112 protein-coding genes, 1 tRNA gene, 1 other RNA gene and 3 pseudogenes are annotated in these 101,864 nt (G+C 62.4%); 40 read left to right on the top strand and 77 right to left on the bottom strand.

The genetic code is table 11. The features are described 5' to 3' along the window. From tilS to ybgC, 9 genes are all read right to left on the bottom strand, one after another. Window positions 1-989 (bottom strand): tRNA lysidine(34) synthetase TilS (gene tilS / locus NKJ06_RS06280; protein WP_352809380.1); only part of this gene is annotated, 989 nt, incomplete at its 3' end. Window positions 990-1,041: 52 nt separating this feature from the next. Next, entirely contained in the window at window positions 1,042-2,151 is a 1,110-nt protein-coding gene (gene ybgF / locus NKJ06_RS06275; RefSeq protein WP_352632057.1) for a tol-pal system protein YbgF, read from the bottom strand. A gap of 222 nt (window positions 2,152-2,373) precedes the next feature. Continuing rightward, the gene (gene pal, locus NKJ06_RS06270; RefSeq protein ID WP_109664780.1) at window positions 2,374-2,880 is read right to left on the bottom strand and encodes a peptidoglycan-associated lipoprotein Pal; all 507 of its coding nucleotides are present in this window, start codon (window positions 2,878-2,880) and stop codon (window positions 2,374-2,376) included. Between the two features lie 255 nt (window positions 2,881-3,135). Further along, on the bottom strand, window positions 3,136-3,513 hold the full coding sequence (locus NKJ06_RS06265) for a four helix bundle protein (RefSeq protein ID WP_352632055.1): 378 nt from the start codon (window positions 3,511-3,513) through the stop codon (window positions 3,136-3,138). Between the two features lie 38 nt (window positions 3,514-3,551). Further along, a complete protein-coding gene (gene tolB / locus NKJ06_RS06260) occupies window positions 3,552-4,835 on the bottom strand; it encodes a Tol-Pal system beta propeller repeat protein TolB (RefSeq protein WP_502905587.1) in 1,284 nt (427 codons plus the stop codon). A gap of 67 nt (window positions 4,836-4,902) precedes the next feature. Next, entirely contained in the window at window positions 4,903-6,060 is a 1,158-nt protein-coding gene (gene tolA / locus NKJ06_RS06255) for a cell envelope integrity protein TolA (RefSeq protein ID WP_352809375.1), read from the bottom strand. 8 nt (window positions 6,061-6,068) lie between these two features. Continuing rightward, a complete protein-coding gene (tolR, locus tag NKJ06_RS06250) occupies window positions 6,069-6,521 on the bottom strand; it encodes a protein TolR (RefSeq protein WP_352632050.1) in 453 nt (150 codons plus the stop codon). A 10-nt stretch (window positions 6,522-6,531) separates the two neighbouring features. Continuing rightward, on the bottom strand, window positions 6,532-7,242 hold the full coding sequence (tolQ, locus tag NKJ06_RS06245) for a protein TolQ (RefSeq protein ID WP_352632048.1): 711 nt from the start codon (window positions 7,240-7,242) through the stop codon (window positions 6,532-6,534). A 261-nt stretch (window positions 7,243-7,503) separates the two neighbouring features. Next, the gene (gene ybgC, locus NKJ06_RS06240) at window positions 7,504-7,986 is read right to left on the bottom strand and encodes a tol-pal system-associated acyl-CoA thioesterase (protein WP_352632046.1); all 483 of its coding nucleotides are present in this window, start codon (window positions 7,984-7,986) and stop codon (window positions 7,504-7,506) included. A gap of 57 nt (window positions 7,987-8,043) precedes the next feature. Here ybgC and NKJ06_RS06235 point away from each other — a divergent pair, with 57 nt between their 5' ends. Beyond that, a complete protein-coding gene (locus NKJ06_RS06235) occupies window positions 8,044-9,294 on the top strand; it encodes a glycoside hydrolase family 5 protein (protein ID WP_352632044.1) in 1,251 nt (416 codons plus the stop codon). A 13-nt stretch (window positions 9,295-9,307) separates the two neighbouring features. Here the strand turns inward: NKJ06_RS06235 and NKJ06_RS06230 are convergent, their stop codons facing one another. From NKJ06_RS06230 to NKJ06_RS06200, 7 genes are all read right to left on the bottom strand, one after another. Further along, complete coding sequence (locus tag NKJ06_RS06230; protein ID WP_352632042.1) at window positions 9,308-10,204, bottom strand: metallophosphoesterase; 897 nt, start codon at window positions 10,202-10,204, stop codon at window positions 9,308-9,310. 117 nt (window positions 10,205-10,321) lie between these two features. Further along, a complete protein-coding gene (locus tag NKJ06_RS06225; RefSeq protein WP_352632040.1) occupies window positions 10,322-11,089 on the bottom strand; it encodes a hypothetical protein in 768 nt (255 codons plus the stop codon). 14 nt (window positions 11,090-11,103) lie between these two features. Further along, entirely contained in the window at window positions 11,104-12,141 is a 1,038-nt protein-coding gene (ruvB, locus tag NKJ06_RS06220) for a Holliday junction branch migration DNA helicase RuvB (RefSeq protein WP_352632038.1), read from the bottom strand. A gap of 43 nt (window positions 12,142-12,184) precedes the next feature. Continuing rightward, entirely contained in the window at window positions 12,185-12,805 is a 621-nt protein-coding gene (ruvA, locus tag NKJ06_RS06215; RefSeq protein WP_352632035.1) for a Holliday junction branch migration protein RuvA, read from the bottom strand. Between the two features lie 62 nt (window positions 12,806-12,867). Next, window positions 12,868-13,377 (bottom strand): crossover junction endodeoxyribonuclease RuvC, encoded by a 510-nt coding sequence (gene ruvC, locus NKJ06_RS06210; RefSeq protein ID WP_352632033.1) that lies wholly within the window; start codon window positions 13,375-13,377, stop codon window positions 12,868-12,870. Window positions 13,378-13,452: 75 nt separating this feature from the next. Further along, on the bottom strand, window positions 13,453-13,986 hold the full coding sequence (gene rcdA / locus NKJ06_RS06205) for a protease adaptor protein RcdA (protein WP_352632031.1): 534 nt from the start codon (window positions 13,984-13,986) through the stop codon (window positions 13,453-13,455). Window positions 13,987-14,424: 438 nt separating this feature from the next. Then, on the bottom strand, window positions 14,425-14,805 hold the full coding sequence (locus NKJ06_RS06200) for a hypothetical protein (protein WP_352632029.1): 381 nt from the start codon (window positions 14,803-14,805) through the stop codon (window positions 14,425-14,427). Window positions 14,806-15,138: 333 nt separating this feature from the next. Here NKJ06_RS06200 and NKJ06_RS06195 point away from each other — a divergent pair, with 333 nt between their 5' ends. Then, window positions 15,139-15,690, top strand: coding sequence for a DUF2269 family protein (locus tag NKJ06_RS06195; RefSeq protein WP_352632027.1), 552 nt, complete (start codon window positions 15,139-15,141; stop codon window positions 15,688-15,690). 37 nt (window positions 15,691-15,727) lie between these two features. Here NKJ06_RS06195 and NKJ06_RS06190 read toward each other — a convergent pair whose 3' ends face one another. From NKJ06_RS06190 to NKJ06_RS06180, 3 genes are all read right to left on the bottom strand, one after another. Continuing rightward, window positions 15,728-16,498 (bottom strand): sulfite exporter TauE/SafE family protein, encoded by a 771-nt coding sequence (locus NKJ06_RS06190; RefSeq protein WP_352632025.1) that lies wholly within the window; start codon window positions 16,496-16,498, stop codon window positions 15,728-15,730. A gap of 117 nt (window positions 16,499-16,615) precedes the next feature. Beyond that, the gene (locus tag NKJ06_RS06185; RefSeq protein ID WP_352632023.1) at window positions 16,616-17,344 is read right to left on the bottom strand and encodes a class I SAM-dependent methyltransferase; all 729 of its coding nucleotides are present in this window, start codon (window positions 17,342-17,344) and stop codon (window positions 16,616-16,618) included. 100 nt (window positions 17,345-17,444) lie between these two features. Next, a complete protein-coding gene (locus tag NKJ06_RS06180) occupies window positions 17,445-17,924 on the bottom strand; it encodes an Lrp/AsnC family transcriptional regulator (protein ID WP_352632021.1) in 480 nt (159 codons plus the stop codon). A gap of 132 nt (window positions 17,925-18,056) precedes the next feature. On the opposite strand from NKJ06_RS06180, the gene NKJ06_RS06175 reads away from it, so the two are divergent. The 9 genes and pseudogenes from NKJ06_RS06175 to NKJ06_RS06135 all read left to right on the top strand — a co-directional run bounded on the left by NKJ06_RS06175 (window position 18,057) and on the right by NKJ06_RS06135 (window position 26,013). After that, window positions 18,057-18,962: a DMT family transporter gene (locus NKJ06_RS06175; protein ID WP_352632019.1), complete on the top strand. Its 906-nt coding sequence runs from the start codon at window positions 18,057-18,059 to the stop codon at window positions 18,960-18,962. 132 nt (window positions 18,963-19,094) lie between these two features. Continuing rightward, a complete protein-coding gene (locus NKJ06_RS06170; protein ID WP_352632018.1) occupies window positions 19,095-19,742 on the top strand; it encodes a thiamine phosphate synthase in 648 nt (215 codons plus the stop codon). Window positions 19,743-19,788: 46 nt separating this feature from the next. After that, on the top strand, window positions 19,789-20,784 hold the full coding sequence (locus NKJ06_RS06165; RefSeq protein WP_502905586.1) for a tetratricopeptide repeat protein: 996 nt from the start codon (window positions 19,789-19,791) through the stop codon (window positions 20,782-20,784). A gap of 140 nt (window positions 20,785-20,924) precedes the next feature. Next, on the top strand, window positions 20,925-21,491 hold the full coding sequence (gene efp, locus NKJ06_RS06160) for an elongation factor P (protein WP_013529127.1): 567 nt from the start codon (window positions 20,925-20,927) through the stop codon (window positions 21,489-21,491). An 83-nt stretch (window positions 21,492-21,574) separates the two neighbouring features. Then, window positions 21,575-22,375 carry an inositol monophosphatase family protein gene (locus NKJ06_RS06155; protein ID WP_352632013.1) on the top strand — a complete coding sequence of 267 codons (801 nt, stop codon included), beginning with the start codon at window positions 21,575-21,577 and terminating at the stop codon, window positions 22,373-22,375. A gap of 123 nt (window positions 22,376-22,498) precedes the next feature. Continuing rightward, entirely contained in the window at window positions 22,499-23,185 is a 687-nt protein-coding gene (trhA, locus tag NKJ06_RS06150; RefSeq protein ID WP_352632012.1) for a PAQR family membrane homeostasis protein TrhA, read from the top strand. Window positions 23,186-23,294: 109 nt separating this feature from the next. Then, a complete protein-coding gene (locus tag NKJ06_RS06145) occupies window positions 23,295-24,320 on the top strand; it encodes a MotA/TolQ/ExbB proton channel family protein (protein WP_352632010.1) in 1,026 nt (341 codons plus the stop codon). A gap of 1 nt (window position 24,321) precedes the next feature. After that, window positions 24,322-25,353, top strand: a complete 1,032-nt coding sequence (locus NKJ06_RS06140) for a peptidoglycan -binding protein (RefSeq protein WP_352632008.1) — start codon at window positions 24,322-24,324, stop codon at window positions 25,351-25,353. Window positions 25,354-25,601: 248 nt separating this feature from the next. Next, a pseudogene (locus tag NKJ06_RS06135) lies at window positions 25,602-26,013 on the top strand (hypothetical protein). 77 nt (window positions 26,014-26,090) lie between these two features. On the opposite strand, the gene NKJ06_RS06130 reads toward NKJ06_RS06135, so the two are convergent. After that, window positions 26,091-26,444, bottom strand: a complete 354-nt coding sequence (locus tag NKJ06_RS06130) for a DUF1304 domain-containing protein (protein WP_352632007.1) — start codon at window positions 26,442-26,444, stop codon at window positions 26,091-26,093. Window positions 26,445-26,584: 140 nt separating this feature from the next. Here NKJ06_RS06130 and NKJ06_RS06125 point away from each other — a divergent pair, with 140 nt between their 5' ends. Further along, window positions 26,585-28,072, top strand: coding sequence for a carboxypeptidase M32 (locus NKJ06_RS06125; protein ID WP_352809367.1), 1,488 nt, complete (start codon window positions 26,585-26,587; stop codon window positions 28,070-28,072). 35 nt (window positions 28,073-28,107) lie between these two features. On the opposite strand, the gene NKJ06_RS06120 is transcribed toward NKJ06_RS06125, so the two are convergent. Further along, entirely contained in the window at window positions 28,108-29,907 is a 1,800-nt protein-coding gene (locus tag NKJ06_RS06120; RefSeq protein WP_352809365.1) for an ABC transporter transmembrane domain-containing protein, read from the bottom strand. A 206-nt stretch (window positions 29,908-30,113) separates the two neighbouring features. Here NKJ06_RS06120 and rpmE point away from each other — a divergent pair, with 206 nt between their 5' ends. Beyond that, window positions 30,114-30,335: a 50S ribosomal protein L31 gene (gene rpmE / locus NKJ06_RS06115; RefSeq protein WP_352632001.1), complete on the top strand. Its 222-nt coding sequence runs from the start codon at window positions 30,114-30,116 to the stop codon at window positions 30,333-30,335. 167 nt (window positions 30,336-30,502) lie between these two features. After that, window positions 30,503-31,003, top strand: coding sequence for a hypothetical protein (locus NKJ06_RS06110; protein WP_352631999.1), 501 nt, complete (start codon window positions 30,503-30,505; stop codon window positions 31,001-31,003). 9 nt (window positions 31,004-31,012) lie between these two features. Here NKJ06_RS06110 and NKJ06_RS06105 read toward each other — a convergent pair whose 3' ends face one another. Beyond that, entirely contained in the window at window positions 31,013-31,654 is a 642-nt protein-coding gene (locus NKJ06_RS06105; RefSeq protein WP_352631997.1) for a TetR/AcrR family transcriptional regulator, read from the bottom strand. Window positions 31,655-31,769: 115 nt separating this feature from the next. Between NKJ06_RS06105 and NKJ06_RS06100 the strand changes: the two genes are divergently transcribed. Then, on the top strand, window positions 31,770-32,249 hold the full coding sequence (locus NKJ06_RS06100; protein WP_352631995.1) for an anthrone oxygenase family protein: 480 nt from the start codon (window positions 31,770-31,772) through the stop codon (window positions 32,247-32,249). 80 nt (window positions 32,250-32,329) lie between these two features. Continuing rightward, complete coding sequence (locus NKJ06_RS06095; RefSeq protein ID WP_352632071.1) at window positions 32,330-32,479, top strand: glycine zipper domain-containing protein; 150 nt, start codon at window positions 32,330-32,332, stop codon at window positions 32,477-32,479. An 18-nt stretch (window positions 32,480-32,497) separates the two neighbouring features. On the opposite strand, the gene NKJ06_RS06090 is transcribed toward NKJ06_RS06095, so the two are convergent. The 3 genes from NKJ06_RS06090 to NKJ06_RS06080 form a co-directional block, all read right to left on the bottom strand. Beyond that, complete coding sequence (locus tag NKJ06_RS06090) at window positions 32,498-32,794, bottom strand: Rdx family protein (protein ID WP_352631993.1); 297 nt, start codon at window positions 32,792-32,794, stop codon at window positions 32,498-32,500. A gap of 61 nt (window positions 32,795-32,855) precedes the next feature. Then, window positions 32,856-33,605, bottom strand: a complete 750-nt coding sequence (locus NKJ06_RS06085; RefSeq protein ID WP_352631991.1) for a YebC/PmpR family DNA-binding transcriptional regulator — start codon at window positions 33,603-33,605, stop codon at window positions 32,856-32,858. A gap of 211 nt (window positions 33,606-33,816) precedes the next feature. Then, complete coding sequence (locus NKJ06_RS06080; RefSeq protein WP_352631989.1) at window positions 33,817-34,140, bottom strand: ArsR/SmtB family transcription factor; 324 nt, start codon at window positions 34,138-34,140, stop codon at window positions 33,817-33,819. A 52-nt stretch (window positions 34,141-34,192) separates the two neighbouring features. On the opposite strand from NKJ06_RS06080, the gene NKJ06_RS06075 reads away from it, so the two are divergent. From NKJ06_RS06075 to NKJ06_RS06060, 4 genes are read left to right on the top strand one after another with little or no spacing between them, the layout of a single operon-like run. Then, window positions 34,193-34,675: an SRPBCC domain-containing protein gene (locus NKJ06_RS06075; protein ID WP_352631987.1), complete on the top strand. Its 483-nt coding sequence runs from the start codon at window positions 34,193-34,195 to the stop codon at window positions 34,673-34,675. 45 nt (window positions 34,676-34,720) lie between these two features. Continuing rightward, window positions 34,721-35,113 carry a VOC family protein gene (locus NKJ06_RS06070; protein ID WP_352631985.1) on the top strand — a complete coding sequence of 131 codons (393 nt, stop codon included), beginning with the start codon at window positions 34,721-34,723 and terminating at the stop codon, window positions 35,111-35,113. Between the two features lie 51 nt (window positions 35,114-35,164). Then, entirely contained in the window at window positions 35,165-35,527 is a 363-nt protein-coding gene (locus NKJ06_RS06065) for a VOC family protein (protein ID WP_352631983.1), read from the top strand. A gap of 26 nt (window positions 35,528-35,553) precedes the next feature. Continuing rightward, window positions 35,554-36,021, top strand: a complete 468-nt coding sequence (locus tag NKJ06_RS06060) for an SRPBCC family protein (RefSeq protein ID WP_352809360.1) — start codon at window positions 35,554-35,556, stop codon at window positions 36,019-36,021. A gap of 5 nt (window positions 36,022-36,026) precedes the next feature. Here the strand turns inward: NKJ06_RS06060 and NKJ06_RS06055 are convergent, their stop codons facing one another. From NKJ06_RS06055 to ssrS, 4 genes are all read right to left on the bottom strand, one after another. Then, entirely contained in the window at window positions 36,027-36,794 is a 768-nt protein-coding gene (locus NKJ06_RS06055) for a TerC family protein (RefSeq protein ID WP_352631980.1), read from the bottom strand. A 74-nt stretch (window positions 36,795-36,868) separates the two neighbouring features. Then, window positions 36,869-37,693 carry a TIGR00282 family metallophosphoesterase gene (locus NKJ06_RS06050; protein ID WP_352631978.1) on the bottom strand — a complete coding sequence of 275 codons (825 nt, stop codon included), beginning with the start codon at window positions 37,691-37,693 and terminating at the stop codon, window positions 36,869-36,871. A 70-nt stretch (window positions 37,694-37,763) separates the two neighbouring features. Continuing rightward, entirely contained in the window at window positions 37,764-38,351 is a 588-nt protein-coding gene (locus tag NKJ06_RS06045) for a 5-formyltetrahydrofolate cyclo-ligase (protein ID WP_352631976.1), read from the bottom strand. A 139-nt stretch (window positions 38,352-38,490) separates the two neighbouring features. Then, a non-coding RNA gene (gene ssrS, locus NKJ06_RS06040) (6S RNA) lies at window positions 38,491-38,647 on the bottom strand. Between the two features lie 162 nt (window positions 38,648-38,809). On the opposite strand from ssrS, the gene NKJ06_RS06035 reads away from it, so the two are divergent. The 7 genes from NKJ06_RS06035 to msrB all read left to right on the top strand — a co-directional run bounded on the left by NKJ06_RS06035 (window position 38,810) and on the right by msrB (window position 43,468). Then, window positions 38,810-39,649, top strand: coding sequence for an AAA family ATPase (locus NKJ06_RS06035; RefSeq protein WP_352631974.1), 840 nt, complete (start codon window positions 38,810-38,812; stop codon window positions 39,647-39,649). Window positions 39,650-39,739: 90 nt separating this feature from the next. Continuing rightward, window positions 39,740-40,186, top strand: coding sequence for a GNAT family N-acetyltransferase (locus NKJ06_RS06030; RefSeq protein WP_352631973.1), 447 nt, complete (start codon window positions 39,740-39,742; stop codon window positions 40,184-40,186). A gap of 68 nt (window positions 40,187-40,254) precedes the next feature. Beyond that, window positions 40,255-40,443: a type II toxin-antitoxin system HicA family toxin gene (locus NKJ06_RS06025; protein ID WP_352631972.1), complete on the top strand. Its 189-nt coding sequence runs from the start codon at window positions 40,255-40,257 to the stop codon at window positions 40,441-40,443. An 11-nt stretch (window positions 40,444-40,454) separates the two neighbouring features. Then, window positions 40,455-40,859 carry a type II toxin-antitoxin system HicB family antitoxin gene (locus NKJ06_RS06020; RefSeq protein ID WP_023758609.1) on the top strand — a complete coding sequence of 135 codons (405 nt, stop codon included), beginning with the start codon at window positions 40,455-40,457 and terminating at the stop codon, window positions 40,857-40,859. A 6-nt stretch (window positions 40,860-40,865) separates the two neighbouring features. After that, window positions 40,866-42,056, top strand: a complete 1,191-nt coding sequence (locus tag NKJ06_RS06015; RefSeq protein ID WP_352631971.1) for a vWA domain-containing protein — start codon at window positions 40,866-40,868, stop codon at window positions 42,054-42,056. Next, window positions 42,057-42,866: an MBL fold metallo-hydrolase gene (locus NKJ06_RS06010; RefSeq protein WP_352631970.1), complete on the top strand. Its 810-nt coding sequence runs from the start codon at window positions 42,057-42,059 to the stop codon at window positions 42,864-42,866. It begins immediately after the preceding gene. Between the two features lie 197 nt (window positions 42,867-43,063). Then, entirely contained in the window at window positions 43,064-43,468 is a 405-nt protein-coding gene (gene msrB / locus NKJ06_RS06005; RefSeq protein ID WP_352631968.1) for a peptide-methionine (R)-S-oxide reductase MsrB, read from the top strand. 166 nt (window positions 43,469-43,634) lie between these two features. Here the strand turns inward: msrB and NKJ06_RS06000 are convergent, their stop codons facing one another. The 14 genes from NKJ06_RS06000 to NKJ06_RS05935 form a co-directional block, all read right to left on the bottom strand. After that, window positions 43,635-43,946, bottom strand: a complete 312-nt coding sequence (locus tag NKJ06_RS06000) for a hypothetical protein (RefSeq protein WP_352631966.1) — start codon at window positions 43,944-43,946, stop codon at window positions 43,635-43,637. Window positions 43,947-43,953: 7 nt separating this feature from the next. Continuing rightward, window positions 43,954-44,394, bottom strand: coding sequence for a hypothetical protein (locus tag NKJ06_RS05995; RefSeq protein WP_352631964.1), 441 nt, complete (start codon window positions 44,392-44,394; stop codon window positions 43,954-43,956). 50 nt (window positions 44,395-44,444) lie between these two features. Next, window positions 44,445-44,705, bottom strand: a complete 261-nt coding sequence (locus tag NKJ06_RS05990; RefSeq protein ID WP_013529099.1) for a DUF2312 domain-containing protein — start codon at window positions 44,703-44,705, stop codon at window positions 44,445-44,447. 157 nt (window positions 44,706-44,862) lie between these two features. Next, a complete protein-coding gene (pyc, locus tag NKJ06_RS05985) occupies window positions 44,863-48,321 on the bottom strand; it encodes a pyruvate carboxylase (RefSeq protein WP_352631962.1) in 3,459 nt (1,152 codons plus the stop codon). Between the two features lie 300 nt (window positions 48,322-48,621). Next, window positions 48,622-49,740 (bottom strand): branched-chain amino acid ABC transporter substrate-binding protein, encoded by a 1,119-nt coding sequence (locus NKJ06_RS05980; protein WP_352631960.1) that lies wholly within the window; start codon window positions 49,738-49,740, stop codon window positions 48,622-48,624. Window positions 49,741-49,877: 137 nt separating this feature from the next. Beyond that, entirely contained in the window at window positions 49,878-50,225 is a 348-nt protein-coding gene (locus tag NKJ06_RS05975) for a DUF6867 family protein (protein WP_352631958.1), read from the bottom strand. 112 nt (window positions 50,226-50,337) lie between these two features. After that, on the bottom strand, window positions 50,338-51,066 hold the full coding sequence (locus NKJ06_RS05970) for an ABC transporter ATP-binding protein (protein ID WP_352631956.1): 729 nt from the start codon (window positions 51,064-51,066) through the stop codon (window positions 50,338-50,340). After that, complete coding sequence (locus NKJ06_RS05965) at window positions 51,066-52,628, bottom strand: ATP-binding cassette domain-containing protein (protein ID WP_352631954.1); 1,563 nt, start codon at window positions 52,626-52,628, stop codon at window positions 51,066-51,068. Before NKJ06_RS05965 ends, NKJ06_RS05970 begins: the two co-directional genes overlap by 1 nt. After that, window positions 52,628-54,223 carry a high-affinity branched-chain amino acid ABC transporter permease LivM gene (livM, locus tag NKJ06_RS05960; RefSeq protein WP_352631952.1) on the bottom strand — a complete coding sequence of 532 codons (1,596 nt, stop codon included), beginning with the start codon at window positions 54,221-54,223 and terminating at the stop codon, window positions 52,628-52,630. The genes NKJ06_RS05965 and livM overlap by 1 nt, the downstream gene beginning before the upstream one ends. A gap of 4 nt (window positions 54,224-54,227) precedes the next feature. After that, complete coding sequence (locus NKJ06_RS05955) at window positions 54,228-55,130, bottom strand: branched-chain amino acid ABC transporter permease (protein WP_352631950.1); 903 nt, start codon at window positions 55,128-55,130, stop codon at window positions 54,228-54,230. Window positions 55,131-55,464: 334 nt separating this feature from the next. Continuing rightward, the gene (locus NKJ06_RS05950) at window positions 55,465-56,466 is read right to left on the bottom strand and encodes a 4-hydroxyproline epimerase (protein WP_352631948.1); all 1,002 of its coding nucleotides are present in this window, start codon (window positions 56,464-56,466) and stop codon (window positions 55,465-55,467) included. Window positions 56,467-56,498: 32 nt separating this feature from the next. Beyond that, on the bottom strand, window positions 56,499-57,752 hold the full coding sequence (locus NKJ06_RS05945; protein ID WP_352631946.1) for an NAD(P)/FAD-dependent oxidoreductase: 1,254 nt from the start codon (window positions 57,750-57,752) through the stop codon (window positions 56,499-56,501). After that, window positions 57,749-58,198 carry a GNAT family N-acetyltransferase gene (locus NKJ06_RS05940; protein WP_352631944.1) on the bottom strand — a complete coding sequence of 150 codons (450 nt, stop codon included), beginning with the start codon at window positions 58,196-58,198 and terminating at the stop codon, window positions 57,749-57,751. Before NKJ06_RS05940 ends, NKJ06_RS05945 begins: the two co-directional genes overlap by 4 nt. 10 nt (window positions 58,199-58,208) lie before the next feature. Further along, window positions 58,209-59,102, bottom strand: a complete 894-nt coding sequence (locus NKJ06_RS05935) for a dihydrodipicolinate synthase family protein (RefSeq protein WP_352631942.1) — start codon at window positions 59,100-59,102, stop codon at window positions 58,209-58,211. Window positions 59,103-59,213: 111 nt separating this feature from the next. Here NKJ06_RS05935 and NKJ06_RS05930 point away from each other — a divergent pair, with 111 nt between their 5' ends. Next, entirely contained in the window at window positions 59,214-59,864 is a 651-nt protein-coding gene (locus NKJ06_RS05930; protein WP_352632069.1) for a GntR family transcriptional regulator, read from the top strand. Between the two features lie 52 nt (window positions 59,865-59,916). Here the strand turns inward: NKJ06_RS05930 and NKJ06_RS05925 are convergent, their stop codons facing one another. Together NKJ06_RS05925 and NKJ06_RS05920 are read right to left on the bottom strand one after the other, a co-directional pair. Beyond that, a complete protein-coding gene (locus NKJ06_RS05925) occupies window positions 59,917-60,120 on the bottom strand; it encodes a hypothetical protein (RefSeq protein WP_352631940.1) in 204 nt (67 codons plus the stop codon). Between the two features lie 312 nt (window positions 60,121-60,432). Then, window positions 60,433-61,929: a CoA-acylating methylmalonate-semialdehyde dehydrogenase gene (locus tag NKJ06_RS05920; RefSeq protein WP_352631938.1), complete on the bottom strand. Its 1,497-nt coding sequence runs from the start codon at window positions 61,927-61,929 to the stop codon at window positions 60,433-60,435. A gap of 367 nt (window positions 61,930-62,296) precedes the next feature. Between NKJ06_RS05920 and NKJ06_RS05915 the strand changes: the two genes are divergently transcribed. Beyond that, window positions 62,297-63,178: a LysR family transcriptional regulator gene (locus NKJ06_RS05915; protein WP_352631936.1), complete on the top strand. Its 882-nt coding sequence runs from the start codon at window positions 62,297-62,299 to the stop codon at window positions 63,176-63,178. A 130-nt stretch (window positions 63,179-63,308) separates the two neighbouring features. On the opposite strand, the gene NKJ06_RS05910 is transcribed toward NKJ06_RS05915, so the two are convergent. From NKJ06_RS05910 to rsfS, 8 genes are all read right to left on the bottom strand, one after another. Continuing rightward, window positions 63,309-64,565 carry a D-amino acid dehydrogenase gene (locus NKJ06_RS05910; RefSeq protein ID WP_352631934.1) on the bottom strand — a complete coding sequence of 419 codons (1,257 nt, stop codon included), beginning with the start codon at window positions 64,563-64,565 and terminating at the stop codon, window positions 63,309-63,311. An 89-nt stretch (window positions 64,566-64,654) separates the two neighbouring features. Next, entirely contained in the window at window positions 64,655-65,794 is a 1,140-nt protein-coding gene (alr, locus tag NKJ06_RS05905) for an alanine racemase (RefSeq protein ID WP_352631932.1), read from the bottom strand. A 77-nt stretch (window positions 65,795-65,871) separates the two neighbouring features. Next, window positions 65,872-66,393 (bottom strand): RNA pyrophosphohydrolase, encoded by a 522-nt coding sequence (locus tag NKJ06_RS05900; RefSeq protein ID WP_352631930.1) that lies wholly within the window; start codon window positions 66,391-66,393, stop codon window positions 65,872-65,874. A gap of 38 nt (window positions 66,394-66,431) precedes the next feature. After that, window positions 66,432-67,613, bottom strand: a complete 1,182-nt coding sequence (locus NKJ06_RS05895) for a divergent polysaccharide deacetylase family protein (protein ID WP_352631928.1) — start codon at window positions 67,611-67,613, stop codon at window positions 66,432-66,434. 198 nt (window positions 67,614-67,811) lie between these two features. Beyond that, window positions 67,812-69,143, bottom strand: a complete 1,332-nt coding sequence (locus tag NKJ06_RS05890) for a S41 family peptidase (RefSeq protein WP_352632067.1) — start codon at window positions 69,141-69,143, stop codon at window positions 67,812-67,814. After that, entirely contained in the window at window positions 69,144-70,481 is a 1,338-nt protein-coding gene (locus tag NKJ06_RS05885) for a murein hydrolase activator EnvC family protein (RefSeq protein WP_352631927.1), read from the bottom strand. 180 nt (window positions 70,482-70,661) lie between these two features. Next, on the bottom strand, window positions 70,662-71,144 hold the full coding sequence (gene rlmH / locus NKJ06_RS05880) for a 23S rRNA (pseudouridine(1915)-N(3))-methyltransferase RlmH (protein ID WP_352631925.1): 483 nt from the start codon (window positions 71,142-71,144) through the stop codon (window positions 70,662-70,664). Between the two features lie 56 nt (window positions 71,145-71,200). Further along, a complete protein-coding gene (gene rsfS, locus NKJ06_RS05875) occupies window positions 71,201-71,578 on the bottom strand; it encodes a ribosome silencing factor (protein WP_352631923.1) in 378 nt (125 codons plus the stop codon). 241 nt (window positions 71,579-71,819) lie between these two features. On the opposite strand from rsfS, the gene NKJ06_RS05870 reads away from it, so the two are divergent. Then, window positions 71,820-72,671, top strand: a complete 852-nt coding sequence (locus tag NKJ06_RS05870; protein ID WP_352631922.1) for a mechanosensitive ion channel family protein — start codon at window positions 71,820-71,822, stop codon at window positions 72,669-72,671. 4 nt (window positions 72,672-72,675) lie between these two features. On the opposite strand, the gene NKJ06_RS05865 is transcribed toward NKJ06_RS05870, so the two are convergent. The 5 genes and pseudogenes from NKJ06_RS05865 to obgE all read right to left on the bottom strand — a co-directional run bounded on the left by NKJ06_RS05865 (window position 72,676) and on the right by obgE (window position 78,366). Continuing rightward, the gene (locus NKJ06_RS05865) at window positions 72,676-73,965 is read right to left on the bottom strand and encodes an MFS transporter (RefSeq protein WP_352631920.1); all 1,290 of its coding nucleotides are present in this window, start codon (window positions 73,963-73,965) and stop codon (window positions 72,676-72,678) included. 68 nt (window positions 73,966-74,033) lie between these two features. Further along, a complete protein-coding gene (locus tag NKJ06_RS05860) occupies window positions 74,034-74,621 on the bottom strand; it encodes a nicotinate-nucleotide adenylyltransferase (RefSeq protein WP_352632065.1) in 588 nt (195 codons plus the stop codon). Between the two features lie 250 nt (window positions 74,622-74,871). Beyond that, window positions 74,872-76,158 carry a glutamate-5-semialdehyde dehydrogenase gene (locus NKJ06_RS05855; protein ID WP_352631918.1) on the bottom strand — a complete coding sequence of 429 codons (1,287 nt, stop codon included), beginning with the start codon at window positions 76,156-76,158 and terminating at the stop codon, window positions 74,872-74,874. Window positions 76,159-76,161: 3 nt separating this feature from the next. Next, window positions 76,162-77,331: pseudogene (proB, locus tag NKJ06_RS05850) on the bottom strand (glutamate 5-kinase). 3 nt (window positions 77,332-77,334) lie between these two features. Further along, on the bottom strand, window positions 77,335-78,366 hold the full coding sequence (obgE, locus tag NKJ06_RS05845; RefSeq protein WP_352631913.1) for a GTPase ObgE: 1,032 nt from the start codon (window positions 78,364-78,366) through the stop codon (window positions 77,335-77,337). 133 nt (window positions 78,367-78,499) lie between these two features. Here obgE and NKJ06_RS05840 point away from each other — a divergent pair, with 133 nt between their 5' ends. Next, entirely contained in the window at window positions 78,500-79,369 is an 870-nt protein-coding gene (locus NKJ06_RS05840; RefSeq protein ID WP_352631911.1) for an endonuclease/exonuclease/phosphatase family protein, read from the top strand. A 7-nt stretch (window positions 79,370-79,376) separates the two neighbouring features. Here NKJ06_RS05840 and NKJ06_RS05835 read toward each other — a convergent pair whose 3' ends face one another. The 4 genes from NKJ06_RS05835 to NKJ06_RS05820 all read right to left on the bottom strand — a co-directional run bounded on the left by NKJ06_RS05835 (window position 79,377) and on the right by NKJ06_RS05820 (window position 81,686). Beyond that, window positions 79,377-79,907 (bottom strand): GNAT family N-acetyltransferase, encoded by a 531-nt coding sequence (locus NKJ06_RS05835; RefSeq protein ID WP_352631909.1) that lies wholly within the window; start codon window positions 79,905-79,907, stop codon window positions 79,377-79,379. 21 nt (window positions 79,908-79,928) lie between these two features. Then, the gene (locus NKJ06_RS05830) at window positions 79,929-80,516 is read right to left on the bottom strand and encodes a GNAT family N-acetyltransferase (RefSeq protein ID WP_352631907.1); all 588 of its coding nucleotides are present in this window, start codon (window positions 80,514-80,516) and stop codon (window positions 79,929-79,931) included. A 118-nt stretch (window positions 80,517-80,634) separates the two neighbouring features. After that, window positions 80,635-80,904, bottom strand: a complete 270-nt coding sequence (rpmA, locus tag NKJ06_RS05825; protein WP_015315190.1) for a 50S ribosomal protein L27 — start codon at window positions 80,902-80,904, stop codon at window positions 80,635-80,637. A 98-nt stretch (window positions 80,905-81,002) separates the two neighbouring features. Then, complete coding sequence (locus NKJ06_RS05820) at window positions 81,003-81,686, bottom strand: 50S ribosomal protein L21 (RefSeq protein ID WP_352631905.1); 684 nt, start codon at window positions 81,684-81,686, stop codon at window positions 81,003-81,005. Window positions 81,687-82,088: 402 nt separating this feature from the next. Between NKJ06_RS05820 and NKJ06_RS05815 the strand changes: the two genes are divergently transcribed. The 3 genes from NKJ06_RS05815 to NKJ06_RS05805 all read left to right on the top strand — a co-directional run bounded on the left by NKJ06_RS05815 (window position 82,089) and on the right by NKJ06_RS05805 (window position 84,218). Beyond that, a tRNA-Ser gene (locus NKJ06_RS05815) sits at window positions 82,089-82,178 on the top strand. Window positions 82,179-82,470: 292 nt separating this feature from the next. Further along, the gene (locus NKJ06_RS05810; protein WP_352631903.1) at window positions 82,471-83,457 is read left to right on the top strand and encodes a hypothetical protein; all 987 of its coding nucleotides are present in this window, start codon (window positions 82,471-82,473) and stop codon (window positions 83,455-83,457) included. A 113-nt stretch (window positions 83,458-83,570) separates the two neighbouring features. Beyond that, on the top strand, window positions 83,571-84,218 hold the full coding sequence (locus NKJ06_RS05805; protein ID WP_352631901.1) for a site-specific integrase: 648 nt from the start codon (window positions 83,571-83,573) through the stop codon (window positions 84,216-84,218). A gap of 100 nt (window positions 84,219-84,318) precedes the next feature. Here NKJ06_RS05805 and NKJ06_RS05800 read toward each other — a convergent pair whose 3' ends face one another. The 3 genes from NKJ06_RS05800 to NKJ06_RS05790 all read right to left on the bottom strand — a co-directional run bounded on the left by NKJ06_RS05800 (window position 84,319) and on the right by NKJ06_RS05790 (window position 87,061). Continuing rightward, a complete protein-coding gene (locus NKJ06_RS05800) occupies window positions 84,319-84,651 on the bottom strand; it encodes a hypothetical protein (protein WP_352631899.1) in 333 nt (110 codons plus the stop codon). A 500-nt stretch (window positions 84,652-85,151) separates the two neighbouring features. Next, entirely contained in the window at window positions 85,152-85,928 is a 777-nt protein-coding gene (locus tag NKJ06_RS05795; RefSeq protein WP_352631897.1) for an ATP-dependent metallopeptidase FtsH/Yme1/Tma family protein, read from the bottom strand. Then, entirely contained in the window at window positions 85,925-87,061 is a 1,137-nt protein-coding gene (locus tag NKJ06_RS05790) for an AAA family ATPase (RefSeq protein WP_352631895.1), read from the bottom strand. Before NKJ06_RS05790 ends, NKJ06_RS05795 begins: the two co-directional genes overlap by 4 nt. Before the next feature lie 87 nt (window positions 87,062-87,148). Between NKJ06_RS05790 and NKJ06_RS05785 the strand changes: the two genes are divergently transcribed. Beyond that, window positions 87,149-87,949 carry a hypothetical protein gene (locus tag NKJ06_RS05785; protein WP_352631893.1) on the top strand — a complete coding sequence of 267 codons (801 nt, stop codon included), beginning with the start codon at window positions 87,149-87,151 and terminating at the stop codon, window positions 87,947-87,949. On the opposite strand, the gene NKJ06_RS05780 is transcribed toward NKJ06_RS05785, so the two are convergent. Both NKJ06_RS05780 and NKJ06_RS05775 read right to left on the bottom strand, forming a co-directional pair. Further along, window positions 87,943-88,497 (bottom strand): hypothetical protein, encoded by a 555-nt coding sequence (locus tag NKJ06_RS05780; protein ID WP_352809344.1) that lies wholly within the window; start codon window positions 88,495-88,497, stop codon window positions 87,943-87,945. The genes NKJ06_RS05785 and NKJ06_RS05780 overlap by 7 nt on opposite strands. A 433-nt stretch (window positions 88,498-88,930) precedes the next feature. Further along, window positions 88,931-89,680, bottom strand: a complete 750-nt coding sequence (locus NKJ06_RS05775) for a hypothetical protein (protein WP_352809342.1) — start codon at window positions 89,678-89,680, stop codon at window positions 88,931-88,933. On the opposite strand from NKJ06_RS05775, the gene NKJ06_RS05770 reads away from it, so the two are divergent. Next, window positions 89,679-89,942, top strand: a complete 264-nt coding sequence (locus NKJ06_RS05770; protein WP_352631888.1) for a hypothetical protein — start codon at window positions 89,679-89,681, stop codon at window positions 89,940-89,942. The two genes, NKJ06_RS05775 and NKJ06_RS05770, sit on opposite strands and share 2 nt — an antisense overlap. Window positions 89,943-90,234: 292 nt before the next feature. Here the strand turns inward: NKJ06_RS05770 and NKJ06_RS05765 are convergent, their stop codons facing one another. From NKJ06_RS05765 to NKJ06_RS05750, 4 genes are all read right to left on the bottom strand, one after another. After that, window positions 90,235-90,525 (bottom strand): hypothetical protein, encoded by a 291-nt coding sequence (locus NKJ06_RS05765; protein ID WP_352631886.1) that lies wholly within the window; start codon window positions 90,523-90,525, stop codon window positions 90,235-90,237. Between the two features lie 507 nt (window positions 90,526-91,032). Continuing rightward, on the bottom strand, window positions 91,033-91,305 hold the full coding sequence (locus NKJ06_RS05760; RefSeq protein WP_352631884.1) for a hypothetical protein: 273 nt from the start codon (window positions 91,303-91,305) through the stop codon (window positions 91,033-91,035). A gap of 163 nt (window positions 91,306-91,468) precedes the next feature. Then, the gene (locus NKJ06_RS05755; protein ID WP_352631882.1) at window positions 91,469-92,506 is read right to left on the bottom strand and encodes a hypothetical protein; all 1,038 of its coding nucleotides are present in this window, start codon (window positions 92,504-92,506) and stop codon (window positions 91,469-91,471) included. Between the two features lie 757 nt (window positions 92,507-93,263). Continuing rightward, window positions 93,264-94,160 (bottom strand): LysR family transcriptional regulator, encoded by an 897-nt coding sequence (locus tag NKJ06_RS05750; RefSeq protein WP_352631880.1) that lies wholly within the window; start codon window positions 94,158-94,160, stop codon window positions 93,264-93,266. A gap of 79 nt (window positions 94,161-94,239) precedes the next feature. Between NKJ06_RS05750 and NKJ06_RS05745 the strand changes: the two genes are divergently transcribed. The 3 genes and pseudogenes from NKJ06_RS05745 to NKJ06_RS05735 form a co-directional block, all read left to right on the top strand. After that, a complete protein-coding gene (locus NKJ06_RS05745) occupies window positions 94,240-95,448 on the top strand; it encodes a trans-sulfuration enzyme family protein (protein WP_352631879.1) in 1,209 nt (402 codons plus the stop codon). Next, window positions 95,423-95,773 (top strand): type 2 periplasmic-binding domain-containing protein, encoded by a 351-nt coding sequence (locus tag NKJ06_RS05740; protein ID WP_352631877.1) that lies wholly within the window; start codon window positions 95,423-95,425, stop codon window positions 95,771-95,773. The genes NKJ06_RS05745 and NKJ06_RS05740 overlap by 26 nt, the downstream gene beginning before the upstream one ends. A 17-nt stretch (window positions 95,774-95,790) precedes the next feature. Next, a pseudogene (locus NKJ06_RS05735) lies at window positions 95,791-96,147 on the top strand (amino acid ABC transporter ATP-binding protein); the annotation flags it as partial. A gap of 91 nt (window positions 96,148-96,238) precedes the next feature. Here the strand turns inward: NKJ06_RS05735 and NKJ06_RS05730 are convergent. The 4 genes from NKJ06_RS05730 to NKJ06_RS05715 all read right to left on the bottom strand — a co-directional run bounded on the left by NKJ06_RS05730 (window position 96,239) and on the right by NKJ06_RS05715 (window position 100,034). Continuing rightward, complete coding sequence (locus tag NKJ06_RS05730; protein ID WP_352809338.1) at window positions 96,239-97,585, bottom strand: hemolysin family protein; 1,347 nt, start codon at window positions 97,583-97,585, stop codon at window positions 96,239-96,241. A gap of 129 nt (window positions 97,586-97,714) precedes the next feature. Continuing rightward, on the bottom strand, window positions 97,715-98,428 hold the full coding sequence (locus NKJ06_RS05725) for a HoxN/HupN/NixA family nickel/cobalt transporter (RefSeq protein WP_352632063.1): 714 nt from the start codon (window positions 98,426-98,428) through the stop codon (window positions 97,715-97,717). A gap of 21 nt (window positions 98,429-98,449) precedes the next feature. Further along, entirely contained in the window at window positions 98,450-99,094 is a 645-nt protein-coding gene (locus NKJ06_RS05720; RefSeq protein WP_352631875.1) for a DUF1007 family protein, read from the bottom strand. Window positions 99,095-99,209: 115 nt separating this feature from the next. Beyond that, complete coding sequence (locus tag NKJ06_RS05715) at window positions 99,210-100,034, bottom strand: class I SAM-dependent methyltransferase (protein WP_352631873.1); 825 nt, start codon at window positions 100,032-100,034, stop codon at window positions 99,210-99,212. 212 nt (window positions 100,035-100,246) lie between these two features. Between NKJ06_RS05715 and NKJ06_RS05710 the strand changes: the two genes are divergently transcribed. Next, on the top strand, window positions 100,247-100,828 hold the full coding sequence (locus tag NKJ06_RS05710) for a TetR/AcrR family transcriptional regulator (protein WP_352631871.1): 582 nt from the start codon (window positions 100,247-100,249) through the stop codon (window positions 100,826-100,828). Here the strand turns inward: NKJ06_RS05710 and NKJ06_RS05705 are convergent, their stop codons facing one another. Both NKJ06_RS05705 and NKJ06_RS05700 read right to left on the bottom strand, forming a co-directional pair. Continuing rightward, on the bottom strand, window positions 100,829-101,356 hold the full coding sequence (locus NKJ06_RS05705) for a hypothetical protein (protein ID WP_352631869.1): 528 nt from the start codon (window positions 101,354-101,356) through the stop codon (window positions 100,829-100,831). A gap of 181 nt (window positions 101,357-101,537) precedes the next feature. Next, window positions 101,538-101,864: hypothetical protein (locus NKJ06_RS05700; protein WP_352631867.1), on the bottom strand; the 327-nt coding region annotated here is incomplete at its 5' end.

The following is a 101,864-nucleotide window of genomic DNA, read 5'->3' as shown; positions in this document are numbered from 1 at the left end:
CGCGCCTCACGGCGCAGTAAAATGCCGGCGCGCCGGGAATCGACAACCGTCCGCGACAATGTGGCGCAAAGAAATCCGGCCTTCAGCCGGCCAAACAGCGCCTCGCCGCGGGCCTGATCCGGCAAGAACGCAATCCCGCCTGTCGTGGCCAGCAGGATGCGCAACGCGTAAACGGCCGCCCGCTCGTCACCGGCGCACAGAAAACCCGGATCAAGACGAATGAGGCCGATGGCTGGCTGGCTGGCGAAGCGATGGATCAAATCGGCAGCGCTGGCGCCAAGCTGCATGCGCTCGACGGCGGCCTGGCTGGCGAGCATTAACGTGCCCTCCATATGCTCGACACTCTCGCCAGCAAGTGCGGCGCGCACACGCGGCCGCTCGAAGGCCTCGTCGATATTGGTCGGATCGTCGGCCCAGCCGACATGTTCACCCCGCAAGAAATCACGAAGCGCCGAGCGTCGCGTCCCCAGAAGCGGGCGAACGATCCACTCGCGCCAGCCATACAGAGTGGCCGGCGCCATGCCGGCAAGCCCGCGGCCTGTCATGCCGGCATCGCCTGGGCCCTCATTCCGCGCGTGCCGCATCAGCACCGTCTCCGCCTGGTCGTCGGCGGTATGGCCGGTCAGGATCAGGCCGATGCCTTCCGCTCGTGCCGCCTCGGCCAGCAGCCGGTAGCGCGCTTCGCGCGCGGCGGCGGGCAGACCGGTCAAGGGCTTGGGGCCCGACCATGTCAGGATACGGTGTGGAATTCCATACGTGGCGCACAGCTTGGCCATCGCTTGCGCTTCCGCCGCCGAACCGGGCCGCAAATCATGGTCGATCGTCACTGCCAGCAGCTTCGTTGCCGGCGCCGTGCGGTCGAGATGGTGTTTGAGAAGAAGGAGCAGGGCGGTCGAGTCGCCGCCGCCGGAAACGGCTGCAACAGCGCCGCTGGTAAAATCGATGTGCGAAAAAATTCTGGTCGAAAATTCAGGCTCGATGTCGAGCATCAATGCGTGTCGCCCAAAAGTGGCCCCGGGACAACGACATGCATCAGAAAGATCAGCACGCAGCCAGGGCCTTCTCCTGCTTGACGCGTTCCTTGAGCGCAGTGGAAATATCAGGGTAGCGCTTGCCGACCTCGCTGAAGGTGGCGCAGGCAACGTCGTGCTGCTTGAGGCCGACCAGCGACACGCCGAGCTTCAGCAGCATGTCGGGAGCCTTCTTGGCCTTGGGGTAGTCCTTGCTGGCGGCAAGGAAAGTCTCAGCGGCGTCTCGGTATTTCTGCTGGCCGAGCAGTGACTCACCCAGCCAGTAATGCGCGTCCGCCGCCTTCGCATCCCTGGGGAAGCGGGCGATGTGGTCGCGAAAACCCTGTTCGGCGGTGCCGTAATCGCCCGAGAGGATAAACTGGTAGGAGTTGCGGTAGAGTTCCTCCGGATCGTTGGTGGCGGGCAATGCGGCGATCACCGTATCGGATTTGCCGGCCTTGGGAGGCGCGCTGGTGGCAGGCGCGGTTTCCTGCGCCGGCGCGGTCGACTGGGTGTTGCCGCCGGCGTCGACGACATTACCGTTCTTGTCGACGGTGATGGTTCCGAAAGTCTTTTCGGGCGCTCCCGTACCGGGAATTACCTTGCCGGGGTCGCCATCGGGGGATTCGACGATGACGTCCTGGACCGTCTTGCCGCCTGCTGACTGGTCGTTGCCGGGCGCGGCGCCGGCATCGGCTGGCGTCTGTGTTGCCGGGGCCGCCGCTACGTCGTTGTCGGTGCCGGTGGTTGCGTCCGATTTCTTCTGTGCCGGCGGCTGTCCGCCTTGCGTGCCGCCGCCTTCAAGCTGCTGGAAGCGGAATTCATTGTCTTCCTGCTGCTTGCGGATCTGCTCCTGCATCTGCAGGACCTGGAAATTGAGTTCCTCGATCTTGCCGTTCATCTGCCGCAGCTGCTCTTCCAGGCTGGTGACGGCGGCAGGATCGGACTGCACCATCTGAACCTGATCCGGTTTTTTCTTTTGACCGAAAATGCCGGGCAATTCGATGCTGGGCAGATGGAAGGAAAAGCCGCTTTCGGTTGATTGCCCTGTGCCGCTCACCCCCAAGCCGCTAGCTAGGGCGGTGACGCCTGATAGGAGCAGCAGCGCAAGCGTGCCGCTCAGAACCGATCTCAAATGCATGTGCCTCTCGCAGTGATTTCGTTAGCTTGTTTGCGCCTTCCAATCAGAATGGGACCAGCCAAGCGCCCTCGGCTCATAGCAGGAGCCGAGACTTCGGCCAAATTTTGTTTCAGGTGGCTGGATATGAAAAAGGCGGCCAAAAGGCCGCCTTTCGCAGAGGTATGTTGCATTTTTACCGCTAGACCGCCGCGCGTTCTTTTGACGCGCCGGTCGGCTGATGCCTCAGGAACCGGCGCCGCTGAGCGTGGTGACCGCACGGCGGTTCTGCGACCAGCAGGAGATGTCGTCGCACACCGCGACCGGACGCTCCTTGCCATAGGAAATGGTCTTGAGACGGCTGGCCGAGACACCCTTGGCGACGAGGAAGTCGCGGGTGGCTGCAGCGCGGCGGGCGCCGAGCGCCAGATTGTACTCGCGCGTGCCGCGTTCGTCGGCATGGCCTTCGACGACGATGGCATACTGCTTGTACTGGTTCAGCCACTGCGCCTGACGAGCCAGCGTCGTCTGAGCGTCGGCGCGGATCGAGGTCGAGTCCGTATCGAAGAAGATACGGTCGCCGATGTTGACGGTGAAATCCTGCGCCGAGCCGGGTGTTGCAGCACCGGCGCCGTTGAGGCCAAGATCGGCCGCGTTGTTCGGCGTCTTCTTCGAGGCGCAACCGGCGATGGCGAGCATCGCCACCAGCGCGATCATGACCGGGTTTCTGGTAAGTGCTGCAATACGGCCCATGCCGCCTCTCCTTCGTATTTCGAGTGATTGTATTCGAGTGATTTCGTTGATCACCCAGTAACCACGTTTGGGTTAACCGGCATTCAAGAAACACGGTTAAAATTTGGTTTAGGCTGCCCGTCCGCAGCTGTTTGGCCATGAGCCACAGTTGGCGCGGACCCTAGGCGGAAATGCGGCCAAAACGCGACGAGGTGATGGAAAAAAGGGAATTGAAGAGCTGAGGAATTGAAGAAATGACGAACCCGGCGGGATAGTTCACTTCAGCTTTTCTCTCAGATTGATCAGCATGCCGTGGACATGCGCATATGCTTGCAGCCACTCGTCGTATTGCGCCCGGCCGATGTATTCCAGATCGAACGCGTAGGATATCCACGTCTCCACTTCGCTGCACGACCCCATCGCCATCGAAATGAACCGTGCGAACTCCGGTCTGGAATGTGTCTGCTTGGCAAATCCCTCAGCCAGATTGGCGCAGATTCCCTTGCTGGAACGACGCAACTGATCGGCCAATGCGTATTGCTCAATCTTCGGGAAAGCGAGCGTAGCTTTATGTACGTCAAGAGAAACCGCATAAGCGCGCTTATAGACTTCTAGATCCTTCGCACGCTTGATATAATTCGCCGGTTTCTCCATCTTCAATTCTTCAATTCGTCATTTCTCCAATTCGCCTCTTACTCGAGCAGCGGCGACCAAGCTGGGTCCGAAGCGAAATTCGTCGTCGGGATCGATTGCTCGTTGCGTCCAGTAAGATCGACCGAAACCAGTTTGGGCCCGCCGGCGGAGTCGCGGAAAAACATCAGTACGCGGCCGTTCGGCGCCCAGGTCGGTCCCTCCTGCTGGAAGCCGGAGGACAGGATGCGCTCGCCGGAGCCATCGGTCTTCATGACGCCGATCTGGAATTCGCCGCCGGTCTGCTTGGTAAAGGCGATGAGTTGGGCGCGCGGCCACCACACCGGCGTCGAATAGACCCCGTCGCCGAACGAGATGCGGTTCTGGCCCGAGCCATCGGCGCCCATCACGTAGATCTGTGCACGGCCGCCGCGATCGGAGGTGAACACCACCTGGCTACCGTCGGGCGAATAGGACGGCGAGGTGTCGATGGCGGTCGAATTGGTCAGCCGTGTCGTCGAACGGCTACGCAGATCCATGGCGAAGATGTTGGAATTGCCGTCGTCGCGCAGCAGGCTCATGATCACCTTCTGGCCATCGGGCGAAAAGCGCGGCGCAAAGGTCATGCCGGGGAAATTGCCGACCAGTTCGCGCTGGCCGGTCTCGATCTGCAAGAGATAGACCCGCGGCTGACCGCTTTCATAGGACATGTAGGTGATTTCTTGCCGGTTCGGCGAGAAACGCGGCGTCAGCACGATCGACTTGCCATCCGAGAGATAGCGGATGTTGGCGCCGTCCTGGTCCATGATGGCGAGGCGCTTCTTGCGCGCGTTCTTGGCGCCGGATTCGTCGATGAAGACAACGCGTGTGTCGAAATAGCCTTTTTCGCCGGTCAGCCGCTCATAGATGGCGTCGGCGATGATGTGGGCGACACGCCGCTGATTGGCGTCGTTGGCGAAGAACTGCTCGCCGGACATCTGCTGGCCGGCAAAGGTGTCCCACAACCGGTACTGGGCGCGGATACGGCCGTCGGCTTCCTTGCTGACGCTGCCGGTGACCAGCGCCTGCGCGTTGATGACCTTCCAGTCGTCGAAGCGCGGGGCTGCATCCGGGTTGGTGATCTTCTCGATAAAAGCGCTCTTGTCGATGGGCGCAAAGAGCCCCGAACGCTTCAGGTCGGCGGTGACGATCTGCGAAATCTGCGCGCCAAGCGCGTCGCCGCCCTGGAAATCGGTGATGGCGATCGGAAGCGGCTCGACATTGCCCTTGTTGACGTTGAGCTCGACGAGCGCCAGCGCCGGCAACGTGCCCGCAGCGGTCATGCCCATCGCCATTGCTGCGACCATCAGGAGCGGCTTGAGGATTGATTTCATGTCTTCTCGCTTCTCGTACTGATTTTCGGATACTCGGGCCTTAGAGGCCGAGCATTTCCCTAGGATCGAAGGTGACGCGGACGTCGGCCCAGATGTCCTGCTTGCCCGCGGGAACCTGCAGGCCGGTGACATCACATTTTTGCACCGCGCGAACGGCACTTTCGTCGAACTGACGGCTTCCGCTCGACTTTTCGACCGCCGGGCGCCCATCCAGCTTGCCGGAGGCATCCAGATTGAACCGCACCACGACGACAAAATTCTCGGAACCTTCAAGGCCTGCGGGAAGGGTCCAGCAGCCGCCGAGCTGGCTTTCCAGGGCGCCCATTTCCGACCTGGAAAGCTTCTGGCCCTGGTCCTTGTCGCCGCCAAGCGACGCCTGCTGGGTCGAGCGCTTGGCGCCGCCGCCGGATGGCTTCTGCTTGTCGAGGAGAGCGGAAATCTCGTCGGCGTTGAATTGCTTGTCGTCGGACTTCGGCTTCGACGAGGCTTCCTTGACTGGCTTGTCGGCATCCTTGCGGTCCGGCGCCTTGGCGCTTTCGGCCTGTGCCGGCTGCGGCTTTGGCCGTGCTTCCGGCGCGGGCGCGGAATCCGGCAGCTGCGTCGCTTCGGCCGGCGGCTCCTGCGCTATGGCTTCGGCAACGGCGTCAGGCTTGACCTCGGGCGGCGGATCGATCGCAGCGGTCGTGTCCTGCGGCGGCGGGGTCGGGGCCGGTTTGGCCGGTGTCGGCTTGGGATCGACTTGCTTGACCGGCTCGGGCTTGACCTCTTCCTTGGGCGTCGGTGCCGGCGCCACTTCCGTTGCCGGCGTAGGCTTCGGCTTCTCCTGCGGCTTCGGCACGTCCTCGGGCTTCGGCTTCTCGATCGGGGTCGGCGCGGGCGGCGGAGCCGAGGTCATGTCGACGGGCTTCGGCTTGGCTTCCGGCGTTATCGGCTTGTCGGTATCGACGCTGTTCTCGCCAACCTTCTGCGCATCGGGAACGACGTCCGGGCGCTGCGTCGGCACAGGTGCCGGCTTTTCATGCATCACGGCCTTCTTGTCGCCCTGCAACGTCTGCGCAATGGCTTCCATCGGCACGATATCGACCGCGACCGACTCGACGTCGGAAGACGGAAGCGCGGCCGGCGCCGTCAGCGTGAACAGGCCGAAGGTCAGCGCCGCCGCATGCAAGATCACCGATGTGGTGAGGCCGGTCTTCATCTTCTTGTCTACTGATCCTGTTCCTGCAACGAAACGAGGCCGATGTTCTTGTAGCCGGCAGCCGAAATGCGGGCCATCACCTTCATCGCCGTGCCATAGTCGGTGGACTTGTCGCCACGGATGAAGATGCGTTCCTCATAGCCGGTCTTCGAGATTGCCTGGAGCTTGGCCACCAGCTCCTCAATCGGAATTTCGGTTTCCTGGAGAAATATCTGACCGGCGGCGTCGATCGAGACGGTGATCGGCTGCGTGTCGGCATTCATCGCCTTGGCCTGCGTGTCCGGCAGGTCGATCGGCACGCCGACCGTCAGCATCGGTGCGGCGACCATGAAGATGATCAGCAGCACCAGCATCACGTCGACCATCGGCGTGACGTTTATCTCGGACATCAGTGCATGGTGGCGGCCGCGCCGCCTGTGGCCGCGCCCGCCGCGTCCTCCCATGCCCATGGACATACCCATCTGCTACTCCTCAGGCCTTGGGGGCCACTTTTTCATCGATTTGGCGCGAGAGTATGGCGGAGAACTCGTCGGAGAACCCTTCCATGCGCACGGCTATCTTGCTCGCATCGGACGACAGCTTGTTGTAGGCAATGACGGCGGGAATGGCGGCGAGCAGGCCGATGGCCGTCGCCAGCAGCGCTTCGGCAATGCCGGGCGCAACCACCGCGAGACTGGTGTTCTTGGAGCCGGCGATCGCCTGGAACGAGGTCATGATGCCGATGACGGTGCCGAACAGGCCGATAAAGGGTGCGGCCGAGCCGGTGGTGGCGAGGAAGCCGAGGCGGCCCTCAAGCTTTTCCATTTCGCGCGTTAGCGCCAGGTCCATCGCCTTGTCGATGCGGGTCTGCAGGCCGAGCGGCGACTTGGCGCCCTTCTCGAAGCTCTTCTTCCACTCGCGCATCGCAGCCACGAAAATGGCGCCCATGCCGGTGGTTTTGCGATCGGCGAGCGTGCGGTAAAGCTCCTCCAGCGACTGCCCCGACCAGAACACCTGCTCGAAACGGTTCAGCGACAGCCGCATGCGGGCATAAGAAACCAGCTTGTCGACGATGATCGCCCAGGTCCAGACCGAAGCGCAGAGCAAGCCGATCATGACCAGCTTGACCACCCAGCTGGCCGAAATGAACAACGCCCAAACCGACAATTGCGCGCCCGGATCGGCGAGTGCGATATTTTCCATCGTTACGTCCTTAAGATTTTCCGGGCGAGCTGGTGGCTGGCCCTTGGCATCCCTTGTGGTCGGTTCGCACGAAGCTACCGGAACAACCCCAAACTGTGCCGTTCTCGGCCTTTTCGGGGCAAATATTGGTGAAAGGAAGGCGCTTGATAACGCCAATCTTCACCAATCTCTTCATGAACCGTTATGGTTAAGGATGGGTTAGTATATAAGGCGCGGCGCATTGCCACGCCCGGTGGCAAAGCACAGTTGATCACAATGGGGCTAATCGGTCGCGGGTAAGGCCTTGGGCATGAACGCTGCGACCCATTCCCTGGGAAAACGCCTTGGCCGGCCATTCTCGCCGATGATCGCCGCCTCGACCTTTGCCTCGACCAGCACCTCGTCGCCGCGCTTGAGCTGCTGTGCCATGAAGATGCGCGCACCGGAAATGTCTTCGGTGCGGGTGTCGACCGTCAGGATGTCGTCGATGCGGGCCGGGCCGCGAAAGTCGATCTCCATGCGCCGCACCACCCAGACTATTCTTTCGCCATGCTTGCCGTCGGCAAGTTCGGTGTGGTGCACGCCGGTCAACCTGAGATAGTCGGAGCGTCCACGTTCGAAGAATTCGAGATAGCGTGCATGGTAGACGACACCGGAGAAATCGGTGTCGGCGTAATAGACCCTCGCCATCAGCCGGTGGCCGAACGCCGTCAGCGCACCGGAAATACCGGCCAGCAGCGTCGCCGATTCACCATGATCGCCCATTGCGCTTCCTTTTTCAGCCCCGACGAGGCACCTGTTTCCTGCGTGGCATAGCATCGGATGGCACTGTTGACGGCGATGATCAAGACCTTGACGGCGGTGCTGCTTGTGCTCGCGGCGTTGGTGTGGCCCAGCGAGGCGGTAACCTTCTCGATGAAGCGCGGCCTCAATCTCGACCAGTGGACGACGTGGCCGGGCGAAGACCAATGGGGCGATGCCAAGGCCATCTTGCCCTATCCGGAATGGCGCAAATTCCTTGGGGAAGACGACCTCAAGGCACTGAAGGACGCGGGCTTCGATTTCCTGCGCATGCCTATCGACCCGTCGCCTTTCCTGTCCGGCCAGACCGTGGCGTTGCGCGACAGCCTCTATGCCAGCGTGCTGGGCTCGGTGCGCATGATCAACCGCGCCGGGCTGAAGGTGGTCGTCGACATGCACCTGATCCCGGCCGGCGGCAGCCGCAAGATCGGCATGGCCGAGGTGATGGACGACCCGCAAACCTTCGACGCCTATGTCGAGACGGTGCGCAGGATGGCCCGCACGCTGGCGAGCGAAGATGCCACCCAGGTCGCCTTCGAGCCGATGAACGAACCGATCGTAGACTGCGACAGCGCCGGCACCAACCTGTGGCCGGACCGCCAGCGCAAACTGTTCGCCGCGGCGCGATCCTCGGCGACGAAACTGACCCTGATGCTGACCGGCGCCTGCTACTCCGCCGCCTCGTCGCTTGAGAAGATCGACCCGAAGACGATCCCGGACGACAACGTCATCTGGACCTTCCACTCCTACGATCCGTTCTTGCTGACCCATCAGGGCGCGACCTGGGCCGGCGACTTCATCCCCTATGTGACCGGCCTGTCCTATCCGCTGACCGCGGTGCCGCGGGCACAGCTCGAGGTGACGCTCGACACCATCCGCGCCAGGATCAAGGCCGAGGCGCCATGGACACGGCAAAGCGGCCTGCTTGCCTATCTCGACGAACAGGTCGCTAGCATGGACAGTCCCGACAAGCTGCTTGGGCTGATGGATGGGCCGTTCAAAAAGGTCGAGGCGTGGGCGAAGGCCAACGCCATCAAGCCGGAAAACATCACGCTGGGTGAATTCGGCATGATCCGCCAGGAATATGGCAACGCCTATGTGATGCCGGCGGAGTACCGGGCCACCTATGTCAGGGACATGATCGCGCGCGCCGAAGCGCATGGCTTCTCATGGTCGGTGTGGAGCTATGGCGGCGCCTTCGGCATCGTCGACGCCTTCAATGGCGAAAAGGCCGAACCGGATGTGTTGGACGCGATCAAATCACTTCGCTGAGGCCGATCTGGATTTAACCGAGGTCAATCGACAGGATTTCGGGGCGCATTCCAAAACGCACCGGCAGAATGCTGAAGCCGAGCCCGCCCGAGACGATCAAATTGCGGTCGTTCTCGACGACATGGCCATAGGCATAGCGATTGCCGAAACGCGACGGCACAACAGGTGAATAGCCGAACAGCCGAATTTGCCCACCATGGGTGTGGCCGGACAGGGTCAGCGAGACCCGCCGCGGCACCTTCGGAAAAATATCGGGCTCGTGCGCGAGCAGGATGATGGGCGAAGTGTCGCTGACCTTGGCCAGCGTGCCGTCGAGATCGTCCAGCCCCGTGAAGCCGGCGCGATGCCTGGTCGGCAGCAGTGCGAGTTGGTCGGCGAGCCCGGCAATCCAGACACCATGCCCGTCCTTTTCCAGGCGCACGACATCGTTCTCCAGAACTGGAATGCCGACTTTCTCCAAGGCCTTGCGCGCTATGGTCGGGCCGGCCCCGGCACGCTGCGCAAAGCCATCGCTCCACCAGTCGTGGTTGCCAAGGATCGACAGCACGCCGAGCGGTGCCTTGAGACCCGACAGTGCCGATGCCCATTGCGTTGGCGTCACCGGACTGGTCACCAGCGGGATGCCGGCAATATAGTCGCCGAGCAGGACGATCAGGTCCGGCTGCAACGCATTGGCGTCTTCGACAAGCGAAGCGATCCGCTCCGGCGTCATCCAGGGCCGGCAGGCATGGATGTCGGCGAGGACTACGACGCGCAACTTCAACCCCGCCGGCCAATGCGGCGGCGTCAGCGCATAGCGCCTCACATGAGTCAGCAGCATCGGCTCGATGCCGACCGCATAGGCGCTGAACGTGGCGACCGACAGAACCGACCCGCCAATGAAGCGCAGGAACCCGCGTCTTGTTATCATGCATGGCACTCGGATCGCAGCGGCGTGCCGCAAGGCAGCGTTAAAGTCCACGATTGCGCCGGCAAGTCGGCTAAGCTGAGGAGATTTTGCGCAGAACGTTCACGTGTCCGGCATTTACTAGTCGAACGATCTGGCCCACTCGCGCAAGGATGGTGGAGTTGAGTCTGAATTCGCGTAGCCCAACCTCAAATATACATTTTTCAAAGAAAGGTCCGTTGATTCAAAAAGTGTGTAGATTTGAACGATATTCTCGGCATCTTTGGGTGTCCCCTTCATTCCGCTCATATGCAGCTGAACGGGTGTTCCCCCAAACATGTCCATCACTTCTGGATATCGGGCGTGCACGTAGTTGCCAAAAACAGACAGTACGTATCGATGCATCTCCGCTATGCCCCTCTCGTCGTCAGATGGCTTCGGAGCCTTTGTCGTATTTTCGTAGTTTTTCTGTAGACCCTCGTTGATTTCTTTCTGCCTAGGAGACACATCTTTATCCAATCTCTTTGGCTTTCGCGTGCTGTCCGAAAAATATCTTTCTACATACAGCTTTACCTTTTGCCGCTGTTCAGGATCGTAGTATCCCGTAGAAACATAATCAACTTTCGATATAAATTCATACCCAGTTCTAATTAATACACATATTTCCTGCACATATCCATGTCTCGCCAAAACGATCGTAGCGTTAAGGCAAGACACAACTCGGATCAGATGAAGAATGCAAAAATGCACTATATTCGGACTCGCAAATCTAAATGCGATTGCCTGATCGCCATCAGGCACGATAAGTAGACGACCCAGTTCAGCCTCAAGAAACGAAACGGCGCTCTGCAAAAATAAGATCTTTTCGCCTAAACTCGACAAGGCATTTTCGAGGGACTTTTCGTCCATTATTTCGCGCCCTACTACTCTTCCTGGAACAGGTTGATCTGCTGCTGCGCCAGATCCTTCGGCGCGTCGAGGCCTAGATGACGCCAGGCATTGGCCGTCAGCATGCGGCCGCGCGGCGTGCGCTGGATGAAACCCTGCTGGATCAGATAGGGCTCAATGATATCCTCGATGGCGTCGCGCGGCTCCGACAGGCCGGCGGCGATCGTCTCGATGCCGACCGGCCCGCCACCGAAATTGCGCGCGATCATCGACAGATAGCGGCGGTCGAGCGCGTCGAGGCCAAGCGCATCGACTTCCAGCCGGGTCAACGCCTCGTCGGCGATCTGGCGGTCGACATGGCCGTCGCCGGCGACCGAGGCGAAATCGCGCACGCGGCGTAAGAGCCTTCCGGCGATGCGTGGCGTGCCGCGCGCGCGCCGCGCGATCTCCAGCGCACCGTCGTCACCGAGCGGCATCTGCAGGATGCGCGAGCCGCGCCGCACGATCTGCTCTAGCTCCTCGACCGTGTAGAAATTGAGCCGCACCGGAATGCCGAAACGGTCGCGCAGCGGATTGGTCAGCAGGCCGAGCCGCGTGGTGGCGGCGACCAGGGTGAAGCGGGCGAGGTCGATCTTGACCGAGCGCGCCGCCGGCCCCTCGCCGATAATCAGGTCGAGCTGGAAATCCTCCATCGCCGGATAGAGGATTTCCTCCACCGCCGGGCTCAGTCGGTGGATCTCGTCGATGAACAAGACGTCGCCTTCTTCGAGATTGGTCAGCAGCGCCGCGAGGTCGCCGGCCTTGGCGATGACCGGGCCGGAGGTCGAGCGGAAATTGACGCCGAGTTCGCGCGCCATGATCTGCGCCAGCGTCGTCTTGCCGAGGCCCGGCGGCCCGACGAACAGCACATGGTCGAGCGCCTCGTTGCGGCCCTTGGCGGCCTCGATGAACACTTTGAGATTGGCCCGCACCGCCGCCTGGCCGACGAAATCGTCAAGCGTCTGCGGCCGCAAGGTCTGCTCGGCATCCTCGCCGCGTTTTTCCGGCGCAATCAGGCGGGGCGACAGGCTCATGACGCCTTCCTTGCATACGGCAAGGAGCTGAACAAGCGACGACTCATCGCGCCAGTTCTTTCAGCCCAAAACGGATCAGCTTCGGCGCGTCCGCATCCTCACCCGCCGCCTTCAGCGCCGCCGACACCGCATTGGCCGCGGTATCGCGCGAATAGCCGAGATTGACCAGCGCCGAGACCGCGTCGGTAATCGGCGCGGATGCCACGCCGTCGCCGAGCTCCTGCTTCAGGCCGATGGTCCCCGAAGCGGTCCCGGCATAGGCCGGCGCCTTGTTCTTCAACTCGGTGACGATGCGCTCGGCCACCTTCTTGCCGACGCCGGGCGCGCGCGAAACCATAGCGATGTCGCGCAGCGCGATGGCATTGGCGAGATCCGCCGGCGCCAGCGTCGACAGGATGGCCAACGCCACCTTGGCGCCGACGCCCGGCACATTGTTCATCAAGAGCCGGAACCATTCGCGCTCGAGCTGCGACTTGAAACCGTAGAGCCGCAGCATGTCCTCGCGCACATAGGTCTCGATGAACAGCACCACAGTTTCGCCGGGCGAAGGCAGTGCGGCCAGCGTGCGCGCCGAGCAATAGGCAACATAGCCGACGCCATGGAGATCGACGAGGCAATGATCCTCATCGACCTCGTCGAGCGTGCCCTTGAGCTTGCCGATCATGCCTGATCTTTCATGGACGATGGGCCCTCATGGGTGCGTTTCCGGAGAGATCAAGAACATCGCTATCCTGCAAGCGCCATCCTATAGGCCACGCTCTGCCGGTGATGCGCGTGGCAGATGGCGATCGCCAGCGCATCTGCGGCATGTTCGGTATCGAAAATAGCTTTCGGCAACAGCACCTTCACCATCATATGGATTTGCTTCTTGTCGCCATGACCGACGCCGATCACTGCCTTCTTGACGGCGTTGGGCGCATATTCGGCGACGACCAGACCCGCACGCGCCGGCACGAGCATGGCGATGCCGCGCGCCTGGCCAAGCTTCAGCGTCGCCACGGCGTCCTTGTTGACGAAGGTTTGCTCGACGGCCGCCTCGTGCGGCATGGCGGTGTGCAGGATTTCGGCCAGCCCGTCATGCAATTGGCACAACCGCGTCGCCAGAGCCGCCTTGTCGTCGGACTTCACGGTGCCGGAAGCAATGAAGCGCAGCGAATTGCCAAGGCTCTCGACGATGCCCCAACCGGTGCGCCTGAGCCCCGGATCAATACCGATGATGCGAATCGCTTCCGCCATTTGCCGACTTTACCTCTGGCACACAGCGATGCCAGCGAAATGTGAACAAACCGGAAACAGAAGGCGGACCGAGGTTTAGCCGCGGGCAAAAGCCGTGTTGAGCAGGCTGATCTGGTCGGAGACCGGATTGGGACGGCGCGCCATCGGCTGCATGTCGACCACGGCGCCGGAGCCATAGATCTCCTCGTCCATGCGGCGCACCAGTGCCTGCAGGCGCAGCGATCGGGTGACGAGGTCGAGGAAATCCTCGGGCAGTTCGGCCCAGCCAGCGGCTTCATCATGGGCAGAAGCGGTATCAAGGCGCACCTTGGACTTTTCCGACGCGACCTGGTCGCGGGTCATCTCGCCGGAGTTGGCGGCGCGCTGCAAAAGCAGCCAGGAGGCAACCTGCATGAGCCTGGTGGTCAGCCGCATCGATTCGGCCGCATAGAGCGTGGCCGCCAGCCTGGACAGTTTCTTCGCCTCGGCCCGGCCCTTGCCGTCAAGATATTCGGCCGCGTGTTCGACCAGGCCCATGCCTTCCTGGTAAAGCGGCTTGAAGGATTGCGAGAAAACCCGGCGTTCCGCCAGCTTGACGGTTTTCGCACTGCCCTTCGAGAGCTCGTTCATTGATACGCCCCTGCACTTGCAACCGGCTGATTCGGCTCCCTGCCGATACACCCGGAACCCTATCTGACTGAAGCTTGAAAATGCGCTTCGTCACCGGTGAAGGCAAGCACATGTTTAACAGAAGGTTAACGTCTGTCCGTTGGCCGATGCCCGAAAATGCGGACAAAAAAAGAGCCGCGGATAAGGCGGCTCTCAGGAGTTTAACAGGGAGGCGTCAAACAAAGTGGCTCCAACCACTCGGTAAGAATCCAGATCACTGGATGAACATAGTAAACACCTGTAAAGCTTAATGAAGCCTTAACAGCATGATGCTTTTTTGACCGAACTCCCCTGTCCTGTGCCGTAACAGCACAGAACGAACCTAACTTGGCCACCAGAGCAGAGTTCAGCTCAGGCCGTCAGACCGCAGGCATAGCCTTATCTTGCCTCATGCCCAGTTCAGGCGGTCTTCCAGACCGCAGGCAAAGCGATGAAGGCAAACAGCAGCAGGGCAGCGTAGAAGCCCATCGAAGAGGCCGCCACCAGCGGTTCGATCGCGGCATTGCCGGCAAGCAGGAAAAAGAGGCCGATCAGCAGGCCGATGCCGCTGATTGCAGTAAGCCAGAAATGAACGGTGGCGAGCGTCTTTTGCCCGATTACCGGAAACAGATGGTAGAAGAAGGCGAAGACCGCCGACATCAGCCATCCGGCCACCATCGTGTGGGCATGGGTCGGCATCTGGCCGTGATCCTGGCTGATCGCCATGTACAGGCCGAGCGCCATGCCGCACAGCGCATAGATGATGGCCAGCGTGAAGAAATTCCGTGCTACCCCTTGCATAATGTTCCCCCGAATTGCCTCTTCCCGTTTGCGGGAATGGGTTGATCGTCAGGCGATTCCTGTCGCCACCGGGCTCCCGGCGTCGGCGCACTAGCATCGGCAATGTTTCCGGATGATGTCGCGCCAACCCCTCCCGACATCCGTACATTAGCAGAAAATCAGATTGCGCAATCACTATCTCAGCCGCTTCGTTCATTGGCAGGGCGCTGAAACAGAGCCGGGTTTTTCGCGACATCGTTCCGAAACAGGCGCCGCGCTAAACGCCTGCTCCTCTGACGGCCGGCGCAAATCCGCACCGCCGCAAACCTGACCGGAATATTGCAGGAGCAACCCATGGACTGGTACTCGATCGTCAAATTCCTCCACGTCATCTCGGCCATTCTGTGGGTCGGTGGCGGCTTCGTGCTGTTCCTGCTCGGCATGCTTGCCGAACGGGCGGGCAACATCGAGGACAAGCTGCAGGCGATGCGCGCCAGCGGCCAGCTGGGCGGCAGGTTTTTCGCGCCGATGTCGATGCTGACGCTGATCTTCGGCCTCATCATGTGCTGGTTCTGGGTCGGCTTCTCCGATCTGTGGATACTGATCGGCCTTGCCGGCTATGCCACGACCTTTTCGATCGGCATGTTGATCTTCAAGCCGACCGGCGAGCGCATGGGCGCGATGATCGCCAAGGAGGGTGTCACACCGGCTGTTCTTGCCATCGGTCAGCGCATGATGAGCGCGGCACGCTTCGACTATGCGGTGATGCTGGTGATCATTGCCGACATGGTGCTCAAGCCGACCGCACATGATATCGGCATCCTCGCCGGCATGGTGCTGGTCGTCGTGGTGGGTGCCGCACTGGCCTTTGGCGGCAACCGTCGCCTTGTGCCGAGCGCCGCCTGACCCTCAGTGAAGGCGGCTACGCGGCCGCCTCACCTTCCTACATAAGGCCCGCGATGCCGTCCCAAAGCAGCTTCAGCGCCACGACCGCGACGGTTGCGTAGGTGAAGGGATAGAATGTTTCCGGGCGCATCCGCCGCACCAGCCACGCCCCGGCGATGGTCGACAGCGGCGCCAGCGGCATCAGCACCGCCGACGCCGTCAGATTGGCGGTGTCGAACTGGCCGAGCGCGAAATAAGGCACCAGCTTCAGCGCATTGGTGGCGGCAAAGAAGATCGCCGCTGTGCCCGACAACACCTTCGGGTCGAGCCGGATCGGCAAGGCATAGACCTGGAAAGGCGGGCCGCCAACATGGGCGACGAAGCTAGTGAAACCAGCGACCGTGCCCCAGACGGCGGCGGCGGCACGGTTGGGCGCGGCCGCGTGATCGGCGCCGTGACGAAACTGCAGATAGAGCCAGCGCAGGACGAAAATGATGGCGACCGCGCCGACGATCAGCCGCACCGCCTCTTCGGTAACGAGTGCCGCCGTCAGCCAGCCGAGACCAATGCCGATGACGGCGCCCGGCATCATGTCGACCAGCATCTTTCTGTTATAGACACCCCACCATGTCCACACCGACACGATGTCCATCAGGCACAAGATCGGCAGCAGGATGGCGGCGGCCTGCACAGGCGGCATGGTCAGCGCCATCAGCGGCACGCCGACGAAACCGACGGCGCCGCCGAACCCACCCTTGGACAGGCCGACCAGAATGACCGCCGGAAGGGCAGCCGCATAGAACCACGGATCGAGAAGCAGGCCGGACATGGGAGGGAACTGGTCTAGAGGGAAAGCGTATCGACGCTTGAATAGCCCAGAATCCCGAGCGGAGCGACAGCAAATATCGGGATGGCCGCCCCACCATTGGCTGTCGGCAGCCTTTGCCTATGGGCGGGCCGAGACCAGCAGGAACATCGGCCGCTCTAGTTCCTCGGCCAGTTCGGGTTTGGCCGCGATCTGCGCGTCGGTCGGGCGGAACTCCTCGACATGGCTGATGGTGAAGCCGGACCTGATCAGAGCGTTGAGCGTGGTGCCGATCGTGCGGTGATGTTTCACCACGCCCTTGGCCAGCCAGTCCGTCCGGCGTGGCGCCTCCACCAGATACTGGTCGACAGGCCATGTCTTGCGGCCCTCGGCATCGATCACCCAGCCGGGATTGGTGGGCGCCATGAAAATCGGATGTTCCGTCGAGAAAACGAAATGCCCACCGGACCCCAGCGCCTGATGCACGGTCCTGAACAGACGCATCACGTCCTCGACATAGTGCAAGGCGAGCGAACTGTAGACGAGATCGAAACTGGCTTGCGGCAGACTAAGCTGATCGAGATCGGCCTTCGCATAGGTGATGCCGGCGTCCGGGCCGGCGGCCATCGCCTGGGCAAGCATCTTTTCGGAAAGATCCAGGCCAAGAACGTCTTTGGCCCCATGCTCGCGCGCCCAGCGACAGAACCAGCCGAAGCCGCAGCCGAGATCGACGACCCTCAAGCCGCTGACATCGGGCAGCATCGCGCGCAGCGCCGGCCACTCAGCGGCGCCATCCAGGCCTTCGACGGAACGGCCGAGCTGGCTGTAGCCTGCGAAGAAATCCTCCCGGTCGTATATATTCTGCGCCATGACGGTCTCGATTCGCTTGGGTCGGCACCATAACCAGCCGGCCGCCGGCTTTCCACCCGACTCGATCGGCCTTCTGAAAGCCGGGCCCGACCGGTCCGGTTCAGGATGCCTGCAAGACTTTTGCCCTGTCGCGAGACGCGGTTGCATCGAGCGGTGGCGGCCGCCGACGGATCGGCTGCGCCTTGATGATGGCAGTGCTGGTCTCGGCCTTGTCGGCGATGCGGTCCAAAATCCCGTCGAGATCACCGATCGAGCGCACGAACAGCCGGGCGACGAAACAGTCATCGCCCGTCACCTTGTCGCATTCGCCGAATTCGGGGATTTCCTCGATCAGCTTCTGGACGATGTGCAGTTTGCCCGGCAGAGGCCGGATGCGCACGATCGCCTGCAAGGTATAACCGAGCGCCAGCGGATCGATCTCGACAGTGAACGCCCGGATGACGCCGCGCTCCTCAAGCCGTCGAAGCCGCTCCGAAACGCTTGGCGACGATAGCCCGACCTGGCTGGCCAGCTCCTTCAGCGAGGTCCGCGCATCCCTAACCAGGATTTCAAGGAGATTTCGGTCGAGATCATCAAGCATTTTACATTTCTCGCTGATTTGGAGCCATCGCCTAATATAATTAGGATATTTACCCATACCTCCTTTTTCATCCGATGGAAAGCCGCGTTGCCGCATGAGATTATAGCGGTTGAACTGATACGGAGGTTTGTTGTGAACGATACAGTGCGCGGCACGGTCGAAATGTCCGCCGCAATGGCTATCCTGGGAACGATCGGATGGTTCGTCGTCCTGTCCGGCCAGCCGATCATGGATGTGGTGTTCTGGCGCTGCGCGTTCGGCGCGCTGACGCTGCTTATCATCTGCGCCGGGCTGGGGTTGCTGCGCAACAGGCTGTCGCTGCGCATCATCGGCATCGCCGCGCTCGGCGGCGTCGCCATCGTCGTCAACTGGCTTTTGCTGTTCAGTGCATTCTCGCGCGCATCGATCTCGATCGCCACGGCCGTCTACAACACGCAGCCCTTCATGCTGGTCGGCTTCGGCGCGCTCTTCTTCGCCGAGCGGCTGACCCTGACCAAGTTGACCTGGCTGGCCATCGCCTTCGCCGGCATGGTGCTGATCGTTGAGGCCGCTCCCGACGCCGGTGATGTCGGGACGGATTACTCTACCGGCATCGTCATGGCGTTGGGTGCGGCTTTCTTCTGGGCCGTCGCCGCCATCGTCACCAAGAAGCTCAAGGGCACGCCGCCTCACCTGATCGCGCTGATCCAGGTCTGCGTCGGCGTAGTCATGCTGGCGCCTTTCGCCGATCTATCCCAGCTTCCGGCCGATGCATGGAGCTGGACCATGCTGGCGACGCTCGGAATCGTCCATACTGGCCTCATGTACATATTGATGTACGGCGCCATCCAGAAGCTGCCGACGCATCTGCAGGGGTCGCTGTCCTTCATCTACCCGGTGGTCGCGATCCTGGTCGATGTCGTTGCCTTCGGCCATCGGCTGCATCTGAGCCAGATCGTCGGCGCCGCCGCCATCCTGATCGCCGCCGCCGGCATGAATCTGGGCTGGACGCTGTGGAGGGCCAAACCACCCGTCGCAAGCCCGCACCCGATCAAATAAAGCGGTCCGCCGGCGTCTGGCGGGCCAACATCGCGATCCCGGCTGCCCGCCTGTTCAAAGCGGGCACTTTGCTCTATGCCGCAATCCAACCATCTTCGCCCGGCATAGGCGAAACGCGGGACCCGAAGAACCATGAATGACGCAACGCCCCCCAACCGCTGTCGCATCGTGCTGATCGCGCCGCCCGGAGTGCCGGCGGCCCGTATCGCCGCCGCATTCGAAGGCGGCGACGTCGCTTCGCTGATCCTGCCCGAGAACGGCATGGATGAGGCCTCCTTCCAGGCTTTCGCCGAACAGATCGTGCCGGCAGCGCAAGCCGCCGGTGCGGCCGTCATCATCGCCGGCGACACCCGCATAGCCGGCCGCGTCCAGGCCGACGGTATCCATGTCGAGGTCTCCAAGGCCGAACTCGCCGAGACGATCGAGCATTTCCAGGCAAAGATGATGGTCGGCACCGGCGGCGCCAAGACGCGTGACGACGCGCTCGAGCTTGGCGAAACACGGCCCGACTACATCTTCTTCGGCCGCTTCGGTTACGACAACAAGCCCGAACCACACCCGCGCAACCTGTCGCTCGGCAGATGGTGGGCGGACATGATCCAGATCCCGTGCATCGTCATGGCCGGATCCGACATCGCCTCGGTCGAAGCAGTGGGCGCCACCGGTGCCGAATTCGTGGCGCTGTCGAGCGCCGTGTTTGCCGACGGCACCGATCCCAGGACAGCGGTCGCCACCGCCAACGCGCTGCTCGACGAGACCGCGCCGCGCTTCGAGGACTGACGTGCCCTCGGCGACGCTTCCCTTCCAGGCTCTGCTTGCGGTGCTGATGGTCCAGGCAGCGGCAGCGGAGACCATCCCGCTGCCTCAGCCCAAGCCGGAACCCGGCATCCACACCGACAAGCCGATCGACAAGCCGTTGCCGCAGCCCGCCACCCCGGCAGAACCGGCGCCGCTGCCGTCGGCCGACGCCATCAACCCCGACCGCTTCGGTGCAAAACCCGCCGATGCGGCCTATGGTGCCTTCCAGCGCGGGCTCTACAAGACGGCCTACAATCTCGCGCTGGTCCGGGCGCAAAAAGGCGATCCTGCCGCGCAGACGCTGGTCGCCGAGATCCTGTCGCGAGGGCTCGGTGTGCCGCTCAATTCGGCGGAAGCGGCGAAATGGTACGCGCTCGCCGCCGAACAGGGCGTGCCGGAATCGCAGTTCCAGTATGCGCTGATGCTGCTCGACGGCCGCTACGTCAAGAAGGACGAAAAGGCAGCCTATGCCTTGATGCAGGCCGCCGCGGAAGCCGGCAACCGGCTGGCGCAGTTCAATTTCGCGCAGATGCTGGTCCAGCAGGACCCCGGCGACGCCGGCATAGCCAAGGCGGTCTCCTACTATGAGCGCGCCGCCGCGACCGGCCTCGCCGACGCGCAATATGCGATGTCGCAGATCTACGCCAATGGCGTCGGCGGCAAGCCGCGCGACGATGCGCAGGCAAGGCGCCTTCTGGCGCAGGCGGCACGGCAGAATTACGACACCGCGCAGATCGACCTCGCCGCCTGGATGATTGAAGGCCGCGGCGGTGCGCGCGACCTGAAATCCGCCTTCGGCTGGACGAAGCAGGCGGCGGAAGGCGGCAATATCGCCGCCCAGAACCGCCTGGCAAAACTCTATATGCAAGGCATCGGCACCGATCCGGATCTCGTCCTTGCCGGCGCCTGGTACATCATCGCCCGCCGCGCCGGCCTCATCGATCCGCAGATGGACGATTTCCTGCAGGGGCTGAGCGACGACGAGACCAAGCAGGCCCTGCAGAAGGCGAACCGCCTGCCGTAGCGGCCTCTCCAACCCGACCCCGACTTGGCGCTCCCTTGCCTCTTCGGGTGATTTGTGGTCTTGGGAGCCCGAAATCGCTTTCGCAGCGAACATCCCATACCAACGGCCTGGCCGTGGGTAGCATCCCGGATCACCTCATCATGGCCAAGATCAATGGCAACGAAATCCGTCCCGGCTATGTCATCGAGCATGATGGCGGCCTTTGGGTGGCGGTCAGAACCAACACCGTCAAGCCCGGCAAGGGCGGCGCGTACAACCAGGTCGAACTGAAGAACCTCATCAACGGCACCAAGCTCAACGAGCGCTTCCGCTCGGCCGAGACGGTCGAACAGATCCGGCTCGACCTGAAGGATTTTTCATTCCTCTATGCGCAGGAAGATGCGCTGGTGTTCATGGACACCCAGAGCTACGAGCAGCTCGAACTGAACAAGGACTTCGTCGGCGATCGTGCTGCGTTCCTGCAGGACGGCATGATGGTGACAGTCCAGCTCTACGAAGAGAGGCCGATCGGCATATCGCTGCCCGACTATGTGACGCTGACCATCACCGAGGCGGACCCGGTGGTGAAGGGTCAGACGGCGGCATCCTCCTACAAGCCGGCGATCCTGGAAAACGGCATCCGCGTGCTGGTACCACCATTCATCGGCGCCGGCGAGCGCATCATCGTCGACACCAACGAAATCACCTACGTGCGCCGCGCAGACTGATGCATGTCGCCCAAAAGTGGCCCCGGTTTTGGGTCACCGACATGCATCAAGCCAGAGCTTAAAGAGCAGCAGGAAGAACCAGTATGGCACGCTCAGCCCTCCTCAACGTCATGGTCCAGGCCGCAATGAAAGCCGGCCGCTCGCTGTCGCGCGACTTCGGCGAGGTGCAGAACCTGCAGGTCTCGATGAAAGGCCCCGGCGACTATGTCAGCCAGGCCGACCGCAAGGCCGAGGACATCGTCTTTGCCGAGCTGTCCAAGGCACGGCCGGGCTATGCCTTCCTGATGGAAGAGCGCGGTGCGGTCGAAGGTGACGATAGCCAGCATCGCTGGATCGTCGATCCGCTCGACGGCACCACCAATTTCCTGCACGGCATCCCGCTCTTTGCCGTTTCGATCGCATTGGAACGCCAGGGCCAGATCGTTGCCGGCGTCATCTACAATCCGGCGATGGACGAACTCTACACCTGCGAACGCGGTGGCGGCGCCTTCATGAACGACCGCCGCTTGCGCGTCGCCGGCCGCACCAAGCTGGTCGACACAGTGATCGGTTGCGGCGTGCCGCATCTCGGCCGTGGCCACCACGGCAATTTCCTCGTCGAGCTACGCAACGTCATGGCCGAGGTCTCGGGCGTCCGTCGTATGGGTGCCGTCTCGCTCGATCTGGCCTATGTCGCCGCCGGTCGCATGGACGGGTTCTGGGAAACCGGGCTGTCTGCCTGGGACATTGCCGCCGGGCTGCTTTTGATCCGCGAGGCGGGCGGCTTCGCCTCCGACATGGATGGCGGCCAGGACATGCTCGACAACGGCTCGGTTGTCGCCGGCAACGAGATCATTCAACGCGCCCTGCTGAAGACCGTGAAGAAGCCCCTCCCCTCTCGTTGACAGGCAAGCCGCGCTGACGGGTACGCCGCGCTGATGCGCCGCAGTCGTAAAACCGCAAACAAGACTTGAAATACTGCTTGGTGAGCGCCCAAATTTGTGGTGCGCGGCGCAGGAAACCCGGCAGTGAACGACATCAAGCCCACCCCCGACATCCCGTTCATCGGACGCTGGCACTATTCGCGCGCCGAGACGATCGCCGACGGCATCGTCCATGCGGTCGGCATCGTGCTGGCGGTATCGGCCGGCTCGGCACTGCTGGCGCTGGCTGCCTTTCGTGTCGGGCCGGGCGAATATATCGCCGCTGCCTTCTATGTGGTCTCGCTGCTCACCGTGCTGTCGGTGTCGATGACCTACAATCTGTGGCCGGTGTCGTCGCCGGCGAAATGGGTCTTGCGGCGTTTCGATCATGCCGCGATCTATCTGCTGATCGCCGCGACCTACACGCCTTTCCTGGCCCAGCTCGAAGGCTCGCCGCTGGCGCGCTGGATGATCGTCCTGGTCTGGACCGCGGCAGTGCTGGGCATTGCCGTCAAGGTGTTTTTTCCCGGCCGTTTCGACCGGCTGGCCATCGTCTTCTATCTCGCCATCGGCTGGAGCGGCATCATCCTGGTCAAGCCGCTTGTCCAGACGCTGCCGACGACATCGATCGCCCTCATCGTCGCCGGCGGCATCGTCTATTCCTGCGGCGTCATCTTCTTTGCCTGGAAGGGGCTGCGCTTCCACAATGCGCTGTGGCATGGTTTCGTGGTCACCGGCGCCGGTCTGCATCTGGCCGCCATGGTCGACTGTCTGGTCATCAATCGCCTCTGACACAGACTATCGACGCGGCAATATTGCCAAGCGCCATTCAATTTGGTCACAATTCCGTTTAGAGTCGCGGTCAACGTGATCGGCGGGCGGCATCGGAAACGGGGCACGGATGGCTTTTCTCAAATCCTTCGGCATGGGCAGACGCTCGGATGTCCTGATCTACGACCCCCATAAGCTATCGAGCCCACAGGTCTTCCTGCTGACCATGGTGATCTTCCTGGTCATCGTCGCCTTCATCGCCGCCATCCTGACCCGCCAGATCTCGACCGCCTTTGGCAGCAATCCCGGCCTCAACGGCCTGATCGTGGGCGTGCTGGTGGTCGGCATCCTCTTGGCCTTCGCCCAGGTCGGCCGGCTGTTTCGCGAAGTGCGCTGGGTCAACTCCTTTCGCGCCGGCTCGGAGAGCACCGAACCGGTGCTGCTGGCGCCGATGAAGGCGATGATCGGCCGTTCCTCGGCGACGGCTTTCTCGACCAGTTCGATGCGCACCATGCTCGATTCCATCGCCACGCGCCTCGATGAAAGCCGCGACACCTCGCGCTACCTCGTCGGGCTGCTGGTGTTCCTCGGCCTGCTCGGCACCTTTTGGGGCCTGTTGAACACCATCGGTTCGATCCGCGAGACGATTGAATCGCTCGACCCAGGCACGGGTGACGCTGCCGCGGTGCTCGATTCGTTGAAGCAAGGGCTTTCGGCGCCGCTGGCCGGCATGGGCACGGCCTTCTCGTCCTCGCTGTTCGGCCTGTCCGGGTCGCTGGTGCTCGGCTTCCTCGACCTGCAGGCCGGCCGCGCCCAGACGCGCTTCTATACCGAACTGGAAAACTGGTTGTCCTCGGTGACGGACCTTTCGTCCGACATCGTCGTCTCCGATCCGGCCAAGACCGAATCCTCGGACGAGATCCGGGTTCTGTCCGAACGGCTGCGTAGCATGCAGGAGAATGGCGGCGGCTCCAACCCGCGCGTCGCCACCGCCATGGCCAATCTCGCCGACGGCATTTCCGGCCTGGTCAAGAACATGCGCTCGGAACAGCAGATCATGCGCGACTGGGTCGAGGCCCAGTCGGACGAACAGAAGGCGATGCGCAACACGCTGGAAAAAATCGCCGACGCCCTGAAGAAGCCAGGGGTGCACTGACGTGGCACTCGCCAGGGGCCGGCGCACCGATCGCCGCATCGACTACTGGCCGGGCTTCGTCGACGCGCTGTCGACGCTGCTGCTGGCCATCATGTTCTTGCTCACGGTCTTCGTGCTGGCGCAGTTCCTGCTCGGCCGCGAACTCTCAGGCAAGGATACTGCACTCACGCGCCTCAACTCGCAGATCAACGAATTGACCCAGCTTCTGGCGCTGGAGCGCTCATCAACGCAGGACAAGGATGATTCGCTCGCCAATCTGCAGGCGTCGCTGTCGGCGGCTGAAGCGGAAAAGAGCCGGCTCGAACAATTGCTGGCGCAAGGTGCGGGCGCCGGCGACGCCGCCAAGCAGCGCGCCGCGGCGCTGGGCGGCGAACTCGACAGCCAGCGCCAGATCAGCCAGCAGGCACTGAGCCAGGTCGAGATCCTCAACCAGCAGATCGCGGCTTTGCGCAAGCAGATCGGCGCGCTCGAGGATGCGCTCAACGTCTCCGAAACCCGTGACCGCGATTCCAACACCAAGATCGCCGATCTCGGCCGCCGCCTGAATGTCGCACTGGCGCAGCGTGTGCAGGAATTGAACCGCTACCGTTCCGATTTCTTCGGCCGCTTGCGTGAAATCCTCGCCGACCGCGAGAACATCCGCATCGTCGGCGACCGCTTCGTTTTCCAGTCGGAAGTGCTGTTCCCGACCGGCTCCGAGGTAATCAACGATGCCGGCAAGGTCGAGATGAAGAAGCTCGCCGACGCCATCATCGAGCTGCAGAAGGAGATCCCGCCCGAGATCAACTGGGTGCTGCGCGTCGACGGCCATACCGACAACAAGCCGCTCTCCGGCACCGGCCGCTACCGCGACAACTGGGAGCTGTCGACGGCGCGTTCGACCTCGGTGGTGAAATTCCTGATCGAAAACGGCGTGCCCGCCAACCGGCTGGTCGCCGCCGGTTTCGGCGAGTTCCAGCCGCTCGATCCCGCCGACACCGAAGAGGCGCGCAACAAGAACCGCCGCATTGAACTGAAGCTCACCGAACGTTGATCCGTGATCACGCGAACTCACGCGAATTTGTTCGCCGGCTCAACTCTAGGGCGCAGGCCGAGGCCGGCAAGGCCTGAAAAGATTATCTTTTTTAATTACACATTGTCGCAGGGCGGTCCTAGCTTCCCGCCTGGGCCGAGAACCGCCGGCGATGAATCCTCCTCATCGCGACGCGACGGAACCGGACGGCCCACGGCCGGAAGGCAGGCGGAACCACCGCTGCCTTTCTCTACAAGAGGAGACGCGTGATGCGCTCTTTCACTCCCAAGACCTCGCTCAGAACTGCGACACTCACGGCGTTCCTCATCGCCGTTCCGCTTGCCGGCGCCTATGCCGCGGGCCATCACAAGGGCGCCCTCGACGCGACCGACCCGACCGATTTCACCGGCCCGCGCGCCGAGGGTCTCATCCAACAGATTCAAGGCGTCCATCAGGGCATAGTGGACGCCAGACAGGCCAACAACATTACACCGGCCGTAGCGGAGCGTCTGGAAATGCGCACCGCCCGCATCAGCCAGGCGGCCGAGAAGGATACCGGCCACGCAATACCATGCCCTGCTGCGCCGCCTCGACAATGTCGACCAGCAGCTGAGGCTCGATACCGGCAGCGGTTTCCTGATGGGCGATGGTGCCGACGGCGGCAATTACCCGAACGGCTGAGACCGCGGCGCCTGAAACGGTCCAAGAGGAAGGGACCACCCTGACGCCTTAGGGAGCCAATCCCGCGGGCGTCCTTTTTACCAGCCGAGCCAGACCGCGATCAGCGCGGCAATCGCCGGCACGGTCTGGATGAACAGGATCTTGCGGCCGACCGTTGCCGCGCCATAGAGGCCGGCAACGGCCACGCACAACAGGAAGAAAACCTTGACCTGGAAACCGGCCGCGCCGAGGTAAAGCCCCCAGATCAGGCCGGCGGCGAGGAAACCGTTATAGAGCCCCTGATTGGCGGCGAGCACCTTCGAGGCACTGGCGAATTCGGGCGTCAGATCGAAAGCCTTGCGTCCGCGCGGCGTGTCCCACAGCACCATCTCGAGATAGACGATGTAGGCATGGATCAAGGCCACCAGCCCGACCAGGATGTTGCCGATCATGTTGTTCCCCCTCAATTGTCGCCGGCAGCATTTCACGCATGACCGCACCTGCGCAAGCTGCGTCCCCGCGCGGTGCCTGAGGGTTGCAAACGCCTTTGCGTTGGTATCTTTTCGCGCCGTCCTCAATCACGGAAGCCGCCATGTCCTTTCAGAAACTCGATGACCTTGGCCACAAGCTCGAAGCGCTCGAGCACGCGTTGGCCATCCTCGGCGCCGACGAAGCCACCCACATGGCCGTCGGCGGTGGTGAGAAGCGCGCCGAGGCGATGTCGGCACTGGCCGGCATGTATCACACCAGGGCAACGGCGCCGGAGATAGCGGACTGGATTGCCGCCGCCGAAGGCGAGGCGCTTGGTGAAGAGCAACGGGCCGCTGTTGCGGAACTGCGGCGACAATACACCAATCTGACCTGCCTGCCGGTCGAATTCGTCGAACGCCAGACGACCGCGCGCATGCGTTGCGAGCAGCTGTGGCGCGACCTGCGCGCCAAGAACGACTGGACGGCCTTCCAGCCGGCGCTGGAGGGCGTGGTGGCGCTGGTGCGCGAAGAGGCGGCGCTGCGTGCCGACGTGCTCGGTCTCGCCCCCTATGACGCACTGATGGAACAGTACGACCCCGGCAACCGCACCGCCGACATCACGCCTGTCTTCACCGACCTGAAGGCTTTCCTGAAAGATTTTGTGCCGGAGGCGCTGGCGATCCAGGAAGCGCGGCTGCGCAAGCGCCCGTTGAAGCCGCTTTCGGGCACCTACGCGATCGACCGGCAGCGCGAGCTTGGCCTTGCCATGATGGCGGCGGTCGGCTTCGACCTGACACATGGGTCGCTGTCGGTGTCGCACCATCCTTTCTGCGGCGGCGTGCCGAGCGACGTGCGCATCACCACCCGCTACAAGACATCTGATTTCCTGTCGGCGCTGATGGGCGTGCTGCACGAGACCGGCCATGCGCTCTACGAACAGAACCTGCCGAAGCCATGGTCGCACTGGCCGCTCGGCAAGGCGCGTGGCATGGCCGTGCACGAAAGCCAGAGCCTGTTTGTCGAAAAGCAGCTCGGACGCAACCCGGCCTTCTGGCGCTGGGCGCTGCCGGTGATCGAAAAGCATCTCGGCGAAGCCTGGTCGCTCGACGACATCCTGCCGCACGTGCATCGCGTCGAGCGCGGCCTGATCCGTGTCGATGCCGACGAGGTGACCTATCCCCTGCATGTCATCCTGCGCTACGAACTGGAACAGGAGCTCGTCTCGGGCCGGCTGGAGGTGGCCGACCTGCCCGAAGCCTGGGACGCCAAGATGCGCGACTATCTTGGTCTTTCCACCATCGACAACCCCGCCGACGGGCCGATGCAGGACGTGCATTGGCCGGGGGCCGCCTTCGGCTATTTCCCCTCCTACACGCTGGGCGCGATGATGGCGGCGCAGCAATGGGCGGCGCTGACGCGGGAACATCCTTCAGCCGACGAGGATCTTGCCAAAGGCAATTTCGCGGCGATCAACGACTGGCGCCGCCAAAAGATCTGGTCGCAGGGATCACGCTGGTCGACGCCGGATCTGCTCGAACGTGCCACCGGCGAAAAGCTCAATGCGGCGTATTTCGTGAACCATCTGAAGCAGCGATACGGAGCCGCTTAGCGTGGTCGGTACGTCAGGAGCACAGATGGTTCTGGCTACTCCGCCGCGCCTCTGAAGGCACTGGCGCCGGTTTCGAATTGCAGCTTGGCCAGGCGCGCATAAATGCCACCCTTGGCGACCAGGCTCTGATGCGTGCCTTCCTCGACGATCGAGCCGCCATCCATGACCAGGATCCTGTCGGCTTTCAGCACCGTTGCCAGACGGTGCGCGATGACGATGGTGGTTCGGCCCTGCATCAGGCGCTCCAGCGCCATCTGCACCAGCGTCTCGCTTTCGGCGTCGAGCGCCGAGGTAGCCTCATCGAGCAGCAGGATCGGCGCGTCGCGCAGAATGGCGCGGGCGATCGCCACACGCTGGCGTTGGCCGCCGGACAGCGTCACACCGCGCTCGCCGACCTGGCTGTCATAGCCCTTTTCCAGCCTCAGGATGAATTCATTGGCCAGCGCATCCTTCGCCGCCGTCTCGATCTCAGCCCTGCTGGCGCCCGGCCGGCCAAAGCCGATATTATCGCGCGCGGTGGCCGCAAAGATGGTGACGTCCTGCGGCACGATGGCGATGCGCTCGCGCACCGAAACGGGATCGGCCTCGCGCACGTCGACGCCGTCGATCAGGATCTTGCCGGTTTCGGGATCGTAGAAGCGCAGGATCAGCGAAAAGACCGTGCTCTTGCCGGCCCCTGACGGCCCGACGATCGCCACGGTCTCGCCGGGCATGACCTGAAAGCTCAAGCCGTGCACGGCGGCCCGGTCGGGCCTTGCCGGATAGGAGAAGGAGACGTTGTCGAAGACGATCGCGCCCTTGGCGACCGCCGGCAGTGGCTTCGGGTCGGCAGGCGCCTGGATCGCTGGGTTCTCGGCCAGGATCTCGGTCAGCCGTTCGGCGGCACCCGCCGCTTGCGCAAGCTCGCCCCACACTTCCGATAGGGCGCCCAGCGCGCCGGCGGCGAACACCGAATAAAGCAGGAACTGACCGAGCGTGCCCGGCGATATCGAGCCTTCGAGCACGCCGCGCGAGCCGAACCACAACACCGCCACGACGGACGAAAAGATGGTGAAAATGGCGAAGAAGGTGAGGAAGGAGCGCGCGAAGATCGAGGAGCGCGCCGCCTCGAAAGCGGCTTCCACCGCGGCCGAGAAATGGCCGGTGACCAGCTTCTCGTTGGTGAAGGCCTGCAAGGTGCGCACCGCGCCGATCTGCTCGCTGGCATAGGCGGTCGCGTCGGCAAGCGTATCCTGCGCCTGCCGGGACTTGGCGCGCACCGAACGGCCGAAGGCGACCAGCGGTAGCACGATCACGGGAATAGCGGCAATGACGAGGCCAGACAGTTTCGGGCTGGTGATGACCATCATCCCCACCGCGCCGAGACCGAGGATGACATTGCGCAGCGCCACCGAGGCCGTCGCCCCGACCGCGGACTTGACCTGCGTCGTGGCGGCGGCGAGCCGCGACACGATCTCGCCCGACTGGGCAGTGTCGAAGAAGGAAGGCGACAGTGTCGTCACATGGGCAAAGACATCGCGGCGGATGTCGGCGACGACGCGCTCGCCGAGCGTGATGACGAAATAGTAGCGGCCGGCCGAGGCCGCCGCCAGCAGGGCGGCCATCGCCACCAGTGCGGCGAAATATTCAGCGATGAAGGTGGTGCTGGACGACGAAAACCCATGATCGATCATGCGTCGCACCGCCAGCGGCAGCGCCAGCGTGGTTGCCGCGGCAATGACCAGTGAGATGATGGCGCCGACAACCAGCGTGCGGTAGCGCGTTATATACGGAAACAGGCGCCTGAGCGGCTTGAGCGAGCGCCGGCGCTCGTCTGCGCTGCTGATTTGCGCCATCCCGATGTTTCCTCTAGCCGCCCTTGGGGTCTGCGCCTCAATATGCGCTTGCCGCGGCCTTGTGATTCAATTCCGGCTGATGTATAGGCTCGCCGACCGTTTTAGAAGCCGTGGCTCTTCAATAGCTGCGGCTTCGAGTTTTAAAAAGGGGCGCATCGACGCAGGCTTATGCCCGTCAGCAGCGCCGGCAAGCCAGGAACCGAACCATGAAGACCGACATCCATCCCGATTACCACACCATCAAGGTCGTCATGACCGACGGCACCGAATACGCGACCCGTTCGACCTGGGGCAAGGAAGGCGATACGATGAACCTCGATATCGACCCGACCACCCACCCGGCCTGGACTGGCGGCCAGCAGACCCTGCTCGACCGCGGCGGTCGCCTGTCGAAGTTCAAGAAGCGTTTCGAAGGTTTCGGCCTCTAAGGGCATGTCGCCCAAAAGTGCGAAGCGGTTTTTGGGATAACGACTTGCACCGAGTAAGAACTTAAGCCGTATCGGCCTTTCGCAGATCAGAAAACCCGCCCTCGAGGCGGGTTTTTTTGTTGACCTCGACTAGCCGTAGTGGGACGCATTCGGTCCTGGAGAGCGATATGTCTATGCTCAACGATCAGCGATGGTCAGGGCTCAAAGGTGGATACAAGGTCGTCTATGATCCCCGACCAGCGTTGCGAGCGCTGGCCCTTCGCTATGACGACAAGGCGGTCTGGGACGAACTCTGGAATGAATTGCATCATCAGGGAGATGTCGGAGCCGCGTCTTACGCGGCGGTGGTTGAAATCGTTCGCATCTCCGAAGGCCACGCTCCGGCTTACTGGGGGGCCTATGGTCTGGCCGCAACCATCGAAGAAGCGCGCCTGCTCGACGACCGGAATCCGCCGATCCCTGCTTGGATCGAACCGCATTACAAGGCAGCGTGGCGAACATTTGTGCATTTGGCATTGCGGGATCTGGCAACTGCCACCGATGATGAGACGGTGAATTGCGCATTGGCTGTCGTCGCGCTTTATCGGGGCCGGTTCAACCTCGGTCGCATGGCGATGTGCGCAGAGGATGAGCGCGCGGAAATGCTTAGGGACTATTTCGGCCGCTAACGCGAGGCTCTACTCGGCCACCAGTTCCCTGAGCGCCATGCGCTTGTAGGCAGCGACCAGCCTGTCGCCCTCCTGCCGCTCGACGGAGATCGCCAGCCGCATGGCGGCCTCGCCCATCTGCCAGACCAGGAACGCCGTTGTATCGAGTTCCACCGGATCGGCGTTGGGGCGCAAGCGCCTGAGCACCGCGGTCAGAAACTCCGCATTGGCCCGGCTGTCGGCGAGCTCGAGCTGGCGCAGCGCCTTGTCGGCCTGTGTGCCCGACCAGATGTCGCGCATCACCGGCTCCGCCAGGAACAGCCGGTAGTAGATATCGACCAGTTCCGAAAACGCTTGGCCCAGCCCTTCGGCGTCGTCGACGCCGGCGAGTGCGGCTGAGATGCAGGCCTGGCTCTCGGCGGTGTAGCGCTCGGCCAGCGCCCAGATGATCGCCCGCTTGTCCGGGAAGAACTGGTAGAGCGAGCCGATCGACACCCCTGCCCGTTCCGCCACCTCACCCATGCGCATGGCGTCGCTGCCCTGCTCTGCAATCAGCGCCGAAGCGGCGGCCAGCATGCGCCCGACCCGCTCGCGGCTGCGCCGCTGGCTCGGCGCCCGGCGCGGCGAAGCGACCTGCTCCTGAGGGGAAACCCGCGCGGCCGTGTCTACCATGGCTAACTCCAGTGTCGGAAAAATCGCTTGACTTGGAAAATACGAGGGTTTATCACGTTTTGCAAATGTGAGGATTAGTCACATTTTAATGCAGAAGGCATCTGGAGCAACTGAGATGATCGCGAAACTTCTCCCCACCCTCATCTTCATCGCCGCAATCGGCTCAGGCGTCGTCGGCGGCGTGTTCTTTGCGTTTTCCAGCTTCGTCATGCCCGGCCTCGCCCGCATGCCCGCCGCTGGCGGCATCGCCGCAATGAATTCGATCAACGTGACGGCCGTGACGCCGCTGTTCATGACCGCCCTGTTCGGCACGGCGCTTATCTGCGTCCTTGTCGCCATCGGCGCGGTGATGGGCTCGAGCCAGCCGGGTTCGCTCTGGCTGGTTGCCGGCAGCCTGGTCTATCTCATCGGCATCGTGGTGGTGACGATGATCTTCAACGTCCCGCTCAATGATGCACTTGCCGCCGCCGATCCGGCAAGCGCCAGTGGCGCAAGCCTATGGTCGCGATACCTCAATGAATGGGTGATGTGGAACCATGTCCGCACCATCAGCGGCGTAGCCGCGCTGGCATCCTTCTGGTTCGCCGCGCGTTGACGGCAATGGGCGGAGCCACCGGTGACCGACCGCGTGGTCTCCGCACTAGAAATTCACGGCGATCGTTTGGGAGATGCGTTTTGAAGGATCAGTACTCAAACATGGCCTTCGGCATGGCCATCGGAGTTGGTGTCGGCTCGGCGATCGGCGCCGCTCTGGATGATCTGCCAATCGGCATCGCTATGGGCGTCGCCATAGGCGCGGCTTTCGGAGCGTTGCGACGTAAGTGACGGTGCTGCCGGCGCTCTTCAGGCCTTTGTTTTTCGATCCGAATGGCCGAGATCGCGATCCGGATCGATGACGTCGCGCACAAGCTGCTTGAGTTTGGCCGCGTCTGGAAAGCCGCCATCGCGCTTGCGGTCCCAAACCAGAGCGTCGTTGCAGGAAATGGTGAAGATGCCGCCGGTCCCAGGCACCAGCGTCACTTCGCCGAGATCCGCGCCGAAGGTCGACAGCAGCTCCTGCGCCATCCAACCAGCACGCAGCAGCCACTGGCACTGCGTGCAATAGGTGATGCGGATGGCGGGAAGCGCTTTTTCGCTCATGTCAGACTAAGCTCCGCTTATGTCTCAGGCTGAGCTCCGCTCATGCCGGGCTGAGTTCCGCTCATGCGGCGCTGAGCTTGGCCATGGTCTCGTCATCGACTTCGAAGTTGGCGTAGACGCTCTGCACGTCGTCGTCATCCTCGAGCGTGGCGACCAGCTTCATCAGCGACTGTGCCCGCTCCTCGTCGACCGGAACATTGTTCTGCGGCCGCCAGATCGGCTTCACCGATTCAGCCTCGCCGAGCGCGCCTTCCAGCGCCTTCGACACTTCGCCGAGATTTTCGAAGGCGCAATAGATCGTGTGGCCCTCTTCATCCGATTCCACATCGTCGGCACCGGCTTCGATCGCCGCATCCATGATCTTGTCAGGGCTGCCGGCCGATGCCGGATAGTAGATCTCGCCGGCACGGTCCCACATGAACGACACCGAGCCGGTTTCGCCCATCGCGCCGCCGGCCTTGGTGAAGGCGGCGCGCACGTTCGATGCCGAACGGTTGCGGTTGTCGGTCAGGGCCTCGACGATGACGGCGACGCCACCTGGGCCATAGCCCTCATAGCGCACGGCTTCGTAGTTCTCGGCGTCGCCCATCGAAGCCTTGTTGACGGCGCGCTGGATGTTGTCCTTCGGCATCGACACCGCCTTGGCGTTCTGGATCGCCAGGCGCAGGCGCGGGTTCATCGACGGATCGGGCGTCCCGCTCTTGGCGGCGACGGTGATTTCGCGCGCCAGCTTGGAAAACATTTTCGACCGCACCGCATCCTGGCGGCCCTTGCGGTGCATGATGTTCTTGAACTGTGAATGGCCAGCCATGGCACCCCTGTCGTCTTCTCGGCTAGAGCATCCGAAGCGGGTGATCTCACCTCGTCTTCCGCAATGCTCGAATTCAAAATTTCAGAGCGTCCCAGGTGCAACTCGTGGAAGCACGGCGTTCTCTGTCGGAATGGCCGGCTTATAGATAAATCGGCTCAATTCGTCCAGCCACAGGGCGTATGGGACACACGACATAGTCTGCTGCGGTTGCTCACGCCTCCAGATCCGACTTCAGCCGGTCGATGATGCTGAGTGCATGGCCGGCATACTGGCTGATCCAGCGGTCGTGGATCTGCTTGATCGGCAGCGCGTTGAGATGGTTCCAGCGCTCGCGTCCCTCGCGCCGCGCGATGATCAGGTCGGCCTCCTCCAGCACCTTGAGATGCAGCATCACCGTGCAGCGGTCGATATCGGGAAACGCATCGCACAGCATGCCGGTCGTCTTCGGCGTGTCCTTCAGCTGGTCCAGCATTTCGCGCCGGCGCGGATGCGCCAGCGCCTTGAAAACATTGTCATCTTGCGATCGGCTTGACATGTTATGTTTATATAACATATTATTGAACCGATCAAGGGAAGGAGTTGTGGATATGTCACTTGGATTCAGTGTCTCAGGACGCATTGGCAAACCGGTCGCCGAAGTCTTCGACGCGGTCGTCAATCCAAAAAAGCTCAGCGGCTATTTCACCACCATCGGCGGCGCCAGCGCCCCGCTGGAAGCCGGTGCCGGCGTCGTCTGGTGGGGCAAGGTGCCGGTCGAGGTCGATGAAGTGGTCAAGGACAGCCGCATCGTGCTGCGCTGGGATGCCACCGATGCCGACGGCAAGCCCGCCTACAAGACCCGCATCGAGATGAATTTCGAACCGCTCGACGATGGCGGCACCTTCGTCACCATCGCCGAGAGCGGCTGGCAGGAAGGTGCTGTCGGCTTGAAGAAGTCCTACCTCAACTGCGAAGGCTGGTCGCAGATGCTGGCCTGCATGAAAGCCTATGTCGAATACGGCATCAATCTGCGCGACGGCTACTACCGCAGCGAGATGAAGGGCGAACCCGCCAACGAGACCAATATTTGAGCGACCCCAAATTTGAGCGTCCAAGAGGAAGATGGAGGCCTTGCGATGACGAAAGTTACGCCATTCCTGATGTTCGAAGGCAAGGCCGAAGAGGCAATGGCCCTCTATAGCGAGACCATTCCGGACAGCAGCATCCTTGATATCACACGCTATGGCCCAGGCGAAGACGGCCCGGATGGAACGGTCAAGCTGGCGCGCATGTCGATCGCCGGCCTGGAAGTGATGGTCTTCAACAGCCCCGTGCACCACGCCTTCACGTTCACGCCGTCGGTCTCGCTGTATGTGGACTGTTCCTCCGAGGACGAGCTGAACCGCATTGTCGAGACACTGGCAAAGGACGGCGGGTTTCTAATGCCGCCCGACAATTACGGCTTCAGCCGCCGCTTCGCTTGGCTCAACGACAGGTTCGGGGTCTCCTGGCAGATCAATCTTGCATAACCAGTCTGGGCAAAGGCGAGCAACAACAACTGAACGACAACGGAGCCAGCAATGACCGCGAAGATCACCGGCGGCATCAACATCGCCATGAAGGTGCCGCCGCACCAATATCAGGCGACGGTCGCCTTCTACCGCGACGTCGTCGGCCTGAAGCCGTTCACCGACAAGGCGCCGGCAATCGGCTTCGAGCTCGGCCCCAACCGTCTGTGGATCGACGAGGCGCCGATGATGAGCCAGGCCGAGGTTTGGCTGGAGCTGTTCACCGATGATTTTCCCGCCGCGGCGGATCATTTCGCCAAGGCCGGCGTTGTGCGTTGCGACGCCATCGAACCCCTGGGCGAGGGCTTCCGCGGCGGCTGGATAACCAACCCTGCCAGCATCGTTCACATGCTGCGCGAACCCGACGCCTGGTGAGCGCCAAGCCTCGAAAGGAGCATCCGATGGAGATCAGCGAAACACCAACCGCCGAAGCCGGCATGCTGATCCGGCGACCTGTCGCCGAAGTGTTCGAAGCCATCGTCGATCCGGCCATCACCACGAAATTCTGGTTCACCCACGGCAGCGACCGGCTGGACAGCGGCAAGGTGGTTCGCTGGGAGTGGCGCATGTACGACGTCTCAACGACAGTCAATGTCAGCGAGATCGTCGCGAACGAGAAGATCGTCATGCAATGGAGCGATCCGCCGACCACGGTGGTCTGGACCTTCACCGAAATACCAGGCGATGCGACCTTTCTCGAGGTTCGCAATTTCGGCTTCGCCGGCAATGGCGACGAGCAGGTGAAGGAAGCCGTCGGCTCAACCGGCGGCTTCACGCTCGTGCTGGCCGGCGCCAAGGCGTGGCTGGAGCAAGGCCTGACGCTGGGTCTGATCGGCGACCGTCATCCGAAAGGGGTGCCGATGAATTAGTTTCCTCAGTACCCGCTGCCGGACTTCGCCTTCTTGCGCCGTCGCGCCAGCATGTTGAGCCCCTCGACCAACGCCGAAAAGCCCATCGCCGCGTAAATGTAACCCTTGGGCACGTGGTAGCCCATGCCGTCGGCGATCAGCGTCATGCCGATCATCAAAAGGAAGCCCAGCGCCAGCATGACGATGCTCGGGTTCTTGGCGATGAAGTTGGCCAGCGGCCCGGCCGCCAGCATCATCACGCTGACCGCGACGATCACGGCGATGTACATGATGGCGATTTCGTCGGTCATGCCGACGGCGGTGATGATCGAATCGATCGAAAAGACCAGGTCGAGCAGCAGTATCTGGAAGATCGCCCCGGCAAGACTGATCTGCAGCGTCTCGCCCAGCATCGTGTCCTTGTGGTCGTCGGGGTCGACCGTGTGATGGATTTCCTTGGTCGCCTTCCAGACCAGGAACAGGCCGCCGGCGATCAGGATCAGGTCGCGCCAGGAAAAGCCGTGACCGAAGGCCGTGAAAACCGGCGCCGTCAGCTGGACGATGATCGAAATGGTGGCCAACAGCACCAGCCGCATGATCAGCGCCGCCGAGATGCCGAGGCGGCGGGCGCGGGCCCTTTGCGCTTGCGGCAGCTTGTTGGTCAGGATCGAGATGAAAATCAGATTGTCGATGCCGAGAACGATCTCCAGCACCACCAGCGTCAGCAGCGCGACCCAGGCCGTTGGGTCGGACACGAATTGAAAATGCGGCGCCAGGAATTCGATGAGCTGCATGGAGGTCGTCCCCTCTTTTAACGATCTAGAGCAGTGTCGCCGGCAATTAGGTACTAAGCGCGTTTATATCAATGTCACGACCAGAAGGATGGCGCGGTTTCCTCCAGCCGTGGCCCGCGACGAAACGGCGCGATCCGCTCTGTCAGTCCGGTGCGGTCGGAAATATCGACGCCGACGCCGCACAATGTCGCCGGTCCGGTCGCGGCCTCGAAACGCCCTTTCGGCACCTTCGACAGGAACCGGTTGAGCGGTTCCTCCTTGTCCATGCCGAGCGAGGAATCATAGTCGCCGCACATACCGGCGTCGGACATATAGCCGGTGCCGCCATTGAGGATCTGGTGATCGCCGGTCGGCTGGTGGGTGTGGGTTCCGATGACGAGGCTGGCGCGGCCATCGACGAAATGCGCGAAGCACATTTTTTCAGACGTCGCCTCGGCGTGGAAGTCGATGACCACCGCATCCGCCTGCTCGCCGAGCGGACAGGCGGCAAGCTCCCGTTCGCCGGCCTGGAACGGGTCATCGAGCTCGGGATGCATGAACACCCGGCCCATGATGTTGGCGACCAGCACGCGCGCACCGCTCCTGGCGATGTAGACGCCGGAGCCGCGCCCGGGCGTGCCTTTGGGAAAGTTGGAGGGGCGCAGGAAGCGTTCTTCGCGCGGCGCGAAGGCCAGCGCGTCGCGCTGGTCCCAGACATGGTTGCCGGTGGTGACGACATCGGCGCCGGCCGCGATCGTCTCGCGGAAGATGTCTTCGGTGATGCCGAAGCCGCCGGCGGCATTCTCGCCGTTGACGATGACGAAATCGAGTTTGAAATCGGAGATCAGCCCCGGCAGTTGTTCCCACACCGCCGTGCGTCCCGTCTTTCCAACCATGTCACCGAGGAAGAGAAGTCTCATAAGATCCCGCACCGAAAGTCAGCAAAGCAAAAGCTGCATGACGCCAGTGGAAGATCATGCGTCCATTTATCTACAATTTTGGCACGAAGCGGCGCAACCCGCTCTCGGTGAGTATTTCCGCGATGATGACGTCATGATCCTCATCCGGCACCTGCGCCACCTCCTGGCAATCAAAGGCGATGCCGATCAGCCGCGGCGGCTGTCCCTTGTCGATCAGCCCGGCGATGGCGCGGTCGTAATAGCCGGCGCCGTAGCCAATGCGATGGCCGCGCGCATCGAAGGCGGCGAGCGGCACCAGCATCACCGAGGGGTCGAGCACCTCGGCCTCCTCATGTGGACCGACCGTGCCGAAACCCATCTCAACCATCGGCGCGCCGCGCACCAGCTCGCGAAAGACGATCGTGGTCTTGTCGAGAATGGCCGGCAGGCAGAGCCGTGCACCCTTCTCGCGCAAGGCAAACATCAGCGGCCTGACGTCGACTTCCGAGCGCATCGGCCAGAAGCCGGAAACGATCTGCCCCGGCTCGATATGCAGGTGATCGCGTGCCGTCTCGGCCATTTCAAGCGCGACCTCAACCCGCCAGAATTCATTGAGCGCGTCGCGGCGCCCGAGGGCCTCGCGGCGAAGCTGCTTTTTCAGGTCTTTTGAGGATGTCATGCGCCGACGCTAGAAAAGGTCAGATTTGGATGGAGTTTTAGGAGCGACGTTTTGGAGGAGCGGAGCGAACTTTTCGTTCGTGAGCACCACACAAAGCGACGCGACGACGAAATCCGCCAAATATGGCCTTTTCGATGGGTGACGGTCCACACAACCGGTGGAGAGAGCGATCCCGGGAACCTACAAAGTAGGTGGGCGCCGTGTGAGAAAACCCACGGGGTCTTCCCAGGGACAGCTCCCTAAGGATCGTTAAGGCCCCGGGGAAAATGTTCTCCTGCCGGGAAGCACAGACCGTCCCACCCAATATAGGCTGCTCATCGGGCAAGCGCCAGAGAGACAGAGTGGCCGGCGACTTTATTCGCTGCGAATCCGCTACCCCTGTTCAGCGCCGTTCGCCGCCGTGCCTTGCACTGGCAAGTCCGCCTCCTTACGGTTGTCATGGCAACCAAGGAGCAAAAATGCGTTTCGAAGGCACGGCGGCCTATGTCGCCGACAAGGATCTGATGGTGGCCGTCAACGCGGCGATCGCGCTGGAACGGCCCTTGCTGGTCAAGGGCGAACCCGGCACCGGCAAGACGGAGCTCGCCCGCCAGGTGGCGTCAGCACTTGGCCTCGACCTCATCGAATGGCACGTCAAGTCGACCACCAGGGCGCAGCAGGGCCTTTACGAGTATGATGCCGTCTCGCGGCTGCGCGACAGCCAGCTCGGCGATATCAGGTTCAACGACATCAGGAACTACATCAAACGCGGCAAGCTCTGGGAAGCGTTCGCGGCCGGCAGGAAAATCGTGCTTTTGATCGACGAGATCGACAAGGCCGACATCGAATTCCCCAACGACCTCCTGCAGGAGCTCGATCGGATGGAGTTCTTCGTCTACGAGACCGGCGAAACCATCCGCGCCGAGGTCAGGCCGATCGTCATCATCACCTCCAACAACGAGAAGGAATTGCCGGACGCCTTCCTGCGCCGCTGCTTCTTCCACTACATCCGCTTTCCCGACGTCGACACGCTGCACAGAATCGTCGACGTCCACTATCCCGGCATCAAGCAGAACCTGGTGCGGGCGGCCCTCACCCAGTTCTACGAGATCCGCGAGGTGCCGGGGCTGAAGAAGAAGCCGTCGACCTCCGAGGCACTCGACTGGATCCGCCTGCTGGTCGCCGACGATATCGCGCCGGAGGACCTGCGCGCCGACCCGAAGAACGCGCTGCCCAAGCTGCATGGGGCGCTGCTGAAGAACGAACAGGACGTGCACCTATTCGAGCGGCTGGCCTTCATGGCCAGAAGGCAGCAATAGGGCGGCAGCAGTAGCACTTTCCCTTCTGTGGACCGTTGCCGCCCGCCGAACTGGGAGGCAGCTTCGGCCAGAACCTTCGGAGGAGATGAAATGTCTGAGATTATTGTCCGCCCGCTCGCGCAGTCCGACCACGCCGACTGGCGGCGGCTCTGGACCGACTACCTGACCTTCTACGAGACGAAGCTGCCGGAAGAGGTCTACGCCGTCACCTGGAAGCGGCTGTTCACGGCGGGCGAGTTCGAGCCCAAGGGCTTCATCGCCACCCTCGACGGCAAGGCGGTTGGCCTCACCCACTATCTCTACCACCGCTCCGGCTGGTCGGAGAAAAACAACTGCTATCTGCAGGATCTGTTTGCCGACCCGGATGTGCGCGGCAAGGGCATTGGTGCTGCGCTGATCGAGGCGGTGAAACAGGAAGCCGCAAAAATCGGCGTCAAGAACGTCTACTGGATGACGCACGAGACCAACACCACCGCGCGCAAGCTCTACGACCATGTGGCGCGCCGGACCGGCTTCATCGAGTATGATCTATTGTGAAGAAAGTGGGAGATTGATATGGTCGCCATTGCGCAATATATTGCGCATGACCTGGGTGTGTAGTGCCGTTGATCGAGACCAATACGCGCGAAATTATCATCAGGCTTTTGCGCGATGGCTGGGTAAGTGTCGGCGGCGGCAAGCACGACAAGTATGAGCATCCGGAACGGCCAGAGGTGATGATCATCGTGCCTAGGCATCGTGAACAATCTCCCGGTGTCGCCCGGTCGATCGCCCGGCTGGCTGCATGGATTTGAGGACAGACCGCATGACGCATTATGTTGGAATTCTCGATGGGGCAGAGGACATCTGGGGGGTGCGAGTCCCTGATCTTCCCGGCTGCCATGGCGGCGGCGCAAGCCCCGAAGAAGCCATTGCCGATGCCACTTCCGCCGTGCGCGAATGGGTCGAAGCACGTGCGACGAAACATCTGCAGTTACCGGTCTCGCGTACGGTGGCGCAATTGCTCCTGCAAGACGAACTCGATACTGCCGCAGGCGAATCCGCCGTGATGATCCCGGTGCTGATCGACTCGGGCCGGCCCGTCCGAGCCAATCTGTCGCTCGACGCCGGTCTTCTGGCGGCGATCGACGAAGAAGCAGGCCGGCGTGGCCTGACGCGTTCCGCATTCATTGCAAGCGCCGCACGAGAGAAGATCGAGGGCCACAGATAACCGACAATGTTCATTCCCTTCTTCCTCGAACTGAAGGCAGCGCGTGTTCCCGTTTCGCTGCGGGAATATCTGTCGTTGCTGGAAGGGCTGGAAGCCGGGCTGGTCGACTATGATGTCGAAGGTTTTTATTACCTCGCCCGCATGGCACTGGTGAAGGACGAGCGTCATATCGACCGCTTCGACCAGGTGTTCGCGCATGTCTTCAAGGGCATCGAAGCACTGGGCGGGCCGGATGCCGTCGATGTCGCCAACATTCCCGAAGAATGGCTGCGCCGCCTCGCAGAAAAGCACCTGACCGACGAAGAGAAAAAGCTGGTGGAGGCGCTCGGCGGTTTCGAGAAACTGATGGAGACGCTGAAGCAGCGGCTCAAGGAGCAGAACGGCCGCCACCAGGGCGGCTCGAAATGGATCGGCACCGACGGCACCTCGCCTTTCGGCGCCTATGGCTATAATCCCGAAGGCGTGCGCATCGGCCAGCATGAAAGCCGCAACCGCCGCGCGGTGAAGGTGTGGGACAAGCGCGAGTTCAGGAATTTCGACGATGCCGTCGAGCTCGGCACCCGCAATATCAAGATCGCGCTGAAGCGTCTGCGCCGCTGGGTGCGCGAGGGTGCCGAGGAGGAGTTCGACCTGCCCGGAACCATCCACGCCACCGCCGAGCACGGCTATCTCGACGTGCGGACGCGGCCGGAACGCCGCAACGCCGTGAAGCTCCTGATGTTCTTCGATGTCGGCGGCTCGATGGACGATCACATCAAAAGCGTCGAGGAGCTGTTCTCGGCCGCCCGCGCCGAATTCCGCCAGCTCGAATATTTCTATTTCCACAACTGCCTCTACGAGGGCGTGTGGAAGGACAATCGCCGCAGGCATGCCGAGACGGTCCCGACCTTCGACCTCCTCCACAAATATGGGCCCGACTACAAGGTGATCGTCGTCGGCGACGCTTCGATGAGCCCCTACGAGATTGCACACCCCGGCGGCTCGGTCGAGCACTGGAACCCGGAGGCCGGAGCCGTCTGGCTCGGTCGCCTGCTGCAGCAATGGCCGAACGCGGTGTGGCTCAATCCCGAGGCCGAAAAGAACTGGGGTTACACCCATTCGATCGCGATGATCCGCGACATTTTCGGCGGCCGCATGTTTCCGATGACACTGGCCGGGCTCGAAAGCGCGACGAAGCAGCTTTCAAGGAAGCATTGAATGGACCGACGGGAAACCTGCTTTCTCTGCCTGCAATGCGGCGTCCAGTTCGCGGCAACAGAGGCGCCGCCGGAACACTGCCCGATCTGCGAGGATGAGCGCCAGTATGTGCGCTGGAAAGGCCCAGCGTGGATTACGTCGCAGGAACTCGCTGACGGACATCGGCTTGTGATGAAGGACGATACCGGCGTGCTCGCCTTCGGCATCGAACCGCGCTTCGCCATCGGCCAGCGGGCGCTGCTGGCGCAGACGCCGCACGGCAATGTGCTGTGGGATTGCATTTCGATGGTGACCGACGAGGCGGTGGCCGAAATCAACCGCCGCGGCGGCCTGACGGCGATCGCCATCTCGCACTGCCACTATTATTCGGTGATGGTCGAGTGGAGCGAGGCGTTTGGCGGCGTGCCGATTTATCTCCACGCCGACGATCGTGAGTGGATCATGCGGCCGCACAAGGCGATCGTCAGTTGGCAAGGCGAGATGTTGGTCATCAACCCGTCGCTGACACTCATTCGCTGCGGCGGTCACTTTGCCGGCGGTCAGGTGCTGCACTGGAAACGCGATGGCGGCGACGTCTTGCTGGCCGGCGATATCTTGCAGGTGACGCCGACGCGCCGCCATGTCTCTTTCATGTACAGCTATCCGAACTACATCCCGCTCAATGCTGCCACCGTGCACCGCATCGCCTCGGCGCTGGAGCCGTTCCAGTTCGACCATATCTACGGTGCATGGTGGAACCAGAATGTCATCGGGGATGCAAAAGGGGCATTAGCCACATCGGTCGCCCGCTATCTCGCGGCGATCGCATAAAGACGCCATCGAAATTGCGGGCAAATGCCGTAACAAATGCCTATCTTGGTGCGAATATGAAGTCGCAATCCGCGCATGACGCCGAACCTCCGGTTCGGAAAGGATCATGCGCAAAAACCAAAGCGCTACAGCGTCCTTTGCGCGTCCGATGGACGCGCGGCGCTGTAGTAACGAGCCGGCAAGGCTGAGGAGATCGAATGGACACCCATACCTACCCCGTAACCCGCACCGACGCAGAATGGCGCGCCCGGCTGACGCCGGAGCAATATGCTGTCATGCGCGGCCATGGCACCGAGCGACCGGGAAGCTGCGCTCTGCTCTACGAGAAGCGCGCCGGCACGTTTTCCTGCGTCGGCTGCGATCAGTCTTTGTTTGAATCCAAACTGAAGTTCGAGAGCGGCACCGGCTGGCCGAGCTTCAACGACCCGGTACCGGGCTCGGTCGAGAACACTGTCGACCGCAGCTACGGCATGGTCCGCACCGAATGCCACTGCGCCCGCTGCGGCAGCCATCTCGGCCATGTCTTCGAAGACGGCCCGCCGCCGACTGGCCTGCGCTATTGCATCAACGGCGTGGCGCTGAAATTCGAGCCGGCGGCTTGACGCAAGTCGCCCAAAAGTGCGCAGCGGTTTTGGGACAACGACATGCATAGAACTCAAAGCGCGACGCGCTTTGAGCCAAACGATCGCTAGATAGATAGGAAGGGCGGCTGCGGCCGCCCTTTTTTGTTTGCGGTCCGTGAAATTGGTTGGTGCCGTCGATACTCGCTCAGGCCACGACCGTCAGGATCAGCCACAATATGGCGCCGAGCGCCATCAATGAAGCTTTGGTGCCACTGGCCTTTTCCGTGGTTCGCCATACGGCAAAGGTCAGGAAGATGTTGTAGGGCACCAGCGCGAAATGCACCGCCAGAACCAGCACAAGCGGCAGCTTCAGCGCAAGCAGGATGATCGCGGCCACCGCTGATGCGACGTTGAGCGCCGTGCCGACAAGAACAAGGTCGCGCCAGAACAGCCGGTCGAGCGGCACCAGGCCTTGCCAGCGTGAGCGGAAGAAGGATCCGACGCCTTCTGGCAACACCTGATATCTACCCCTGTCCCAGGACTTCTGTCACCGCGCGCTCGATACGCGAGCATTCGGTCACCAGCCAATCGGTCATCGCCGGCCAATTGTCTTCGGCATAACAGTTCACCCGCCACATCGAATTGATGCCGAGGCCTTCGCAACTCTGTTCCGGCTTAAGCTTCAGCCTGTCTTCGATCGCCGGCTGGAACGGCTTCAGCCGCGACCAGGCTTGCGTGGCGCCGAACTTCTCGTTGCGGCCGAAAAAGACGCCGACATGGTTCTGTGCCGGCGCGACATACATGGAAAGGACCAATGCGAAATCGGGCAGCCCGCGCTGCCAGAACCAGGGTCCGCGCCTCGCCATCAGAGGCTTTTCTTCCGGATGCCGTTCGGCGAACAGCATCCAGAAACCGCGTTGGCGGAATTCAGAAGCACGGCGGGCGCCGAAGTCGAATTCGCTCATGGTCCGAACCGTTTCTCCGGCAACCGCATTGGGCGCCGGGCCGGTTAGTCTTACACCATGCCCAGTGCGGCCTTGTACAGATCGAGGATGGTCTCCTCTTCCTGCCGCTCGGCCTGGTCCTTCTTGCGCAGCCGGATGATCGTGCGCATCGCCTTGGTGTCGAAGCCGGTGCCCTTGGCCTCGGCGAACACTTCCTTGATGTCGTCGGAAATAGTCTTCTTCTCTTCCTCGAGCCGCTCTATGCGCTCGATGAAGGCACGCAGCTGGCCGGCGGCAACAGTCTGGCTGGTATCGGTGATATCGTCGGCCATTTTTTCTCCACATCGTTTTTCGCGCCGCGACTCGGTGACGACGGCGGCAAATTTGAGCCGGTTCGATGCCCGACCAGCGGCGGCGGGTCAAGCCGTTATCGATGCTGCATGAAAGGCTGCCGCCATGATGCGGACAGCCATCCCCAGGAAGGTAGCATTATCCGAAGGCGATCAGCAGATCCTTTGCATCGATCTGGTCGCCGGCCTTGACCAGCACCTCGGCGATGGTGCCGTCGCGCTCGGCATGCAGCGCCGTCTCCATCTTCATCGCCTCGATGGAGAGCAGCACGTCACCGGCCTTCACGGCCTGGCCGGCAGCAACCGCAAGTGCGGAGACGACGCCCGGCATCGGCGCGCCGACATGGGCCTCGTTGCCGGGCTCGGCCTTGCGGCGGGCCTTGGCGGCGGACGCGCCATGGGCCCTGTCGGGCACCTTGACGCGGCGCGGCTGGCCGTTGAGTTCGAAGAACACGGTGACCATGCCCTTCTCGTCGACATCGCCGATGGCAAGGCAGCGCACCACCAGCGTCTTGCCCTTCTCGATGTCGACGAAGATTTCGTCTTCAGGTTTCATGCCGTAGAAATAGGTCGGCGTCGGCAGGACGCTGACCGGACCGTAGGTCTCCTGCGCGCCGGCGAAATCCGTAAACACCTTGGGATACATCAGCCACGAGGCGAATTCGAACTCGCTTAGCTTACGATCGAGCTTCTCCTCGATCTCCTTGCGGTTGGCCTTGAGGTCCGCCGGCTTGAGCAGCGAGCCAGGCCGCACCTTGATCGGCTTGTCGCCCTTCAGCACCTTCTTCTGCAGCTTCTCAGGCCAGCCGCCGGGCGACTGGCCGAGATCGCCGCGCAGCATCGAGACGACCGAATCCGGGAAGGCGATATCCCTGTCCGGGTTTTCGACATCGGCGACGGCCAGATCCTGGCTGACCATCATCAATGCCATGTCGCCGACGACCTTGGATGACGGCGTCACCTTGACGATGTCGCCGAACATCAGATTGACGTCGTGATAAGTCTGCGCCACTTCGTGCCAGCGTGTCTCCAGCCCGAGCGAGCGCGCCTGCTCCTTGAGATTGGTGAATTGTCCGCCCGGCATCTCGTGCAGATAGACTTCCGAGGCCGGTCCCTTGAGGTCGCTTTCGAAGGCGGCATACTGGTTGCGTACCGCTTCCCAGTAGAACGAGATTTTCCTGATCCAATGCGGATCGAGGCCCGGGTCGCGTTCGGTGCCCTTCAGCGCCTCGACGATCGAACCCAGGCATGGCTGCGAGGTGTTGCCCGACAGCGAATCCATCGCCGCGTCGATGGCATCGACGCCGCTGTCGACCGCCGCCAAAACCGTCGCCGCCGACAGGCCCGACGTGTCGTGGGTGTGGAAATGGATCGGCAGGTCGGTCGCCTCGCGCAGCGCCTTGAACAGCACGCGTGCGGCGGAAGGCTTCAGCAGTCCGGCCATGTCCTTGACGGCGATGATGTGGGCGCCGGCCGCCTGCAATTCCCTAGCCAGGCCGACATAGTATTTGAGGTCGTATTTCGCCCGCGCCGGATCGAGGATGTCGCCGGTATAGCAGATCGCTGCTTCGATCAGCTTGCCCTCGGCACCGACCGCATCCATGGCGACGCGCATGTTCTCGACCCAGTTCAGGCAGTCGAACACCCGGAACAGGTCGATGCCGCCGGCAGCCGCCTGTTTGACGAAATGCTGCACGACATTGTCGGGATAGTTGGTGTAGCCGACACCGTTGGCGCCGCGCAGCAGCATCTGCAGCAGCAGATTGGGCGCCGCCTCGCGCACCAGCGACAGCCGCTCCCACGGATCCTCGGTGAGGAAGCGCATGGCGACGTCGAAGGTGGCGCCGCCCCAGCATTCGAGCGACAGAAGCTGCGGCAGGGCACGCGCATAGGTACCGGCGATGCCGGCAATGTCATGCGTGCGCATGCGTGTCGCCAGCAGCGACTGATGGCCGTCGCGCATCGTCGTGTCGGTGACCAGCACCTCTTTCTGGTCGCGCATCCAGGCGGCGAATTTCTGCGGGCCCAGCACATCCAGCTTCTGCTTGCTGCCGACGGGCACATTTCCGTTGAGGTAGGGCACCACAGGTGCCGCCGCATCGGCCTTCGGCTGTGGCCGGCCGCGCGTCTCGGGATGGCCGTTGACGCTGACATCGGCGAGGTAGTTGAGCAGCTTGGTCGCGCGGTCCTGGCGCTTGACCTGCTGGAACAGCTCCGGCGTCGTGTCGATGAACTTGGTCGTGTAGGAATTGTCGGCGAAGCTCGGGTGGTTGATGATCGCTTCGAGGAAAGTCAGATTGGTGGCGACGCCGCGGATACGGAATTCGCGCAGCGCCCGGTTCATGCGGGCGATGGTCTCGGCAGGCGTCGGCGCCCACGCCGTCACCTTCTCCAGCAGCGGATCGTAGAAGCGGGTGATGACCGCGCCCGAATAGGCGGTGCCGCCATCGAGGCGGATGCCGAAACCCGTCGCGCCGCGATAGGCGGTGATGCGGCCGTAATCCGGGATGAAATTGTGCTCGGGATCTTCCGTGGTGATGCGGCACTGCAAGGCGTGGCCGTTCAGCCTGATGTCGTTTTGCGCCGGCACGCCCGATCCCGGCGTGCCTATCGCAAAGCCGTCGAGGATATGAATCTGCGCCTTGACGATGTCGATGCCGGTCACCTGCTCGGTGACGGTGTGCTCGACCTGGATGCGCGGGTTGACCTCGATGAAGTAGAATTTGCCGGTGTCGGCGTCCTGCAGGAACTCTACCGTGCCGGCGCCGATATAGCTGGTCTCGCGCGCGATCTTCAGCGCATGGCCGCAAAGCTCCTCGCGCTGCGGCATTTCGAGATAGGGCGCCGGCGCCCGCTCGACGACCTTCTGGTTGCGGCGCTGGATCGAGCAGTCGCGCTCGAACAGATGCACGGCATTGCCATGCGTGTCGCCCAGCACCTGCACCTCGACATGGCGCGCGCGCTCGATCAGCTTTTCGAGATAGACCTCGTCCTTGCCGAAGGCGGCCTTCGCCTCGCGCTTGCCTTCCGTGACTTCACGGGCAAGGTCGGCTTCGGCGCGGATGGCACGCATGCCGCGGCCGCCGCCGCCCCATGACGCCTTCAGCATCACCGGATAGCCGATCTGCTTGGCCAGTTTCTTGACCGCATCCATGTCGTCCGGCAACGGATCGGTGGCGGGGATCACCGGCACGCCGACCTCGATGGCGAGATTGCGCGCTGCGACCTTGTTGCCGAGCCGCCGCATCGTGTCCGGCTTCGGCCCGATGAAGGTGATGCCGGCCTCGGCACAGGCGTCGGCGAATTCGGGGCTTTCCGACAACAGCCCGTAGCCGGGATGAATGGCATCGGCACCCGAAAGCCTGGCGACGCGGATCACCTCCTCGATCGACAGATAGCTTTCGATCGGTCCCATGTCCCGGGTCAGATGCGGCCCGCGTCCGACCTGGTAGCTCTCGTCGGCCTTGAAGCGGTGCAGCGAATACTTGTCCTCCTCTGCCCAGATCGCCACGGTTTTGAGACCGAGTTCGTTGGCCGCGCGAAAGACGCGAATGGCGATTTCGGACCGGTTGGCGACGAGGATCTTCGTGATGGCCAAGGACTGGGCTCCAGCAACGGAAGGAAGAGAAATCGGCGCAATGATTAGCGTGAAAATGCTGCAGCGCAAACAAAATTGACGCGCATTTAAACCGATTGAAATGGAATCTTTGCGGCAGGGGCGGTCGCATTCAGTCGAACACGCAAGGAAAGCGCCGGCGCTGCCGGCAACGCGCGATCATTTTCCGGCTAAAGGCCCCGGCCGTATCGACTTGCCGGCCCCTCCGGAGCAGACCCGGCTCAAACGAAAAATGCCCGGCGCGCGGCGCCGGGCATTCCGTAGAAATCGAGACTGACGAGCTTACATCTTCTGGATGTAGGTGTACTTGCCGTCGTCGCCCTTCTTCCATTCGTACATGACGTAGCCGGGCAGCGTCGGGTCGCCCTTGGCGTCATAGGACAGGTCGCCCAGCACGGTCTTGAACGGGCCGTTTTCATGCAGCGCCTTGGCAACTGCCTGCGGGTCGTTCGACTTGGCAGCGGTCGCTGCTTCCGCGATCGCCTGCACGGCTGCGTACGAGTAGAGCGTGTAGGCTTCCGGCTCGAAGCCCTGCGCGCGGAACTTCTCGACGAGTTCCTTGTTGGCGGGGATCAGGCGCGGATCCGGGCCGAACGTGTTGAGCGTGCCCGCAACCGCGTCACCCGCGATCGAAGCCAGCTCGTTCGACACGATGCCGTCACCGGAGACCAGTGTCGCCTTCAGGCCCTGGTCGGCCGCCTGGCGGATGATCAGGCCGGCTTCGGTGTGCAGACCGCCCCAATAGATGATGGTGACGCCGGCTTCCTTCATCTTGGCGATCAGCGCCGAGAAGTCCTTGTCGCCGACATTGATGCCTTCGTACATGACTTCCGTCACGCCGGCGGCGTTCATTGCCTTCTTGGTTTCGTCGGCAAGGCCCTGGCCGTAGGTGGTCTTGTCGTGGACGACGGCGATCTTGGCGTCCTTGAAGTTGGTCGCGAGATAAGCGCCGGCAATGCTGCCCTGCTGGTCATCGCGTCCGCAGGTGCGGAACACGTTCCACAGGCCGCGCTCGGTGAACTTCGGGTTGGTCGCAGCCGGGGTGATCTCGACGATGCCGTTTTCCGCATAGACTTCCGATGCCGGGATCGAGACGCCCGAGTTGAAGTGCCCGACCACGAACTTGACGCCGTCGCCGACGAATTTGTTGGCAACCGAGATGCCCTGCTTCGGATCGGAGACGTCGTCGCCAACCTCGAGCTTGATCTGCTCGCCGTTGATGCCGCCTGCCGCGTTGATGTCGGCGACAGCCGCTTCGGCACCCTTCTGCAGCTGTGCGCCGAAGGCTGCGTTTGGACCGGTGATTGGGCCGGCGACGCCGACCATTACGTCAGCCCACGCGGCACCACCGAACGCGACAAGCGCGGTCAGGGCGACGGCGGACAAAAGTGACTTTTTCATTTAAACGCTCCCATTAACGGAGTGGGCGTGGATGAAGCTTTCATGCGATGCCCACCCTTATCGCAGAAAGCATAGTTTGCCGATTTTCAGGCACTTGTCACGCCGATTCAATTCCGATGCGGCGTTAATGATGAACGTCAACCTTTCGGTTTCCAGCTCAAGATTGAAGCTCTTTCGTAGAGCCAATTATACTGTGTAACCATCTGGTTTGTGCGCGTGTATTGAAAGCCGACAAAGCCGAGGATCATCAGCACGATGGTGTCGACGATGTAGTAATGCAGCGAGAACATCGTGCCGCCGAACAGCGCGTGATGGATGAAGCGGATGCCGATCCCGAGGCCCAGCATATAGGCGAACAGCTGAATAAAGCTGCGCCATGTCTGGGCGCTGGCCTTGCCGGTCATCCAGGCCGCCCAGCCGCCGAGCAGACAGGTGACGAAGAAGAACTGCCAGATCGAGGGTTCCTCATAGAGAATGCCCTGCATGATGAAGTCTCCTTATCATGATCCCGAAAAGTTGCAGACTTTTCGGACAAAGATCATGCGACAAACAAACAATTGGGAGCGGAATACCGAACGCACACATTCCGCTCCAAACTCAGTGGTGTCCGCCTTCGAGATAGGCGGCGCGCACTTCCGGATTGGCGAGCAGTTCCTTACCGGTGCCGCTCATCGTCACATTGCCGTTGACCATGACATAGCCGCGCGTGGCGAGCTTGAGAGCGCCGAAGGCGTTCTGCTCGACCAGGAATACGGTCAGCCCCTGCGTGCGGTTCAACTCGCGGATGGCGTCGAAGATCTGCTTGACGATCAGCGGCGCCAGACCCAGCGACGGCTCGTCGAGCAAAAGCAGCTTCGGCCGCGCCATCAGCGCGCGTCCGATCGACAGCATCTGCTGCTCGCCGCCCGACAGTGTGCCGCCGCGCTGGGCGATGCGCTCCTTGAGCCGCGGGAACAGCTTGAACACCTTCTCGACGTCCTCGTCATAGTGTTGGAGGTTGTCGAGGCTGGCGCCCATCTGCAGGTTTTCCATCACCGTCATGCGCGGAAAGATGCGCCGGCCTTCGGGCGATTGGGCGATGCGCATGCGCGCGATCTCGTGCGTCGGCAATTGCGTGATGTCGGTGCCGGCGAAGGTGATGGTGCCGGCGCGAGCCCGCGGCGCGCCGAAAATGGTCATCATCAGCGTCGACTTGCCGGCGCCGTTGGCGCCGATCAGCGCCACGATCTCACCTTCCTTCACGGTGACATCGACGCCGTTAAGCGCCCGGATGTTGCCGTAGTAGGTCTGCACGCCCTTGATATCGAGCAGCGTTGTCCTGGCCATCACTTGCCCCCTCCGCGCTTGCCCGCCACAGGCTTGGCAGCAGTTTTTCCGGAAGCATGGCTGGTCGCCACCTTGCCCGCATCGACGCGGCGCGAGAATTCCGTGTCCTTGCCCTGGCTGAGCAGCTTGGCCTGCTTGACCCATTCCTCGCGCGCGATGCGCCCGTCGAAGGCAAGATAGGCTTCGGCGGCTTCGACGTCGGCCTTTTTCCAGGCGCCGATCTGGTCGAAATGGAAGATGCCGTGATCGTTGAGCTTCTTCTCGTTGACCGAACCGATCCCCCTGATGCGGGTCAAATTGTCGGCCTTGCCGCCGCGAGGCGCCGCCAACCGGTTGGAGATCCCCCCGGCCTTCGCCGCCGGAGCCTTGGTTGCCGGTTTGGCCGGTCCGGACGCCGCGGTCGACTTTGCAGTCGTCCCGGTGGTCGTCTTTGATGCCGCCTTCGGAGCCGGCTTGGCCTTTGACGCCGGAGCAGGCTTCTCAGCCGGCACCGCCGCCGCCGGGGCCGCCTTGTTTGCAGCGGCGAGCGATCGTGCATCGACCTGACCGGCCTTCGAGGCGCCCTTGGCTACCGTAACCCGCTCGCCCGAACTATGGCCGACCGTGTCGGTCACCGGCCCGGCGAGATAGGAAGACGATGTCCCCGGGCCGTGTGCTGCATCCGGCCCCGTATCGAGCTGTTCGATGACGTCTTCATCGCCGACTTCGGTCAGCACCGACTCGACTTCCTCGTCATCGACGCCGAGATAGGCGGCGATGACGCGCGGGTCGGTGCGCACCGACTGCGGACTGCCGTCGGAGATCTTGCGGCCATATTCCAGCACCACGACATGGTCGGAGATTTGCATGACCACCGACATGTCATGCTCGATCAACAGGATCGAGGCGCCTGATGTGTTCTTGATATCGATCAGCAGCTCATTGAGCGCCGCCGATTCCTTCGGATTGAGGCCGGCTGCCGGCTCGTCGAGGCATAGAAGCTCCGGCCCCGTGCACATGGCGCGCGCGATCTCGAGACGCCGCTGCGCGCCATAGGGCAGGTCGCCGGCCGGATCGTCGGCGCGGTCGACAAGATCGGCCTTCTCCAGCCAGTGCTTGGCAAGCTCCACCGATTCGGCCGAGGCCTTGCGGTAGCCGCTGAAGCCGAACAGGCCCAGGATCGTATAGCCCGAGGCTTTCATCAGCTTGTTGTGCTGGGCAACCAGCAGGTTCTCCAGCAGCGTCATGCCCGAGAACAGGCGGATGTTCTGGAAGGTGCGCGCCACCTTGGCGCGCGCCGGGATCTCATGGTTGGGCAGTCGCTCGAGCAAATAGCTCGTGCCGTCGTTCCGGTTGAGCGTGATCATGCCTTCCGACGGCTTGTAGAAGCCGGTGATGCAGTTGAACACGGTGGTCTTGCCGGCGCCGTTGGGGCCGATCAGCGCGGTGATCTCGCCGCGCCTAGCGGCGAAGGACAGGTCGCCGATGGCTACCAGGCCGCCGAACTTCATCGACAGATGCTCGACCTGCAGGATGGCGTCGTTCATGCCCGGATTGGTCCCCTGAATCGTGCTCGCATTCATCAGCCGTGGCCCTCCTTGGTGAAGGAGCCGGAGACCGCTCTTCGCACCTTGAGGAAGGCGGTCGGCTCGCGACTGCCGACAAACCCGCGCGGCTTCCACAGCATGACGATGACCATGGCCATGCCGAACAGAAGCATGCGGTAGAGTTCCGGCGTGAAGTCCGGCCCAAATATCTGCTTGAGGAAGTCGAGCTCGCGCAGCGCCTCGGTGCCGCCGATCATCACCATCGCGGCAACCGCAATGCCGACCAGCGAACCCATGCCGCCGAGAACGACGATGGCCAGGATGATGGCCGATTCCAGGAAGACGAAGGATTCCGGGCTGACGAAGCCTTGCCGCGCGGCGAAGAACGAGCCGGCGAAGCCACCGAACATGGCGCCTGTGGCAAAAGCCGTGAGCTTGGTTGTCGTCGTGTTGATGCCCAGAGACCGGCAGGCGATCTCGTCTTCGCGCAGCGCTTCCCATGCGCGGCCGACCGGCAGGCGCCGCAGCCGGATGGTGACGAAGGCGGTGAGCAGGCACAGGCCCAGGATGAGATAATAGAGGAAAATCTTGTAATACGCGCCCGACTGGGCGATGCCCAACACCTTGGCGATGTAGTTCGGGTCTGACACGTTGAACGACATCAGGCCGAAGAAGCTGACCTTGGGAATGCCGGAGATACCGGCCGACCCGTTGGTGACCTCGCGCCAGTTGATCAGCACCAACCGGATGATCTCGCCGAACGCCAGCGTGACGATTGCCAGATAGTCGCCGCGCAGGCGCAGCACCGGGAAGCCGAGCAGCACGCCCCAGAAGGCGGCCATGGCACCCGCTGCCGGCAGCAGGATCCAGAACGACAGGCCGTATTGGGTGCCGAGCAACGCATAGGCATAGGCGCCAATTGCATAAAAGGCGACGTAGCCGAGATCGAGCAGGCCGGCGAGGCCGACGACGATGTTCAGGCCCCAGGCCAGCATCACATAGATCAGGATCTGGATGCCGAAATTATCGACCCATTTCAGCGAACCCTGCAGCCCTCCGACAATCGACCAGGCACTCAGCGACAGCACCGCGACCACGAGGATCGGGTACAGCACAAGCGCGGCAATGCCGAGTTTGGTGAAGTTGGCATGGATGAAGGCTCTGAAATAGTAGATCACGCAAGCCAGCACATAGACGACCGCCAGGGCGCGCAGGAATTGCAGATAGCCTGCCGGCTCAGCTCCCACCCATCCGACGAAAGAGTTGTTGAACACGAACAGCAGCACCGCGGCGATGATTGCCACGATAAAGGCCGGCAACTGGAAGAAGCGCGACGCCACGCTGGCCGGCAGCAGACCGGTGGCGACGTCGGTGATCTTCTGGTTGGCCAGGAAGGGCTGGCCATAAGCGACATAAAGAAACCGCCCGACAGCCGTGGCGATCACCACGGCGGCAAGCAGGCCCCAGCGCGTCGTCAGGACCAGCTCATTGGAAATGTTCTGACCCGTCTTCAGGCCGATGAACAGCACGAACAGGCCAAACGCTATGGCGCCGGCATAAAGCGCCTCGCGCGTGGCGCGCTGCATGGGGGTGGCGACGGCGTCGCGCTCCGGAGATACGGTGACGGCCATGGTCTCAGACCTTTTCGACTTCTGGCCGGCCCAATATGCCGGAAGGCAGGAAGATCAGCACGATCGCCAGGATCGAGAACGCCGCGACGTCCTTGTAGTCGATCGAGAAATAGGCCGACCACATGCTCTCGATGAAGCCGATCATCAGCCCGCCGAGCACCGCACCCGGCAGCGAACCGATGCCGCCCAGCACCGCCGCCGTGAAGGCTTTCACGCCGGGCGTGAAACCGTCCGAGAAGGCAATGACGCCGTAATACATCAGGAAGAGCGTACCGGCGACGGCGGCAAGGGCCGCACCCATGATGAAGGTAATCGAGATGGTGCGGTCGACATCGATGCCGAGCAGCGCCGCCATCTTGCGGTCCTGCTCACAGGCCCGCTGCGCCCGCCCAAGCGAAGTCCTGTTGACCAGATACCAGAACAGCGCCAGCAGCAGCGCCGTGACGATGACGATGATGATCTGCTTCAGCGACACACTGATGCCGTTGATGTTGTAAACCTGCGAAACCATCGGCGGGATCGGCTTGTTGCGCGGCCCCTGCGTCACCTGGACGAAATTCGACAGCGCGATCGACATGCCGATCGCGGTGATCAGCGGCGCCAGCCGGAATGAGCCGCGTAGTGGCCGGTAGGCAACCTTCTCGATCGTCCAGTTGTAGAGGCTGGTGAGCAGCATCGCCACGATCATCATGAGCAGCAGCGCCAGCACCACCGGCACCGAATAGAACAGCGCGCCAAGTGCGAGGAAGACGATCAGTGCCGTGAAGGCACCCACCATAAAGATATCGCCATGGGCGAAGTTGATCATGCCGATGATGCCGTAGACCATCGTGTAGCCGATCGCGATCAGCCCATAGATCGATCCCAGCGTCAGCCCGTTGATAAGCTGCTGGACAAAATACTGCATGTGTACATGGCTCCCCTGGAATGTCGCCCATGCAGACGCATTCCTTTTCGTATTTCCCCTAGTCGTAAAGTTTCGAGCCCGGATTGCAACGTCATTTTTCAATCGTCATGCGTGTTTTCGCGGCACGCCGTCCGATTGCCCGTTTTCTCTCATCCGACCCCTGGACTATCGCGGACCCTACCATTGGCATAACGCAATGTCTTTGACGATTCGACCGCATCATGCGCCCCGTTTCGAAGAAATCGCCGTCAAAATTAGGTGATGAGAAGAATCGTTGCGTTGCTGACACGGCCCGTTTTTCGTTCCGTTCCTTTCCCCGGGGTCAGGTTCCCCTTCACTTGACCACAAAACCATGCGCGAACGGATCGCGGTCGTCGATGAAAATGGTGTTCAATCCGGTCATCCGCGCCCAGCCGCCGATCGACGGAATAATGGCCGGTTTGCCGGCGATGGTGACGTCCTTTTCGACCTTGCCCTTGAACAGCGAACCGATGATCGATTCATGGACGAAGCTGTCGCCGGCCTTGAGTTTGCCCTTGGCATGAAGCTGCGCCATGCGCGCCGAGGTGCCGGTGCCGCAGGGCGAGCGGTCGATCGCCTTGTCGCCGTAGAACACGGCGTTGCGTGCGTCCGCACCATCCACCGTCGGCGCGCCGGTCCACAGCATGTGCGACAGCCGGTTGATGCCCGGGTTCTCCGGATGCACGAAGGAATATTTCTCGTTGAGCCGCTGCCGCACCACCGGGCTCCAGGCAATGAAGTCGCCCGCCGAATGATCGGCCATGTCACGATAGTTCTTCTGCGGCTCGACGATGGCGTAGAAGTTGCCGCCATAGGCGACGTCGACGGTGATTTCGCCGAGCTGCGGACACTCGACCGTCAGCCCCTCTGCGTAGAGGAAAGACGGCACATTGGTGATGCGCACCTCCTCGACATAGTCGCCGACTTGGCTGTACTCGGCGATGACCAGGCCGGCCGGCGTGTCGAGCCGAAGCACGCCCGGCGTCTTCGGCTTGATCAGCCCATGCTCGATGGCAAAAGTCACCGTGCCGATGGTGCCATGGCCGCACATCGGAAGGCAGCCGGAGGTTTCGATGAACAGGATGGCGATGTCGCAATCCTCGCGCGTCGGCGGATAGAGGATGGAGCCGGACATCACGTCGTGGCCGCGCGGCTCGAACATCAGCCCGGTGCGGATCCAGTCATACTCTGCGAGGAAATGCGCCCGCCGTTCCATCATCGTCGAGCCCTGCAGCAGCGGGCCACCGCCGGCGACCAGGCGCACCGGATTGCCGCAGGTGTGGCCGTCTATGCAGAAGAAGGATTTCTTGGCCATGACGCTCCTTGAAAAATCAAAACCCACGAAAGTCAAAATCGTTGTGGACTGAAGGGGGCCAGATCGATCGGCGAAGTCTGCCCCAGGACGAGGTCTCTGATCAACCGTCCGGTGGCCGCCGCCTGGGTCAGGCCGAGATGGCCATGGCCGAAGGCATAAACCACCGACCTCCTTCCCGGCGCGCCGCCGATGACAGGCACCGAATCCGGCAGCGAGGGACGGAACCCCATCCATTCGCGCCCGCCCGAGGGATCGAGGCCCGGCAGGAACTTCTGCGCCTTCCGCAACAGCGCCTTCGACCTGGCATAATTGGGCGGCCGCTCGATGCCGCCAAGTTCGACCGCGCCGCCGACGCGCAGGCCCGTTTCGAGCGGCGTGATGACGAAGCCGTGCCCCGAGAAGATCAGCATCCGCTTCACGTCGAAGGCGCTCGTCGGCAGCGTGGTATTGTAGCCGCGCTCGGTCTCCAGCGGAATGCGATCGCCGAGCTGCCTCGCCAGCTGATGCGACCAGGCGCCGGCGGCGATGACAAGATGCCGGGCTTGCCTGGTCGTGCCGTCAGCCAATGCCAGCGCAGCACCTTCCTGGTTGGCTGTGACGCGATCGATCCGTGCCTTTTCAAAGCGGGCGCCCTTGGTCTGCGCATAGGCCCACACCGCCTTGCCGAGCAGTTTCGGGTCGGCGACGGTCTTCCATCCCGGCACGAACGTGCCCTTGACGAAGCGTGGCGAAAGCCCCGGCTGCAAGGCAGCCAGCTCTTCGCCCTCGACATGGCGAAAGCCGATGCCGAAACGCTCGCGCACCGCCCAGCCGGGCAGCCCGGCCTGAAACTCGGCTTCGCTTTCGTACAGTTCGAGTGAACCGTCCTCGCGCAGCATCGACCGCGTTCCGGAGCGATCGAGCAGCCCCATCCACTCCGCTTCGGCGAGCTTCATCATGCCAGCCTGGGCGGCGAGGCTCGCCTCGTATTTTTCCGGCGCCCCGGCGCGCCAGAAGCGGATTAGCCAGGGCAGAAGCTTCGGCAGATAGGCCGGTGGAATGCTGAGCGGGCCGAGCGGATCGGCCAGCCATTTCGGCAGCTGCCGCACCATGCCCTTATGCGCCATCGGCAGCACGTCGGAAAAGGCAAAGGCGGCGGCATTGCCGGAACTCGTCTCCTCGCAAATGCCCGTCCTATCGAAGATCGTGACATTGCGTCCCGCCTCGGCCAGAGAAGCGGCGGCACAGATGCCAATGATGCCGCCACCGACGATGGCGATGTCCGAGATCTCGGTTGGCGCCGTCACGACCGGATATCTCCAGGGTTGAGGGCTTTTGTCATCAGCGGGTTTTCCCGGTCGGACTGGGCGACCGTCCAACCGAGGGCCTGATAAAACCCTTCTGCCTCCTTGGCCGCATTGACTTCAAGCTGCTCCAAACCAAGGCGGCATGCATAGGCCTCGACTTCCTGCATAAGGATTCGGCCGAAGCCACGCCGCTGCATGCCCGGCTCGATGGCAACGAGCCGGGCAACACCAAGACGCGGACCGGCAACGTCCAGCCTCGCGGTCCCTACCGGCACGCCGTCGCGAATGAGGAGTAGTGGATGATTGCTCGCAAGGCGGTCGTCGGGATGCCGTTCGTCATAGCCATCCAAGCCCCGGTCCTCCCAAAGAACGCGCTTGCGAATACGATGATATGCCGCCCAATCCCCATCGCTTTCGACGCGCTTGAGATGGATCCGATTCGGCATATAACTTTCCTCAGAACGACGGCAGTGTTGGCCGAACCGCCAGCGCGTCCTTGACGATCTTCTCGACTGCCTTGCGGCGCTCGCCCGACAGCGGCTGGCGCGGCATGCGGACGCGGTCGTTGGTGTTGATCGCGAACACTTCGGCAAGCTTGATGTTCTGGACCAGATAGGTCGAGACGTCGAGATCGAGCAGCGGACGGAACCAGCGGTAGATAGCGAGCGCCTCTTCGCGGCGGCCCTGCTTCATCAGCTGGTAGATGGCGACTGTCTCGCGGGGGAACGCGGTGACCAGTCCGGCCACCCAGCCGATGGCGCCGACCGACAGCGCCTCGAAGGCGAGATTGTCGACGCCGGTGAACAGGTCGTAGCGGTTACCGAGGCGATTGATGATCTCGGTCGAGCGGCGGATGTCGTCGGAGGATTCCTTGATGGCGACGAAGCGCTTGTCCGATGCCAGCTCTTCCATCTGGTCCACGGTGACGTCGACGCGGTAGGCAAGCCGGTTGGAGTAGATCATGACCGGCAGGTCGCCGGCCTCGGCGACAGCGCGGAGCGCCGCGACCGTCTCTTCCGCATTGGTGTGATAGATCGGGCTCGGCACGACCATCAGGCCGTTGGCGCCTTCTTTCGCGGCGCGCCTGGCGATACTGGCGGCCTCACGGGTGCCGGCCTCGTTGACGGTCAGCAGCACCGGCTTCTTGCTGGCAACTTTCTGCGCGGTCTTCAGCACTTCGATCTTCTCGTCGGGCGACAGCATCGGCCCTTCGCCGAGCGATCCGCAGACGATGATGCCGTCGCAGCCGGCCTCCATCTGCAGGTTGAAGCAACGCTCCATCTCGCCATGATCGAGACGATCATCCGCAGTGAATTTGGTCGTGACGGCTGGAAAAACTCCGGTCCACATGATCATCTCTCCATCTGATATATCAGCCGTATATCTATTAAGAAACTACCTGTCAATGCGGATTCCGTTGTGATATATGCAAGATATATCAGGAGAGCGCCTTTGATATCCATGGAAGCCAGCACCGTGACCGAGCCAGCCGCGACCAAGGCCTATCATGTGCTCGAGCACATGATCGTCACGCTCGAGCTGGCTCCTGCGAGCTTCGTCACCGAGGGCGCCCTGATCGACAGGCTCGGGCTTGGTCGCACGCCGGTACGCGAGGCGATCCAGCGGTTGGCGTGGGAAGGGTTGCTCGACGTGCGACCGCGCGCCGGCATCGCGATCGCTCCGCTGCATCCCGGCGACTGGCTGCGCGTGCTCGACGCGCGCCGCGGCGTCGAGGTAGTGCTGGCCCGTTCAGCCGCCCGCTTCGTCACCCGCGAGGCAGCCGACCTGTTTCACGAAGCAGCGCTTGCCATGCAGAAGGCGGTCATCGCGGGCAACGTACTTGCCTTCATCCAGGCCGACAAGGCGCTCGACGAAGCGCTAGCCCTGGCCGCCGACAACCCATTCGCCGCTCGGCTGGCGGCCCCCTTGCAGACCCACAGCCGCCGCTTCTGGTTCCGCTACAAGGCCGACACCGGCCTTGCCGAATCCGCCGAGCACCATGTCGCGCTGATCCGCTCGATCCTCGACGGCGACGAGGAAGCCGCGGCCAAGGACGCCAAGCGGCTGATGGCGCTGCTGCGCGGCCACGCGGAACTGGCTGCCACGCGCTGAGAGCCCTCAAATTGGCCCGGCATCTGTCCTCGGGTCTTTTCCGCGCTTCGGTTCAGGCACCTGGCAAGGCAGCCGTCACCAACGCACCGTCCCAACCTTCGCCTGCGGTGATGACGCAGCTCTGACCTTGCGTATCGGTGGCGAGGATAGTCCAGGTGCCCTGGTCGGAAACGAAGACTTCGAGAATCACGCTCGGGTTGACCAGGCCGCGCGCTGCCTCGCTTTCGTGAAACTTCTCGCCGAGCGCCTTGATCATATCCGCTCGGGCTGCGCATTGTCCGGCCGCCAAGGCCGGGACTGCAAAACACGAAGACGCAGCACAAAGTAGCATTGCCATGAGACGTGTCATCCGACATCTCCTTGCGCCACGCGGTGCCCCCGAAGCTGTCGCTAGCGCCGTTGGTTGATCTGCCGCACCTCCTTCGCGGCAGGATTGAAACCTAAGACTACAAACGCCCCTCCGGTTCCATCACATTAACGTTTAGGCCGATACGGTCCGCGACCGGATTGCAAAAGGCCCGGGCACATTGGCGCCCGGGCCTTGAAGTCAAAATCGGTTGTTATCCGGTCAGTTCATCGTCGGGATGACGAATTCCGCACCATCCTTGATGCCGGAAGGCCAGCGCGAAGTCACCGTCTTGGTCTTGGTGTAGAAGCGGAACGCGTCCGGGCCGTGCTGGTTGAGGTCGCCGAACGAAGATGCCTTCCAGCCGCCGAACGTGTAGTAGGCGATCGGCACCGGGATCGGCACGTTGATGCCGACCATACCGACCTGGACACGCGAGGCGAAGTCGCGCGCGGCATCGCCGTCACGAGTGAAGATGGCGACGCCATTGCCCATCTCGTGGTCGTTGGCGAGCTTGATCGCGCTTTCATAGGTCGGCGCGCGCACCACCGAGAGCACCGGCCCAAAAATCTCTTCCTTGTAGATGCGCATATCGGCGGTCACGTTGTCGAACAGGCAGCCGCCCATATAGTAGCCGTCTTCATAGCCCTGCATGGAGAAGCCGCGGCCGTCGACGACCAGCTTGGCGCCTTCCTTGACGCCGGTGTCGACATAGCCCTTGACACGCTCCAGGGCCTGCGCCGTCACCAGCGGGCCGAAATCAGCAGAAGAGTCCGTCGAGGGACCGACCTTCAGGCTTTCGACGCGCGGGATCAGCTTTTCCATCAGCCGGTTGGCCGTGTCATTGCCGACCGGGACGGCCACTGAGATCGCCATGCAGCGCTCGCCGGCCGAGCCGTAGCCGGCGCCGATCAGCGCGTCGACGGTCTGGTCCATGTCGGCGTCGGGCATGATGATCATGTGGTTCTTGGCGCCGCCGAAGCACTGCACGCGCTTGCCGGCGGCGGTGCCGCGCGAATAGATGTAATGGGCGATCGGCGTCGAGCCGACAAAGCCGATGGCCTTGATGTCGGGGTCGTCGAGGATGGCGTCGACGACGTCCTTGTCGCCATTGACGACGTTGAGGATGCCCGCCGGCAGGCCGGCCTCGAGGAACAGTTCGGCAATGCGCATCGGCACGCCCGGGTCGCGCTCCGACGGCTTCAGGATGAAGGCGTTGCCGCAGGCGATGGCCGGCGCGATCTTCCACAGGGGGATCATCGCCGGGAAGTTGAACGGCGTGATGCCGGCAACGACGCCGAGCGGCTGGCGCATCGAATAGACGTCGATGCCGGGGCCGGCGCCGTCGGTGAATTCGCCCTTCATCATGTGCGGCGCGCCGATGCAGACCTCGACCACTTCGAGGCCGCGCTGGATGTCGCCCTTGGCGTCGCCGATCGTCTTGCCATGCTCGCGCGCCAGGATGTCGGCCAGTTCGTCATAGTCGCGGGCGACGAGTTCGAGGAACTTCATCAGCACGCGCACGCGGCGCTGCGGGTTGGTCGCCGCCCATTTGGGCTGCGCTGCCTTGGCATTCTGGACCGCCGCGCGCAGTTCCGCCTGCGAAGCCAGTGCCACCGTGCCGCGCACGGAGCCGTCCATCGGCTGCATGACATCCTGCTTGCGGCCGCTGGTCCCGGCGACATGCTTACCGCCGATGAAATGACCGTAGTCGATCATGATCTCTCTCCCTTTGTTTGTGATGGCCCATTGTCCGCCTTTGCAGCGGCGATGGCAACGCGAGGGAGAACGCAACCGTTGTGCGGGAAATAGATAACGATTGACGGGCGAGCATCAATTCCCGCAAATGGTGGGATGCAATTGCTGCTGAGATTGAGTTCTTTCGCGCCCCCCTCTGTCCTGCCGGACATCTCCCCCTCTAGGGGGGAGATTGCGCTGTCATCTTCGGCTTCGCCAATTATTGAGGCTGTTAACGAAGAGCTGTCGGCGAAGCTGCCAATCTCCCCCCTTGAGGGGGAGATGTCCGGCAGAACAGAAGGGGGCGCCACAGAACGCAGCGTCGGCGATTTTCATCTGGACCATTCCCATGAACTGGGATGACGTCCGCATCTTCCTTGCCGTGGCCCGCGCCGGCCAGATCCTTGGCGCCGCCAAGCGCCTGGAACTCAACCACGCCACAGTCTCGCGCCGCATCGCCGCGCTCGAGGATGCGCTGCGCTCAAAACTGTTTCGCCGGCTGACCACCGGCAGCGAGCTGACGCCGGCCGGCGAGCGCTTTCTCGACATTGCCGAGCGCATGGAAGGCGACATGATCGCCGCGCGCTCGACCATTGCCGGCGAAGGCGACGATGTCTCTGGCACAGTGCGCATCGGCGCACCGGACGGTTTTGGCGTCGCCTTCCTGGCCAAGCGCCTCGGCGAACTGACCGCGCTGCACCGCGAACTCACGATCCAGCTCGTGCCGGTGCCGCGCTCCTTCTCCCTGTCGCGCCGCGAGGCCGATATCGCCATCACCGTGGAACGGCCGACGGAGGGCCGGCTGGTGGCGGGAAAGCTGGTCGACTACTCGCTCGGCCTGTTTGCCTCACGCGACTATGCGCAAGTGCATGGTTTGCCCCAGACCGCCGCCGAATTGGGCCAGCACACCCTCATCGGCTATGTGCCGGACCTCATCGTCAGCCCCTCGCTCGACTACGCGGCCGAGTTCAGCGCGGACTGGCGCACCAGCTTCGCCATCTCTTCGGCGCTCGGCCAGGCCGAAGCGGTGCGCTCGGGCGCCGGCATCGGCATCCTGCACACCTTCGTCGCTCGCTCGATGCCGGAATTGGTGCCGGTCGATGTGGTCGCACCCATTCGCCGCGCCTACTGGCTGGTCTATCACGAATCGGTCAGGCCGCTGCGCCGCGTCCAGATCGTTGCCAGCTTCATCACCAAGGCGGTGGAGCGGGCGAGAAGCCTGTTCACCTGATTTCGCAAAACCGATAAAGCAAATCCGCCATCCAAGGCGGGTCGAGCAAAAACGAATTCACCACACGCCCAACCTTGTCTGCCAATGCGCCCATTCGACGAAGACCGGGTCCGGCAGTCGTTCTGATCTTCTATCGCAAATAGCGCTCCTGGGCGAGGTCGCGGACATCGATGTCCGGCACCCGGCTGGAGATGATGTCAGCCAGAACCTTGCCCGAGCCGCAGGCCATGGTCCAGCCGAGCGTGCCGTGGCCGGTGTTGAGATAGAGATTGGAAAGCTCGGTGCGGCCGATCAGCGGCGGACCATCCGGCGTCATCGGCCGTAGCCCGCACCAGAAGGTCGCGTCCCGCATGGCGCCGGCGCCCGGAAAGAGATCGCCGACCGAGTGCTCCAGCGTGCGGCGGCGCGATTCGTGCAGCCTGAGGTCGAAGCCGGAAATCTCGGCCGTACCGCCGACCCGGATGCGGTCGCCGAGCCTGGTGATCGCCACCTTGTAGGTCTCGTCCATCACCGTCGACACCGGTGCCGCGGCGGCATCCTTGATCGGCACGGTGATCGAATAGCCCTTGACCGGATAGACCGGGATCGGCCGCTTCACCCGGCGCATGAAACCTGCCGAATAGCTGCCCATCGCCATCACATAGGCGTCGGCGGCTTTCCAGCCCTTGCTGGTGCTGAGATTGGCGATGCGGTTGCGGCTGCGGATGATACGCCAGATCGTCACGTCGTATTCGAACTTGACGCCGCGCGCCACACAGAGCTCGGCCAGCCTATCGGTGAACATCTTGCAGTCGCCGGTCTCGTCACGCGGCAGCCTGAGGCCGCCGACGAACTTTTCGCGCACCCCGGCCAGGCCCGGCTCCGCCGCAATGCAGCCGTCCTGATCGAGGATCTCATAGGGGACGCCATACTTCTTCAGCACCTCGACATCGCCGCCGGTGCCGTCGAGCTGCTTTTGCGTGCGAAACAACTGCAACGTGCCTTGGGTCCGCTCGTCATAGGCGATGCCGGTCGATTCGCGCAGCGCCTTCAGCGTGTCGCGGCTGTATTCGGCCAGCGGCACCATGCGCGCCTTGTTGATTGCATAGCGCTCGGCCGTGCAGTTGCGCAGCATCTTGACCAGCCATGTCCACATATGCGGATCGAAGGCCGGCCGCACGACCAGCGGGCCATGCTTCATCAGCAGCCATTTGATCGCCTTCAGCGGAATGCCGGGCCCGGCCCAGGGCGAGGCGTAGCCGGGCGATATCTCGCCGGCATTGGCGAAGCTGGTTTCCAGCGCCGGGCCTTTCTGGCGGTCGAGAACCGTCACCTCGTGGCCGGCTTCGGCGAGAAAATACGCCGTGGTCACCCCGATGACGCCACCGCCCAGCACCATGATCTTCATCGTACAACACTCCACGGCGACGCCCAAACCGGTGCCATCTTCTGTCTGCCGGATTCTGTGGCGCCCGCCAAGGGGCTACACGCCAAGCGTTAGCTATTGAGATAGCGCCGATGGAAGCGCGGGCCGAGGCTGGTCAGGATCTCGTAGCCGATGGTGCCGGCATGGCCGGCAGCCTCATCGACGCTTTGCGAGGGACCGAGCAATTCGACGAGATCCCCCTCGCGGAGCTTGCCGGACGGCAGGGCGGAGATGTCGAGAGTGATCGAATCCATCGACACCCGCCCGAGGAAGGGCAGGCGCGCGCCCTCGAACCAGGCCGCGGACGCCGCGCGTCGGTGCCAGCCATCGGCATAGCCTAGCGAGATCGTCGCGGCAGCGAGCGGAGCCGTCGTTTGGAACATGTGGCCGTAGCCGACACCGACGCCGGCCTCCAGCATGCGTGTCTGCACGACCTTGGCCTCCAGCCGCACCACCGGCAGCATCGGGTTCGGCCTGGCCGGTGTCGGATTGATGCCGTAGAGCGCGGCACCGGGGCGCGCGAGATCGTAGTGGAAGCGCTGTCCCAGAAAGATGCCGGACGAATTGGTCAGCGAGGCCGGCGCCTTCGGCAACAGTGCGCGCAGCCGCTCGAACGCCAGTCGCTGCCGCTCATTGGCCGGGTGCTCCGACTCGTCGGCGCAGGCCAGATGGCTCATCACGAAGCGGATGTCGATGCCGTCGAACGCATGCGGATCGGCGGCAACGCGCTCCACATCCCGGGGCGCCATGCCAAGCCGCGACATGCCGCTGTCGACCTGGATCGCGGCCGGCAGTTTTCGGCCGGCGCGTCGAGCCGCCGCACGCCAGGCCACCAATTGTTCCGGGCTGTTGATGACTGCGCAAAGGTCTGCCGCCACAGCGTCCGGCTCGGCACCCGGCGGAATGCCGTTCAACACGAAAATGGTCGGGCCCGGCCCAAGCGAGCGGCGCAAGGCGACGCCTTCGGCCAGGAGCGCGACGAAGAAGGTGTCGCAGCCTTCGCGCAGCAGCGCCGCCGCGACCTGGCTGGCGCCGACGCCGTAGCCGTCGGCCTTGACCACCCCGGCACAGCCAACATCGCCCAACCGCGCTTTCAGCCGCCGGTAGTTGTCACGGATAGCACCGAGATCGATGGTGAGGATGGCTCCCGCCACCGCTTCGCTTGTGGCGGTGACCTCTTCGGGCAGCGACCTTTTGGGGGCGTCGTTCATGGCGACCCTTCTTCTAGCGGATAGACATCAATAGGACCGCCGGGTCGGCGCGGCAACCGGGTCGTTTCCTGCCAGGGCTATTGCACCAGATGGCGGAACGCCGCCACCACGTCCTCATAGACATGGCGCTTGAACGGCACGATCAGGTCGGGCAGGTCCCGCATCGGCCGCCATGCCCATTTGTCGAATTCCGCGGTATGGCCGCCCGGCGGCGGGTTGATCTGGATCTCGCTGGTATCGCCGTGGAAGCGAAAGGCGAACCATTTCTGCGTCTGGCCGCGATATCGGCCCTTGAAGGCGATGCCGACGAGATGGTCCGGCAAATCATAGTTGATCCAGTTGGGCGCTTCGGCCAGCAGCGAGACGCCTCGCATGCCGGTCTCTTCATAGAGTTCGCGCTCTGCCGCCTGCAACGGCTCCTCGCCCTTGTCGATGCCGCCCTGTGGCATCTGCCAAAGCTGCGTCGTGCCGGCAAATTCGCTGTCCGGCTCGGCAATGCGATGCCCGACCCAGACCAGGCCTTCGGCATTGAGGATCATCAATCCGACACAGGGCCGATAAGGCAGCGTTTCGCGGTCGATTTGTTTTGTCTTCGGCATCGGTCAGTCTTTCCGGTCGTCGTCCAATCAGGACGTGGCTAGCCTTTTTGCGGGTCAACGGCCACCGCTGAAACCGGCACGATCTCGATGCCGCGCTTCTTGGCCTCAACCACCCAGGACGACACGGTGTCAACCGTCAGATCGAAGGCCGAGCCGATGCCGACGGCAGTGCCTTTGGCCCGCGCGGTCGCTTCGAGACTGTCGAGTTTCTTCAGGATTTCGCCGCGGTCCTGCACCGCATCGATCGCCATGTCGCCGGAGACGAAGGGCACACCATCCCTGAGCGCCAGGTTGGGCGCCAGGCTGCGCACCGATGAGCCGTCGTCGATATAGGCGAGGCCGCGTTTGCCGAGTTCGGCCATGAACGGCTCCATCGCCGCCGCATCGGCGGAAAAGCGCGCGCCCATGTAGTTCATGACGCCGGTGTAGTTGGTCGTCCGCGACAGCGCCCAGTGCAGGTTCTTCAAATTCTCGTCCGCGCTCGCCGCCACCGTCAGCGTGTTGCGACCGGGATTGATGTTTGGATAGTCGAATGGTTCGAGCGGCACCTGCATGACGATCTCGTGGCCGCTCTGCCGGGCCGCCTGCATCCAGCGGCCGATGCTGTTGCCTTGCGGCGCGAAGGCCAGCGTCACTTCCGCCGGGAGCTTGGCGATGGCCGCCTGGGTGCCTGTCTGCGAAACCGAAAGCCCGCCGATGACGATCGCCACCCGCGCCCCACGCCCGCCCGACCAGGGCCGCGCATAGACGTCGAACGGCCGCCGACCGTCAGCCCCGCGCACAGGCAAAGGCCCGGTTTCGCTGCCTTCGATCAGCGCCTTGTCGGGAATATGCGCGATCTTCAGGTTCTGGCCGATGGTCGATGGGTCGCGAATGACGATCCCCGCCTTGGGCGGGCCATCGCCCTCTTCCGTCTGTACGTGGATGATCTGCGGCCCGCCTGTCTTTGCCGGCGTCTCCGGTTTTGGCGTCGCCACCGGGGCCAATGCGGCCGGCATGGCAGCGGGTTCGGCCGCCGCAGCTACTTTCGGTGTCGAAACGGCAACTTCTTGCGGCTTTCGAAACGGCTTTTCCCTGAGCGCGATCGCGCCGGAGACGCCGACCACAGCCAGCGCGGCCAAGGCCGCCAAGACCGTGCCGCCGCTGACCTTGCCGGCGGCGCGCGGCGACCGGACAGCCTGTCCGAGCGGGCGTTCGATGTCCTTGCCTATATCAGCCAAGCCCTAATCCCCGGGCGCATCAGCTTCGAAGACGAAACCGCTTCGAAAAGACATGCGCGAATTCATCAATCCTGACGCACCCCTGGCGCCGTGTCTGGGGTTTTGCCTTGCCCCCGAATCAAACTGCCGGAACCTTTCGGTCCCGGCAGCTTCGCATTGCTTCCATCGGGCGGCCAGACCTACTTGTCCGGCCCGCCGCTACTGGTTGAGAACGGCCTTCTGCGGATTGGGCGGGAAGGACGGATCGGTCTTCTGGCCGCGCAGCAGCTGCTCGGCATAAATGAGCTGCAGATCGTCCTTCGGATCCGGCGGCACATAGGCCGCCGAGCCCGAACCGGTCGTGCCCTCGTCGGCGCCCTTGATATGGCCCTTGAGATCGGATTCGCCGCGCGTCAGGTCCCTGCCCTGCAGTTCCGGCGGCAATGGCTGGTCGACCTTGATGTCGGGCGTGATGCCCTTGCCCTGGATCGACTTGCCGGACGGCGTGTAATAGAGCGCCGTCGTCAGCCTGAGCGCGCCATTCTCGCCGAGCGGAATGATGGTCTGCACCGAACCTTTGCCGAAGGACTGCGTGCCGACCACCGTGACGCGGCGCAGATCCTGCAGCGCGCCGGCGACGATCTCCGACGCGCTGGCCGAACCGCCATTGACCAGAACGATCATCGGCTTGCCGTTGATGTCGTCGACCTGCTTTGGCTTGGCGTCGAAGCGAGTGACGTCCTTGGGATCGCGGCCGCGCGTCGAGACGATCTCGCCGCGGTTGAGGAAGGCATCGGACACGCTCACCGCCTGATCGAGCAGACCACCCGGATTGAGGCGCAGATCGAGCACGTAGCCCTTGAGCTTGTCGTCCGGCACCTGCTTCTTGATGGTGTCGATGGCGTTCTCGAGGTCGTCATAGGTCTTTTCGGTGAAGGAGGTGATCTTCATGTAGCCGATGTCGTTTTCGACCCGGAACTTGACCGCCTTGACCTTGATGATGTCGCGCACGACCGTCAGTTCTATCGGCTTGTCGGCGCCCTGGCGCAGGATGGTCAGCTTGATCGGCGTGTTGACCAGGCCGCGCATCTTGTCGACCGCGTCGTTGAGGGTCAGGCCGCGAACCTCTTCACCGTCGATCTTGGCGATATAGTCCCCGGCCAGCACGCCAGCCTTGGCAGCCGGTGTGTCGTCGATCGGTGTGATCACCTTGACCAGATCGTTCTCCATCGTGACCTCGATGCCGAGGCCGCCGAACTCGCCCTTGGTCTGGACGCGCATATCCTGCGCCTGCTCGGCATTCATGTAGGAGGAGTGCGGGTCAAGCGAGGCAAGCATGCCGTTGATGGCGTTCTCGACCAGCGACTTGTCGTCGGGCGGTGTGACATACTGTGCCCGCACCCGCTCGAAGATATCGCCGAAGATCGCCAATTGCTTGTAGGTCTCCGACCCTGCAGCGTTCGCCGCCGAGCCGGGCGTGCCATAAACAAGGCTCATGGCGGAGGCGCCCATCAGCGCACCGGCAAACAGAAGCGACAGTTTCCGCATTATTCACGTCCTTCCAGAAAAACGGTCCGCCCACCATGGGGTCGGATCGACGGGTTTTCCATCCTTGCGAAACTCGACATAGAGTTCCGGCGTGGCATTTCCATTCTTCGAAACCGAGGTGCTCGCCACCCTGGCCTCTCCCATCGCGCCGACCGGCTCTCCTGCGAGCACTGATTGACCGGTTGCGACGCTGATTCTGCTCATCCCCGCCAAAACGACATGATAGCCGTCGCCTGCGTTCAGGATCAAGAGTTGACCATAAGAGCGAAACGGCCCCGCATAAAGCACATTCCCATCCGCCGGCGCGGTAACGATGGCTCCCGATTGTGTCGCAACCATGTCGCCAAGCATCACCGCGCCGTTACCGTCATCGGCGCCGAATCGCCGTTTGATGCGGCCGGTCACCGGTAGCGCGATCTGTCCCTGCAGCGCTGAAAAAGGCGCTACGGCGGCAAGCTGGTTGCCTTCCGGCACCGGCAGCGACGCCAGTTCCGCCGGCGTTGACGTCTTGTCGCTGTCCGCCGTCTTCTGCTCGGCGGCCTTGGCCGCATCGGCAGCCTTGCGGGTCTTGTCGGCTTGCGCTTCGAGCGACGCGATCAATTCCTTCAGGCTGCCGGCCTTGGCCGCCAGCGCCTCGGATCGCTGCTTTTCAGCGGCCATTTGCGTTTGCGTGTCGGCTTCGAGCTTCTGCTTGGCTTCCAGCAGCATGCCGAGCCGTTTTTTTTCCGCGGCCTGGTCGCCGACCGCCGCCGTCAGCCGCGCTCGTTCGGCCTCGATCGAGGCCGTGACCTTGGTCTGCTCCTTGAGATCGGCGAGCAGGATATCGGTCTGCTGACGCAATTCCGGCACCACCGCGCCGAGCAGGATGGCACTGCGCACCGACGACAGCGCGTCCTCGGGCTTGACCAGGATCGCCGGCGGCGGGTTCAGCCCCATGCGCTGCAGCGCGCCCAGCACTTCGGCCAGCACGTCGCGTCGCGCCGCGAGCGAAGCGCGAATCGTCTGTTCCTGGCCCTTCAGCCCTTCCAGCCTGGCGCCGATGTCCTCGATGTCCTGGCCGAGCTTCTGCTCGGTCATCGCCGACTGGATCAGGGCGGCGGTGATCGAGGCGTGATCCTTCTTGATGGTCGCGATGTCGGCGGAGAGCTTGGCCAACCGTTCCGACGACAGCGTGATCTCCTTCGAGACCCGCTCGTATTCCGCCCTGCTCTGGTCCGGATCAGGAGCCATGTCGAGCGTATTTTCGGCCTGCCCCGCATGCAGCGACAGGACAAGCACCGCCGCCGCGATGCCGCAGCGCGCGCGCCATGAGCCCGTTCTCGATTTCCAGCCTTCAGACATTCGGTGTCGACTCTATCTGCGGCTTCGTTAACGAACCATCAACCATGTTTGAAAGGCCCGTTTCCGAACGCATGTCGCCCAAAAGTGGTCAGGTTCCGCAATGCGACATGCATAATACCAAAAGCCAGTCTTGCATGGCATTGGGGCGGAAATCCGCGTGAGTCGCGCCAATTCACCGGTTTACGAGCGATGATAGGGATGTCCCGAAAGGATGGTTGCCACCCGATAGAGCTGCTCTCCCAGCATCACCCGCACCAATTGATGCGGCCAGGTCAGCAATCCGAACGACATCACCAATTCGGCCTGATCGCGCAGCGACTGGTCGTGGCCGTCGGCGCCGCCGATGGCGATGACCAGCGCCTTGCGGCCACCGTCACGCAACACGCCGAGGCGCCCGGCGAAATCTTCCGAGGAAAAGCTTTTGCCGCGTTCGTCGAGCAGAATCAGCGCGGTGCCAGGCTGCAATTGCATCTGCAGCTTCTGGCCTTCCTCACGCCGCCGCTCGTTGGCGGTCTGGCCGCGACCTTCGGCGATCTCGGCAATGCCGGCGAATTCGAGCCCCACCGCAGGGCCGCTCTTGGCGAAACGCTCGAAATAGCGGTCGGCGAGCAACTTCTCGGGGCCGGCTTTCATCCGGCCCACGGCATGAACTGATATCTTCATCCTCGCCCCTATAAGCCGCTAATGCATGCGATGACATGCATCAAAACAAAGGCGGCTTAGTGGAGGGTTTCTTCCTCGAGATCCGGCGCCTGCCACATCTTTTCAAGATTGTAGAATTCGCGGACTTCGGGGCGGAAGACATGGACGATAATGTCGCCCGAATCGATCAGGACCCAGTCGGCGCCTGCCAACCCCTCAACGCGCGCCGTGCCGAGCCCGGCATCCTTGAGCGCTTTGAGAAGATGATCGGCGACAGCCGCAACATGACGGTGCGATCGACCCGAAGCGACGACCATGTAGTCGCCGAGGCTCGATTTTCCCTGGATGTCGATGGAGACAATGTTTTCGGCCTTGGAGTCTTCCAGACTGGCAAGGACTGTCTTGATGGCGCGGGACACGGCGTCGTCTACGCTGATCCTGGCCGGCGAAGGCATGATATCGGCCTTCTTCCGCAGTGCTGTTCTCAGTGTATTTCCTTTCGCAGCAAGAACAACCAAATCACCCTTAAAAGCAGGTGACGCCACTTAGATAGGCAGAGTTCCCTTACAGTTTCAAGACGGCACCTGCCTGGCACGAACGTATTCTCGATCCTGTGGTTCCGCCGCACGTCGGAAAAGATCGGAACCCTCGCTCCCCGTACGGGTTATCGGCTCACCGACCAACCGGATTTTCACCATGCCGATCGACCCGCAAAACACCCTTGCCACCGTCCAGGCTGGCCTCGCGCAACTGAGCACGCTGATCGTTTCATACTCTTTCTCGGCCATCGGCGCCGTCATCCTTTTGGTTGTCGGCTACATCATCGCCGGGCTTGCCGAACGTTCGATCTTCGTCGGCCTCGGCCATATCCATGGTTTCGACGCAACGTTGCGGCATTTCTTTTCCAAGATCGTCCGCTACGCTATCCTGATCCTCGTCACCATCATGGTGCTAGGCCAATTCGGCGTGCAGACGGCGTCGATCATTGCCGCCATCGGCGCCATCGGCCTGGCCATCGGCCTGGCTTTGCAAGGCACGCTGCAGAACATTGCCGCCGGCATCATGCTTCTGGCGCTGCGGCCATTCCGCATCGGCGAATCGGTCGAGGTCGGTTCGATTGCCGGCACGATCGAGGAGATCGGCCTGTTCGCGACCAAGCTCAGGACCGCCGAAGGCGTCTATATCCTGGCGCCCAATTCGACGCTGTGGAATCAGCCGGTGCGCAACTTCACCCGCAACGGTGTACGCCGTGCCGACATCACGCTCTCCATCGGCTCCTGGAACGACATCGACCGCGCCCAGAAGACTTTGCTCGCCATTGCCACCGCCGACCGGCGGGTGAAACGTGAGCCGGCGCCGATCGCTTTCGTCGCGACATTGGGCGACAGCACCGTGTCGATTGCCTTGCGCTACTGGACATCCTCGGCGGATTTCTTCGCCACCCAGACCGACCTCACCAAGCGCGCCAAGCAGCAATTCGACTCGGAAGGCATATCGATCCCGCTGCCGCCGCCGGAAGCACCGACGCCGGAAGCTCGCCGGCAATGATCGGTTAGCCGTTGCGCCGATCCTGCTCGTCCGGCGCGAAGGCCAGTTCGACCGGCAGTGGCGCCTGGGCCGTCATCGGCGCGAAACTGCCGGTTTCACCGGCGGGAACTGGACGCGTCGTGAACACGCGCAAGAGCACGAACAGGCAGAAGGCAGCGGCAATGAGGATCGCCACATAGATGAAGGTCTGCGTCCCGAAGGCAGCCGAGAGCGCCGTTACGATGCCGGGCACGATAAAGCCCGAAAGCGACCACGCAAACAAAAGCGAGCTGGACAGCGCCACCATGTCCTCCTTGCCGGCACGGTCGGAGGCATGCGCGCTGGAAAGCGAATAGATCGATTCCGAGGCGCCATCCCAGATAATGTAAATCACCACCAGCGCCGCCAGCGCGCCCCCATCGAACCCAAGCGCGAACAGGCCGGCGAGCATGGCGAGCGCGGATGCGGCGATCAGCACATAGCGGCGGTCGGTGCGGTCGGAAATCCAGCCAAGCGGGATCTGCAGGATCAGCGTGCCGACGGGCATCGCCGAAAGCAGCAACGCCACATCGGCCTGGCTGTAGCCCTTGGCCGTGGCGTGGATCGGCGCGAAGCCCGCGATGGACATAGACAGGCCGCCGACCGCCAGCATGCCGGCAACGCCGACGGGCGAAATCCGCCAGGCCCGTCCGAGCGCCACCGAGGCCGCCTGCGGTGCGGGCGGTTGGGCCAGCCGGGTCATCCCGACGGGAAGGATCGACAAAGCGGTGAAGACGATGCCGATCAACGGTGCATCCGCCGTCCTGATGTCGACCAGCGCCAGCGTCGCGTAGCCGACACCGAGCCCAGCGACATAGGCAACGTAGAAGAAAGCCATCACCCGGCCGCGGATGGCATTGGCAATGGCATCGTTGAGCCAGCTCTGCGCAACGATGAACAGGCCGCATATGGCAAAGCCGTAGAGCGCGCGGGCCGCGATCCACAACAGCGGATGCGGGCCGGCGCCGACAGCAGCATTGGCCAGCGCGATCAGCGCCGACAGCACCATGAAGGCGCGGGCATGGCCAACCCTTCGCACCAGCGGTCCGGTGAGGATACAGCCGGCGAGGCCGCCGGCCGAAAGCCCGGTGATGATCAGCCCGGCCCAGGTCGGATCGAAGCCCTCGGCGCCAAGCCGGACCGGAATATAGGCGAACATCAGCCCGTTGCCGACGGCGATCAGTGCCATCGACACTATGACGCTGGCAATCGCGATCAACGGCGTGGGCTCGGTGCCCTGCTCGACTTCGCTGCGGTTTTTCCTGGGAATCGACATGCCTGCTCAGGATCGCCCACGAAACAGGCAAAGGGAGCGATAAAAGCGACATGACCGGGCGAGCGGTCTTACCCCTTCGCCAGCTTGCGGATCGCGCTCGATGACAGCGACGAGCGTGGGCCGTGGATGAAGGTCCAGGCCGGCGCCTTCATGCGGGCAAGCCTCGGCGCATCGCCTTCGTCGACGCGCGCATAGTCGAACGTCTTGGCAACGACCGAGGACAGGAACGACAGCGTCGCTCCCGGCCGGTCGATGACGGCGATCGGGAAGGTCATGACGATCTCGCGCCAGCGTTGCCAGCGATGGAAATCGCGCAAACTATCCGCACCCATGATCCAGACGAAATCGACGCCGGGGTTGCGCGCCTTGACCAGCGCCAGCGTGTCGGCGGTGTAGCGGACGTGATGGGCGGCTTCGAAAGCGGTGACCTTGATCTTCGGGTTCTTGGCGGTCTGCTCTGAGAGTTGCAATCGCTCGCTCAACGGCGCCAGTTCGCCTGTGTTCTTCAGCGGGTTGCCCGGCGTCACCATCCACCACAACTGGTCAAGTGCCAGGCGTCGCAGCGCGATTTCGGCGACCAGCGCATGGCCTGCATGCGGCGGATTGAACGAACCGCCGAACAGGCCGACGGCCAGCCCTTTCTCGGCATGTGGCATTTTGAGATAGTGGGAGGGGATTGCGGGCTGAAGGGACGACAGCATGGTGCTAGGCGCCCCCCTCTGTCCTGCCGGACATCTCCCCCTCAAGGGGGGAGATTGGCAGCGTCACTGACGGCAGAAATTCTGCGGCGGCAGCAATTGGTGAAATCAGAAACAACAGCCGATCTCCCCCCTTGAGGGGGAGATGTCCGGCAGGACAGAGGGGGGTGGCTGGGCGCAACGCCTCAGGCTCTGACGTCGAAAAGCTTCAAGGCCTCACCTGCCCAGACCCACGCACGCGGTATTTGAACGAAGTCAACTGCTCGACGCCGACTGGTCCGCGCGCATGCATCTTGCCGGTGGCGATGCCGATCTCGGCGCCCATGCCGAACTCGCTGCCGTCGGCGAACTGCGTCGAGGCGTTGTGCAGCAGGATCGCCGAATCGATCTCGTTGAAGAAGCGCTCGACGACCTGCGCATCCTCGGCGACGATCGCCTCGGTGTGATGCGAGGAAAAGGTTTCGATGTGTTCGATCGCACCACCGATACCGTCGACCAGCTTCACCGCGATGATGGCGTCGAGATATTCGGTCACCCAGTCGAGATCGGTGGCAGGCTTGGCGTCGGAAAACACTTTCAGCACTTCGGCATCGGCGTGGATCTCGCAACCGGCAGCGCGAAGTGCGTCGAGGATCGGCACCAGATGCGTGGAGGCAACCGCACGGTCGACCAGCAGTGTCTCGGCGGCGCCGCAGACACCGGTGCGCCGCATCTTGGCGTTGACCGCGATCCTCACCGCCATGTCGAGCTTGGCGGAGCGGTCGATGTAAAGATGACAGATGCCTTCGAGATGGGCGAAAACCGGCACCCGGGCCTCGGTCTGCACCCGCCCGACAAGGTTTTTTCCACCGCGCGGAATGATGACGTCGAGCGTGCCGTCAAGGCCCTTCAGCATCTCGCCTACGGCGGCGCGATCGGTGGTCGGCACCAGCTGGATGGCGTCTTCCGGCAGGCCGGCTTCCTTCAGCCCTTCGACCATGCAGGCATGGATGGCGGCCGAAGAATTGAGCGAATCCGAGCCGCCGCGCAGGATCACCGGATTGCCGGCCTTGAGGCACAACGCGCCGGCATCCGCCGTCACGTTCGGGCGGCTCTCATAGATGACGCCGACGACGCCGAGCGGCGTGCGCACGCGCTGGATATGCAAGCCGTTCGGCCGGTCCCATTGCGCGATGACGTCGCCGACCGGATCGCGGAGCGCGGCGATTTCCCTGATGCCTTCGGCCATGGCTAGAATGCGCGCCGGATTGAGCTTCAACCGATCCATGAAGGAGGCGGAAAGCCCTGATTCCTCGCCATTCGAGACATCGATGGCGTTGGCGTCGAGGATGTCCTGCTCACGAGCAATGATCGCTTCCGCCATGGCGAGGAGTGCAGCATTCTTGGCGGCGGTCGTGGCGATGGCCAACGGTCGGGCGGCAGCCCGGGCCCGGCGGCCGATATCGGCCATCAGCGCGACGGTGTCGTCCCCGGATTTTTCATGCAGTTTCAGCATGGCTCATCCTCCGCTTACGGCGCCACCGGCCAGTACTTGGTCGCTTGCCCCTACTTGGTCACCGGAATGGCTCACCACAAGGTCATCGCGGTGGATCATTGCAGACCGCGCCTCGTAGCCGAGCACGGTTTCGATCTCGGCCGTCTTCAGGCCAGCGATCCTTACGGCATCGGCGGCATCATAGGCAACCAGCCCCCGCGCGATCTCGCGGCCCTCGGGCGACAGGATCGCCACCGTGTCGCCGCGCGAGAAATTGCCGCTGACGAGTTTGACGCCGGCCGGCAGCAGCGACTTACCCGACAGAAGCGCACCGATGGCACCGGCATCGACCGTCAGCCTGCCGGCCGGTTCGAGCTGGCCGGCGATCCAGGTCTTGTAGCCCTTGACCGGATTGCTGCGCGGCCGAAAGAAGGTGGCGCGCTCGCCTCGCTCGATCGCCATCAGCGGCGACAGCCGTGTGCCGGACGTGATGATCATCGCGGTGCCGGCGGCGGTCGCGATCTTGCCGGCATCGAGCTTCGTCCGCATGCCGCCGCGCGACAATTCGGAAGCAGCGGCACCCGCCATCGCCTCGATATCAGGCGTGATCCGGTCGACCACCGGAATGAACTTAGCTTTGGGGTCCCGCGCCGGCGGCGCCGGTTAGAGCCCGTCAATGTCGGAAAGCAGCACCAGAAGGTCCGCGCCCATCATGGTGGCGACGCGGGCCGCCAGCCGGTCATTGTCGCCATAGCGGATTTCGGAAGTCGCGACCGTGTCGTTCTCGTTGATGACCGGCACCGCCTTCATCTTCAAAAGCGTCGAGATCGTCGCCCGCGCGTTGAGATAACGGCGGCGCTCCTCGGTGTCGCCGAGCGTCAGCAGGATCTGGCCCGATTTCAGGCTGCCTTTGCCAAGCGCATCCGACCAGGCGCCGGCCAGCGCAATCTGCCCCACGGCTGCCGCCGCCTGGCTCTCCTCGAGCTTCAAGGCCCGCTTGCCGAGGCCAAGAATGGTGCGGCCAAGCGCGATGGCGCCGGAGGAGACGACGAGGATTTCAGCGCCGCCCTGCGCAAGCACCGCAATATCGTCGGCAAGCGAGGCCAGCCAGTCGCGCTTGAGGCCCGTCGCGCGGTCGACGAGCAGCGCCGAGCCGATCTTGACGGTGATGCGATATTTTTTCAGCGACTGCATGGCCTACTTGTCCCAGCGCGTCTCGACCGGGGCAGCGGTCCGCGCACGCGCCTCGCCCACCACCGCCATCAGCGCCCGCAGCACCGCCTCGACACCCTCGCCGGTGACCGCCGACAACAGCATCGGCGCCCGCCCGGCGGCGCGCTTTAGCGACGCGACCTTCTTCTTGCGCGCCTCGGCATCGAGCGTGTCGACCTGGGAAAGCGCCACGATCTCGACCTTGTCGGTCAGGCCGTTGCCATAGGCCTCGAGCTCGGCGCGCACGGTCTTGTAGGCCTTGCCCGGATTTTCCTCCTGCGCCGAAACCAGATGCAGCAGCACGCGCGTGCGCTCGACATGGCCAAGGAAGCGGTCACCGATGCCGACGCCCTCATGCGCGCCTTCGATGAGACCCGGAATGTCCGCAATGACGAATTCGCGCGCGTCGATGCGGGCAACGCCAAGGCCGGGATGCAGCGTCGTGAACGGATAATCGGCGATCTTAGGTTTGGCCGCGGTGACGGCGGCGAGGAATGTCGACTTGCCGGCATTCGGCAGCCCGACCAGCCCGGCATCGGCGATCAGCTTCAGCCGCAGCCAGATGTTGAGCTCTTCGCCCGGCAGGCCGGGATTGGCGCGGCGCGGCGCCTGGTTGGTCGAAGTCTTGAAATGCTGGTTGCCGAAACCGCCATTGCCACCCTTGGCCAGCAGAAAGCGCTGGCCGACCACGGTCAGGTCGCAGATCAGCGTCTCATTGTCTTCTTCGAACACCTGCGTTCCCGCCGGCACTTTCAGCGTGACGTCGGCGCCCTTGGCACCGGTCATGTTGCGGCCCATGCCATGGACGCCGGTCTTGGCCTTGAAATGCTGCTGGTAGCGGTAGTCGATGAGCGTGTTCAGCCCGTTGACCGCTTCCAGCCAGACATCGCCGCCACGGCCGCCATCGCCGCCGTCCGGCCCGCCGAACTCGATGAATTTTTCGCGCCGGAACGACACCGAACCGGCGCCGCCGTCACCGGAGCGTATGTAGACTTTGGCTTGATCGAGAAATTTCATGGGATTCGCAGTTTCTACTAGTGGCTTTGCGGCATTGCTCTAAACCTTCGGCCTTGCTCTAAACCAAGGCGCGGCGAAGGGCGAGGACGTTTTATGACAATGGTCGCGCGGGATTGGCCGGAGAGATGTCGGAATGAAGCTTGTAACCTATAACATCCAGTACGGCATCGGCCTCGACGCGCAGTACAATGTCGGGCGCATCGCTGATGCCGTGCGCGGCGCCGATGTGATCGCGTTGCAGGAAGTGACCCGCAACAACCCCAGGAACGGCGGCCGTGATATGGTCGCCGAGATCGGCGAGGCGCTGCCTGACTATTTCGCCGTCTATGGCAGCAATTTCGAGGCCAATATCGGCTCGCGCCTCGAGAACGGCCGCGCCATCACCACGACCTTCCAGCTTGGCAATATGGTGCTGTCGAAGACGCCTATTCATCTGTCGCGCAACCTGCTTTTGCCGCGCAGCCGCAGCTTCGAGATGATGAACTTCCAGCGTGGAGCGCTGGAAGCACTGATCGAGACGCCGCTTGGTTTCATCCGCTTCTATTCCATCCATCTCGATCACCGCAGCCCGGTCGAACGCGCCAGCCAGATCCAGTTCCTGCGCCGGCGCCTGTTGAACTACGCGCTCGAAGGCGGCGCATTGTCCGGCGTCGCCGAGATCGGCCTGCCGGAATTGCCGCATCCCGAAGCCTTTGTCGGCATGGGCGATTTCAACATGCTGGCCGGATCGCCCGAATATGTCGAACTCGCCGGCCGGCCGGACCATGAATTCGGCATGCCGCTGACCGCCGACTTTGCCGTCGATGCCGCGTTGCGCCTGAACGCCACCGGCGACGATCTCGTCAGCTGGGTCGATCCCAAGCAACCCACCAATCCCAACCGCCACAAGCGCATCGACTACATCTTCACCAGCGCTTCGCTCGCCAAATCCCTGAAGCGCCTGTGGGTCGACCGAAAGGCCGTCGGTTCGGACCACCTGCCGGTCTGGGTCGAACTGGGCTGATGGCCATTCATCTGGCAGCGTTTTCGCGTTCGACGATCGCCATCATGATCGTATCGCGGTATTTCCCGTCGATATGGACGGCGTCGCGCTGTACGCCCTCCCTGACAAACCCGACCTTGTCGTAAAGAGAGATGGCGCGCGCATTGTCGGAATGCACGGAAAGCTCGATGCGGACAAAGCCGACCTTGCGCGCCTGCGCCAAGGTCGCATTGATCAGCCGCAATCCCAGGCCATGCCCCCGATAAGAGGGAACAATCCCCATTCCGAGGGTGCCGCGATGAGCATGGATAAGCCGGTCATGGCGTGAGATGTCGCACCAGCCGACGACCTCACCGCGGACAACGGCCACGAACCCTGGATCGCCTCTGCCGATACGATCCATCGCGAAACTTCGGGTTTGATCCAGCGGTGGCGCCTCGAGGAAGGACAGGTACTTTCGCTCACGCGCTACGACATCGAGCGCCCGGTGAAAGCTTTCAACATCCCCGGACGTCATCGGCGCGATCGCGACCGCTTCAATATCGCTGCTGTCGACCATTGGCTTGACCGGCTTCATCCATCAAAAGTGGACCCAGTTCCGCAGGCTGGTCCAGGTCTTCCTGTCGAGCCTGTAGCGCTCGACCGGCACCTGGCCGGCGACGATCGAGTTCAGCATGCCCTGGCCGGCATATTGGAAGCCGCACTTGTGGATGACGCGGCGCGAGGCCGGATTGATGACCCGCGTCGAGGCATGCAGCACCTGGATCGACGTCCTTTGGAAGGCGAGATCGACCAGCGCATGCGCTGCTTCGGTCGCATAGCCCTTCTTCCAGTAAGGCTCGCCGATCCAGTAGCCGAGTTCCAGGCCGCGATCGGTGGTGTTGAGGCCGGCACAGCCCACGAACGTCTCGGTGCCGGCCAGCGTCAGGGCAAAGGCGATGCCGGCACGGCGCGACTTGGTCATGGCGAGGAAAGAGCGGGCCTCGGCCTCGCCATAGGGGTGCGGCATGCGGGCCAGCATTTCGGCGACATGACGGTTGTCGGCAAGCTCGACCAGTTGCGCGATATCGCCTTCGTGCGGCGCCCGCATCACCAGTTGCTCGGTGACCAGCACCGGGCAGTCTATCGCGTAACTTTCGTCTTCTGAGTCTTCCGCTTCGGCAACCATTGAAAGTCCTCCAGGCACAAGAAAAAGGGGAGATGGAAACCCATCTCCCCTGATCCTTTTCCTGGCTTTGCCAGACACCGGTCCCGAGATGGGCGCCGGTGTTCTAGTGCGGAACCGGCTACTCCGCGGCTTTGGTAATCGGGTTGACCGATACGTAGGTTCGGCCGTTGGCTTTTTTGTTGAACGTCACGGCGCCGGTCTCGAGCGCAAAAAGCGTATGGTCCGTGCCCATGCCGACATTGACGCCGGGATGCCACGTGGTGCCGCGTTGACGAATGATGATGTTGCCCGGGATGACGGCTTCGCCGCCGAACTTCTTCACGCCCAGACGCTTGGAATGCGAGTCGCGACCGTTGCGCGACGAGCCGCCAGCTTTCTTGTGTGCCATCTAACTAACTCCGTTGCGCCGCAAGGCGCCTAAAAGGCGTTATGAACGCGTTCGCGTTCCGTTTCAAGTCCGATCCGGCGAGCTAATCGCCAGAAAAATTACTTCGCCGCCAATTCCTTGGCCTGCTCGCGCCAGTCCTTGATCTGGTCGGCGCTGAAGGGCATGTGCTCGTCGATCTTGGCGACATCCTTGTCGGTCAGCTTGGCGAGCTGGGCAAAGGTGATGATGCCCTGCTCGTTGAGATCCTTGGCTGCGACCGGGCCGATGCCCTTGATCACGGTCAGATCGTCCGGCTCGCCCTTCGGCGCCTTGAACAGCGGTGCTGCCGCGGTCTCGGCTGCCTTTGTCTCGGCTGCCTTGGCCTTGGGCTCCTTCTTCGGCGCGGCTTCCGCCTTCGCTTCGGTGGCGGCCTCTGCCTTGGCTTCCTTCTTCGGCGCCTTGACCGCTGCCGTCTTCGTCGGCTTGGCGCCACCCAGCAGGATCTCGGAGATCCGCACGGTGGTCAGAAGCTGGCGATGGCCGATCTTGCGGCGCGAGTTCTGCCGGCGGCGCTTCTTGAAGGCGATGACGGTGCGGTTCTTGCCCTGCGCGACGACTTCGGCGGTGACCACCGCGCCGTCGACGAACGGCGCGCCGAACGTGACATTTTCGCCCTCGCCATGCGCGAGAACATGACCGATCTCGACCATATCGCCGACATTGGCTTCGACTTTTTCGATCTTCAGGAGATCGTTGGCGGCAACGCGATACTGCTTGCCACCCGTTTTAATGACTGCGAACATTTTTTGCCTTTCGCTGTTCGGTCGGCCTTGATGAGCCGCCTCTGGCGGTTCAGCCGTCTTTTTGTCAGTCTGCGGGTTCAAAAAACAAGCGGCGCGGAAGAACCCTCCACGCCGATTGCGCGCTGTCCCTAACCGAAGGTTGGGTGCGAGTCAAGGCAAACAGCCGCGCCGGGACTGTTATTGGCGGGCAGCACTGGCCACGACGGCAGCACCGCACCGCGCTGCCGTCGTGGAGACAAGGATGCATGGCAGGTCGACAATTTGCCTGCGTCTCCCTGCACCGGACCCGCCGTGAATCCGCCGCTTGTCCCGCAAGCCAAATAACTCACGGATTTGGCCTTGTAACCTGCCCGTTCAGCCGTTATCTAGTGCGCCGCGCCGGCAACGGCCGACCATGACCGCGGAGAGGTGGCAGAGTGGTCGAATGCACCGCACTCGAAATGCGGCATGGGTGCAAGCCCATCGGGGGTTCGAATCCCTCCCTCTCCGCCAGGGGTCTCGGACTCGAACCCACATTCTGCGCAAGCGCCTGATCCCGTTCTGAAAAGTCTCCCGGCGGCTCCCGAGAATGGGAGTTTCTCAGGTGCGTGTATCGTTGAATGTATCGCGCGACGTATCATTGGATGCATCGTTCGAAGATCCTGAAAATGCGCCGCGATCGAGCGGCAGCGCTTCGCCCGGCCGCTACCTCGTCCGGTCAGGTTCCGTTTATCCTTTCCAGATTAGACTGCCCGGCGACCTCAGTGGAGGGGACGCGCACTTCGTCCGGCTCGGGCTGGGCGCGATGACTGCACGCCAGGCGCGCGTCAAGGCTGAACTACTGGCGGCGCTCGCCAGAAACCGCTTCGACCAGATCAGGACGGCCAGATTGGAAAACGAGGGCACCAAGAACGCGGACGAAAGGGACGGCGAGGACGCTTCGGACTTCGCCAATGACAGTCCCGAACTGACCGCGGCAGAGGTGAAGGGCTACCTCAAGGCCATGCTTTCGGTGGTCTCGCAACCCGCCCCTCCGACGCCCCCGCACCAGGAGGCCGTGTTCGCTGGCTTCCGGGGATTGGTCAGCATCGGCAGGGAACTGGCGAAAGGCGCCGAGGGCAATGCGCTCATCATCGAGAATGCTGACATGCTAAGGGCGCAGTCGCTCGCCAAGATCGCGGGCGAGGTCCAGACAGGTTCGGCTTCCACCTTCCCACAAATGGCAAAGCAAAGAGGTGCCGGGCCTCTCGACGCCTTGCCTGCTGTTCGCGTGACGACCGACCCCGCCGCGCATGCCCAGTCAAGCTCCTCAGCTCCCGTCGTCCATCCGGAGCCGGCCCGGCGGGTTGAGAACAGCTCGGTCAGGAAGACCGTGGCCTTCAAGCTTGACCGCCGTTATGTCGAGCGCAAGCCATCGACGAAGCCGCTACTGAGCGAAGTCGCCGAGGACTATTTCGAACGCCATGCCGTGAGATCGGGCGAGAAGAACAGGGACATCGCCACCGCGCGGATGCGAGTGGGCGTTTTCATCGAACTGATCGGCGACCATCCCGTCGACACCTATACGGGGGCCGACCTTCAGGCCTATGTCCATCTCCTGACGCATTGGCCGGCGAAAGAGAAGGACAGGCCGAAGGACAAGACGGCGCGCGAGATCCTGGCCGCCAATGCCGATCTTACGGCCAAACCCTTGAAACGATCGGCGCTGGAGGATGGCTATGTCACCATCGTCAAGACGATCATCGTTGCAAGATCACCGAGCTGGACTACCCGGACCCGCTTTCGGGCGTAATACTTTTTTACCCGGATACCGCAGCCCCGCGCGAGTCGGCGGAGCCGCTTAGCTCCGACCAGATCAGCCGCATTTTCCGCAAGGGCGTTGAGAGAGGCTTGCTGGACGAGACTATGTTGCCGCTGCTCGGACACCTGACCGGGCGCCGTCTCGGATTGCTGGTCCACCTCACGGGCAATGACATCCGCGAGAAATATCCTGACGTCTGGGTTGCCCAGACGTCAGGCATTCAGCTCAACAGGGAGGGGCATTGGCAGCGCGTTCCCATCAAGACCGACGCCAGTGCTACATTCTTCGTCCTGCATGATTTTCTCCGCAAGATCGGCTTCATCGAATGGGCTCAAAACCAGGGTGACTCGTTCCTGTTCCCGCAACTCATCCGGCTCGCGGACCCGAGCAAGAGCGCCAGTTCTTACATGAACCGCCTTTTCGAGAAGGCCGGCGTCACCACGACACGGAAGGAAGTCTTCCACTCGCTGCGGGGCGGCAACATCGACCAGATGCGCGACAACAAGGTGGACTCACGGGACCGCAAGCTGCAGGCTGGCCATCGGCTTGATGACGAGCACGACCTCTATGGCTTCAGGGCGATCAGCGAGATCCGCGCGCGCGGCATCGCCCGCGCGGATCTCGTCGATGGCGTGGATTTTTCCGCCTCTATGGCCTTGACTTCGACAAGCTCGCCCAAGCGAGGCGCACGTTCGGGCGACGACCTAAATAGTCATCTTGCGGGCGATTCACTCGCAAACGGCGTTTGGTGAAGTAATGGGGAGAGCACGGGACAGCGGTTGAAAACGGCGTTTGATGTGAAAGCATGTCGATCGGCAAAAGCCGCCAAGACCTGGGGAGACAACGGCACGGTCAGCCGCCAGCCTCGTCGATTTTACTGTCACCGCGCAGATGACGCTTGCGCTGAAAGGTCCAACCGGAGCCGTATTTGTCGACGAGGTCGTCAAAGGCAGCGTCTGCAGCTTTTCGGTCAAAGCCCTGGACAGCCAGTTCCTCCACGATCGATGCCTGCAGCCGATCAAGTTCCCGCCCGCGTCCAAGCTTCAGGTTCTGCACGATGGCGTAATGCAGAAGCGCGCGAGCGATATCATCCCGCGAAGGCTTTCGTTCAGTCTTGCGAGCGATGCGAACGGCCCGCTGGCGTTCCCGCTGCTTGTCCAGTTTCTCGCGCCGCGACTGTACCATCTTTTTGTCTCCCAGGTTTCCACCCTAGGAGTCTGGCGCCGGTCCATGCATACGACAAGCGTCGTTTGGCGGACAGCGATTCCGGTGTGGGAATCGATCGTCCGCGGAGCTGAATCGCAATTCCCTCCGCCCGAATCGAATTACCGCAAATTTTCTCAATGTGAGATGCGTTGCCTGCAACTCGACCCAACGTGCACGTACGTTTACGGGCGGCCCGAACGCGCACGGCGTTTGCAGTTGCAACGCTTGTCCGGAGTCCGGAATCGTTTCCTCACACTCGTGAATCGTCCTCAGAGGACTCTGAATCGCGGTGCCGGGACGCTGAATCGGATTAACACAAATTTTCCTGATTTGACCTGGGTTGCGGGCCCGTCGGATCGAGTTGGCTGCACATGCGATCGACCCGCTTGCCTCCGACATGGCCTCGCCGCCATTCTTCGCGCCCGCTGCATCAGCGGCTTCGACGTTGCCGTTCCGAATGTCACCGTTCGCCGCGGGCTTTATGGATTCGGGAGAACAGTCAGCGTTTCTTCGAGTTGCTGAAAGATGCTGCCCAGTTCCCCGCCCTCCAGCGTGTCGTGGTCCATGAGCGCGCGGGCAAGCGTCTCGATCGCCTTTCGATACCGCCGGATCAGTTCGCACGCCTTGGCGTAGGCCGCTTCCAGCCGAGCGTTGACGCGGCTGGCAATTTCCGGACTGTAGATCAGCAGCGAAGCCTTGTCGTCGGTTGCGCGATAGAGCAGCGGCGCATTCCGGGCAAAGCCCAGCGACGTCTCCATCGCAACGGCCAACTCTGTGGCGCCTGCAAGATCGCTGGACGAAGTCCCGCCAGATCCGGCCGCGACCGAACCCAGCAGCTCTTGCTCCGCCGCGCGGCCTGCAAGCCTGATCAGCAGCAGAGCCTCGGCGCGTTCCTCCGTTTCCTCATCGACAGCCGGCTGGTCGCCCTCGACCATGCCGCCGCCGTCGCGCCCGTCGATGGTGATCATGGTCACCCTGCCGAGCTTCAGGACCAGTCGCGCGACGGCATGACCGGATTCGTGTAGCGCCATGCGCCAGCGCAAACTCTCCGGCTTATCCGGCTTGGCCACGGTGAGAATGGTTTCGAGATCACACCACTCCAGCGTCCTCTGTTCTCGCCTCGCCTTCTGCCTGGCCTCGCGCACGAGGCGCTCGATATCGGCGCCGGTTAATCCATTCGCCTTCAGCGCAAGGCGGCGCAGCACGTCGTGAACGAGTGCGTGAGGGGGTGATGTGTTCTGCACGGGACTGCTCATGCGTCTCTCCTGCTCTGCTTGTTCGCCCGCGCCTGTCGCGCTGTGACATGGAGCGATGTGGCAGGCGCTTCGGCGTCGACTGGGTCGGCCACGACGGTGCCCGTCTTCAATCCTGTCGCCCTGCCCTCGCTGGCAATCGAAGCCTGGACAGACCCAACCCCAGGCTCAGAGACGGACGCGGCAGTCGCCCGGGCGGGGGCCTGTGTCGGCGCACTCGCAATCACCGCATCGAGATCGGCTTGCAGATGATGGCGCAGGATACCGATCAGCGCCTCGGTGTCGGGCCGCGGAATGACGATGTGTTTTTCCAGCCTGCCCGAGCGCAGCAGCGCCGGGTCGATGGCGTCGGGATTGTTGGTCGCCCCGACGACGATCACGCCGGAAGATTTCGACGCTCCGTCGAGCAGCGTCAGCGCCTGGTTGATGAAAGAGGTCCAGTATTCGTCATGAGACCGGGACGCGTTTCCCCGCTTGCCGATGCCGTCGATCTCGTCGACAAAAAGGATCGCAGGCTTGTTGGCTTCGGCTTCCGTGAATGCCGCCTTCATGCGCCGGAGCACGTCGCCGAGGTAAGCGGGTTCCAACCAGGTCGCAACGGAAGTGACGATGAGCGGGATTTGCAGCGTGTTGCAAAGGGCTCTTGCGAAACTCGTCTTGCCCGTCCCTGGCGGGCCAGCCAGAAGCAGTTTTGTGGTCATCTCTTCCCACACGAGCCTACCCTCGCGCCACAGCGCCAGGTCAGCCTGCAACGACAGTGACCAGTCCCGGGCTTCGCCGTACCCTGTCAGCGTCTCGACGCGCGGGATGAAGCGATCCTGCTCGCCGCCGGTCAGTTTCGCAGGCTGGATGATCTCGCTGCCCGAACCCTGGTCCTTGCCACGGCCCGTCTTGGTGGTCGCGTTGCTGGCATGGGTCTTGGAGCTGGAGCTGCTGGCTGGTCCATCACTGCCGTTGGATCCCTCTCCGGCTTCGGCCGACTTGCGCCTTTCTCCAGCGATATGCGCAAGCACGGCCCAGGCCGATGCGACTGAGACGCCGGGCCGGATAGCAATGGCGAGATCGGAGAGCGTCAGCAGAGAGCAGTCTACCTGGTCGAGTTCACCCTCGGGCTCCTCACCGAGCACGGCAGTCATGGTGTCTCCAATGATGGTCCCATTCAACGGGCCGCATGCGAGGTTGAGTTGGGCCGCCCGTCTCAGCCTCTCGGGCAGGCGGCTCTCGTGTTCGGCGACGCCCAGGATCGGGAAAGCGTCCATCGCCGCCCGACCGACGCGCCAGTCGGTTTTGTCAGCGTCGTCGGGATCGAACCATCGGCTGGCGAATGCAACAGCTCGCGATCTGACGTCTTCGTCGCGGCTGAACCGAAGACTGCCGTCGCGATGAATCTCATGGCCGCTCGCGATGGCGACCTTTCCCGGGAGAATCATGCCGCTGCGAAGCATATCCAGGAAGCAGCCCTCAAAGCCCCTGACCTTGCCGACGATGGTGATGATCGGCCTTGGCAGTTTCAGGATCCGAAGCATCTCGGCGAGCGCGGCCGGATCGTCGGCAACAGCCTGCGCCAGCATCAGAAGTGTCGCCACCTCCGCCGCCTGCGGCGGTTCGATTGTCCGGCGGATGCGGCGGAGCAGGCTTGTCCTCAAATCCAAATGATGTGCCCGGAAGGCCGCCGCACCCCTCTTTTTCGAGGAAGCTGGCCGCGCCGCGCTACCCCGTTTGCCCGAGGACAGAACCACGCCCGATTGCGAAAGCCCGTCCTCATCTTCGAATTCCGTAAAGCTCTCCTCCCGCTTGGAACCTCTGACAATGCCGCCCAGACGAAAAAGCAACCGCGTGAGTTCGGCCTCGGATTTCTCCAGCATGGTGAGATGCGGCGTGAAGAGCCGAACCTTGCATCCGTCGATGATGCGTACCTCGTCGACGAGAATGCCGGTGTCGACGGCACGGTCGAGCGCGGTGGCTTCGGCATTGCGGCGGAGCCGCCGGAGAAAATGTTTTCCCAGACGCGCGGTCATCACTGATCCCTCTCCAGGCTGGGTGGGAGTCTGATGTCGAGCAAACCACGCTCGTCGAGCCATTCGCCGACCGCGCGACAGGTCGGGTCGCCTTCCCGCACGCGCAGAGCAAGAAGCTCGAGCACGACCGTGGGGATCGGGATGCCCCGATCGACCGCGGTGCGCGCATAGTGCAGCGCCAGCGCCACGGCGACAGCCGGATCTTCCATCGGCTTGGTCCGGCAGTCGCAGACGGCGATCTGCCCGCTCATTGCAAGGCCAATGCATTCTTCGCCGTGGCCAAGAATGCCGAGCAGCGCGTTCGATCCCCTTGCTGTTCGCGCCCGCGCCATGGCCGGTGGCAACTGCCAGTCGAGCGCTGCGAGAGCGGCGCCTGCGCCGTCGACCGCATCGGCCTTGGCAATAGTGCCCTGATGAACCGGATGGCACGGGCGGGGTGCGCTCCGGTCGCGCCGTCGTGGACGCGGTCGTGCCCGGCACCGTCTGGTCCGACGCTTGCCGAGAGGCCGCATTCTTGCTGACGAACGGTCGGGAGGGCCGAATGCGATCGGCATGCACGCTCGAGGTGTCGCCGGTAGTCCGGGCGGCTCCGGGAAAAGAGGAATCCCCCCGGGCTTCACTGGCGGAAGACAAGCCTTGCCCGGTGCTGGCGGCTGTCTTGGTGAGGCTTTGCTTGCTGGCGGATAGGCGTGTGCTCATGACAAAATTCTCCGTGCCGCCGGCGAGGCGGGCTTTTGGATCGATGGTTGTCTGGGGTGATGGTGGGCGCGGATCGGGCAGTACCGGTCCGCCCGACCGATCAGGGGCTGGCGCGCGTTCGGGCGAAGCCAACTTTTACCCGCGCATCGATCTCAGGCGTCCGGCGGACACGGGCTTCGCCGAGACGGACAACTGCCGGACAGACATGTTCCCCCTCCGCTTCATCGTCAAAGAGCGGAAGCACCGCTGCGGTTCTTTCGCCGCGGAGACAAGACGTTGGTTCGGTCTCTACGATGACCGCCCGGCATTGGCGTTCGAGTTCCTCGCGAACCGCGCCGCGAACATCGCCCGCAGATGCATCATCGCCGCGCCGGCGCCGGCAATCTCAAGCAGGTCGCCGATCTCGGAGAGGCCGAAGACCCCCTTGGAGTGATCACTGGTTTCATCCGAGCCGTCGATGATGGCAATGCCGACTTCAGAGACAAAGGGAGCTTTTCGCTCGACGTACAGCCAATCGGCGGCGACGAGCGCAACGGCCATCATGCGCTGTCGAAGCGCCTCGAGGCGATGCTCGGCATAGGATGCCAACGACCGCTTCATGTCGACGATCAGCGCCGAATGCCGCTTCCGGTTCACCAGGACGATGTCTGGTGTGTAGGTTTTTTTCGAATGCACTTCGGACCGCAACCGGATGCCCTCGAGCTTCGACCATTCGTTGCGTTCCAGAAACTCCAGCGCGGCCGGCACGACGGGCATCGGCTTGTCCTGCGGCATCACCAGGAGGTCGGGGTTGCAGGCGGCGATGCGAATGACGCCCCATTCAAGCAAATTGCCCTCATGGAACGAGACCGAGCGCGCCATCGAGACGAGGCCTGCACAGTTGCCGAAGACAATGTCCGGCTTGGTGTCGCCGGAAAGCACCGCGGCCATTGCCCTGTCGACCATGCGCGCGAAATCGGGTTCGAGATCGGCAATGACGGCAGAATAGACAAATGCTGAGGCCGACGATGAAGTCGAGAGCACAGGATTGTGGCTCATGGAATTCTCCTTAATGACGACGGGGACGATCGGCGCCGGAAAGCATGGCGGCAATGGGCAATGTTTGCCCGATCGATCCGCGCACGGCATTCGCCGGTTAGATATCGATCGTCTCGGGTGGGAAGGCTGCGCTCAGCGCGCCGCTATTGGGACGCAAGCCGCGGCGGCAATTGGTGTGACGCGCAATGCCGGCGGCAATCGGCGCGGCTCACCGCCACCCGAAAGCGAGAAGATTCTTTCCCGAAGGAGACAAAAACGATAGTGCTGTTCATAGCCCAAGACCTCTTATCCAGGTTGCGGGTCAGGCCTTCGTCGGTGTTAGCGCACCGTCGAGGGCCGACTTGTCCCGGACATGGCCGGAACGATCCTTATGTGAACGGATCCGGAACGGATCTCAATCCCCACAATCGCGCGGATCGCCTCCAAACGATCGCAAGGTTAATTCCGGGCTCCGAATTCCAGGAGGATCTCGTTCTGTTGGGCGGCGATGCGCGTCTCATCGCCACGAGTAGATCATGACTGCCGACGCTCTTCGGAATGTGATTGGGCAATCGTCAGTTCAGTTGGAGCCTCGCGTCGAGTTCCACAAGCTTCTCTTCGAAGGCTCCGACCTCACGTTCGAATTGCTGCAGCGCCAGCTGTATTGTTCGCGCGTTTCTACCGTTCTGCGGATTGTCGAGTTCCGCACGGGCGTCGATCAACCGCTGGACGAACTCTAGCCCGGTGATGGCACGCAGCCGGCCAGTCCGGTCGAGCTCGAGTAGCCGGTCCTGCGCGATCCGGTAGCGCGCGGGGAGGCTTGCGAACCTGGCGAGGAAGGGCGGTGGGGTCAGTGCGAGTTTCATTTGATGCTCCGTTGTCCAGGGTATTGCGGCGGCAGGCGCGGGGATCGGCCTCCTCCCACGAGGGTGAGGGTGATCCTTGCAAGCCACAAACCACCGAGAGACATTTTCGTTTCTCGCGGCGACCCCTTGCTTCGAACTCCCAGGCAATCGAAGACACCGCGAGACAAGGCTGTCCTATTGATCCATAGCTTCCGCCCAAAGGGCTTCTGGAAGGCTCTGGCATTCGATTTGAGCCGGCGGGCCGGCCTACTGCGATAGTCATCAAGCAGGTTGTGCGGATGGTCTTGCTCGCTTCGCGAGGTCGCCGGCGTGCCCACTCTTGCCTTACCTTACCTTCCTTCCGCGCAATCGGTCGCGCGAGCGTCGCTGGGCCATTATCATCTTTCCCGGCCGATGCGGTCGCTGCTTGCGCCCAGCGACTGTCAGAGGTTCCCGAAACAGTTTCCAAAATTAAGGCCCCCGCTTGTGGCGAGGGCCTTCGAGGTTCGATAGGTTCGGAAACCGGCGTCAGCCCATCTTCGGCGATCCGCCATTATCTTCGCGAATGTCCTTGAGGAAGGGAGGCTTGACGAAGCCTTCCCGTGGCGGCCTTGCGGCAAACCCTGGCACCGCGACGTCCAGCAGCGTCGCCTTTATCCGGCGGACGCGCTCTTCCGGTCCGATCGGCTTCCTTTCGCCGTAAGCCTCCGCCGGCGTGCCTTTGGCAGCGGCTTTCGCCGCGCGCTTCGGGGCGATCGCCTCTTCCGGCGTGCCGGCGGGCTCGCCGTTCAGCAGTGCCATGGGACCCTCGACGACCTTCCGGCTCGCAGCCGGCGACTTCGGCGCCGGCTTGGACATCGGGGACAAGGCTTCAGCTGCGTCCCTCCCCTCCTGTGCGAGACCCTTCAATTTCCGTGGTGTTTTCGACGGCTTCACCACCTTTCGCTCCGACAGCGTGGCTGCCTCAGTTTCCAACTTTGCCTTGACGGCCTTGGCCGTTGCCGAGGCAAGCTTCGGACCGACCGCCCATTCCAGACTTGGCAGAACCTTCTCCAAGAACCATGGCCTGAACCTGTCGTCCTTCGGCCAGTCGTCGGCGCCGGCCATAGAGTACGTGCCAGACCAGGCTCCAGCCGGTATCGGCCGGGAATCTTGCCGTATGCACAAGCCAGTCCGGGCCATTGGGATTGGGCTCGACGAATGCCGCCAAACTTTCCAGTTCGGCGCGGGCTCGGCGGGCTGGTTGGACCAACTGCTCGGCGAGCTTCTTCTTGACCAGGGGTTTACCCCCGGCGTGACAGAGGACGGCTTCCTGAACAACCTCAAGCATGCGGCAGAGGCGACCGATGAGAGCAGGCAACCCGGCGGCGGTCTTCTCGCGGATCAACGCCTTGACGCCTTCGGGACCGGCGATGTTCGCTGGCGCAAGCGGAGCTGCCTTGATGGCGCCATCCCTGGCGAAGGCCCCGATCTCGGCAGCCGACGGGCGCTCTCCTGCTCGCAACCGGTTCGCCACCGCCTCGATCTTCTCAGGCGACGCCGCGCACAGCGCATAAAGCGCGACACGCTGCACATTGTGTTCGACGAACAGCGTCCGGTACTGGCCGAGCCGTTCGTGAACCGCAATGAAGTTATCACCGGTACGTCGTGACTGCCCGCACCAACCTTTCAACCACGTCGCGAACGACTCCTGGGATGGACAGGCCTGTCTGGCCTTGGCTACTGCCTCACCTTTAACGAAGACCTGCTCGGCATCGACGCGTTCGGACCCGCGGAACATATTCTCGCATTCCAAGAGCACGGGGATTTTCTCGGCGGGGATGCCGAGCTCTTCATACGTTGCCGGCGGTCTGGATGCCTTGGCGACCCTCTTAATTTTGCTCCCGGGAGTCTTGCCCTTCCCGCGTGCAGGTTCCTGTTCCTGCACGGACGTCTCTGCGATAGCCTCGGGCAGAAAGGCAGATGGAATAGTGCTGACGCCCGTAAAGTTTGAGTTTTTCATGCTAATTCCTTTCCAATAAACAGATCACTGCCAACACAGAACACATCTGCAGGCATCAAAAAGAGTATAGCCTAAGATAACTCTTACGTCCAATCTACCGTATTTAACGACTGGCGACATTCATGTTTTAATACTCTGCGAATCGCGTTTACGCCGCTAAAATGTATGTACTTAGAAAGTATCTTTCTTATTGTGAGATTATCTTGCTTGTGATACATTTACACATATCCAACAAACTGGAACATTCATAAAGACCTCATCAGAAAGTTCGCGGGCGCATCGGCTTCTGATCGCGCGCACCCGAAAGCGGCTAGAGTAATATCTTGCAGGTACAAGCATAACGTCCACCGACACCACACACCTGCTGTGTGCAATGCCGGGGCGCACAAAAGATGCTACGCTTTGCCGGCTTCCGGGTAAGGCCGTAGTTCCAAATATCTCGGTTGCCGCCATCGGTGCGAAGCTGTCGCCCATAAACCTGCTGGCGCGATCACAATTTTTTCAAACTCCCGCTCCCATGGCGCGGGCAAAGTTTGCCTATCCCTCGGAGACCGACACAAGCCGTTCCGCGCTAGTCCAGACACGCGTAAGGGGATCAGCGACGGCAGATCGACGAATGCTATTCCGCCAATATTCAATGCCGGTACTAGTGTCAGCAACCCGAGCTTCGGAGAACCCCTCCCTTCAATCAATCTGCCTCATATCTGTTTGAGCCAGGTCGGGCGGAAGCAGGCAGCGAGTTGAATAGTTCGTTCGCCTAGTCCTCGCTCGATAGCACATTGCGCGCTGCATAGAGCTCGGCGATGAAATCGGTTGCCAGCGTCGAGTTGATGCCGTCTGGCGGGCGCAAAATCAGTGCTCGGAAATGCACGGCTGGCTCGAATGGCTTGGCGACGATGCTGTCGATCATGCGGTCGGCAATGACGGAAGGATTGACCAGACCGATACCCATGCCTTTAGCGGCAAGGATGGCGATGGTCAGACCGTAAGGTGTTTCAATCAAGATGCGTGGCCGTACGCGGTGTTCGGCAAAGATCTTGTCCATGGCGAGCCGCACCGTGTCTTCCGGCGACAGTGCCAGGAACGCCTCATCATCAAGGTCCGCAGGCGTGACAACGGGCTTGCGAGCCAACCGGTGGTTCTTCGGCATCACGCAGACAGCTCGCGGGGTGGTGAAGATGCTATACAGCACGCCTGTCGTATCGATCTCGTCGGCAGCGAGACCGATGTCGAAACTACCAGATGCCACCAGGTCGCGCACGACGTTGGACATGCGCACCTGATAGCTGATGCGAACCTGTGGATGTTTGCTCGAGAAAGCCACGATGGCACGTGGCACCAGACCGTGGCCGAGTGCCGAGAGGCTGGCAACGCGTATCGTCCCCGTCCCAACTTCCTTGATCTGGGCCGCGCGCAGCCTGAGCCGATCCAACCCCACCAGATTGGCCTTTACCTCGGTGTAGAAAAGTTCTCCTTCCCGCGTCGGCACCAGCCTGCCGCGGATACGGTCGAACAGATTGAATCCGAGCTCCGATTCCAGCTTCGTCAGAGAGCGACTTATCGCGGGCTGCGAAGTATCCAGCAGCGTCGCCGCTGCGCCGGCGCCACCCGTGATCATGATTGCGTTGAACACATCGATGTCGCGCGGGTTCATTGGCATTCCATATCAAAAGTGGATTACCTTTATCGCCACAGTCATAGATGGCAATGGGCGAGCCAGTTAAAGTCCGCCCATGACCCGACACGACGACACTTCACATATCCATCCTCCCAGGCGCTCGGAGGAGCCATTCAGGTCGTTGGCGATGCCAGTTGAACGCGCCTCCACGGTCGTCTTCGACGATTTGGACTCCTTCGAGCGCCGCGTCGAGCGACTGTACGATGGCTTCAGTTACGGACTTTACGGGACTCCGACCAGCCGCCAGTTGGAAGACCATATCGCTGCGCTGGAAGGTGGATCTCGGGCGCTCGTCGTCCCTTCCGGAATGGCGGCCATAACGCTGACGACCATGACCGTCTGCCATGGTGGCGATCGGGTTCTGATCCCGGAGACGTTCTATGGGCCGGCACGCGAAATGGCCGCCCGCCTTCTCGCTCCCCTTGGCATCGATGCGGTGACCTACGACCCCAAGCTCGATGGAAGCATTTCGGCGTTGATAGATGGCAGGACGCAGCTGGTCTGGGCGGAATCGCCGGGTTCCGCGACCTTCGAGATACAGGACGTGCCGGCAATCACGGCTGCGGCCCACGAGGCTGGCGCGCTTGTCGCGGTCGACAACACCTGGGCCTCACACTTGCTGTTCAAACCACTCAAGCATGGTGTCGACATCTCGATGCAGGCGCTTTCCAAACATGCCGGCGGCCACGGCGACCTGCTGATGGGCTCGGTGGCGGTGAACGACGAGACCTTGTTCCGACGGTTAAAGGATACCTCGCGTTTTCTCGGTTACGGCGTTTCGCCGGAGGATTGCGCATTGTGCAAGCGCGGCCTGATGACCATGCCGGTGCGAATGCGCCAAGCCGACAGCACCGCGCAGAACATCATATCGTGGCTGTCGGAGCGCCCCGAGGTTGCGCAGATCCTGCATCCGAGTGAGCCCGACCATCCCGGCCACTTGACCTGGAAGCGTGACTTCGCCGGATCGGCAGGTGTCTTCTCGTTTGTGTTGCAGCCGGAACTAGCGCCCCACCAATCCGGGGCTCTGCGTCGCATGCGACTGTTCAGGCTAGGTGCAAGCTGGGGCGGGGTGCACTCGCTGATCTCCGTCAGTGATCCTCGAAATGGCCGCAGTGGCCTCGACTGGCTGAAGCCTGGCCCAGTTTGGCGGCTCTCCATCGGCCTGGAGGCCGTCGGCGACCTTCTCGCCGATCTGTCACAGGCCTTCGAGCACTTTGCGGAAACGCGACGAACCACAGTTGGCGACGCCAAGGCTGCAGAATGACAACAACTTCAACGAAAGGGGAATGGATATGAAATGCGAAGGGCATAAATGGCTTGCCGCCTTAGCGATCGGGCTGGTCGGCCTGGCTTCAAGCGCGGGAGATGCGGCCGCGCAAAGCGTCGTCGAAAAGATAAAGGCACGCGGCTACGTCAGTTGCGGCGCGAGCCAGGGAGTGCCCGGCCTCTCTCGCCCCGACGAAAAGGGGTATTATCGCGGCTTCGATTCCGACATTTGTCGTACATTCGCGGTCGCCATTCTTGGGGACAAGGATAAGATCCGATACGTGCCGCTCAATGCTGCTCAGCGACTTCCTGCGCTAGGCTGAAGAGACAGCCATCCACTATAGGGATTCTGGATCAGGCGCACAAATATCCGGGTCAGCTCTCTGGCGGCCAGCAGCAGCGCGTAGCCATTGCTCGCTCACTCTGCATGAACCCGAAAATTATGCTGTTCGACGAACCGACCTCGGCACTTGATCCCGAAATGGTCAAGGAGGTGCTAGATACAATGGCGTCGTTGGCCGATGATGGCATGACAATGCTGTGCGTCACCCACGAGATGGGATTCGCCCGCCAGGTTGCGGACCGCGTTGTGTTCATGGACCAGGGCGAGATTGTCGAGACGAACACTCCGGTCGAGTTCTTCACAAGCCCGCTTCATGAACGCAGCAAGCTGTTTCTCAGCCAGATTCTGAATTAAAGCAGTTGAACGCGTCTGCTTTGACTAGTTCACAACTACTCTGTCTCAATTTTGCTCGCATATACGCCTCTCTCATGGGCGTCGAAGACCACTATCCGGACGCCTTCCCGTGGAATGAAGGCAGCTCACGGCGAGCGAGCAGCTTGTCTATCCGCCTTCCGTCCATATCGAGAATCTCGAAGCGCCAGCCCTCGTAGTCGAAGTGCTCGCCAGCTTCCGGAAGATGCCCAAGCCGGGACAGGGCGAACCCGGCGATCGTATGAAAATCACCCTCTGCCGCCCCTGATCGAAAGCCGAGGAGAGCGAAAGCATCGTGCGCCAGCATCATACCGTCGATCAGCAGGGAGCCGTCTTCACGCTTGACGACGTCGGGGTCCTCACCGTCCATATCCGGAAGGTCGCCTGCGATGGCTTCGAGCAGATCGGTCTGGGTGACGATCCCCTCCAGAGCGCCATATTCGTCGATGACGATCGCCAGGCGTACCGGTGCCCTCTTGAACCGATCGAGAACGCGGAATATCGGCGTTCCTTCGTGAACGATCACGGGGTCGCGGATGACCGCCATTGGATCGAGCGTTTTCCCGTCGAGCACTTGGTCGAGGAGATCCTTCTTCAGGATCATGCCGATTGGTTCATCGATCCCGCCACGGCCGACCAGAAGCTGCTCATGGCGACATTCACGGATGGTACGCAGAATCTCGTCTGGACTGTCCTCAGTGTCGATCCAGTCGATATCGCGCCGCGGCGTCATGATGTCGGCGATGCGCCGATCGCCAATGTTGAAGACGCGCTCGACGAGCTCCTGCTGGGTCTGGTGGAGCAGCCCTGCCTCCTGGCTCGCCGCGACAAGCAGCTTCAGCTCTTCAGGCGAATGCAGGGACTCCTCGCCCGTGCCTGGCCGCAGCCCGCAGAGCCGCAACACCAGGTTGCCAAGGCCGTTCAGAGTGAGGATCGCCGGCCTGAGCAGGAACAGAAACAGGCCTAGCGGACGCACCACCCATAGTGCTGTGCCCTCGCTACGCTGAAGCGCCAGGCTTTTCGGCGCCAACTCGCCCAGAACGATGTGGAGAGCAGTGATGATAATAAAAGCAATTGCGACGGCGATTGTATGGGATCCAGCGGTGGCAAGAGACCCCATCGCTCCAACCAGCAGCGGCTCGATCAGATGGGCGAGTGCAGGTTCGCCAACCCAGCCAAGCGCCAGCGACGAAATGGTGATACCCAGCTGGGTGGCGGCAAGATTGGCATCGAGATTCGCCAAGGCTCTTTGAAGCAGCCCGGCGTTCAAGCGTCCAGCGGTAGCAAGTTCGTCGACTCGGCTCCGCCTGACCGCCACCAACGCAAATTCGGCGGCGACAAAGAAGCCATTTGCGCCAACGAGTACAAGAACCAATAGAATCCCAAGAATGTCGCGTAGACTACCATCGTCCGCCGGCATGATATCCTCTGCTTGATCTGACTGGGGGATCTGTGAAGCGTATTTGGCGCTATTGCGCAACCGCATTGGGCCCAGAATTATCACGCGGAGCTGCTGTCCAGACGCGGGGGACTCTGGCTTTGGACAGCGTTAGGGAGAAGTGATTTGCCAAACCGCTACGCCAGCTAGAACAATTCCAGCGGCGCCTTCGATGGTCCGCGAAATGGCGTCAAACAGGCGTGGCCGGCTGTCAAAGAAATGCACCAGACGTTCCCGAAATAAGATCGACAGCACCGCCACGCAAGACAGCGTCAGCGCCACGCCGGCCATCATGGTGATTGCGAAAAGAATGCCGGCCACCGGAACGCCCCTGGATATCGCAAAGGTCATCACGAAAAGCGTCAGCGGACAGGGGATCAAGCCAGCCATCACCCCAACCGCCTCGCCCTCATGCTTGTGGTGATGGCCGTGGCTCAATGCGCGCCAGAGCATCCAGATGCCAATCAGGCCAAGCAACCCGCGGCTGATGTCTTCCAGTAGCGGCGCACGGCCGACACTGCCCAGGGCAATCGATACCAACGGCAAAGAGAGCGCCGCGATCAGTACCGCGATCGTCACATGCGTGAAGGAAAGTGTCAGCGATACCAGAAGCCCACGCCGGACACTGGCATCCGATCCGGCCAGATAAGTCGCCAGCACGGCTTTGCTATGGCCCGGCGTCAGCGCGTGCGCCGCACCGAACAGAATGCCCATGGGCAGAAAGGCCGTGAAGGCCAGCCAATCGCCGCCGGCCGAAAGCAGTTTGATCTGCTCGGCAAGCGCCAGGTAGATCGTGCGCTGGAACTCGACCAGCATCTGGAACATGGCCATCGAACCGGCTCCGCTTCAGCCGCAGGTCAGTTCGAGGCGCGTCGCGAAAATCTTGCCGAGATCGGTCCCCGTCGGGTCACTAAAGAACGCGTCTGTCAGGCTCTTCTGGTTCTGCGCGATGGCCGTGTCCGGATCTGGACGCACGACCGCGCGTGAGCAGCCTTCAGGCAGGCCAGCCACAGCAATCTTGTCGTCGTCGGTAAAATCGATCGCCGTGTAGAAGGTCGGGTCATACACGCCGATGCTGACTTTTCCAGCAAGGGCCAACGGGTCCTTCGGCTGCGTTTCGAACTGGACGACGAGTCGATCGTTTTCATAGCTGACGCTGAACTTCGGCGGTGGCGCCATCGTCACGTCCTTGCCGTTCAAGGTCACCATCTGAAAATAGTTGTACTCGGCCAGCGACGCATGGACGGTGAGAGCGACTTCATCGAGTTCCTTGGCATCAAGGACAAGGTCGGAATTCTTGTCGAATTCCATCAGCACAGTGCTGGAAAAGAGGTCGTCGAAACGCCAGGAATGCCGAAGCGACTTGACCGTTCTGTCTGGACCGACGGTCAGGTCCAGCTTCGCTTCGGCAAACACATGCGGATGGGCGTTCGCCGCCGCGGCGGAAGCGAGCAACAGCGCCGCGCCTGATACTATGCCTGTCAGCTGCATTTTTCGCTCACATTTCGCTCGTCGATTCCAGATCAGGTAGCACACCTGCCATTGCAAGCAGGCCGAAATGGGACATACCAGAACAGGTCGTCATGCAACTAGCGTCTGAGCATGATCACGACGCCAAGCCTGATTGGTCCTTGTTCGTCGTCGCACAAATGTAATTCAGGTTCTTGGTTCCGACGGCGCCGATATCGCCGACCTGGAATCCGCTCTGGGTCAACAGCGAGGCGACCGAATGCATGTCGACATGACCATGCTTGTGGAGCCTGGGCAATCTGGACTTGCGCACCGGCCTGCCAAAATCGATGATCAACAGCCGGCCTGCTGGCTTCAAGACGCGTGCCGCCTCGCGGATGAAGGCCGATCGAACGGGCTTCGACAAGTGATGCAGCATCAGCGTGCCGACGACGATGTCGAACTGCGCGTCCCTGAAGGGAAGCTCCTGCGCCGTCCCATTGACGAAAGTCAGATCGAGACCGGACCGCTCAGCCTTGGCGCGCGCCCTCTCGATCATTTCGGCCGACGCATCGACGCCGGTGACGCGTCCGTCCGAACCGACCAGCCGCTTCGCGGCAATGGCAAGGGTTCCCGTCCCGCAGGCGACATCGAGCATCGCTTCGCCGGGCTGGAGTTTTGCCGGGCGAAGCATGAACTCGCGAAACCGGCCCTCGTGCCCGAAGGTCAGAACGCGCGCAAGCAAGTCATAGGCCACCGCCCGGTGCAGGACGATGCCAATGCCCCGGTCGCTCGCGATCTGCGCACCGTTGCCAACGAGCCCCCTGTGACGCAGGCTGCCCCACAGCGCCAGTCCCGCGATCACCGCAAGGACGAGGCCGTGGAATGCCGCCGTCCAGGCGCCGGCCTGAATGTAGCCCATGCCCAATTTGGCGAGGACGAGGAAGCCGGCGACCAGCGACAGCTTGGCAAGCAGGGCCAACGCTATCATCCTCTTGCGCGAATGCGGTCCGTTACCGGCGGGATGATCAGATGAGTGCATGTCTGGCGACCTTCAGCTTCATTGCGGCGTGCCCAAACCCGATTTGAGCTCCTGGACTTGGCGTATCATAATGGACACAATGTCTGGAAATGCTGTTGTCGGACATCGGACCGCCGAATGTCCGAAACCGGGCACTGCAGGGGGCCATGGCCATGAAAATCGAACGTGCGGGCGAGCGAAACACGATCGATCGACGCGTTGCGCGGACGCGCGGCCTGCTGCAGGACGCGCTCATCGCCCTGATCCCGGAGCAGGGATATGCCGCCATCACCGTCGATGACATTTGCCAGCGGGCCAATGTCGGCAGGTCTACCTTCTATACCCACTATGCCGACAAGGATGCTCTGCGCAGCGCGACCATCGAGGCGCATCTGCGGTCGATCGGCCGCAGGCGCGAGGCGGCAAGTCAAGAAACAGGTAGCCGCCTGTTTGAGTTCAGCCTGCCCATGTTCGAGCACGCCCATGTATTCCGACCGCTTCACCACGCATTGCTTGCAAGCAGCGGCGATACGATCCACGACGAATTGCGTGAGCGTATCCGGCGAGCCGTCCGGGAAGAACTCGTCGAGAAACGGATCGGCGATCGCGGCATGCCTGCCGAATTCGCCATTCAGTTCATCGCCGGCGCATTTCTTGCGGTCCTCGCCTGGTGGGTCGCCACCGACATGAACCTTTCACCGGCACAGGCAGACGAGCTGTTCCAGAGGATGGCGGAAAAAGGCGTCGGCGCCTGATTAGTCGTCGGCTATCGAGCTTGCAATGATCGAATTCGCTCGCTCCGTGTCGACCGGCGATGTTAAATGGACGAGCTGTTTTCGATTGCCTGCAATCAATATGTAAAGTTTGGAGACCTGATCTCCATTCCGGTCCTCGCTGATTTTTTCGGCGTCCGTACGGGCGAAGAAGCGCTGCTCGAATGTCGCGCGGTCGACGTCGAACAGTCTGATGGAACAGGTCTGCATGGCCTTGCCGTTCAAGGTAGCTTTGGTCACCGCGATTATGGTCCCGGCAGGTAGATCGTTGCCAGTCACGGCCCACCCCTGAAAGGCCTCCACGTCATCGACTGGAGCAAGCGCTGCGTCACCGGATAGCGGTGTCCATCCACGCGTCTTCGCCACAGCGACGGTTCGCTCGAAGTCGGGGCCATGGGCAAGACAGGTTTGGTGAAAAGTTTCTAGCCCGAGATCGACATTGTCGGCATACACCGGTGTCGATGTCAGGCAGACGCCTGCGAGCGCAAAAGCGACGAGAACTCTCGACATATCCGTTACACCTCGCGCTGAAGAGCGAGCACCGGTACGAATAAGATGGAGCCGTTGGCACGCTGGTCAAGATTTACGGCGCCTCGCCGGATCGCGCCAAGGGGCGCTACAGGCCTGCCGATTGCCCTCGGCGTCAAGAAGTGCCGTATCAAAGGCGCCCGATATAGCGCACGTCAGCACGTCATACTGAGCGAATAATCCTCAAGATGCGCACGGGCAACCGTCGTTTCACGCGCCTGACCTTGCGTTTTCGAAAGAGTTCGAGAACCTTGTGCGAAAAAGGCATTTGTCCCGATTTGACCGCATGCCCAATGGTTAAAAATCGTCTGGAACCGTTCCACTGGTCATGCATTATGGCCATAGCGGTCGATTTCTCAGGAATGTAGCCGCTCCCATTTAAAGCCCGCCCGTGGTCGCTACCGTTGTCCAGCCGATAGATGGGTAACACTTTGAACCGGATACATAGGTAACAGTTTTCCCCCTTATGATAGGTTCGTCGCAGCGCCAA

It is taken from the genome of Mesorhizobium sp. M0293 (genome assembly GCF_040321735.1).
Taxonomy (GTDB): domain Bacteria; phylum Pseudomonadota; class Alphaproteobacteria; order Rhizobiales; family Rhizobiaceae; genus Mesorhizobium.
This window is presented reverse-complemented; position numbering and strand designations above follow the sequence as displayed.

What these genes read in the sequence shown, in the direction of transcription:
- NKJ06_RS05965 (WP_352631954.1), bottom strand. Translation starts at nt 52,628, where the DNA reads ATGAATGCGAGCACGATTCAGGGGACCAATCCGGGCATGAACGACGCC.
- NKJ06_RS06085 (WP_352631991.1), bottom strand. Translation starts at nt 33,605, where the DNA reads ATGGCTGGCCATTCACAGTTCAAGAACATCATGCACCGCAAGGGCCGC.
- NKJ06_RS05925 (WP_352631940.1), bottom strand. Translation starts at nt 60,120, where the DNA reads ATGATCAAGGCGCTCGGCGAGAAGTTTCACGAAAGCGAGGCAGCGCGC.
- NKJ06_RS05840 (WP_352631911.1), top strand. Translation starts at nt 78,500, where the DNA reads ATGAAGCTTGTAACCTATAACATCCAGTACGGCATCGGCCTCGACGCG.
- NKJ06_RS05820 (WP_352631905.1), bottom strand. Translation starts at nt 81,686, where the DNA reads ATGTTCGCAGTCATTAAAACGGGTGGCAAGCAGTATCGCGTTGCCGCC.
- NKJ06_RS06020 (WP_023758609.1), top strand. Translation starts at nt 40,455, where the DNA reads ATGACGCATTATGTTGGAATTCTCGATGGGGCAGAGGACATCTGGGGG.
- pal (WP_109664780.1), bottom strand. Translation starts at nt 2,880, where the DNA reads ATGGGCCGTATTGCAGCACTTACCAGAAACCCGGTCATGATCGCGCTG.
- NKJ06_RS05780 (WP_352809344.1), bottom strand. Translation starts at nt 88,497, where the DNA reads ATGCCGATCGCATTCGGCCCTCCCGACCGTTCGTCAGCAAGAATGCGG.
- NKJ06_RS05775 (WP_352809342.1), bottom strand. Translation starts at nt 89,680, where the DNA reads ATGAGCCACAATCCTGTGCTCTCGACTTCATCGTCGGCCTCAGCATTT.
- NKJ06_RS05830 (WP_352631907.1), bottom strand. Translation starts at nt 80,516, where the DNA reads ATGGTTGCCGAAGCGGAAGACTCAGAAGACGAAAGTTACGCGATAGAC.
- tolA (WP_352809375.1), bottom strand. Translation starts at nt 6,060, where the DNA reads ATGAAGACCGGCCTCACCACATCGGTGATCTTGCATGCGGCGGCGCTG.
- rpmA (WP_015315190.1), bottom strand. Translation starts at nt 80,904, where the DNA reads ATGGCACACAAGAAAGCTGGCGGCTCGTCGCGCAACGGTCGCGACTCG.
- NKJ06_RS06100 (WP_352631995.1), top strand. Translation starts at nt 31,770, where the DNA reads ATGATCGCGAAACTTCTCCCCACCCTCATCTTCATCGCCGCAATCGGC.
- NKJ06_RS05765 (WP_352631886.1), bottom strand. Translation starts at nt 90,525, where the DNA reads ATGAAACTCGCACTGACCCCACCGCCCTTCCTCGCCAGGTTCGCAAGC.
- NKJ06_RS06055 (WP_352631980.1), bottom strand. Translation starts at nt 36,794, where the DNA reads ATGCAGCTCATCGAATTCCTGGCGCCGCATTTTCAATTCGTGTCCGAC.
- ruvC (WP_352632033.1), bottom strand. Translation starts at nt 13,377, where the DNA reads ATGGCGGAAGCGATTCGCATCATCGGTATTGATCCGGGGCTCAGGCGC.
- NKJ06_RS06165 (WP_502905586.1), top strand. Translation starts at nt 19,789, where the DNA reads ATGGTCCAGGCAGCGGCAGCGGAGACCATCCCGCTGCCTCAGCCCAAG.
- tolR (WP_352632050.1), bottom strand. Translation starts at nt 6,521, where the DNA reads ATGGGTATGTCCATGGGCATGGGAGGACGCGGCGGGCGCGGCCACAGG.
- NKJ06_RS06030 (WP_352631973.1), top strand. Translation starts at nt 39,740, where the DNA reads ATGTCTGAGATTATTGTCCGCCCGCTCGCGCAGTCCGACCACGCCGAC.
- NKJ06_RS05835 (WP_352631909.1), bottom strand. Translation starts at nt 79,907, where the DNA reads ATGGTCGACAGCAGCGATATTGAAGCGGTCGCGATCGCGCCGATGACG.
- NKJ06_RS06155 (WP_352632013.1), top strand. Translation starts at nt 21,575, where the DNA reads ATGGCACGCTCAGCCCTCCTCAACGTCATGGTCCAGGCCGCAATGAAA.
- NKJ06_RS05935 (WP_352631942.1), bottom strand. Translation starts at nt 59,102, where the DNA reads ATGTGGACCGGAGTTTTTCCAGCCGTCACGACCAAATTCACTGCGGAT.
- NKJ06_RS05990 (WP_013529099.1), bottom strand. Translation starts at nt 44,705, where the DNA reads ATGGCCGACGATATCACCGATACCAGCCAGACTGTTGCCGCCGGCCAG.
- NKJ06_RS05970 (WP_352631956.1), bottom strand. Translation starts at nt 51,066, where the DNA reads ATGGCCAGGACAACGCTGCTCGATATCAAGGGCGTGCAGACCTACTAC.
- NKJ06_RS06050 (WP_352631978.1), bottom strand. Translation starts at nt 37,693, where the DNA reads ATGAGACTTCTCTTCCTCGGTGACATGGTTGGAAAGACGGGACGCACG.
- NKJ06_RS06145 (WP_352632010.1), top strand. Translation starts at nt 23,295, where the DNA reads ATGGCTTTTCTCAAATCCTTCGGCATGGGCAGACGCTCGGATGTCCTG.
- ruvB (WP_352632038.1), bottom strand. Translation starts at nt 12,141, where the DNA reads ATGAGCCTGTCGCCCCGCCTGATTGCGCCGGAAAAACGCGGCGAGGAT.
- NKJ06_RS05940 (WP_352631944.1), bottom strand. Translation starts at nt 58,198, where the DNA reads ATGCCGAATCGGATCCATCTCAAGCGCGTCGAAAGCGATGGGGATTGG.
- NKJ06_RS06035 (WP_352631974.1), top strand. Translation starts at nt 38,810, where the DNA reads ATGCGTTTCGAAGGCACGGCGGCCTATGTCGCCGACAAGGATCTGATG.
- NKJ06_RS06225 (WP_352632040.1), bottom strand. Translation starts at nt 11,089, where the DNA reads ATGGACGAAAAGTCCCTCGAAAATGCCTTGTCGAGTTTAGGCGAAAAG.
- NKJ06_RS06110 (WP_352631999.1), top strand. Translation starts at nt 30,503, where the DNA reads ATGTCTATGCTCAACGATCAGCGATGGTCAGGGCTCAAAGGTGGATAC.
- NKJ06_RS05920 (WP_352631938.1), bottom strand. Translation starts at nt 61,929, where the DNA reads ATGATCGACTACGGTCATTTCATCGGCGGTAAGCATGTCGCCGGGACC.
- NKJ06_RS05810 (WP_352631903.1), top strand. Translation starts at nt 82,471, where the DNA reads ATGACTGCACGCCAGGCGCGCGTCAAGGCTGAACTACTGGCGGCGCTC.
- obgE (WP_352631913.1), bottom strand. Translation starts at nt 78,366, where the DNA reads ATGAAATTTCTCGATCAAGCCAAAGTCTACATACGCTCCGGTGACGGC.
- NKJ06_RS05930 (WP_352632069.1), top strand. Translation starts at nt 59,214, where the DNA reads ATGGAAGCCAGCACCGTGACCGAGCCAGCCGCGACCAAGGCCTATCAT.
- NKJ06_RS06180 (WP_352632021.1), bottom strand. Translation starts at nt 17,924, where the DNA reads ATGCTTGATGATCTCGACCGAAATCTCCTTGAAATCCTGGTTAGGGAT.
- rlmH (WP_352631925.1), bottom strand. Translation starts at nt 71,144, where the DNA reads ATGAAGATATCAGTTCATGCCGTGGGCCGGATGAAAGCCGGCCCCGAG.
- NKJ06_RS06015 (WP_352631971.1), top strand. Translation starts at nt 40,866, where the DNA reads ATGTTCATTCCCTTCTTCCTCGAACTGAAGGCAGCGCGTGTTCCCGTT.
- NKJ06_RS05900 (WP_352631930.1), bottom strand. Translation starts at nt 66,393, where the DNA reads ATGCCGAAGACAAAACAAATCGACCGCGAAACGCTGCCTTATCGGCCC.
- NKJ06_RS05755 (WP_352631882.1), bottom strand. Translation starts at nt 92,506, where the DNA reads ATGAAAAACTCAAACTTTACGGGCGTCAGCACTATTCCATCTGCCTTT.
- tolQ (WP_352632048.1), bottom strand. Translation starts at nt 7,242, where the DNA reads ATGGAAAATATCGCACTCGCCGATCCGGGCGCGCAATTGTCGGTTTGG.
- NKJ06_RS06080 (WP_352631989.1), bottom strand. Translation starts at nt 34,140, where the DNA reads ATGTCAAGCCGATCGCAAGATGACAATGTTTTCAAGGCGCTGGCGCAT.
- NKJ06_RS06195 (WP_352632027.1), top strand. Translation starts at nt 15,139, where the DNA reads ATGGACTGGTACTCGATCGTCAAATTCCTCCACGTCATCTCGGCCATT.
- NKJ06_RS06185 (WP_352632023.1), bottom strand. Translation starts at nt 17,344, where the DNA reads ATGGCGCAGAATATATACGACCGGGAGGATTTCTTCGCAGGCTACAGC.
- NKJ06_RS05885 (WP_352631927.1), bottom strand. Translation starts at nt 70,481, where the DNA reads ATGTCTGAAGGCTGGAAATCGAGAACGGGCTCATGGCGCGCGCGCTGC.
- NKJ06_RS05915 (WP_352631936.1), top strand. Translation starts at nt 62,297, where the DNA reads ATGAACTGGGATGACGTCCGCATCTTCCTTGCCGTGGCCCGCGCCGGC.
- NKJ06_RS05800 (WP_352631899.1), bottom strand. Translation starts at nt 84,651, where the DNA reads ATGGTACAGTCGCGGCGCGAGAAACTGGACAAGCAGCGGGAACGCCAG.
- NKJ06_RS05750 (WP_352631880.1), bottom strand. Translation starts at nt 94,160, where the DNA reads ATGAACCCGCGCGACATCGATGTGTTCAACGCAATCATGATCACGGGT.
- rcdA (WP_352632031.1), bottom strand. Translation starts at nt 13,986, where the DNA reads ATGAACGAGCTCTCGAAGGGCAGTGCGAAAACCGTCAAGCTGGCGGAA.
- NKJ06_RS06090 (WP_352631993.1), bottom strand. Translation starts at nt 32,794, where the DNA reads ATGAGCGAAAAAGCGCTTCCCGCCATCCGCATCACCTATTGCACGCAG.
- NKJ06_RS05995 (WP_352631964.1), bottom strand. Translation starts at nt 44,394, where the DNA reads ATGAGCGAATTCGACTTCGGCGCCCGCCGTGCTTCTGAATTCCGCCAA.
- NKJ06_RS05705 (WP_352631869.1), bottom strand. Translation starts at nt 101,356, where the DNA reads ATGTCGAGAGTTCTCGTCGCTTTTGCGCTCGCAGGCGTCTGCCTGACA.
- NKJ06_RS05710 (WP_352631871.1), top strand. Translation starts at nt 100,247, where the DNA reads ATGAAAATCGAACGTGCGGGCGAGCGAAACACGATCGATCGACGCGTT.
- efp (WP_013529127.1), top strand. Translation starts at nt 20,925, where the DNA reads ATGGCCAAGATCAATGGCAACGAAATCCGTCCCGGCTATGTCATCGAG.
- NKJ06_RS05730 (WP_352809338.1), bottom strand. Translation starts at nt 97,585, where the DNA reads ATGCCGGCGGACGATGGTAGTCTACGCGACATTCTTGGGATTCTATTG.
- NKJ06_RS06125 (WP_352809367.1), top strand. Translation starts at nt 26,585, where the DNA reads ATGTCCTTTCAGAAACTCGATGACCTTGGCCACAAGCTCGAAGCGCTC.
- NKJ06_RS06060 (WP_352809360.1), top strand. Translation starts at nt 35,554, where the DNA reads ATGGAGATCAGCGAAACACCAACCGCCGAAGCCGGCATGCTGATCCGG.
- NKJ06_RS06105 (WP_352631997.1), bottom strand. Translation starts at nt 31,654, where the DNA reads ATGGTAGACACGGCCGCGCGGGTTTCCCCTCAGGAGCAGGTCGCTTCG.
- ruvA (WP_352632035.1), bottom strand. Translation starts at nt 12,805, where the DNA reads ATGATCGGCAAGCTCAAGGGCACGCTCGACGAGGTCGATGAGGATCAT.
- NKJ06_RS06235 (WP_352632044.1), top strand. Translation starts at nt 8,044, where the DNA reads ATGGCACTGTTGACGGCGATGATCAAGACCTTGACGGCGGTGCTGCTT.
- NKJ06_RS05860 (WP_352632065.1), bottom strand. Translation starts at nt 74,621, where the DNA reads ATGCCACATGCCGAGAAAGGGCTGGCCGTCGGCCTGTTCGGCGGTTCG.
- NKJ06_RS05955 (WP_352631950.1), bottom strand. Translation starts at nt 55,130, where the DNA reads ATGCAGTATTTTGTCCAGCAGCTTATCAACGGGCTGACGCTGGGATCG.
- NKJ06_RS05950 (WP_352631948.1), bottom strand. Translation starts at nt 56,466, where the DNA reads ATGGCCAAGAAATCCTTCTTCTGCATAGACGGCCACACCTGCGGCAAT.
- NKJ06_RS05795 (WP_352631897.1), bottom strand. Translation starts at nt 85,928, where the DNA reads ATGAGCAGTCCCGTGCAGAACACATCACCCCCTCACGCACTCGTTCAC.
- rsfS (WP_352631923.1), bottom strand. Translation starts at nt 71,578, where the DNA reads ATGCCTTCGCCGGCCAGGATCAGCGTAGACGACGCCGTGTCCCGCGCC.
- NKJ06_RS06130 (WP_352632007.1), bottom strand. Translation starts at nt 26,444, where the DNA reads ATGATCGGCAACATCCTGGTCGGGCTGGTGGCCTTGATCCATGCCTAC.
- NKJ06_RS06230 (WP_352632042.1), bottom strand. Translation starts at nt 10,204, where the DNA reads ATGATAACAAGACGCGGGTTCCTGCGCTTCATTGGCGGGTCGGTTCTG.
- NKJ06_RS05980 (WP_352631960.1), bottom strand. Translation starts at nt 49,740, where the DNA reads ATGAAAAAGTCACTTTTGTCCGCCGTCGCCCTGACCGCGCTTGTCGCG.
- NKJ06_RS05760 (WP_352631884.1), bottom strand. Translation starts at nt 91,305, where the DNA reads ATGGCACTGCTGAACGGCGAGCCCGCCGGCACGCCGGAAGAGGCGATC.
- NKJ06_RS06065 (WP_352631983.1), top strand. Translation starts at nt 35,165, where the DNA reads ATGACCGCGAAGATCACCGGCGGCATCAACATCGCCATGAAGGTGCCG.
- ybgF (WP_352632057.1), bottom strand. Translation starts at nt 2,151, where the DNA reads ATGCATTTGAGATCGGTTCTGAGCGGCACGCTTGCGCTGCTGCTCCTA.
- alr (WP_352631932.1), bottom strand. Translation starts at nt 65,794, where the DNA reads ATGAACGACGCCCCCAAAAGGTCGCTGCCCGAAGAGGTCACCGCCACA.
- tolB (WP_502905587.1), bottom strand. Translation starts at nt 4,835, where the DNA reads ATGGTCGCAGCAATGGCGATGGGCATGACCGCTGCGGGCACGTTGCCG.
- msrB (WP_352631968.1), top strand. Translation starts at nt 43,064, where the DNA reads ATGGACACCCATACCTACCCCGTAACCCGCACCGACGCAGAATGGCGC.
- NKJ06_RS05855 (WP_352631918.1), bottom strand. Translation starts at nt 76,158, where the DNA reads ATGCTGAAACTGCATGAAAAATCCGGGGACGACACCGTCGCGCTGATG.
- NKJ06_RS05770 (WP_352631888.1), top strand. Translation starts at nt 89,679, where the DNA reads ATGGAATTCTCCTTAATGACGACGGGGACGATCGGCGCCGGAAAGCAT.
- NKJ06_RS05725 (WP_352632063.1), bottom strand. Translation starts at nt 98,428, where the DNA reads ATGTTCCAGATGCTGGTCGAGTTCCAGCGCACGATCTACCTGGCGCTT.
- NKJ06_RS05745 (WP_352631879.1), top strand. Translation starts at nt 94,240, where the DNA reads ATGACCCGACACGACGACACTTCACATATCCATCCTCCCAGGCGCTCG.
- rpmE (WP_352632001.1), top strand. Translation starts at nt 30,114, where the DNA reads ATGAAGACCGACATCCATCCCGATTACCACACCATCAAGGTCGTCATG.
- NKJ06_RS06190 (WP_352632025.1), bottom strand. Translation starts at nt 16,498, where the DNA reads ATGTCCGGCCTGCTTCTCGATCCGTGGTTCTATGCGGCTGCCCTTCCG.
- NKJ06_RS05975 (WP_352631958.1), bottom strand. Translation starts at nt 50,225, where the DNA reads ATGCAGGGCATTCTCTATGAGGAACCCTCGATCTGGCAGTTCTTCTTC.
- NKJ06_RS06120 (WP_352809365.1), bottom strand. Translation starts at nt 29,907, where the DNA reads ATGGCGCAAATCAGCAGCGCAGACGAGCGCCGGCGCTCGCTCAAGCCG.
- NKJ06_RS06200 (WP_352632029.1), bottom strand. Translation starts at nt 14,805, where the DNA reads ATGCAAGGGGTAGCACGGAATTTCTTCACGCTGGCCATCATCTATGCG.
- NKJ06_RS06045 (WP_352631976.1), bottom strand. Translation starts at nt 38,351, where the DNA reads ATGACATCCTCAAAAGACCTGAAAAAGCAGCTTCGCCGCGAGGCCCTC.
- NKJ06_RS05805 (WP_352631901.1), top strand. Translation starts at nt 83,571, where the DNA reads ATGTTGCCGCTGCTCGGACACCTGACCGGGCGCCGTCTCGGATTGCTG.
- ybgC (WP_352632046.1), bottom strand. Translation starts at nt 7,986, where the DNA reads ATGGGCGATCATGGTGAATCGGCGACGCTGCTGGCCGGTATTTCCGGT.
- livM (WP_352631952.1), bottom strand. Translation starts at nt 54,223, where the DNA reads ATGGCCGTCACCGTATCTCCGGAGCGCGACGCCGTCGCCACCCCCATG.
- NKJ06_RS06070 (WP_352631985.1), top strand. Translation starts at nt 34,721, where the DNA reads ATGACGAAAGTTACGCCATTCCTGATGTTCGAAGGCAAGGCCGAAGAG.
- NKJ06_RS05865 (WP_352631920.1), bottom strand. Translation starts at nt 73,965, where the DNA reads ATGTCGATTCCCAGGAAAAACCGCAGCGAAGTCGAGCAGGGCACCGAG.
- NKJ06_RS06075 (WP_352631987.1), top strand. Translation starts at nt 34,193, where the DNA reads ATGTCACTTGGATTCAGTGTCTCAGGACGCATTGGCAAACCGGTCGCC.
- NKJ06_RS06170 (WP_352632018.1), top strand. Translation starts at nt 19,095, where the DNA reads ATGAATGACGCAACGCCCCCCAACCGCTGTCGCATCGTGCTGATCGCG.
- NKJ06_RS05720 (WP_352631875.1), bottom strand. Translation starts at nt 99,094, where the DNA reads ATGCAGCTGACAGGCATAGTATCAGGCGCGGCGCTGTTGCTCGCTTCC.
- NKJ06_RS06265 (WP_352632055.1), bottom strand. Translation starts at nt 3,513, where the DNA reads ATGGAGAAACCGGCGAATTATATCAAGCGTGCGAAGGATCTAGAAGTC.
- NKJ06_RS05910 (WP_352631934.1), bottom strand. Translation starts at nt 64,565, where the DNA reads ATGAAGATCATGGTGCTGGGCGGTGGCGTCATCGGGGTGACCACGGCG.
- NKJ06_RS05870 (WP_352631922.1), top strand. Translation starts at nt 71,820, where the DNA reads ATGCCGATCGACCCGCAAAACACCCTTGCCACCGTCCAGGCTGGCCTC.
- NKJ06_RS05790 (WP_352631895.1), bottom strand. Translation starts at nt 87,061, where the DNA reads ATGACTGCCGTGCTCGGTGAGGAGCCCGAGGGTGAACTCGACCAGGTA.
- NKJ06_RS06010 (WP_352631970.1), top strand. Translation starts at nt 42,057, where the DNA reads ATGGACCGACGGGAAACCTGCTTTCTCTGCCTGCAATGCGGCGTCCAG.